General features: G+C 57.0%; 102 protein-coding genes and 5 pseudogenes (1 of these 107 running past the window's edge). 58 read left to right on the forward strand and 49 right to left on the reverse strand.

What is annotated here, in order from left to right; genetic code table 11:
• Positions 1–100: 100 nt before the first annotated feature.
• The 3 genes from PSES9_RS0117545 to PSES9_RS0117555 form a co-directional block, all read right to left on the reverse strand.
• Entirely contained in the window at positions 101–634 is a 534-nt protein-coding gene (locus tag PSES9_RS0117545; RefSeq protein ID WP_010489142.1) for a cupredoxin domain-containing protein, read from the reverse strand.
• Positions 635–781: 147 nt separating this feature from the next.
• Complete coding sequence (locus tag PSES9_RS0117550; RefSeq protein WP_010489144.1) at positions 782–1339, reverse strand: cupredoxin domain-containing protein; 558 nt, start codon at positions 1337–1339, stop codon at positions 782–784.
• A 163-nt stretch (positions 1340–1502) separates the two neighbouring features.
• Complete coding sequence (locus PSES9_RS0117555; protein ID WP_010489146.1) at positions 1503–1862, reverse strand: co-regulatory protein PtrA N-terminal domain-containing protein; 360 nt, start codon at positions 1860–1862, stop codon at positions 1503–1505.
• Positions 1863–2069: 207 nt separating this feature from the next.
• Between PSES9_RS0117555 and PSES9_RS0117560 the strand changes: the two genes are divergently transcribed.
• Positions 2070–2753 (forward strand): heavy metal response regulator transcription factor, encoded by a 684-nt coding sequence (locus PSES9_RS0117560; protein ID WP_010489148.1) that lies wholly within the window; start codon positions 2070–2072, stop codon positions 2751–2753.
• Positions 2750–4129 (forward strand): heavy metal sensor histidine kinase, encoded by a 1380-nt coding sequence (locus tag PSES9_RS0117565; RefSeq protein WP_010489150.1) that lies wholly within the window; start codon positions 2750–2752, stop codon positions 4127–4129. Before PSES9_RS0117560 ends, PSES9_RS0117565 begins: the two co-directional genes overlap by 4 nt.
• Before the next feature lie 585 nt (positions 4130–4714).
• On the opposite strand, the gene PSES9_RS0117570 is transcribed toward PSES9_RS0117565, so the two are convergent.
• Complete coding sequence (locus PSES9_RS0117570; RefSeq protein ID WP_029529631.1) at positions 4715–4948, reverse strand: helix-turn-helix domain-containing protein; 234 nt, start codon at positions 4946–4948, stop codon at positions 4715–4717.
• A 101-nt stretch (positions 4949–5049) separates the two neighbouring features.
• Between PSES9_RS0117570 and PSES9_RS24950 the strand changes: the two are divergent.
• The 3 genes and pseudogenes from PSES9_RS24950 to PSES9_RS0117585 all read left to right on the forward strand — a co-directional run bounded on the left by PSES9_RS24950 (position 5050) and on the right by PSES9_RS0117585 (position 7562).
• A pseudogene (locus PSES9_RS24950) lies at positions 5050–5640 on the forward strand (hypothetical protein).
• On the forward strand, positions 5637–7037 hold the full coding sequence (locus PSES9_RS0117580) for a DEAD/DEAH box helicase (RefSeq protein ID WP_010489157.1): 1401 nt from the start codon (positions 5637–5639) through the stop codon (positions 7035–7037). Before PSES9_RS24950 ends, PSES9_RS0117580 begins: the two are co-directional and overlap by 4 nt.
• 120 nt (positions 7038–7157) lie before the next feature.
• Positions 7158–7562, forward strand: coding sequence for a DUF6957 family protein (locus PSES9_RS0117585; RefSeq protein WP_010489158.1), 405 nt, complete (start codon positions 7158–7160; stop codon positions 7560–7562).
• Between the two features lie 402 nt (positions 7563–7964).
• Here the strand turns inward: PSES9_RS0117585 and PSES9_RS24355 are convergent, their stop codons facing one another.
• Complete coding sequence (locus tag PSES9_RS24355; RefSeq protein ID WP_010489160.1) at positions 7965–8696, reverse strand: response regulator transcription factor; 732 nt, start codon at positions 8694–8696, stop codon at positions 7965–7967.
• Between the two features lie 440 nt (positions 8697–9136).
• On the opposite strand from PSES9_RS24355, the gene PSES9_RS0117595 reads away from it, so the two are divergent.
• The 3 genes from PSES9_RS0117595 to PSES9_RS0117605 all read left to right on the forward strand — a co-directional run bounded on the left by PSES9_RS0117595 (position 9137) and on the right by PSES9_RS0117605 (position 11843).
• The gene (locus PSES9_RS0117595; RefSeq protein WP_051120996.1) at positions 9137–10255 is read left to right on the forward strand and encodes a M50 family metallopeptidase; all 1119 of its coding nucleotides are present in this window, start codon (positions 9137–9139) and stop codon (positions 10253–10255) included.
• A gap of 123 nt (positions 10256–10378) precedes the next feature.
• On the forward strand, positions 10379–10771 hold the full coding sequence (locus PSES9_RS0117600; RefSeq protein WP_029529633.1) for a hypothetical protein: 393 nt from the start codon (positions 10379–10381) through the stop codon (positions 10769–10771).
• 334 nt (positions 10772–11105) lie between these two features.
• Complete coding sequence (locus PSES9_RS0117605) at positions 11106–11843, forward strand: hypothetical protein (RefSeq protein ID WP_010489166.1); 738 nt, start codon at positions 11106–11108, stop codon at positions 11841–11843.
• 49 nt (positions 11844–11892) lie between these two features.
• Here the strand turns inward: PSES9_RS0117605 and PSES9_RS0117610 are convergent, their stop codons facing one another.
• The 3 genes from PSES9_RS0117610 to PSES9_RS0117620 form a co-directional block, all read right to left on the reverse strand.
• The gene (locus PSES9_RS0117610) at positions 11893–13299 is read right to left on the reverse strand and encodes an aminoacyl-tRNA deacylase and HDOD domain-containing protein (protein WP_010489168.1); all 1407 of its coding nucleotides are present in this window, start codon (positions 13297–13299) and stop codon (positions 11893–11895) included.
• Positions 13300–13427: 128 nt separating this feature from the next.
• Positions 13428–15503, reverse strand: a complete 2076-nt coding sequence (gene recG, locus PSES9_RS0117615; protein ID WP_010489170.1) for an ATP-dependent DNA helicase RecG — start codon at positions 15501–15503, stop codon at positions 13428–13430.
• An 8-nt stretch (positions 15504–15511) separates the two neighbouring features.
• Positions 15512–16438, reverse strand: a complete 927-nt coding sequence (locus tag PSES9_RS0117620) for a hydrogen peroxide-inducible genes activator (RefSeq protein WP_010489172.1) — start codon at positions 16436–16438, stop codon at positions 15512–15514.
• 98 nt (positions 16439–16536) lie between these two features.
• On the opposite strand from PSES9_RS0117620, the gene PSES9_RS0117625 reads away from it, so the two are divergent.
• The gene (locus PSES9_RS0117625) at positions 16537–17400 is read left to right on the forward strand and encodes an SDR family oxidoreductase (RefSeq protein WP_010489174.1); all 864 of its coding nucleotides are present in this window, start codon (positions 16537–16539) and stop codon (positions 17398–17400) included.
• A 73-nt stretch (positions 17401–17473) separates the two neighbouring features.
• Here PSES9_RS0117625 and PSES9_RS0117630 read toward each other — a convergent pair whose 3' ends face one another.
• The 7 genes from PSES9_RS0117630 to PSES9_RS0117660 all read right to left on the reverse strand — a co-directional run bounded on the left by PSES9_RS0117630 (position 17474) and on the right by PSES9_RS0117660 (position 24056).
• A complete protein-coding gene (locus tag PSES9_RS0117630; RefSeq protein WP_010489176.1) occupies positions 17474–17854 on the reverse strand; it encodes a RidA family protein in 381 nt (126 codons plus the stop codon).
• Positions 17855–17909: 55 nt separating this feature from the next.
• Positions 17910–20018 (reverse strand): bifunctional GTP diphosphokinase/guanosine-3',5'-bis pyrophosphate 3'-pyrophosphohydrolase, encoded by a 2109-nt coding sequence (gene spoT, locus PSES9_RS0117635; RefSeq protein ID WP_010489178.1) that lies wholly within the window; start codon positions 20016–20018, stop codon positions 17910–17912.
• A 60-nt stretch (positions 20019–20078) separates the two neighbouring features.
• Positions 20079–20342, reverse strand: a complete 264-nt coding sequence (gene rpoZ / locus PSES9_RS0117640) for a DNA-directed RNA polymerase subunit omega (protein WP_010489179.1) — start codon at positions 20340–20342, stop codon at positions 20079–20081.
• Between the two features lie 116 nt (positions 20343–20458).
• Positions 20459–21079: a guanylate kinase gene (gene gmk / locus PSES9_RS0117645; protein ID WP_010489180.1), complete on the reverse strand. Its 621-nt coding sequence runs from the start codon at positions 21077–21079 to the stop codon at positions 20459–20461.
• A 171-nt stretch (positions 21080–21250) separates the two neighbouring features.
• Positions 21251–22168, reverse strand: coding sequence for a nucleotidyl transferase AbiEii/AbiGii toxin family protein (locus PSES9_RS0117650; RefSeq protein WP_010489181.1), 918 nt, complete (start codon positions 22166–22168; stop codon positions 21251–21253).
• A 5-nt stretch (positions 22169–22173) separates the two neighbouring features.
• Positions 22174–22947 (reverse strand): type IV toxin-antitoxin system AbiEi family antitoxin domain-containing protein, encoded by a 774-nt coding sequence (locus PSES9_RS0117655; protein ID WP_010489182.1) that lies wholly within the window; start codon positions 22945–22947, stop codon positions 22174–22176.
• 245 nt (positions 22948–23192) lie between these two features.
• Complete coding sequence (locus PSES9_RS0117660; protein WP_010489183.1) at positions 23193–24056, reverse strand: YicC/YloC family endoribonuclease; 864 nt, start codon at positions 24054–24056, stop codon at positions 23193–23195.
• 154 nt (positions 24057–24210) lie between these two features.
• Here PSES9_RS0117660 and rph point away from each other — a divergent pair, with 154 nt between their 5' ends.
• Both rph and PSES9_RS0117670 read left to right on the forward strand, forming a co-directional pair.
• Positions 24211–24933: a ribonuclease PH gene (rph, locus tag PSES9_RS0117665; RefSeq protein ID WP_010489184.1), complete on the forward strand. Its 723-nt coding sequence runs from the start codon at positions 24211–24213 to the stop codon at positions 24931–24933.
• 17 nt (positions 24934–24950) lie between these two features.
• Positions 24951–25316 carry a DUF4870 domain-containing protein gene (locus tag PSES9_RS0117670; RefSeq protein WP_010489185.1) on the forward strand — a complete coding sequence of 122 codons (366 nt, stop codon included), beginning with the start codon at positions 24951–24953 and terminating at the stop codon, positions 25314–25316.
• Positions 25317–25373: 57 nt separating this feature from the next.
• On the opposite strand, the gene PSES9_RS0117675 is transcribed toward PSES9_RS0117670, so the two are convergent.
• Positions 25374–26153 (reverse strand): exodeoxyribonuclease III, encoded by a 780-nt coding sequence (locus PSES9_RS0117675; RefSeq protein ID WP_010489186.1) that lies wholly within the window; start codon positions 26151–26153, stop codon positions 25374–25376.
• Between the two features lie 92 nt (positions 26154–26245).
• Between PSES9_RS0117675 and pyrE the strand changes: the two genes are divergently transcribed.
• Positions 26246–26887, forward strand: a complete 642-nt coding sequence (gene pyrE, locus PSES9_RS0117680; protein ID WP_010489187.1) for an orotate phosphoribosyltransferase — start codon at positions 26246–26248, stop codon at positions 26885–26887.
• A gap of 22 nt (positions 26888–26909) precedes the next feature.
• Positions 26910–27500, forward strand: coding sequence for a DUF4124 domain-containing protein (locus PSES9_RS0117685; RefSeq protein ID WP_010489188.1), 591 nt, complete (start codon positions 26910–26912; stop codon positions 27498–27500).
• Positions 27501–27635: 135 nt separating this feature from the next.
• Here the strand turns inward: PSES9_RS0117685 and argB are convergent, their stop codons facing one another.
• The 4 genes from argB to coaBC form a co-directional block, all read right to left on the reverse strand.
• Positions 27636–28541, reverse strand: a complete 906-nt coding sequence (gene argB / locus PSES9_RS0117690) for an acetylglutamate kinase (protein ID WP_010489189.1) — start codon at positions 28539–28541, stop codon at positions 27636–27638.
• Positions 28542–28557: 16 nt separating this feature from the next.
• Positions 28558–29952 (reverse strand): phosphomannomutase/phosphoglucomutase, encoded by a 1395-nt coding sequence (algC, locus tag PSES9_RS25155; protein ID WP_202946257.1) that lies wholly within the window; start codon positions 29950–29952, stop codon positions 28558–28560.
• Between the two features lie 1309 nt (positions 29953–31261).
• Positions 31262–31717, reverse strand: coding sequence for a dUTP diphosphatase (gene dut / locus PSES9_RS0117700; protein WP_010489191.1), 456 nt, complete (start codon positions 31715–31717; stop codon positions 31262–31264).
• Positions 31718–31745: 28 nt separating this feature from the next.
• Positions 31746–32954 (reverse strand): bifunctional phosphopantothenoylcysteine decarboxylase/phosphopantothenate--cysteine ligase CoaBC, encoded by a 1209-nt coding sequence (gene coaBC, locus PSES9_RS0117705; RefSeq protein ID WP_010489192.1) that lies wholly within the window; start codon positions 32952–32954, stop codon positions 31746–31748.
• A 177-nt stretch (positions 32955–33131) separates the two neighbouring features.
• On the opposite strand from coaBC, the gene radC reads away from it, so the two are divergent.
• Entirely contained in the window at positions 33132–33806 is a 675-nt protein-coding gene (gene radC / locus PSES9_RS0117710) for a RadC family protein (protein WP_010489193.1), read from the forward strand.
• A 43-nt stretch (positions 33807–33849) separates the two neighbouring features.
• On the opposite strand, the gene PSES9_RS0117715 is transcribed toward radC, so the two are convergent.
• A complete protein-coding gene (locus PSES9_RS0117715) occupies positions 33850–35439 on the reverse strand; it encodes an ABC transporter substrate-binding protein (protein WP_010489194.1) in 1590 nt (529 codons plus the stop codon).
• Positions 35440–35804: 365 nt separating this feature from the next.
• On the opposite strand from PSES9_RS0117715, the gene rpmB reads away from it, so the two are divergent.
• Both rpmB and rpmG read left to right on the forward strand, forming a co-directional pair.
• Positions 35805–36041 carry a 50S ribosomal protein L28 gene (gene rpmB / locus PSES9_RS0117720; RefSeq protein ID WP_010489195.1) on the forward strand — a complete coding sequence of 79 codons (237 nt, stop codon included), beginning with the start codon at positions 35805–35807 and terminating at the stop codon, positions 36039–36041.
• 11 nt (positions 36042–36052) lie between these two features.
• The gene (gene rpmG, locus PSES9_RS0117725; protein ID WP_002551515.1) at positions 36053–36208 is read left to right on the forward strand and encodes a 50S ribosomal protein L33; all 156 of its coding nucleotides are present in this window, start codon (positions 36053–36055) and stop codon (positions 36206–36208) included.
• A gap of 172 nt (positions 36209–36380) precedes the next feature.
• Here the strand turns inward: rpmG and PSES9_RS0117730 are convergent, their stop codons facing one another.
• Positions 36381–36746, reverse strand: coding sequence for a cupin domain-containing protein (locus tag PSES9_RS0117730; RefSeq protein WP_010489196.1), 366 nt, complete (start codon positions 36744–36746; stop codon positions 36381–36383).
• 228 nt (positions 36747–36974) lie between these two features.
• Here PSES9_RS0117730 and PSES9_RS0117735 point away from each other — a divergent pair, with 228 nt between their 5' ends.
• Together PSES9_RS0117735 and PSES9_RS0117740 are read left to right on the forward strand one after the other, a co-directional pair.
• A complete protein-coding gene (locus PSES9_RS0117735; RefSeq protein ID WP_010489197.1) occupies positions 36975–38468 on the forward strand; it encodes an aldehyde dehydrogenase in 1494 nt (497 codons plus the stop codon).
• A 241-nt stretch (positions 38469–38709) separates the two neighbouring features.
• Positions 38710–39852, forward strand: a complete 1143-nt coding sequence (locus PSES9_RS0117740) for an MFS transporter (RefSeq protein WP_029529635.1) — start codon at positions 38710–38712, stop codon at positions 39850–39852.
• A gap of 12 nt (positions 39853–39864) precedes the next feature.
• Here PSES9_RS0117740 and PSES9_RS0117745 read toward each other — a convergent pair whose 3' ends face one another.
• Entirely contained in the window at positions 39865–41286 is a 1422-nt protein-coding gene (locus PSES9_RS0117745) for an aminotransferase-like domain-containing protein (RefSeq protein ID WP_010489199.1), read from the reverse strand.
• A 180-nt stretch (positions 41287–41466) separates the two neighbouring features.
• On the opposite strand from PSES9_RS0117745, the gene PSES9_RS0117750 reads away from it, so the two are divergent.
• Positions 41467–41706, forward strand: coding sequence for a DUF1127 domain-containing protein (locus PSES9_RS0117750; protein WP_010489200.1), 240 nt, complete (start codon positions 41467–41469; stop codon positions 41704–41706).
• A 23-nt stretch (positions 41707–41729) separates the two neighbouring features.
• Entirely contained in the window at positions 41730–42344 is a 615-nt protein-coding gene (locus tag PSES9_RS0117755) for a DJ-1/PfpI family protein (protein ID WP_010489201.1), read from the forward strand.
• Positions 42345–42351: 7 nt separating this feature from the next.
• Here the strand turns inward: PSES9_RS0117755 and PSES9_RS0117760 are convergent, their stop codons facing one another.
• Positions 42352–43665, reverse strand: coding sequence for an NAD(P)/FAD-dependent oxidoreductase (locus PSES9_RS0117760; RefSeq protein WP_010489202.1), 1314 nt, complete (start codon positions 43663–43665; stop codon positions 42352–42354).
• Positions 43666–43838: 173 nt separating this feature from the next.
• On the opposite strand from PSES9_RS0117760, the gene PSES9_RS0117765 reads away from it, so the two are divergent.
• A complete protein-coding gene (locus PSES9_RS0117765; RefSeq protein ID WP_010489203.1) occupies positions 43839–44192 on the forward strand; it encodes a YkgJ family cysteine cluster protein in 354 nt (117 codons plus the stop codon).
• A 2-nt stretch (positions 44193–44194) separates the two neighbouring features.
• Here the strand turns inward: PSES9_RS0117765 and dadR are convergent, their stop codons facing one another.
• Positions 44195–44683: a transcriptional regulator DadR gene (gene dadR / locus PSES9_RS0117770; RefSeq protein ID WP_010489204.1), complete on the reverse strand. Its 489-nt coding sequence runs from the start codon at positions 44681–44683 to the stop codon at positions 44195–44197.
• Between the two features lie 156 nt (positions 44684–44839).
• Here dadR and dadA point away from each other — a divergent pair, with 156 nt between their 5' ends.
• The 6 genes and pseudogenes from dadA (at position 44840) to PSES9_RS25750 (ending at position 51374) form a co-directional block, all read left to right on the forward strand.
• Entirely contained in the window at positions 44840–46138 is a 1299-nt protein-coding gene (gene dadA, locus PSES9_RS0117775) for a D-amino acid dehydrogenase (RefSeq protein ID WP_010489205.1), read from the forward strand.
• On the forward strand, positions 46113–46466 hold the full coding sequence (locus PSES9_RS0117780; protein WP_010489206.1) for a RidA family protein: 354 nt from the start codon (positions 46113–46115) through the stop codon (positions 46464–46466). The genes dadA and PSES9_RS0117780 overlap by 26 nt, the downstream gene beginning before the upstream one ends.
• A gap of 125 nt (positions 46467–46591) precedes the next feature.
• Entirely contained in the window at positions 46592–47665 is a 1074-nt protein-coding gene (gene alr / locus PSES9_RS0117785; RefSeq protein WP_010489207.1) for an alanine racemase, read from the forward strand.
• A 124-nt stretch (positions 47666–47789) separates the two neighbouring features.
• Entirely contained in the window at positions 47790–48338 is a 549-nt protein-coding gene (locus PSES9_RS0117790) for a cupin domain-containing protein (protein WP_010489208.1), read from the forward strand.
• Positions 48339–48554: 216 nt separating this feature from the next.
• On the forward strand, positions 48555–48980 hold the full coding sequence (locus PSES9_RS0117795; protein ID WP_010489209.1) for a c-type cytochrome: 426 nt from the start codon (positions 48555–48557) through the stop codon (positions 48978–48980).
• A 252-nt stretch (positions 48981–49232) separates the two neighbouring features.
• Positions 49233–51374 (forward strand): annotated as a pseudogene (locus tag PSES9_RS25750) (acetyl-CoA hydrolase/transferase C-terminal domain-containing protein).
• A 52-nt stretch (positions 51375–51426) separates the two neighbouring features.
• On the opposite strand, the gene PSES9_RS0117805 reads toward PSES9_RS25750, so the two are convergent.
• On the reverse strand, positions 51427–51999 hold the full coding sequence (locus PSES9_RS0117805) for a xanthine phosphoribosyltransferase (protein ID WP_010489210.1): 573 nt from the start codon (positions 51997–51999) through the stop codon (positions 51427–51429).
• 169 nt (positions 52000–52168) lie between these two features.
• Positions 52169–54178 carry a DNA helicase Rep gene (gene rep / locus PSES9_RS0117810; RefSeq protein ID WP_010489211.1) on the reverse strand — a complete coding sequence of 670 codons (2010 nt, stop codon included), beginning with the start codon at positions 54176–54178 and terminating at the stop codon, positions 52169–52171.
• A gap of 356 nt (positions 54179–54534) precedes the next feature.
• Between rep and PSES9_RS0117815 the strand changes: the two genes are divergently transcribed.
• Entirely contained in the window at positions 54535–56211 is a 1677-nt protein-coding gene (locus PSES9_RS0117815) for a putative bifunctional diguanylate cyclase/phosphodiesterase (protein ID WP_010489212.1), read from the forward strand.
• Here the strand turns inward: PSES9_RS0117815 and PSES9_RS0117820 are convergent.
• Together PSES9_RS0117820 and PSES9_RS0117825 are read right to left on the reverse strand one after the other, a co-directional pair.
• Entirely contained in the window at positions 56208–57593 is a 1386-nt protein-coding gene (locus PSES9_RS0117820; protein ID WP_010489213.1) for a NorM family multidrug efflux MATE transporter, read from the reverse strand. The two genes, PSES9_RS0117815 and PSES9_RS0117820, sit on opposite strands and share 4 nt — an antisense overlap.
• A gap of 11 nt (positions 57594–57604) precedes the next feature.
• Positions 57605–58933 (reverse strand): NAD(P)/FAD-dependent oxidoreductase, encoded by a 1329-nt coding sequence (locus PSES9_RS0117825; protein ID WP_010489214.1) that lies wholly within the window; start codon positions 58931–58933, stop codon positions 57605–57607.
• A gap of 101 nt (positions 58934–59034) precedes the next feature.
• On the opposite strand from PSES9_RS0117825, the gene PSES9_RS0117830 reads away from it, so the two are divergent.
• From PSES9_RS0117830 to PSES9_RS25760, 3 genes and pseudogenes are all read left to right on the forward strand, one after another.
• Positions 59035–59955, forward strand: coding sequence for a LysR substrate-binding domain-containing protein (locus PSES9_RS0117830; protein ID WP_010489215.1), 921 nt, complete (start codon positions 59035–59037; stop codon positions 59953–59955).
• Positions 59956–60221: 266 nt separating this feature from the next.
• Positions 60222–61181 (forward strand): annotated as a pseudogene (locus PSES9_RS25755) (Cache 3/Cache 2 fusion domain-containing protein); the annotation flags it as partial.
• A gap of 270 nt (positions 61182–61451) precedes the next feature.
• Positions 61452–62039, forward strand: a pseudogene (locus tag PSES9_RS25760) (methyl-accepting chemotaxis protein); the annotation flags it as partial.
• A 30-nt stretch (positions 62040–62069) separates the two neighbouring features.
• Here the strand turns inward: PSES9_RS25760 and PSES9_RS0117840 are convergent.
• From PSES9_RS0117840 to PSES9_RS0117855, 3 genes are all read right to left on the reverse strand, one after another.
• Positions 62070–63560, reverse strand: coding sequence for a YifB family Mg chelatase-like AAA ATPase (locus PSES9_RS0117840; protein ID WP_010489217.1), 1491 nt, complete (start codon positions 63558–63560; stop codon positions 62070–62072).
• 160 nt (positions 63561–63720) lie between these two features.
• Positions 63721–67302 (reverse strand): autotransporter family protein, encoded by a 3582-nt coding sequence (locus PSES9_RS24360; RefSeq protein WP_010489218.1) that lies wholly within the window; start codon positions 67300–67302, stop codon positions 63721–63723.
• Positions 67303–67551: 249 nt separating this feature from the next.
• A complete protein-coding gene (locus tag PSES9_RS0117855; RefSeq protein ID WP_010489219.1) occupies positions 67552–67818 on the reverse strand; it encodes an accessory factor UbiK family protein in 267 nt (88 codons plus the stop codon).
• A gap of 407 nt (positions 67819–68225) precedes the next feature.
• Here PSES9_RS0117855 and glnK point away from each other — a divergent pair, with 407 nt between their 5' ends.
• The 4 genes from glnK (at position 68226) to sutA (ending at position 71963) form a co-directional block, all read left to right on the forward strand.
• Positions 68226–68564, forward strand: a complete 339-nt coding sequence (gene glnK / locus PSES9_RS0117860) for a P-II family nitrogen regulator (protein WP_003096476.1) — start codon at positions 68226–68228, stop codon at positions 68562–68564.
• A 38-nt stretch (positions 68565–68602) separates the two neighbouring features.
• On the forward strand, positions 68603–69919 hold the full coding sequence (locus PSES9_RS0117865; RefSeq protein ID WP_010489266.1) for an ammonium transporter: 1317 nt from the start codon (positions 68603–68605) through the stop codon (positions 69917–69919).
• A gap of 75 nt (positions 69920–69994) precedes the next feature.
• The gene (locus PSES9_RS0117870; protein ID WP_010489268.1) at positions 69995–71245 is read left to right on the forward strand and encodes an ammonium transporter; all 1251 of its coding nucleotides are present in this window, start codon (positions 69995–69997) and stop codon (positions 71243–71245) included.
• Positions 71246–71624: 379 nt separating this feature from the next.
• Positions 71625–71963 (forward strand): transcriptional regulator SutA, encoded by a 339-nt coding sequence (gene sutA / locus PSES9_RS0117875; protein WP_010489270.1) that lies wholly within the window; start codon positions 71625–71627, stop codon positions 71961–71963.
• 54 nt (positions 71964–72017) lie between these two features.
• On the opposite strand, the gene PSES9_RS0117880 is transcribed toward sutA, so the two are convergent.
• The 6 genes from PSES9_RS0117880 to lptM are packed head-to-tail and all read right to left on the reverse strand — an operon-like array spanning position 72018 to position 76574.
• A complete protein-coding gene (locus tag PSES9_RS0117880; RefSeq protein WP_010489272.1) occupies positions 72018–72728 on the reverse strand; it encodes an HAD family hydrolase in 711 nt (236 codons plus the stop codon).
• Entirely contained in the window at positions 72725–73621 is an 897-nt protein-coding gene (gene xerC, locus PSES9_RS0117885) for a tyrosine recombinase XerC (RefSeq protein WP_010489274.1), read from the reverse strand. Before xerC ends, PSES9_RS0117880 begins: the two co-directional genes overlap by 4 nt.
• Positions 73622–73661: 40 nt before the next feature.
• A complete protein-coding gene (locus PSES9_RS0117890; RefSeq protein ID WP_010489275.1) occupies positions 73662–74360 on the reverse strand; it encodes a DUF484 family protein in 699 nt (232 codons plus the stop codon).
• Complete coding sequence (dapF, locus tag PSES9_RS0117895; protein ID WP_010489278.1) at positions 74357–75187, reverse strand: diaminopimelate epimerase; 831 nt, start codon at positions 75185–75187, stop codon at positions 74357–74359. The genes PSES9_RS0117890 and dapF overlap by 4 nt, the downstream gene beginning before the upstream one ends.
• 4 nt (positions 75188–75191) lie before the next feature.
• Entirely contained in the window at positions 75192–76439 is a 1248-nt protein-coding gene (gene lysA, locus PSES9_RS0117900; RefSeq protein WP_010489280.1) for a diaminopimelate decarboxylase, read from the reverse strand.
• Between the two features lie 9 nt (positions 76440–76448).
• Positions 76449–76574, reverse strand: a complete 126-nt coding sequence (gene lptM / locus PSES9_RS24700) for an LPS translocon maturation chaperone LptM (RefSeq protein ID WP_010489282.1) — start codon at positions 76572–76574, stop codon at positions 76449–76451.
• Positions 76575–76754: 180 nt separating this feature from the next.
• On the opposite strand from lptM, the gene PSES9_RS0117905 reads away from it, so the two are divergent.
• The 4 genes from PSES9_RS0117905 (at position 76755) to rnk (ending at position 79187) form a co-directional block, all read left to right on the forward strand.
• The gene (locus tag PSES9_RS0117905) at positions 76755–77798 is read left to right on the forward strand and encodes an AraC family transcriptional regulator (protein WP_010489285.1); all 1044 of its coding nucleotides are present in this window, start codon (positions 76755–76757) and stop codon (positions 77796–77798) included.
• A gap of 204 nt (positions 77799–78002) precedes the next feature.
• Positions 78003–78335 (forward strand): iron donor protein CyaY, encoded by a 333-nt coding sequence (gene cyaY, locus PSES9_RS0117910; RefSeq protein WP_010489287.1) that lies wholly within the window; start codon positions 78003–78005, stop codon positions 78333–78335.
• Positions 78325–78525 carry a DUF1289 domain-containing protein gene (locus PSES9_RS0117915; protein ID WP_010489289.1) on the forward strand — a complete coding sequence of 67 codons (201 nt, stop codon included), beginning with the start codon at positions 78325–78327 and terminating at the stop codon, positions 78523–78525. Before cyaY ends, PSES9_RS0117915 begins: the two co-directional genes overlap by 11 nt.
• A gap of 254 nt (positions 78526–78779) precedes the next feature.
• On the forward strand, positions 78780–79187 hold the full coding sequence (gene rnk / locus PSES9_RS0117920; protein ID WP_010489291.1) for a nucleoside diphosphate kinase regulator: 408 nt from the start codon (positions 78780–78782) through the stop codon (positions 79185–79187).
• Between the two features lie 242 nt (positions 79188–79429).
• Here the strand turns inward: rnk and PSES9_RS0117925 are convergent, their stop codons facing one another.
• From PSES9_RS0117925 to PSES9_RS0117945, 5 genes are all read right to left on the reverse strand, one after another.
• The gene (locus PSES9_RS0117925; protein WP_010489292.1) at positions 79430–82282 is read right to left on the reverse strand and encodes a class I adenylate cyclase; all 2853 of its coding nucleotides are present in this window, start codon (positions 82280–82282) and stop codon (positions 79430–79432) included.
• Positions 82283–82373: 91 nt separating this feature from the next.
• Positions 82374–84392 carry an EAL domain-containing protein gene (locus PSES9_RS0117930; protein ID WP_010489294.1) on the reverse strand — a complete coding sequence of 673 codons (2019 nt, stop codon included), beginning with the start codon at positions 84390–84392 and terminating at the stop codon, positions 82374–82376.
• Between the two features lie 273 nt (positions 84393–84665).
• Positions 84666–84911, reverse strand: coding sequence for a TIGR02647 family protein (locus tag PSES9_RS0117935; protein ID WP_010489296.1), 246 nt, complete (start codon positions 84909–84911; stop codon positions 84666–84668).
• Positions 84912–85027: 116 nt separating this feature from the next.
• Positions 85028–85747 (reverse strand): substrate-binding periplasmic protein, encoded by a 720-nt coding sequence (locus PSES9_RS0117940; RefSeq protein ID WP_010489298.1) that lies wholly within the window; start codon positions 85745–85747, stop codon positions 85028–85030.
• 118 nt (positions 85748–85865) lie between these two features.
• Positions 85866–86135: a hypothetical protein gene (locus tag PSES9_RS0117945; protein ID WP_010489300.1), complete on the reverse strand. Its 270-nt coding sequence runs from the start codon at positions 86133–86135 to the stop codon at positions 85866–85868.
• A gap of 139 nt (positions 86136–86274) precedes the next feature.
• On the opposite strand from PSES9_RS0117945, the gene PSES9_RS0117950 reads away from it, so the two are divergent.
• Complete coding sequence (locus tag PSES9_RS0117950; protein WP_010489302.1) at positions 86275–86946, forward strand: glutathione S-transferase family protein; 672 nt, start codon at positions 86275–86277, stop codon at positions 86944–86946.
• 56 nt (positions 86947–87002) lie between these two features.
• On the opposite strand, the gene argH is transcribed toward PSES9_RS0117950, so the two are convergent.
• The gene (argH, locus tag PSES9_RS0117955) at positions 87003–88397 is read right to left on the reverse strand and encodes an argininosuccinate lyase (RefSeq protein ID WP_010489304.1); all 1395 of its coding nucleotides are present in this window, start codon (positions 88395–88397) and stop codon (positions 87003–87005) included.
• Positions 88398–88698: 301 nt separating this feature from the next.
• Here argH and PSES9_RS0117960 point away from each other — a divergent pair, with 301 nt between their 5' ends.
• From PSES9_RS0117960 to PSES9_RS24365, 9 genes and pseudogenes are all read left to right on the forward strand, one after another.
• A complete protein-coding gene (locus tag PSES9_RS0117960) occupies positions 88699–89802 on the forward strand; it encodes a histidine kinase (RefSeq protein ID WP_036988327.1) in 1104 nt (367 codons plus the stop codon).
• Positions 89799–90545 (forward strand): LytR/AlgR family response regulator transcription factor, encoded by a 747-nt coding sequence (locus tag PSES9_RS0117965; protein ID WP_010489309.1) that lies wholly within the window; start codon positions 89799–89801, stop codon positions 90543–90545. Before PSES9_RS0117960 ends, PSES9_RS0117965 begins: the two co-directional genes overlap by 4 nt.
• Before the next feature lie 96 nt (positions 90546–90641).
• Positions 90642–91580: a hydroxymethylbilane synthase gene (gene hemC, locus PSES9_RS0117970; RefSeq protein ID WP_010489311.1), complete on the forward strand. Its 939-nt coding sequence runs from the start codon at positions 90642–90644 to the stop codon at positions 91578–91580.
• A 41-nt stretch (positions 91581–91621) separates the two neighbouring features.
• Positions 91622–92302, forward strand: a pseudogene (locus PSES9_RS25405) (uroporphyrinogen-III synthase); the annotation flags it as partial.
• 63 nt (positions 92303–92365) lie between these two features.
• The gene (locus tag PSES9_RS25410; protein ID WP_029529637.1) at positions 92366–93505 is read left to right on the forward strand and encodes a uroporphyrinogen-III C-methyltransferase; all 1140 of its coding nucleotides are present in this window, start codon (positions 92366–92368) and stop codon (positions 93503–93505) included.
• Complete coding sequence (locus PSES9_RS0117980) at positions 93502–94749, forward strand: heme biosynthesis HemY N-terminal domain-containing protein (protein ID WP_010489314.1); 1248 nt, start codon at positions 93502–93504, stop codon at positions 94747–94749. The genes PSES9_RS25410 and PSES9_RS0117980 overlap by 4 nt, the downstream gene beginning before the upstream one ends.
• Positions 94750–94923: 174 nt before the next feature.
• The gene (locus PSES9_RS0117985; protein ID WP_010489316.1) at positions 94924–95415 is read left to right on the forward strand and encodes a disulfide bond formation protein B; all 492 of its coding nucleotides are present in this window, start codon (positions 94924–94926) and stop codon (positions 95413–95415) included.
• A 321-nt stretch (positions 95416–95736) separates the two neighbouring features.
• Entirely contained in the window at positions 95737–96210 is a 474-nt protein-coding gene (locus PSES9_RS0117990) for an Rsd/AlgQ family anti-sigma factor (protein ID WP_010489318.1), read from the forward strand.
• A gap of 407 nt (positions 96211–96617) precedes the next feature.
• Complete coding sequence (locus tag PSES9_RS24365) at positions 96618–97757, forward strand: AlgP family protein (protein ID WP_010489320.1); 1140 nt, start codon at positions 96618–96620, stop codon at positions 97755–97757.
• A 4-nt stretch (positions 97758–97761) separates the two neighbouring features.
• Here the strand turns inward: PSES9_RS24365 and PSES9_RS0118000 are convergent, their stop codons facing one another.
• Positions 97762–98226, reverse strand: a complete 465-nt coding sequence (locus PSES9_RS0118000) for a TIGR02444 family protein (protein ID WP_010489322.1) — start codon at positions 98224–98226, stop codon at positions 97762–97764.
• 50 nt (positions 98227–98276) lie between these two features.
• Here PSES9_RS0118000 and PSES9_RS0118005 point away from each other — a divergent pair, with 50 nt between their 5' ends.
• The 5 genes from PSES9_RS0118005 (at position 98277) to PSES9_RS0118025 (ending at position 104049) form a co-directional block, all read left to right on the forward strand.
• Positions 98277–100193: an ATP-binding cassette domain-containing protein gene (locus PSES9_RS0118005; protein ID WP_010489324.1), complete on the forward strand. Its 1917-nt coding sequence runs from the start codon at positions 98277–98279 to the stop codon at positions 100191–100193.
• 157 nt (positions 100194–100350) lie between these two features.
• Positions 100351–100983: a homoserine/homoserine lactone efflux protein gene (gene rhtB, locus PSES9_RS0118010; RefSeq protein WP_010489327.1), complete on the forward strand. Its 633-nt coding sequence runs from the start codon at positions 100351–100353 to the stop codon at positions 100981–100983.
• Positions 100984–101063: 80 nt separating this feature from the next.
• The gene (locus PSES9_RS0118015; protein WP_010489329.1) at positions 101064–101402 is read left to right on the forward strand and encodes an enhanced serine sensitivity protein SseB C-terminal domain-containing protein; all 339 of its coding nucleotides are present in this window, start codon (positions 101064–101066) and stop codon (positions 101400–101402) included.
• 238 nt (positions 101403–101640) lie between these two features.
• Positions 101641–103542: a cytochrome c/FTR1 family iron permease gene (locus tag PSES9_RS0118020; protein ID WP_010489331.1), complete on the forward strand. Its 1902-nt coding sequence runs from the start codon at positions 101641–101643 to the stop codon at positions 103540–103542.
• Between the two features lie 51 nt (positions 103543–103593).
• On the forward strand, positions 103594–104049 hold the full coding sequence (locus tag PSES9_RS0118025) for a YaiI/YqxD family protein (RefSeq protein ID WP_010489333.1): 456 nt from the start codon (positions 103594–103596) through the stop codon (positions 104047–104049).
• 30 nt (positions 104050–104079) lie between these two features.
• On the opposite strand, the gene PSES9_RS0118030 is transcribed toward PSES9_RS0118025, so the two are convergent.
• Entirely contained in the window at positions 104080–104550 is a 471-nt protein-coding gene (locus PSES9_RS0118030; protein WP_010489336.1) for a thioesterase family protein, read from the reverse strand.
• 116 nt (positions 104551–104666) lie between these two features.
• Positions 104667–105326, reverse strand: a complete 660-nt coding sequence (gene elbB / locus PSES9_RS0118035) for an isoprenoid biosynthesis glyoxalase ElbB (RefSeq protein ID WP_010489339.1) — start codon at positions 105324–105326, stop codon at positions 104667–104669.
• A gap of 337 nt (positions 105327–105663) precedes the next feature.
• On the opposite strand from elbB, the gene PSES9_RS0118045 reads away from it, so the two are divergent.
• A complete protein-coding gene (locus PSES9_RS0118045) occupies positions 105664–106899 on the forward strand; it encodes a sterol desaturase family protein (protein ID WP_010489341.1) in 1236 nt (411 codons plus the stop codon).
• A gap of 15 nt (positions 106900–106914) precedes the next feature.
• On the opposite strand, the gene PSES9_RS0118050 is transcribed toward PSES9_RS0118045, so the two are convergent.
• Positions 106915–107511: a DedA family protein gene (locus PSES9_RS0118050; protein WP_010489343.1), complete on the reverse strand. Its 597-nt coding sequence runs from the start codon at positions 107509–107511 to the stop codon at positions 106915–106917.
• A gap of 258 nt (positions 107512–107769) precedes the next feature.
• Here PSES9_RS0118050 and hemB point away from each other — a divergent pair, with 258 nt between their 5' ends.
• Complete coding sequence (gene hemB / locus PSES9_RS0118055; protein WP_010489346.1) at positions 107770–108783, forward strand: porphobilinogen synthase; 1014 nt, start codon at positions 107770–107772, stop codon at positions 108781–108783.
• Between the two features lie 18 nt (positions 108784–108801).
• A complete protein-coding gene (gene ppk1 / locus PSES9_RS0118060; RefSeq protein WP_010489347.1) occupies positions 108802–111006 on the forward strand; it encodes a polyphosphate kinase 1 in 2205 nt (734 codons plus the stop codon).
• On the opposite strand, the gene ppx is transcribed toward ppk1, so the two are convergent.
• Positions 110993–112495, reverse strand: a complete 1503-nt coding sequence (gene ppx / locus PSES9_RS0118065) for an exopolyphosphatase (protein WP_010489349.1) — start codon at positions 112493–112495, stop codon at positions 110993–110995. The two genes, ppk1 and ppx, sit on opposite strands and share 14 nt — an antisense overlap.
• 357 nt (positions 112496–112852) lie before the next feature.
• Between ppx and trxA the strand changes: the two genes are divergently transcribed.
• A protein-coding gene (gene trxA / locus PSES9_RS0118070; protein ID WP_010489350.1) for a thioredoxin TrxA crosses the window boundary here: on the forward strand, positions 112853–112925 show its beginning. Its footprint extends 254 nt past the window's final position; 73 of the gene's 327 nt are visible here — the first part of the coding sequence; its start codon is at positions 112853–112855; its stop codon lies beyond the right edge, outside the window.

The following is a 112925-nucleotide window of genomic DNA, read 5'->3' on the forward strand; positions in this document are numbered from 1 at the left end:
GGTCCATGGCGCGATCCTCACGAAATTGAATCATAAGTGAGTTGACAGTAGTCGCTATTGCACTCACCTAGATTTATGCACATCAATCCGAACTTAACGCTTAGCGTACGTTCACTTTGCCGACCATCCCCGATTGGTAATGGCCTGGTATGTTGCAAGCGAACTCAAGGCCCGTTGTCTTGGTAAAGGTCCACACCAGTTCTTCAGTGGCGCCCGGCTTGATCAAAACACTGTTTGGATCATCGTGTTTCATATCGACCATCTTCATCCCGCCCATGGCATGACCCATCTTGCTCATATTCTGCGCGCCCGTTGGAGACAGCGTGCCGTTCTGAAACATTGCGGCCATTTCTTTTTGATGTGCGGCATGTGCAGCTGCTATGCCCAAGTTGAACTCATGCAGCAGCGAGCCATCATTTTTGAGTACGAAGCGGATGGTTTCTCCTGCTTTGATATCAATACTCTTCGGCTCGAAAAAGATATCGCCCATCTTGATCTCAATGGTGCGGTCGGCTTTCTTGACGTTTTCTGGTTGGCCAATCTCACTTTTGCTATGGCTCGGGCTGCCCATGACAGCAGAGGCGGAAAAAATTAGGGCTGTGGCGAGAAAAAATGAAGTTAGTTTGGTTTTCATAATGAATCTCTGAAATGGCGTTGTTGGGCACAGTATTGATGCTAACTAGGCAATGCTGTCAGTTGGCTTACGCGAAAACTACATATCTGAAATATGTACTGAAATCGGGTGCAGCGTGGCTTTGGCAGGGAGAACCTGATTTTTCTCTCAGCGCATTGCGAACTTACCGACCATCCTCGCTTGATCCTGTCTAGGCAGGGTGCAGGAGAAGTTGAGATTGGCCGTGTCGTGGAAGGTCCAGACGAATTCCTTGGTAGTGCTAGGCTCAACAAGGATGGCGTTAGGATCATCATGTATTTCTTCTACGACTTCAGGTATACCCGGTGGGTCGGAGTCTTCTAGGCCCGATCTTTCATGCCAGACGATGGACTTTGCTTTGCCTGTTGGCGTCAGCGTGCCGTTTTTGAACAAAGCAGCCATTTCGCGTTGATGTATCAGTTGCGCTATGGCTTTACCGGTATTGAATACATGCATCAGCGCTCCTTTATTCTTCAACACGAAGCGAACAGTTTCGCCAGGCCTTACATTGATAGATTCCTGGCCGTAGCTGATGTCATCCATCTTGATGAAACCGGCGCGCGTAGATGGGGGCGCTTGGGTCTGCTGGACAATGTTGGGTGCACTGCTGGACGTTTGCGCAGAGGCTTGAGCTACAGCTGCGAAGAGAAGTGCTGTGCCCAAGGGTTGTGAAGGTGAACGTTTCATGATGAGACCTCATTGAGGTGGTTAGAAGTCTCATGCTATTCCCAGCATTCTGCCGGGGACTAACCCCCGAAACTACAAAATGGTCAGCTTGAAAAAAATGCGGCACCGTCGAGGTACCGCTAGGCCAAAGGAGCAATCATGAAGGCCTTGAAGATGGGGATTTTTAAGGGTGGCACTCTTTATCAGCCATCATCAGTTTGTGCTCACGGATCATTTGCGTGAGGACGTCATCAACCAGTTTGTCGTGTCGCTCCATCCATGCGAGATGTTCTTCAGTGGTAATACCCGGATCTGGGTGCTGACTGTGTAGCTGACTCATCATGTCGCCTAGCATCCCCATATGCTCTTTCATGTGCACATGGCGCTCACTGGCAGGAGCTTTTTCAGCCTGAATCAGCACCGCTTCGGCTTTGTCTCGCATGTTTTCGATGCGTTCTAGGGTGCGTGCAGCACCTCCTTCGGCCCAAACGGCTGAAGTCAAAAGGAGCGAGCTAACTAGGATTAAAGATTTAAGCAGTTTCATCGAGCAGTCTCCTAAATTGAAGATGGGACTGGCTCCTCTTTACTGTTTGTCATTCGAGGGCCAAGAGCACAACCTAGTACTCATGCCTGCACCCTAGACAAGTCATCCTTGCAGATGCCTGAGGCTAGGATTACATTTTCGTCAGTTTGTGGTTGGATTAAGGTTTTGACTGCACACTCAGGCTATTCAAATTTGGGAACAGCCCGCATGAAACTTTTGGTCGCTGAAGACGAGCCAAAAACAGGCACTTACCTGCAACAGGGCCTCACAGAGGCTGGATTCAATGTCGACCGTGTTATGACGGGAACTGATGCGCTTCAGCATGCACTGAGCGAAGCTTATGACCTGTTAATTCTGGACGTGATGATGCCGGGCCTAGATGGCTGGGAAGTCCTGCGGAAGATTCGTGCTGCAGGCAAGGATGTGCCGGTACTATTTCTGACGGCCCGTGACGGTATTGAAGATCGTGTAAAAGGCTTAGAGCTGGGGGCGGACGACTACCTAGTCAAACCATTCGCCTTCTCTGAGTTGTTAGCTCGCGTCAGGACATTGCTCCGCCGCGGTAGTAATTCGCCGACGCAAACCACCATGAATATAGCCGACCTTGAAGTTGATTTGCTTAAGCGGCGTGCCGTGCGCAGTGGCAAGCGAATTGATCTGACCGCGAAGGAGTTCGCGTTGCTTGAACTACTGCTGCGCCGTCGCGGCGAAGTCCTTCCCAAGTCTTTGATAGCTTCTCAGGTATGGGACATGAATTTTGACAGCGACACCAATGTGATCGAGGTGGCTATCCGACGCTTGCGGGCGAAAATTGACGATGATTTTGAATTGAAGCTGATTCATACCTCACGTGGTATGGGTTATATGCTTGATGCGCCGGAGTCTCAATGACGTATCTGTCGCTGACCGCACGCATGAGTTTGATGTTTATGCTTGCGGTTATTGCAGTCCTCACGGTGGCCGGCCTGAGTTTCAATCAGTTCAGTCGGCATCACTTCATGATGCTCGACCAGCAGACGCTGAGCGAGAAGCTCGATTCGACCCAGGAAATCCTTAGCAATACGCGTAGCCATGCAGATATTAAAGAGGTGCTGCCTCAGCTAAAAGCGCTGCTAGGAGCTCACCACGATTTAGCGGCAATCATCCTGGCAAACGACGGTACGGTACTTTTTGCCGAGCCACAGCTGTTCAATGTTCCCGAGAAGTACCGCTTCATCCGTGACCACGGTATGTGGGAGTGGGAGCAAAATGGGCACAAGTACCGAGGTATGACTGCGCCGGTATCAACAGCGGATGAACCCGCGCTTCTAACGGTCTTGCTGATTCTCGATGTGACTAACCATGTGCATTTCTTTGAAACGCTGCAGCGCTGGTTCTGGATTGGCTTTGTCATTAGCGCACTGGTCAGCGCTGTGTTGGGCTGGGTGGTCGCGCGTAGTGGATTGAGACCCCTGCGACACGTGACTCAGGTTGCAACGTCTATGTCGGCACGCTCACTGAAAGAGCGTATTCCATTGGAGCCCGTGCCTCTTGAACTTCAGCAACTGGTGACTTCGTTCAATGCGATGCTTGCCAGGCTCGACGACGCATTTGTTCGGCTCTCAAATTTTTCTGCCGATATCGCTCATGAGTTACGCACACCTCTCAGTAATTTGATGACGCACACCGAGGTGGTACTCACCCAAAAACGCGACCTTGAAGCCTACGAGGAGAACCTCTACTCAAATTTAGATGATCTGAAACGCATGTCGCGCATGATCGATGACATGCTGTTCTTGGCTAAATCGGACAACGGGTTGATTATTCCCGAGCAGACGCGCATAGAGTTCAGCGAGGTGGTCGCCAAGCTGTTTGAGTACTACCACCTGTTAGCAGACGAGCAAGGCATCCAGTTGGTTGTGACCGGCACTGGCAGCGTGCTGGGTGACAAACTGATGCTGGATCGGGCGGTCTCGAACTTGTTGTCCAATGCGCTGCGCTATACACCTGCCGGGAAGTCAATATTGGTAACGATCAAGTCGACCGTAAGTGCTGTGACGCTTACCATCGAGAACCCAGGTGAAACCATCAGGCCGGAGCACCTGGATAAACTTTTTGACCGTTTCTATCGGGTAGACCCAGCACGACGTGAAGGCAACCCAAGCAATGCGGGGCTTGGCTTGGCCATTACTCAATCCATCGTTGAGTCTCACAAAGGAAAGATCTGGTGCACCTCTGGCAATGGCACCACAGCCTTCCACATGGAATTTCCCCAGCAATCATCATAGGGGCGTCATGATCAAAGACGAGTTAAGAGCGAACTTGAGCGATAAGCACAAAGCTTTGTCGCTACCACGGGCGGTGGAGTTGTGTTGCACCCCCCCCCCACCGCAAGCCTGATCGCCAGCCATGGCGCAAGGGCCATGTCTTCTTGATGAGGCTTTCAGGCCGAAATCTGCAAAATTGAATAGCCGCGCATCACAAAAGCCAGAGGCGTTCAATGACCATTCCCTGGGGTGTTTGCTGGCGTGGATACCCTGGGTATCGCCAGGGCTGGGGATCTTCTTGGGGCATGCTAGCAGCCATGACCTGCACAGCCATATGGCGCACCAAGTGATTATTGGCCTTGGCGACTAAGTGACGATGCGAGGGCCGAGCAGGTGCTTACTGGACCGGCCATCTGCATAAAGGCTGCACATTGCATCAGATTAAAGGCACTGAAGCGCTATTGATATACCTTGGTTCGCTGTCGGAACCCGAATAACCCAGAAACTATGCGGGTGTAAAAATTCATGTGTGAGTGGGCCAGGCCGGCACTCTGGGCCCGAAAAGCAAATCCAAGCAGTCAGTACAAACGCCAGGCGCCACCAGTATCAATCAGGCGATTGCAGCTCGGACACCGGAGGCAAAAGACAGTATGGATCGCAGGCCAGCTCACCAGCGATGCGATACAGCTTCTCGATGGTGATGTTTACTTCGCCACGCTCGATCCGACCCATGTAGCTACGGTCGATACTGCAGGCCAATGCCAGTACATCCTGAGACATGTGGCGAATCTTCCTTTGTGTTCGGATGCGCTCCCCTAACACTTTCGCCAATTTATCCATGATCGCCTCAATTTCTCTGAGGCGGCACTATCGTGGGTTTGCGGACGCACGAGCCACGGACTATAATCCGTATTTTTCGCGTTAACTCTTCTGGTGCCTCAATGAAATCGGCCTCGTTTATCCTCGACAGGCGTCTGTATGAGCTGCTTCAGCAAGAAGGGAGTACAAGTTTCACGACCCGTGAACTGCGTGATGCGTATGCCAAGCGCCTAGATGGTACGACTTTTCGTGTCGCCGATGTACGCCGTTATGTGTATGAGCAAATTCGACGTTTACTGCGTATAGGCTGGCTTTAGGTCGATGAAGAGCGTCGTCCAAGGGGACAGGTCTACCACCTGAAGCCGATTCCGGCACATCTGCAATTGCAGTTGATCGACAAGGGTTTTGAGAACAGCCTAAAAACTGCTTCTGAGCCCGAACCGGAACCTGCAGAGCTTCAAGTTGAGGCTGTCCCGCTTGAGTCGTCAGCCAGCGCGGATCAGCATTTGGAAACGCTCCACAAAGAAATCCGCTTGGACTTTCTGTGCTCGATGGGGGAGGCGGAGCGATTCAAGCTGCTCCTAGAAGATATGCCGCATTTGCGGGACAAGGTTGAGGACGAGTACCTAGAGGCCAGAGATCGCAGTTCACGTCTGCTAGGACATCTTCGCGCTATCGAAAAGACTATCAAGACGCTTGACTCTGCACGATGACCACATCGCTGCGGGGCTGGCAACTCAGCTGCATAGACACGGCGTTGGAACACTTTACCAGCACACCGCACTTCTTCTGCCAGGCGACGCCGGGAGCCGGGAAGACACGCATGGCGGCAGAGCTAGCCAGCAGAATGCTTAAGCAGGACAGAATCGATCTGGTGATGTGCTTCGCGCCATCCTGTCAGGTTGTCGAAGGCTTCCGCTCAACCTTTGCTGACGTACTTGGCAGGCGACTGGATGGCCAAATAGGCGCTGTGGGGACGGCATTCACCTACCAAGCCATGGAGTACCGAGACGAGGGGTTCTGGCAGCTTCTTGATGATTACCGTGTGCTTGTTGTCTTCGATGAAATACACCATTGCGCTGGCCATGATCCGCTTCTCAGTAACGCCTGGGGGCAGCAGATATTACATCGGATACAAGACCGTGCAGCCTTCACCTTGGCTCTCTCCGGTACGCCATGGCGCTCGGATGATCGGGCTATTGTTTTAGCCCGCTACTCGACGCCAGAAGGACACTTGATCTGTGATTACCGATACGGACTGAAAGAGGCCATTGCCGATGCGGTATGCCGTTCTCCTCGTATTGTCTTGCTAGACAATCAGAAGGTAAAGCTGACCGAGGAAATGGGCCCTGAGAGTACAGTCAGAATGTTCCCCAGTATTGCCAAGCTATTGGGGGAGTCACCTGTCACCTATGAAGAACTGCTGCGCCATGATGATGTGATCAACCGGCTACTCGATCTTGGCTGTAGCAAGCTCAATGAGCTTCGCCAAATCAAGCCGGATGCTGCTGGTTTAGTTGTTGCCACTGACATTGAGCACGCCCATCAAATTGCTCAGGCTCTGGAATTGAGGGGTGGGGGGTGCTGCATTGTGACCAACAAAACCCCGGATGCGCAGCAGGTGATCAATGCGTTTCGGCAGAGCTCCTCTCGCTGGATTGTCGCCGTCGGAATGATTAGCGAAGGAACGGACATCCCCCGCCTCCAGGTGTGCTGCTATCTCAGCCGCATCCGCACCGAGTTGCATTACCGGCAAGTGCTTGGACGAGTGCTTCGGCGTACAGGTGAGTCCGATGGTCAAGCTTGGCTGTTTATGTTGGCAGAGCCGACGCTGCAGTGTATGGCTGAGAGAGTTGCGGATGATTTGCCGGAAGACCTGGCGGTGTTGAAAGAGGTGCAGATGCCTGCTTCCACTTCAGGCTCAACGCCCAGTTCGATAGAGGCAGCGGACAATATCAATAATCTGGATGACAGTATTGGATATGGCAAAGAGCAACCTATTGAGGCTGCAACTACGAACATAATTTCACTAGAGGACTTTGCAGTCGAACCAGGTTATCAGGTGAGTTTTTCCCAGTATTACAGGCAGCAGCTTTTGGCTTGTTTTTGATGCTGTGACTCCATAGGCAATGTAGTAGCCGTGCGCGGGGTTAATATGGCCGTCCGCGACATTGGCTCGATAAATAGTCGAAGTAAATAGTAATCATGGATAGGGGCAAAAGATAATTAAATGGCAGGCACTAAACTTGAGAAGTTTAATGATTTTTTATTAACTGAAGGCGAGGTAATAGATAGTACCTGTGACGACGAGGCCGCTAGCATCGCGCTGGCTCAAGAGCTGTGCCCTGGGAAGCCATATTGTTCTGTAAGGCAATGGGTTTTAGTTGATCTCGATATTTCAGATGACAAAAAGGCATTGCTTAAAAACCAAGGTCTCCAGCCGATCCTTCTCTATGCTCACTCCGTAGTAACTGATAGTGCTCGTCGATTTGCACCAGGCGACTGGGTTAGGAGTACGCTATTGGTCAATCTAAAAAGTGATTTTCTTTTTGAAACCAAAAATAGTGTCTACATCCTCTTGGGCGCAGGAAGCCGAAAGACAGCAGAGCCAACTGTCGTTACCAGTATATTTTAATCAGCGGCGGTGAGTTTCCAGATGATTAGGATTCAAGAGCGTTCGCGTGTAATCGTGCAAATTTAAGAGTTTCTGGAACAGCTTTCAAGAGATGCTTCTCTACGCGAAGATGTACGGGAAGCGGATACACGCCTTCTCCCGCAATATCCAAGCAGAGGTGAATTTTGAAGGGGCTTGCGGTTAAATATGGGCTCCCTCCGTTTCTCGGCTGACTCAGTTCATTTGGTTTTTTCAGTGCCTCGTGATTGTCGCGTCAGAAAATAACGGCCCTGAGCTGCAGTTCGCCACTTTCTGTGCTATCTGCTACTGAAGCTGCCTGGCAGCTTTAAGAAGTTTAACCAGAAAATATGCCGAATAGAGTGGCGTTTTCATAGGCTGCGGGATGTTTAGTATTTCCGTAGGTTAAGGTTTCTGAATTTGCGATTTCGCTATTACATTAATAGATGCTCTATACCCAACGCCTCGGACAGATTTTATCTTCACATTGGAATTTTCGTCGCGTAGCTTTTGACGTAAGCGAGCTACTAATGACTCTAAAGCGTTATAAGTTTTTGATTCCTGGTTATTATGTGAATAAAGGGCGTCTGCGAAATAAGCTTTGCTTACAACTCGGGGAGAGTTACTGATTAAAATTTGAAGCAAAATCATTTGTTTAGGGGGAAGTTTGAGTTTTTTTAGATTAACTCCTTCTGCCCCTGGCAATGCATAGGTTGCGGAATCTCTAAGCCTTAAATGCTCTCTCCCACCAGAGGCCTTTAGTACGCCATGCACATGCTTGATGAGAACGCACGGCCTGAAAGGCTTGTACAAGTAATCATCTAGCGCTGAGTTGAAATCCTTTACCTGCTTTCGATTGATTCGACTTGTGGCAAGTACTAAACACGGGGTCTTAGAGTTCACAGTAATGCTACGAGCCGAAAGGGGAGATGCTGACTCATAATCCTCCATGTCGTTATCGACAATTATCCCTTCGAAGCAGTGTGTATGCATGATGGCGATAGCCTCTTTACAGTTACCAGCTTCAACCACCGTGTATCCCGATGACTCCAGATGCTTGCGAACACGTGCGCGGAGGGCGGGATGTTCGTGTATGACAAGCAGCTTGGATGGCACCGGTTTTTTAAAACGTATCATTTTCTGGCAGCTCATAGATCGTATGGGGGAGGGTCGCCTAGCGATCGATGTTTCAAAATCACTGCGATCCAGATCACTTCCCCAAAGAATTCAGGGAGTTAATGGCTTTAATTGAAACGAATTGACTAATATCACATAGGAGTTACCTCTAAGTGATTAATTTTAAATGAATAAATAGAAAATTGTGAATTTTGAAACGTTTTTATGATGGTTATTCAAAGACGCCGTAAATTAAACGCAGACTGATCCATCTTCTGTGCATATGCAGACTAAAAAGCCCCGTACTTCGGGGCTTTTTAGTCTGTGACGATCTATCTTCACAGGCTATTGATCGAGTAAATAGCCAACAACCAAGTGACCTGCACCCCAGCGCTGAGTTGTGTCTTGCTAGGGCTTAGCGCGTTAAGGAAGATAAGCCATTATCTAGAAAACGATATGAAATGGATGTCATGAAAGGCGGTAAGGGACTTGGGTTTCTCAATATGTTGTTATGCGGGTTGCAGATACTGCTCAGTGGGGTGAGCCTGCTTGGAGTGGTCATTGTACTGGACTCGTACATGGACCAGCCTCTTTTCTCCATAGGACTCGCTTTGGGGATGATGCCAGCGGCCATTATCCTGCATGAAAGCGGTCATTATTTCGGCGCTAGGTTCAATTGCATGACAGTGCTGTCGATGCGCGTCATGGCCGTCGAGATCCAGTTTCTGCGTAGGGGCTTTAAGCTCCGCTGGTCGCCCCAGAGCAAAGGCCGCAAGTTAGGTGGTTATCTAATGGTTGCTGGCAATCTCAAACGTCCGTTGCGCAGGCAAATGTTGTGGATGGTAATGATGGGGCCTGTGCTGAACCTGGTGATGAGCCTGGCATGTATTGGGCTTTGGTGGTTCACCCATGGATTGGCGTCTGCATTGGCCATGGGATTCTCACTCGTCAATCTGGGCATGGGGTTGACCAACTTGCTGCCGACCCTGCGTGGACATGCCAGCGATGGAATGGTTTTTATTGTTTGGTGGCTACATCAAAACGATGATCGCCCCGAACTGGCTCAAACACGCTTGCTTGCACTGAGCGTGGCAGGAACACCCAGTGAACAGCTGCCTGAAGCTGATATCGTTAACTTGTCCCAAGGCTCGATGCCCGGGCCTTTGATAGCCCTCGATTACCGCCTCACTGCGCTGTTGAATCGGGGGCAATGGCAGGCAGCCGTGCTATTGGAGCGGGAGTTGGAGTTGTTGCTTCAAGCACAGCCCAAGATCGGGATGGACACCCTGATTAGGCTGTTGCGAATCGAGTTGAGTTTTGCCCGTGCATACCTGCAACGGGATGTCACTGGCTTGTGGAGTGACTGGATGAACCAAGACATTAACTGGTACGCCCCATGGTTGCGCCCACGTTGTGAGGCCTTGCGCTCTATTTTGCTTGGGGATTTGCAACAGGCAGAAACCCATTTGCAGCGGGCCTTGCTGGAGGCAAAGGGTTGCAAGATCGCTTCACAGCAGCACAGTGAAACAATATTGGCCCAGCATCTGCGGGCACTGGCATCCAAATCCGCGTTTAGCTGAGTTATATGTCCGGTAACGAGAGTGCGTGTGGTGCAGTTCATCCAAGGCTTTAGGCCGGATGTAGTCCTTGCGACAAACCGCTACAATGCGCCGCCGAACCATTCGAACATCGAGGCTGTGCGCATGAAATTCCGTTTTTTGCTGTGGATGCTGGGCCGCCTAATGGCCAAGGCCAGCCGTAACAATCCCAAGTTTCAAGAGCAACTCGTCGACCGCGACATGGTGTTTCAGTTGCACACCCTGGACGGCAAGATTGCCCGTCACTTTATTGTCAAAGACCAGCGCATCACCAGTAAGGCGGGCCCGGCCGCCGAGCCTGCGTTCGCGCTTGGTTTCAAAGATGGCGCCTACGGTTTTGCAACCATGAGTGCCAAGAACAAGCAGTTGGCCTTTATGCAGGGCATCCAGAACAAGGATATTCAGATTCAAGGCAACCCTGCTTTGGTCATCTGGTTCCAGGGGCTGACTAAATACCTGGTCCCCAAAAAGCCAGCCAGCGCTAAAAAAGCTGCCTGAGACGTATTAGGCCGGACCAGCATTGGGAAGCCCCTGGAAAACTACTGCGCTTGGGATTGCTGGGGCAGCCCGTGCTGGGGCAGCCCGTGCTGCGCCCACAAGGGTTCGCAGCGCGAATAAAATGCTCATTTAGAACAACTGAAGTCGAGCACGCCCAGGTTATTTTGTGCATCTTTTACTCGCTGGGGCTCGCCCTTCGAGTCAGACTATGGTTGTTGCTTTCATCGCTTGCTATCTTTTTCAGAAGTTCCTTAGGTAATGTTGTGCGGGCAAGCTTGTTAATAGGTGCAAAGCCATTGCTTGAGCCCTGAACCCATGTCTCGGAACCTGAATAATGCGTATTTTGCTGACTCTATTATGTTTGGCCGTTACTCCTCTGACCCAGGCTGCGCCAGCCAACGTTGAAGATCTTGCCGCAGTCTTTGAGTTGTCTGGGGTGCGTTTGTTGTGTGATCAAACCTTGCCGCTGATGGAGCGGGGCCTGGACGCCAGGCAAAAGGCCCAGGTCGACAAACTCTTTGGCGCCGACAAGCTCTGTGATGACTTGGCGAACAAGCTTTCAACCCAGATTGACTCTGAGCAACTGGAGCAAGCCCGTCAGTTGCTTGGCAGCCCATTGGCCAAGCTTTTCACCCAGGCCGAGCGAGCCGTTGCAGTCGATGGGGCAGAACAGCTTGCTGATTACCGTAAAAAGCTTGCAGAGCGTGCGCCCAGATCCAGCCGGCTAGACTTGGTCAAACGCCTTGATAGCGCCGCGCGCACCACGCAGATGGCAACTTTGCTGCGTTATGAGTCGGGTAAGACCCAGGCGCTGATTGCGCTCAAAGGGCGGGGTGAGAGCCTGGACGAACAAGGGTTGAGTGCCAAGACAGCTGAACATCGCCAAGTGCTTCATGACTCCAGCCAGCAAGCGGTAGAAAGCTATATGCTGTTTGCCTACCGGCGTATTCCCAGTGATCAGCTTGAGCAATATGCGGCCTTGTACGAGCAGCCTGCGGTCAAGCAGTTGCTCGATAGCGCCATGCAGGCGCTGCCCGAGTTGTTTGCCCAACGTCGCGCACAGTTGCCTTGAGCCCGTGCAATCAAAGGGCTGGCCAAGGCCCTTTGAGCTGTAATGGCGGTTAATGCGTTGGGTGAATCAATGAGGCCAGCTCACGCAATGCCACTTCGGCTGCCAGTACTTCACTGACCACGGCCTCGGCTTTATCGCGGTTGATTTGCAAGGAGTCGAGCAGGCTTTGCGGGATCTCGGAGCATGGCCCGGAGCCTATTCCCCGGTTGCGTAGCAAATGCACGGCGAGGTTCACCAGCCTTGGATAGGCGGCATTGACTTCGTTATATTCCGGGTCGTTTTGAAAGCGCAGGGCATTGGCCAGTTCTTCTGGCATGTCCCATGAGCGCATCAGCCAGGCTCCAATTTGATCACTGCTGATGCCCAGCAGATGATGCTCGATGTAGTTGTGGGTCAGGTGTGGATTGGCCTCTATTTGCCTGCAGATCAGCGACAAGTGTGGCGGGAATACATAGGCCAGGACCAGGTACCCGAAGTTGTGCAGCAGGCCAGCCAGGTATGTCAGGCCAGCCTCGGGGCGCTCGGCGCGCGGCATGCTACGGGTCAGGCCTTCAATAACCGCAGCGCTATAGAGCGCCTGGTGCCAGTAAGGTGTCGATTGTTGTGGCTGGTCCTTTGGCGGGCTCAGGGTTTTGCCCAGGGCGAGCCCCAGCGCCAGATTGATTACCAGGTCAAAGCCAAGCACGCGGACGATGGCGTCTTCAACCGAGCGGATTTTGCCCGGCGCGGCATAGTAGGGCGAGGCTGCCCAACTGATGACTTGTGCGGCGAGCGCCGGGTCGGTTTCAACCACACCGGTAATGTCATCAATGGTGGCGTTGGGGTCGACACGTAGTTTGATGATTTTTTGCGCTGACTCGGGCAGCGGTGGAATCTCGATGGTCTCCTCAAGGCGTTGTTGGATGCGACGTGCGGTGAAGGCTTGTACCGCGTGGGTGATTTCACTGCGGTCGTCGTCGGGACGGTCGAGGTTGAGCTTGATGTTCTTTAGTGGCTCGCCGAGCAGGGCCGCGCTGGATTTGCTCAACAGCACTTGCAGGTCGGCACGGCTGATTTCCAGCAAGACGCCACTTTGCCCCGATTCGATAAACGCCGAAGGTGCTTTGAGTAGGCGATCATCATAGAGGCATGGCGAGTTGAGCAGGGGCGGCAGCGCGGGGAGCTGGTCTAGCCCGTGTTTGCCGAGCATGCGTTGCTGACGCTCGGCTGTCACTGTAACCAGCTTGCGCCCGGTCAAGTCCGCGAGACGACTCAGGTCGAGGAGCTGGTCTTGGCTGAACAGCACTAATAGCGGACCAACAGCATCTTCAAGCATCACCGCTTGAACGCATTGGGCCGCAGGCAAGTTACCGGTTTTACGTCGGACGCTGAATGTCACCCCAAGTTTTTGCAGAAATTGCACGATAACCAAGGGCGGCTGCAGTAGGTTGTCGAGTGCGTTGTTGGCTTCATTCATTAGAAAATCCGACGTTAATGCGCGAGTAAAAACAACAAATCTGGTCCAAGGCTGCTGTAACACAGTATGGCTGGAAGCATCTTCGCCCATTGTATCGGCGGTGTTACAGCAAGGGATACCGCTGGTCGTCAAACTTGACCGTATTGTTGGCCGTGGCGTAGCCATCGTTCTAGCAGCGGGCTGACATGATTTGGCCAATCATGCAGTAAATGCTGGGCGGCATCCCTGACTGCAGGCAACAGATCGGCATCTCGCATCAGGTCCGCCACTTTGAACTGCAGCAAGCCGGTTTGGCGCGTGCCGAGCATTTCGCCCGGACCACGCAGTTCCAAGTCTTTTTCGGCGATGATAAAGCCGTCGCTCGTCTCGCGCATAATACCCAGGCGTTCACGGCCAATTTGCGAGAGTGGCGGGTGATAAAGCAGTACGCAGTGGCTTGCTGCGCTACCTCGACCCACCCGGCCGCGTAGCTGGTGCAGCTGTGCGAGGCCAAGTCGCTCGGGGTTCTCGATGATCATCAAGCTGGCATTGGGCACGTCCACACCGACCTCAATTACCGTGGTTGCAACCAGCAATTGCAATTGACCCTGCTTGAAGCTGTCCATCACAGCGGCTTTTTCTGCGGGTTTCATGCGCCCGTGGATCAAGCCAACATTGAGTCCCCCAAGCGCTGCGCTCAGGTCTTCAAAGGTGGTTTCGGCAGCCTGGCAGGTCAGTTCCTCGGATTCCTCGATCAGGGTGCAGACCCAATAGGCCTGGCGGCCTTCATTGCAGGCTGAGCGAACCCGGTCGACGACTTCGAAGCGCCGGCTGTCAGCCACCAGTACCGTATTGACCGGTGTTCTGCCCGGTGGCAACTCGTCGAGGATGGATGTGTCCAGGTCGGCGTAGGCGCTCATTGCCAGCGTGCGCGGGATAGGGGTTGCGGTCATGATCAACTGGTGCGGGCACATGCGCCCACCGACCCCTTTTTGACGCAGCGCCAAGCGCTGCTGCACGCCAAAACGGTGTTGTTCGTCGATAATCACCAAGGCCAGGCGCTTGAACTTTACTTCATCCTGAAACAGCGCATGGGTGCCAACGACCATGGGCACGCCGTTGGCTATTTGCTCCAGTGCTGCGGCTCGCGTTTTACCCTTGAGCTTGCCAGCCAGCCAGGCAACGTCGAGCCCAAGTGGTGCGAGCCATTTGCTGAAGTTGATGAAATGCTGCTCCGCGAGAATTTCCGTCGGCGCCATCAACGCGACTTGGTAGCCTGCTTCCAGGGCCTGCAGCGCAGCAAAGGCGGCGACCACGGTTTTACCCGCGCCAACGTCGCCCTGGACCAGGCGGAGCATGGGCTCGGGTTGAGCCAGGTCGTAGGCAATCTCGGCGCCGACACGGCGCTGCGCGCCAGTGGGCTGAAAACCGAGATGGTCGAGAAACTGTGCGGGCAGGCGTGTCGCCGCCGGCAACTCAGGTGCTTGCTGGGCGCGCAAGCTTTCACGCAGCCGTTGCAGCGACAGTTGGTGGGTCAGCAGTTCTTCAAATGCCAGGCGGTGCTGCGCCCAGTGCCAGCCTTCAGCGAGTTCTTCCAGATCTGCATCCGGTGGCGGGCGGTGCAAGTAGCGAATCGCCTGGTCCAGCGGTTGTAGCCTGTACTCATCAGCCAGCGCGGGCGGCAACCAGTCGGGCAGGCTGTGCGGTCCAAGGCGGGCAAGGGCCTGCTCACTGAGTTGGCGCAGGCGTTGCTGGGTCAGCCCCTCGGTCGTCGGGTAGATGGGGGTCAGGGTCTGCTCGACGGCAATAGGTTCGGTGCCGGAGGTGGCGCGGTATTCGGGGTGGTAGATTTCCAGCCCTGAGGACCCCGGACGAACTTCACCGTAGCAGCGCACGTGGGTGCCGCGTTTCAGGCCTTCCTTTTGTGCCTGGCTGAAGTGGTAAAAGCGCAGGCTCAGGGTGCCGCTGCCATCCTGCAGGCGTACCAACAGGCTACGGCGGCGACCCATGACGATATCAGCGCCAGCGACCACGCCTTCAACCACGGCGTCCTGGCCGGGGCGCAAGGCGCCAATCGGCACGATCCGGGTTCGGTCCTGATACCGCAGCGGCAGGTGGAACAATACGTCCTGAAGTGTTTCCAGTCCGACTTTTGCCAGCTTTTCAGCCAACGCTGCGCCAACGCCCTTGAGCGCGGTGACTGAAACCGCTGCTAACTCCGACATGCCAGACCTTACTCGTTTGACGCCTGTGGCTTGAACACCGAGCACAGACGAATGGAGTCAGCCAGGATCTCAATAGCCTTGGGCCGTGGGAAGCTGGCGCGCCAGGCAATGGCAACGGTACGGAATGGTGCAGGCGCCGACAGCGGTCGTACTTCAATCACCCCCGGAGAGTAGTGATGGCTGTTGACCGCCGAGAGCGGCAGTATCGAAACACCAAGGCCGGAAGCGACCATGTGGCGGATGGTTTCCAGCGAGCTGGACTCGACCGTGGTGTGCTTGGCATTGTTGTCCCCGCCCTTGCGCAGTGCCGGACAGGCCTCGAGCACTTGATCACGGAAGCAATGCCCTTCGCCAAGCAGCAGCAGGCTCTTGTCATTGAGCAGCTTGCTGTCGATGCTTTTAAGCTCGGTCCATGGGTGGCCAGCTGGCAGCAGTGCATAGAAAGGTTCATCGTAGAGCGGCAAGGTCAGTACATCGGCTTCCTGGAACGGCAGGGCGATGATCACTGCGTCCAGCTCACCGGTGCGCAGCTTGTCGCGCAGCACGTGGGTAAAGTTTTCCTCGATATACAGCGGCATTTGCGGCGCTACGCGGTGCAGCTGTGGAATCAGGTGCGGGAACAGGTAGGGGCCGACTGTATAAATGGCACCAATTTTCAATGGCGCGGCCAACTGGTTCTTACCTGCCTGGGCCAGTTCGCGGATACCTTGGGCCTGTTCAAGCACCTTTTGCGCCTGGGTGACAATGCCCTCGCCGACGGGCGTCAGGCGAACTGCGCTTTTACTGCGCTCGAAGATCAACACGCCAAGCTCATCTTCAAGCTTCTTCACGCCGACAGACAGGGTTGGCTGGCTAACGTGGCAACGCTCAGCGGCGCGGCCGAAATGCTGTTCATGGGCAAGGGTGACTATGTAGCGCAGTTCGGTCAGGGTCATAGTGTTTATCCATTAAGTTGCGCCTTAGCATAGCCTTTGCAATGCCTGGAACCAACAGCGCTAAACTGTGACGCGAATAAAAACTGGAGAATCATGTGATGGCGTTACCAAGCGTATTGATTGCCGGGTGCGGTGATGTAGGAACGCGCCTGGCCCTGCAACTCGCAGCCGAGGGTTGGACAGCCTATGGTTTGCGCCGCTCGATCCAGGCTCTGCCAGAGCCGATCAGGCCAGTGGCAGGCGATTTGAGTGTTGCCCAGTGCCCGGCTGACTGGCCGCAAGGCCCGATTGATTATCTGGTTTATTGCGCAGCAGCCACTGTGCACGATGAAGCGGGTTATCGCACCGCCTATATTGATGGTTTGCGCCATGTGTTGGCTTGGTTGAAGCAAGGCCGGCAAACACCCAGGCGACTGCTGTTCGTTTCGAGTAGCGGTGTTTATGGCCAACAGGACGGCAGTTGGGTCGATGAGGACTCGCCAACCGAGGCGACGGGTTTCTCAGGCAGGGTCATGGCCGAGGCCGAACAACTGGCGCTGGATTCGACTATCGCCGCCACCCTGGTGCGTCTGACCGGGATTTATGGCCCTGGCCGTGAGTGGCTGCTCAATCAAGTGCGACAGGGCTACCGGGTAACGAGCGAGCCGCCGCTATATGGTAATCGCATTCATGTCGATGATGCGGCCGGTCTGCTTGCGTTTTTGCTGCAAGCAGATGCCAAGGGTGTGTCGCTACAGGATTGCTACATCGGTGTTGATGATGTGCCAGCGCCTCTGCATGAGGTGGTCGGCTGGCTGCGTGAGCAACTGGGCGTCAGTCACTGGGCCGAAGAGTCGAGGGTGCGTCGTGCAGGGAGCAAGCGCTGCAGTAACGCGCGCGCTAAAGCGCTTGGCTGGACGCCCAGGTACGCAAGTTATCAACAGGGCTACGCGGCGATTTTGCAGCAAATGAATCAGGGCTGATTCGTAGGCGGGGCAAGCAACTCATGGTCAGTTCAATGGCTGACCATGAGCAATGTCTGGACTTGTCGATGGTTTATTCGATAACCAGGATCGCGTCCATTTCCACCTGCGCGCCTTTTGGCAGGGCCGCAACGCCAATTGCCGCGCGCGCCGGGTATGGCGGCTCGAAGTAACGGCCCATGACTTCGTTCACTGTGGCGAAGTGCGACAGGTCGGTGAGGAAGATATTGAGCTTGACGATATCCTTGAAGGTGCCGCCAGCAGCTTCAGCAACGCATTTGAGGTTCTCGAACACCTGGACGGTCTGAGCCTCGAAGCCCTCGACCAACTCCATGGTTTTTGGGTCGAGCGGAATCTGGCCTGACATGTACAGGGTGTTGCCCGCCTTGATCGCTTGAGAGTAAGTGCCGATGGCTGCTGGTGCTTTGTCGCTGGTGATTACGCTTTTGCTCATGGAATGCTCCTGATTGATGGAAGACAGATGGGCGTCTGCTACTGGCGGGCTGGGTCTATGCCTTGACGCGGGTGATGCGCATGACCCCTTTGAGGGCACGCAGCTTCTTGATCACGCGGGCCAGGTGCACGCGGTCATGCACGCTGACCACCAGTTGTACCACGCTAATGCGACCGTCGCGCTCGTCCATGCTGATTTTTTCGATGTTGCCGTCAGCGCCGTTGACGCTGCTGGCCAGCAAGGCAATAAAGCCGCGTTGGTGTTCAAGTTCGACTCGCAGTTCAACATTGAATTCGCCGGTGACATCTTTCGCCCACGACAGCTGAATGCATTTTTCCGGGTTATTGCGCACGTCGCCGATATTGCGGCAGGTTTCCAGGGGTACAAACATGCCTTTGCCGGCAGACAGGTGGCCGACAATGGGGTCGCCCGGAATTGGCGTGCAGCACTTGGCGTAACTGAGTACCAAGCCTTCGGTGCCACGGATCGCCAGGGGGCTTTCGGTATTGGGCAGTTCTTCGCCGTCGCTGGCCAGCAGGCGGCGAGCGACCACGTAGGCCATGCGATTGCCCAGGCCGATGTCCTCAAGCAAATCCTCGATCACTTCCAGCTTGTATTCATTGAGAGCATGCTGGATGCGCTCGGCCGGGATTTTCTCAAGGTTGTACTCGAAGCTGGCGAGCACTTTGTTGAGCAGGCGCTCGCCAAGGCTGATCGATTCGGAGCGGCGCTGCTGCTTGAGTGCGTGGCGAATATGGGTACGGGCCTTGCCCGTCACCACGAAATTGAGCCACGCCGGATTCGGGCGGGCGCCTGGAGCGCTGACGATCTCAACCGTCGAGCCGCTTTCAAGCGCCTGGGACAATGGCGCCAGCCGTCGGTTTATACGACAGGCGATGCAGGTGTTGCCAACGTCGGTATGCACCGCATAGGCGAAGTCGACCGCCGTGGAGCCTTTTGGCAACTCCATGATGCGGCCCTTGGGGGTGAAGACATAGACCTCGTCCGGGAACAGGTCGATCTTCACACTCTCGATGAATTCCAGCGAGTTACCCGCACGCTGCTGCATTTCCAGCACGCCTTTGACCCACTGGCGGGCGCGTGCATGGGTGCCTTTGGGTTGTTCGTCGTCGTTGGATTTATACAGCCAGTGGGCGGCAATACCGTTGTTGGCCATCTCTTCCATTTCGTGGGTGCGAATCTGGATTTCGATGGGGACGCCGTGCATGCCGAACAAGGTGGTGTGCAGCGACTGGTAGCCGTTGGCCTTGGGGATCGCGATGTAATCCTTGAAGCGCCCGGGCAATGGCTTATAGAGGTTATGCACAGCGCCGAGTACTCGGTAGCAGGTGTCGACCTTATCCACCACGATACGGAAGGCGTAGACGTCCATGATTTCGTTGAAGGCCCGGCGCTTGCCGCGCATCTTCTGGTAAATACCGTAAAGGTGCTTCTCGCGGCCCAAAACATTGCCTTCGAGACCTTCGCGCTCCAGGCAGTGCACCAGTGACTCTTCGATCTTGTTTACTATCTCTTTGCGGTTGCCGCGCGCGCGCCTGACCGAGGCGCGAATCAGCTCGGAACGCATCGGGTGCATGGCTTTAAAGCCAAGGTCCTCAAACTCCACGCGCATGCTGTGCATGCCAAGCCGGTTGGCGATGGGGGCGTAGATTTCCAGGGTTTCCTTGGCAATGCGCCGGCGTTTTTCGCCAGACAGCACCTCAAGCGTGCGCATGTTGTGCAGACGATCAGCGAGCTTGACCAGGATCACGCGAATATCGCGGGCCATGGCCATGGCCATCTTCTGGAAGTTTTCAGCCTGGGCTTCGGCCTTGGTCTCGAAGTTCATCTGGGTCAGTTTGCTGACCCCGTCGACCAGTTCCGCCACGGATTCGCCAAACTGCGCTTGCAGGGCTTCCTTGGCGATACCGGTGTCTTCGATTACGTCATGCAGCATTGCGGCCATCAGGCTTTGATGGTCCATGTGCATTTCGGCAAGGATGCAGGCCACCGCCAGCGGGTGCGTGACGTAGGCTTCGCCACTGCGGCGGCGTTGGCCGTCGTGGGCTTGTTCAGCGTAGTAGTAGGCTCGGCGGACCAGGTTGACCTGCTCGTGGCCAAGGTAGGTCGAAAGTCGATCGGCGAGGGCGTCTAGACTCGGCATAAGAAATTCTCCTGCTGAGTGTTGTGACCCTGCGCCTTGCGACGTCGACCCGGCATAGGCTTACTGAGACTCGTTAGCCTCGTCCTCGAAGGCTGCAAACAGCGGCTCTTCTTCGACGATCTCGTCTTGGGCGATAACGTCGTAATCAACCAGACCAGCAGCAATTTCACGCAGCGCAACTACGGTTGGCTTGTCGTTTTCCCAGGCCAGTTTTGGCTCTTTGCCGCCAGTGGCGAGTTGACGTGAACGCTTGGTGGCCAGCATGACCAGCTCAAAGCGGTTATCAACGTTGTCCAGGCAATCTTCAACGGTAACGCGGGCCATGGTGTTCCTCGTAACAAATGCAAGTAAAGCTGGGCCCAAATGGGCGAGCGGACTCAATAGTCTAAAAAATCACCAGCATTAAGGGAAGCTTTAGTTTTGTCGGGGCGCCGTGCGGCTTATCCCAGCAGCTCGCTGAGCAGGCCGGCGTGGCGCTGTTGTTGAGAGTCCTGTTGCAGCTGATTGGCGCGGAAAATCGCTTTCAGGTCGCTCAGTGCATGGGCGAAGTCATCGTTGATGATCAGGAAGTCGTATTCGACATAATGGCTCATTTCGCTGACGGCTTCACGCATGCGTTGTTCGATAATTTCGCCGCTGTCCTGGCCGCGATTGGTCAGGCGATGGCGCAAGGCTTCCTGGGTCGGCGGCAAAATGAAGATCGAGCGTGAGTTTGGCATCAGGCGGCGAACTTGCTGGGCGCCTTGCCAGTCGATTTCAAGAATCAGGTCATAACCTTCGGCCAGGGTTTTCTCGACCCAGGTCTGCGAAGTGCCATATAGATTGCCAAAGACTTCAGCGTGCTCAAGAAACTCACTCTTTTCGAGCATGCCGTGAAACTGTTCGCGATCGACAAAGTGGTAATTGACCCCGTCGGTTTCGCCCGGGCGCATGGCACGGGTGGTGTGCGAGACCGAGACACGAATCATCGCCTCGCTGTCGATCAACGCCTTGACCAGGCTGGTCTTGCCGGCGCCGGATGGGGCGGAAATGATATAGAGGGTGCCGGTGGTAAGGCTCATGATTGCATCCTGAAAAAGCGGTTTGCCAAGCGTAGCAGCGTATGGCGACACATTATAAGGATGTTGTCGGCGGCTGCATCCGGCAATCGTGATTTTCCTCAGCTGCCGGCCACGGCATTGAACGCAGGTCGCTTGGGTAAGGACAGCTCCCCAGCGCTTGTGAGCCGGGAATTATTCTATCGCCAGGGTTTCTTTAAGCCTCAGGTAAGCCGCGGTGTGTTTTTCTGGTGTCATGCGGGCCAGGTTTTGCAGTTTCCAGCGCACGGCTGGCAACTGGTCGACATTGGATAGCCCAAGAAGAGTCCAATCAGGTGTACGACTTTTGAATGACAGTAAAAATGCCCGCTCCTGGGGAGTCAGTGAGGTATTGATGAGGCTTATCAGTTGTTCCCGTGTTGCTTCAAGGTCAGCCTGGGGAATGTCTTGATCGGCCATATTGCGAAATTCTCCTTCGTAGACATCGGTAATGTCTTTGAGGTTTGGCCTGAGCAGTTCGGCAATAGGTCGAGGATGGCTGATAATGTATACCAGCAGAGCTTTGCGAAGGTCAGCTGTGAGTCCTTCGGTATCGAGTAGTTGCTTGACGTCGAAAAGATCTCGCGGATGTTGGCGATCCAGCGCGGCGCATATTTTGCCAGCATACAAATCCGCAAAGCTCACGACTGCCATCTCGGCGAAACCAAATTCATCTTCAACAGCTTCACTGACCGCTACCACTTCAGGCTTGAAGACCGTACCGCGCAGCACAGGAGAGAGTTCTATTTTGATTTGAACGCCGCCCCGCTCTACCAGCAGACGCAGAGCATCCGCTTTATCCTTGAGCGAGCAGGTAACACGCGTATTGTCGATATTTGTCCTGATGTTGAGTGCCAGTGAGTTCAGATTACCCTTTATGGTCTGCAGTGCCTCATGCCGTTCCATCATGGGCAGGAAAACCAGATCGATATCGACCGAAAGCCGGGGAAAGTCACGGACAAACAGATTGATAGCTGTTCCACCCTTGAGGGCGAAACAGTCGTGCTGGGCAACGAAAGGAATAAGCTGCAGCAGTAGTTGGACTTGCCGATAGTAATGGCTTTGTCTGTCCATGCCATTTACATCTCTTTCGGTACGGTGATTTGCCAGGTTGGCTCTAGCTTGCCCCCTTTTGCGAGCAGCCGCTTACCATTTCCCAGGGAATATTGATCTGGTCTGAGGTGCTTGAGCCAGGCATGTTGGTGTCTTTCTGCCAGCCAGAGAAAGAGCCGTTTCGCTTTGATGCTGCAACAGGCTCTCAGCAAGGTGTCCAGCTTGCGGGGCGAGAGGTTGTGCAATCCCTGCATAAGCTGGTCAGCATGTTCAAAACTGATGCTGTTTGGCACCCCTGCCAAGAGTTCAAGAATGGCTTTTTCTGGGCAGGAGTAGTGCAGTGGGTCGCATGATGCCTGCCAGTTGTCTTGCCGGAGATACTTATCGTCTTGCATCAGTGTCTCTGGCCACAGACGGCGTGTGCCATGCCACTCGAACTGTGCTGGGGAGGCAATTCTGCCGAGCCACCGAGGAAGCGCTACATCACAATAGAGCTGAACGCTTGGCTTGTTTCCTTTGGACAGGTAATGGCCAAGACCTTCTAGCTCTAATGCGGTTAAACCCCCGATATGGACAGGTACCTCGGACATGCGTTGCAAAGAGGCAGCAATACTTTTCCAGGATAGCCTTGCTTCCTGTCTTGCATAAACACCGGATACTAGCGGGATCAACGTCCGGTTTCGGACCGCATTGTCCAGAAAGTGCAGGTTAAGCCCTTGCGCCTCCAGCCATGACTTGGTGGCTACCATATCCAAAGGCAGAACTTTCTGTAGCCGCTGTCTGGCTTCAGTATTCAACATGGCGGGTCTCAACCTGGTTTTAAAAAGATGAAATGTACGTCAACTATCGACGTGATTTCGACGTTTATCAAACTGATTGGCATCTTTTGGTTTGGAAAATTATAATTCCACGTCAATTAATGCCGTGAAATCGATTATTTTCAAACCGCGTCTTGTCGAATATGGTTAGGGCCTCTCACAAATTGGGGGACCATCTGCATTGCCGGTATCTGGACCTGTATGGCATTGCTGGATGGTTGAAAGCATCACTCGATATTCTGTACCTGCTCGCGCATTTGTTCGATTAACACCTTGAGATTGACGGCCGCCTGGGTGCTGCGCGCATCAAACGCCTTGGAGCCCAGGGTGTTGGCTTCGCGATTGAGTTCCTGCATCAAAAAATCAAGGCGGCGGCCAGCGGCTCCCGGGGTTTTCAGTACCCGGCGAACCTCGGTGACATGAGTGTTGAGCCGGTCGAGTTCTTCGGCTACATCACTTTTTTGTGCAAGCAAGACCATTTCCTGTTCCAGGCGTTGCGGGTCCAGTTCGGCTTGCATTTCCTTGCAACGCTCGAGGATCTTCTGGCGCTGGGCGCTGAGCATCTGGGGAACCAGCTCGCGCAGTGCGTTGACTTCGTCAGTGATGCCGTCTAGTCGGTCGTTGAGCAGCTTTGCCAACTCAATACCTTCGCGGGCACGGCCTTGCTTTAGCTCGTCAAGTGCCTGCTTGAAGCTGCCGAGTGCTGCCTTGTTGAGGGCTTGGGGATCTGCCGAGTCGGCGACCAGCACCCCGGGCCAGCCAAGGACTTCGAGTGGATTGAGCGGCGCGGGCTGCTTGATCAGGCCGGCGACAATCTCGGCGGCAGCTACCAGTTGCGAGGCACGTTCGCGATTGACTTGCAGGGGTTTGCCGGTGCTTTCTTCGGTAAAGCGCAGTGTGCATTCGAGCTTGCCGCGCGACAGCCCTTGGCGCAGGGCTTCACGCACGGCACCTTCCAGGTCGCGAAAGGCTTCCGGCAGTCGCAGGTGGGGTTCAAGATAACGGTGGTTGACCGATCGCAGCTCCCAGCTAAGGGTTCCGTGGGCCGTCACCTGTTCGGTGCGGGCGAAGGCAGTCATGCTGTGGATCATGCGCGAACCTCTGGAGTCAATCGGGACGAAACGGGACAGTGTGAGGCTGGTGATTGTAGCGCAGCGCGTCGGCCCGGCCCAATTGGTCATGTCGTCCTGGCGTATGGCGCCCTATAATGACGCCCAGATTTCAATTCAGAGCAGGAATTCCTTGATGAAACGTCCAAGTGGCCGCGCCGCTGATCAACTCCGTGAAGTCCGCATCACCCGTAACTACACCAAGCATGCGGAGGGTTCGGTGCTGGTTGAGTTCGGTGATACCAAAGTGATTTGCACGGTCAGCGTCGAGTCTGGCGTACCGCGCTTTCTCAAAGGCCAGGGCCAGGGCTGGTTGACTGCCGAGTACGGCATGCTGCCGCGCGCCACGGGTGATCGTAACCAGCGCGAAGCCAGTCGTGGCAAGCAAGGCGGGCGCACGCTGGAGATTCAACGGCTTATCGGTCGCTCACTGCGCGCGGCCCTGGATATGTCCAAGCTCGGTGAGTTCACCCTGTACGTCGATTGCGACGTGATCCAGGCCGATGGCGGTACCCGCACCGCATCCATTACCGGCTCCATGGTTGCCTTGATTGATGCGCTTAAAATGATCAAGAAACGTGGCGGCCTGAAAAATGGCGACCCGCTCAAGCAGATGATTGCTGCGGTCTCGGTAGGCATGTATCAGGGCGAGCCAGTGCTTGACCTCGATTACCCGGAAGATTCCGCTGCCGAGACCGACCTGAACGTGGTAATGACCAACGCTGGCGGTTTTATTGAGGTGCAGGGCACCGCTGAAGGCGCTCCTTTCCAGCCAGAGCAACTCAATGCCATGCTCGCCCTGGCGCAAAAAGGCATGGACGAGCTGTTTGCCATCCAGCAAGCGGCGTTGGCTGACTAACTCGAGCAGAGGCGATGATGGAAGAGCAGGCTCCAATACCGACTCCAACCCAGGAAGCGCGTCAGTGGGCGATGTTTTGTCACTTCGCTGCCTTTCTTGGCTTTATTTTCCCGTTCGGCAATCTGGTTGGTCCCTTGGTGGTCTGGCAGATCAAGAAGGATCTCGATCCTTTTGTTGATGAGCAGGGTAAAGAGGCGCTGAATTTTCAGATCAGCATTACCATCGCCTTTATGATCAGCGTGTTGTTGATGCTGGTGGTGATTGGCTTTGTGCTGACCACGCTGGTGACCGTTGTTGCTGTGGTGCTGGCGATAATTGCCGGGATCAAGGCCAACGAAGGCCAGTCATACCGCTACCCATTCTGCTGGCGCATCGTCAAATAGGCAGGATTGAGGCACAAAAAAACCGGCATTGAGCCGGTTTTTTTGTAGCTGCTGGTTTTACACGCTGAGAATCCAGTCGTAATCAACCATCAGTGGTGCGTGCTGCGAGAAGCGCGGCTGACGTGGCAGGCGTGCACTGCGCACGGTGCGACGCATACCCGAGGTGAGCAGTTGATAGTCGAAACGATAACCCAGGTTAAGCATTTCAGCTTGCTCACTATCTGGCCACCAACTGAATTGCTCGCCTTCACGGCTCACTTCACGCAGGGCATCGACGTAGCCCATGGTATTGGTGATTTCGTCCATCCACGCTCGCTCAGGCGCCATGAATCCGGGCGACTGCTGGCAGTCGCGCCAGTTTTTGGCGTCGAGCTTCTGGTGCGCCACATACAGCGAGCCACAATAAATGTACTCGCGACGCTTGCGACGCTGCTTGTCCAAGTAACTGGTAAATTCATCCATGAACTTGAACTTCTGGTTCAAGCTCTCGTCCCCACTGAGCCCCGATGGCAACAGCAAGGTGGCAATACTTACCTTGTCGAAATCCGCTTGCAGGTAGCGCCCATAACGATCGGCTGCTTCAAAGCCTAAACCGCTAATCACCGCCTTGGGTTGTAATCGCGAATACAGTGCCACACCACCTTGGTCTGGTACTTCTGCATCACAGGCATAGAGGAAATAGCCATCCAGTTGGAAGGCTTGGTCGTCCAGCTCAAAGGCGGAGGCTCGGGTGTCCTGCAGGCAAATCACGTCGGCATTCTGTGCTTGCAGCCAACTGAGCAAACCGCGCTCGACTGCAGCATGAATACCATTCACGTTCACACTGATGATCCGCATAAATGGCCCCCAAAAACACGTGGGTGTATGATACCCGAGGTCGCCATTTTTAGCTAAATTACTAGCCTCATCTGTGTATTTTGGGACAATTGATGCAAGCCTATCAGCGTGATTTCATTCGTTTTGCCATCGAGCGTGGAGTCTTGCGCTTTGGTTCGTTTACCCTCAAGTCCGGGCGTACCAGCCCCTATTTCTTCAACGCGGGCTTGTTTGACAGTGGTTTGGCGCTGGCTCAACTGGGGCGCTTTTATGCCGCAGCCGTGGTTGAAAGTGGTATCGATTTCGATGTGTTATTTGGCCCGGCCTACAAGGGAATTCCATTGGCAGCCACCACTGCCCTCGCTTTGGCTGAGCATCATCAGCGTGATGTGCCCTGGTGTTTCAACCGCAAGGAAGCCAAGGATCATGGTGAAGGAGGAACCCTGGTTGGGGCGCCGCTGGCCGGCAAGGCACTGATTATCGACGATGTGATTACGGCGGGTACGGCGATCCGTGAAGTCATGCAAATCATTAAATCGCAGAATGCGGGCTGTGCTGGCGTATTGATTGCATTGAATCGCCAGGAGCGTGGTCAAGGCGAGCTTTCGGCTATTCAAGAAGTTGAACGAGACTTTGCGATACCGGTTGTGAGCATCGTCTCGCTCGAGCAGGTACTTGAGTATCTGGCAGAAGATGCTGAACTTAAACAGCATCTGCCCGCGGTAGAGGCCTACCGTGCTCAGTACGGAATTTGATACCCATAGTTAAGGACTTATTGTGCTGAAACCGGTTTTGCGTTGCTGTTTGCTATCCCTATGCTTACTGCTCTCGGTTACGGCCAATGCAGGCGACTTACTGTATCGCTACACCGACAGCAAAGGTGGCATCGTGATTAGCCGCCAGGGCGTGCCGCCGGAGTTCATTAGCAAAGGGTATGACATTCTCAATGACCAGGGCCGGGTGGTGCAGGTGATTGCGCCTGCGCCAACGCTTGAAGAGCGCCAGCGCCTGCTCAAGGAAAAGGCCCGGGCCAGCTCAGACGCCCAACTCAAGCGGCTCTACAGTTCGCCTGAAGATATCGACCGGGCCCGTGATCGCAAGCTGGCTGAGCTTGACGGTGTCATTAGCGTGGCGCGTAGCAACCTGCAATCGGTGCGTACACAACAGGCCAACTATCAAGCGCAGGCCGCAGATTTCGAGCGCAGCGGGCGCGATGTCCCCGAGAGCCTGCTGGTGCAGATCAATAACCAGAAGGTCGAGCAGAAGCGCCTGATTGACGATATCAAGCGTTACGAAGCAGTGCGCAAGGAGTCGGAAGCCAGCTTCAATGCCGACCGTGCTCGCTTTGCAGAGATCATGTCGCGCTAAAAGGGGCGCGTCTGGGTGGATGATGTTTTTATCCGCCTACAGATCACCCGATCTGGCAAAAAACGTCCTTTGTCGCCATTAAATGTCAGTTGCGCGGCAGATCAGCATTGTCCGTGTTGATCTGCCGGCCTGTCATCAGTGGCGCTTGCGGTTGCAGATCTGGGTGCCGACGCCGCTGTCGGTGAATATTTCCAACAGCACCGCATTGGGGACCCGGCCATCGATGATGTGCGCGCTGGTCACGCCACCTTGCACGGCTTCAAGGGCGCAGCGGATCTTCGGCAGCATGCCGCCATAGATAGTGCCATCGGCAATCAGATCATCGACCTGCTCAGTGGTAAGGCCGGTGAGTACCTCGCCCTGCTTGTTCATCAAGCCGGCGATATTGGTCAGCAGCATCAGCTTCTCGGCCTTCAGTGCTTCGGCAACTTTGCCCGCAACCAGGTCGGCGTTGATGTTGTACGACTCGCCATCGGCACCTACGCCAATGGGGGCAATCACTGGGATAAAGTCACCCTTGACCAGCATGTTCAGCAGGTCTGTGTTGATCCCGGTGACTTCGCCAACATGGCCGATATCAATGATTTCAGGCTTGGTCATTTCCGGCGTTTTACGCTCAACGGTGAGCTTTTTCGCGCGGATCAGCTCAGCATCCTTGCCGGTCAGGCCAATAGCGCTACCGCCGTGACGGTTGATCAGGTTGACGATGTCCTTGTTGACCTGGCCGCCGAGCACCATTTCAACCACGTCCATGGTCTGTGCGTCGGTTACCCGCATGCCATCGACGAAGTGGCTTTCAATCGACAGGCGCTTGAGCAGGTCGCCAATCTGTGGGCCACCGCCATGCACCACCACCGGGTTGATACCCACGGCCTTCATCAGCACGATGTCGCGGGCGAAGTTGGTTTTCAACTCGTCGCTTTCCATGGCGTTGCCGCCATATTTCACGACCAGGGTCTTGCCGACAAAGCGGCGAATGTACGGCAGTGCTTCAGAAAGAACTTTAGCCACTTGGGTAGCGGCATCACGCTCAAAGGTCATGCGGGACTCCATAGCGTTAAAACGGTAGTTTGATGTCGGGTGCGAGTGCCGTCATTTGCTCGCGGAAAATCACTTTGATGCGTTCCAGCTCGGCTTCTGTTTCGGCTTCGAAGCGCAGCACCAGAACCGGTGTGGTGTTGGATGCACGCACCAGGCCCCAGCCCTTTGGATAATCGACGCGGACACCGTCGAGCGTGGTGATATTGGCATCGCCCCAGGCGCCTTCGCGTTGCAGGCGGTCAATGATCTGGAACTTGCTCTCTTCGGTGACCTGGATGTTGATTTCCGGTGTTGAGACGTCGCTTGGGAACGCAGAGAACACATGTTCGGCGTCACGTTTGTCCTGGCTGAGGATTTCCAGCAGACGTGCGGCGCTGTAGATGCCGTCGTCGAACCCGAACCAGCGCTCCTTGAAGAAGATGTGCCCGCTCATTTCACCCGCCAGCAGGGCGCCGGTTTCTTTCATTTTCTTCTTGATCAGCGAGTGACCGGTTTTCCACATTACGGGGCGGCCGCCGTAGCCGCTGATCAGTGGGGTCAAGCGTCGGGTGCATTTAACGTCGAAGATGATATCGGCGCCCGGATTGCGCGAGACAACGTCCTTGGCAAACAGCATCAGCAGGCGATCCGGGTAGACCATGGTGCCGGCATTGGTCACGACGCCAACGCGGTCGCCATCACCGTCAAATGCCAGGCCAAGGTCGGCTTTCTCGGATTTAACCTTGGCGATCAGGTCGACCAGGTTCTCGGGCTTGCCCGGATCCGGGTGGTGGTTGGGGAAGGTGCCGTCGACATCACAGAACAGCGGGATAACCGTGCAGCCCAGGGCTTCGATCAGTTGCGGGGCGATGACTCCGGCGGCGCCGTTACCGCAGTCAACCACCACTTTCAGTGGCTTGGCCAGGGCGATGTCGTCGCGAATCTGCTTGAAGTAGCGATCCAGCACGTCAACCTGCTCGACGCTGCCGATGCCGCTGCCGAGGTTGTTGGTGTCGATGCGGGTTTTCAGTGCCAGCATCTGCTCGTTGGCCAGGGTATCGCCGGCGATCACAATCTTGAAGGCGTTGTAATCTGGCGGGTTGTGGCTACCGGTTAGCATCACCGCGGATTTGCCGCTGAGAATATTGGCGGCGTAATACACCACAGGAGTGGGCACCATGCCGACGTCACTGACGGTGCAGCCGCTGTCGACCAAGCCTTGAATCAACTGCTCAACCAGCTCTGGGCCGGACAAGCGGCCATCGCGGCCAACTGCGACATCCGGTTCACCCTTGGCCAGGCTCTCGGAGCCGACAGCGCGACCCACCCAATAGGCGGTTTCAGCGGTAAGGGTGCGGCCGACAACACCACGGATGTCGTAGGCGCGGAAGATATCAGCAGGAAGTTTTGGTGCGACTTGCGAATTACTCATAACGGGTGGCTGCTCCAATCCCAGGAGATCCTGGTCTTCATCGAGAATGTCGATATCGAGAATATCGGTATCTTGAAATAGTGGGTCTGCAAAAATTACCGGCTTCTCTGCTGCAGTGGTTGCCGTTGTTTCAGGCTTGCCGGGGGCCGCGACCGGTGCTTTTCCTGGGGCGGTGTTGTCAGCCCGGCGTGGCATTCTGGCCAATGTTTTCGCCAGATTATTCAATGCAGGCAGGCTCAGGCTAAAGGCTTTGACGCTTTTCCCTGCCGAGAGTTCTTTGACCAATTGCTCCAGCTGGTCGATGTCGCCCTCAAGATGGTTGTTAAAGCTGCGATGCACCAGATAAAAGCAAAGCGCCGCTCCCAGCAATGCCAGGAGCCCGGCCAGCGCCAGCAGCAATGGCGAGAAGGCAGAGCCATTCAGTGCAGGGCCGGGGATAAAGCTAAGTTTCCAGTTTGGATTGCCGCTGTCGAATTGTTGCGCTTTACCCTGGGCCGAGCCGTGCCGAGCCAGGACCTGGGCGGCAGCAGTGCCGAACTGCTGGCTGAGTTCGATTGCACCGACCTGTGCCGGAAGCGGCGGCAGGCTGGCAAGCAAGCGATTGAGGTCAAACGCCAGCAGCAGCGTGCCTTGCAGCGGCTGGTCCTTGCTCAGGCGCAGCGGCGCCACGCTGTAGACCAGCCATTGCTGGCCAACCTTGTAGGCTTCGACTGCCGGTGTCTGGCCATTCTCGACACGGCGCAGCAAATCCAGTGCGGCAAAATTCATCGGCGCTGTGCGGCCCATGTCCTGCACGGCCTGGCCGCGCAGGTTGAGTTGCGCATCCACCACGCCGTTCCAGTATTTCAGCGAGCGTTCGGCTGCTCTAATCTGGGAAATGTCAGCGCTTTGCAGGGCTTCGATCAATTGTGGATTCTGCGCCGCTGCCTGGGTGTCGGCGGCGAGCTGTTTCAAAGCCTGTTGCAGCGCCGTCGCCTGGCTTTCGCCCCAGGCCCTGCTCAGGGCTTGATGCTGCTGTTGCTGAGCACTGTCGAGCATGCCGAACCACAGCACGCAGCCGGCAAGAGCCAGGCCGATGATGGCGGCAAGCAAGCCGGGCTTGAGCGCCTCAAGTGCATTTTGCTTATTGCTCGATGCCTTGGCCGCCGCCTGCTTGATGATTTCGTTGGACAGTTCGTCCTTGGCGGCGCGTTTGAACAACTTCATCGAACATCTCCCTGACCCATTTTTCTTAGTATTAGCGTCTTGCAGCGTTACAGAACTACGCTGGTGCGTTCAAGGTAGTGCAAAAAAGCTGCAGTTATGCAGCTTAGTTGGTTCCTGAGTGACCGAAGCCGCCAGCTCCGCGCTGGCTTTCGTCAAAGGCTTCAACCAGCTCGAAATGGGCTTGTACAACGGGGACCAGAACCAGTTGTGCAATGCGCTCGCCGATGGTGATGGTGAAGGGGCTTTGACCACGGTTCCAGCATGAAACCATCAGCTCGCCCTGGTAATCCGAGTCGATCAGGCCCACGAGATTGCCGAGGACGATGCCGTGTTTGTGACCAAGTCCCGAGCGCGGCAAAATCATTGCGGCAAGGCCTGGGTCGCCAATGTAGATCGACAAGCCCGTTGGGATCAGGACGGTTTGGCCGGGTTCGAGGGTCAGCTCTTGCTTGAGCATCGCGCGCAGGTCGAGGCCGGCGGAGCCGGGTGTGGCGTATTGCGGCAATGGAAATTCGTTGCCCAGGCGTGGGTCGAGGATCTTGGCTTGTAAGGCGTGCATATCAGGTTCTGGTATCCATCAATAAAGTTCAGGCGCGGTTCATGCGTTCAGCAATGAAGTCGACCAATTGGCGGGCAATCTTACCCTTGCTGGTCTGGGCGAAGCTGCTTTGCTGCAATTGGCGATCAATGATGGTGATTGCATTCTCTTCACTATTGAAACCGATGCTGGGGTTGGCCACATCGTTGGCAACAATAAGGTCGAGATTTTTATCCTTGAGCTTGCGCGAAGCGTATTCCAGCAGGTTTTCGGTTTCTGCGGCGAAGCCGACACTGAATGGCCGGTCTTCACGGGTGGCCAGCGTGGCCAGGATATCCGGGTTGCGCACCATTTGCAGGAGCATGCCTTCGCCGCTGGTTGGGTCTTTTTTGAGTTTGTGCTGTGCGACCACTTCCGGGCGGTAGTCAGCGACTGCGGCTGCGGCAATCAATAGGTCGCAGGGCATGGCTGCCTCACAGGCGGCGAGCATGTCACGGGCGCTGACCACATCAATGCGGGTAACCCGCTCTGGCGTCGGCAGGTGCACCGGGCCGCTGATCAGGGTGACTTTGGCTCCGGCCTCTGCGGCAGCTTCGGCCAGTGCAAACCCCATCTTTCCCGAGCTATGGTTGGTGATGTAGCGCACCGGGTCGATGTTTTCCTGGGTCGGGCCTGCGGTAATCAATACATGGACGCCGCTAAGGCTTTTGCGCTCAAAGCAGTCAGCCGCCAGTTGCGCGAGGTCGTCAGCTTCAAGCATGCGCCCCAGGCCAACGTCGCCACAGGCCTGGCTGCCGGAGGCAGGGCCGAATATATGCAGGCCGCGTTGGCTGAGAATCTGCGCATTGGCCTGGGTCGCCGGATCGCGCCACATGGCCTGGTTCATGGCCGGGGCCAGGGCGACAGGGGCGTCGGTGGCGAGTACAAGCGTTGTCAGCAGGTCGTTGGCAACGCCCTGGGAAAGGCGCGCCATCAGGTCGGCGGTGGCCGGGGCTATCAACACCAGGTCGGCCCAGCGCGCGAGCTCGATGTGCCCCATTGCAGCTTCGGCTGCCGGGTCGAGCAGTTCTTGGTGTACGGGATTGCCGGACAAAGCCTGCAGGGTCAGCGGGGTGATGAATTCACGGCCACCGTGGGTCATGACGACACGTACGTCGGCGCCTTGATCTTTCAGTCGGCGTACCAGTTCTGCGCTTTTATAGGCTGCAATACCGCCACCCACGCCGAGAATGATGCGTTTCCGATAAAGACGCTGCATAGGCCTGGCTTGCTCAAGGTGAATGTACGTCGCGGTAATGACGCCTCCCCAGGCCGATCACCGCGAAAAAAGGAAGGCTACGATAGCACAGAGGCTGCAAAGGAAAAGCGGGCTTGGCAGAGACTGGCCCTCTTGGCCCGGCTTGCGGGGGCTTGGCCCATGACATGGAGGTTTTTTATGAGCATTCGCGACTGGCCTGCGGCAGAACGTCCGCGGGAAAAGCTCTTGGCCCATGGCGCGGCGTCCTTGACCGATGCCGAGTTGCTGGCGATTTTTCTCAGAACAGGGGTTGCAGGGCGCAGCGCGGTGGATCTGGCGCGCCATTTATTGGCTCAGTTCGGTACTTTGCGCTGCTTGTTGCAGGCAGATCTTCCGACCTTTTGCCAGAGCCTGGGGCTGGGCCCGGCCAAATTCGCGCAATTGCAGGCTGTGCTGGAAATGGGGCGTCGGCATCTGGCTGAACAAATCCAGCGCAACGACGCATTGCAAAGCCCGCAAGCGGTGCGTGATTACCTAAAGGCAGTGTTGCGTCATGAGCCGCACGAGGTGTTTGGTTGCTTATTCCTGGATGCCAAGCACCGGGTCATTACTTATGAGTCGTTGTTTAGCGGGTCAATCGACAGTGCCAGCGTCTATCCACGGGAAGTGGTCAAGCGCGCTTTGGCACATAACGCTGCGGCGCTGATCCTGGCACACAACCACCCTTCTGGCGTCGCTGAGCCGAGCCAGGCTGATAAAGTACTGACCCAACGCTTGAAGGCAGCCCTGGAACTGGTCGAGGTGCGCGTGCTGGATCACTTTATCGTCGGCGAAGGCGAACCCTTGTCGATGGCGGAACACGGCTGGGTCTAGCCGTTCCACCGAGAGGCCGCGAGGTCTCCCGGTGGGTGGGCCTTTATTTGCCGAGACTGACTTTGGAGAAGTCTTGGCGGCCAAAGGGGCTGACGCTGTAGCCGCTGACCGTGCTGCGTGTCAGTGCGGTGGCGGTAGGGTGCGCCAGGGGGACCCACAACGCCTGCTGTTGAATGATGGCCTGGGCTTTTTTGTAGATATCGCTGCGGGCTGCTTGGTCGCTAACCATCTTGCCTTGGCTAATCAGTTTGTCCAGTTGCGGGTCGCAGTAGCGCGCAAAGTTCAGCCCGGACTCAACCGAGGCGCAGGAGAATTGCGGTGTCAGGAAGTTATCCGGGTCACCGTTATCGCCCGCCCAGCCCATAAACAGCAAATCATGCTCGCCCGCTTTGGCGCGGCGGATCAACTCGCCCCACTCAATCACTCTGATTTCGGCGGTGATGCCAATCCTGGCCAGGTCAGCCTGGAGCAACTGTGCGCCCAATTTTGGGTTTGGGTTAAGCAGGCTGCCACTTGGGCGAGTCCAGATCGTGGTTTTGAAACCCTCAGCAAGGCCTGCCTCCTTGAGTTTGGCTTTGGCTTGCTCCGGGTCGTAGGCATAACCAGGCAAGTCCTTGGCGTAGCTCCAGGTGTTGGGTGGATACACGCCGTTGGCGGCCTCTGCGCTGTCTTCAAATACTGCCTTGAGATAGGTCGCTTTATCGAATGCCAGGTTTATGGCCTGGCGTACTTGCGGCTTATCCAGCGGTGGGTGCTGGGTATTGATGCCGACAAAGGCGGTCATAAAGGCGTTGGTCTTCACCACTTTCAGTGCCGGGTCCTTGGCCGCGACGCTGATATCCACTGGTTTTGGCGACAGGGTGATCTGGCACTCGTTATTGCGCAGCTTTTGCAGGCGCACGTTGGCATCAGGGGTGATGGCGAAAACCATTTTGTCGACCGCTGGCTTGCCCGCGAAATAGTCCGGGTTGGCGTTATAGCGGATCACGGCATCTTGCTGAAAGCGTTTGAAGATAAAGGGGCCAGTGCCGATTGGCTGGCTATTGAGGCTGTTTTGCTTGCCTGCCTTGAGCAACTGGTCGGCATATTCAGCTGAATAAATAGATGCAAAGCCCATGCTTAATGTGGCGAGGAAAGTCGCATCCGGATGGGTCAGGGTGAAGCGCACGGTGCTGGCGTCGGGTGCTTCAATGCGCTTGATCAGGCTCGGCAGCTGCATGGATTGGGCGTGTGGATAACCGCTCTGGGCGAAGGCGTGCCAGGGATGCTTGGGGTCGAGCATGCGCTCGAAGCTGAACACCACATCATCGGCATTCATGGCCCGGCTCGGCTTGAAGTAGTCTGTGGTATGGAAGCTGACGTTGGGTCGCAGCTTGAATGTGTAGCTCAGGCCGTCGTCGCTGACCGTCCAGCTCTGCGCGAGGCTGGGGACGACTTTGCCGCTGCTGGCATCAAAGTCGACCAGGCGATTCATCAATACATCGGCTGAGGCATTGGTCGTGGTCAGCGAATTGTATTGCACGACGTCAAAACCATCGGGGCTGGCTTCGGTGCATACGCTCAGGGTCGAAGCCTGTGCCAGCATCGGGCTTAGCAGCGGTAATAGAAGAAGCGATAAGGTTTTACGGCGCATGGGCATATTCCTTGACGGTGACGTGCCGCGCATCCATCGGCGCGTAGCAATGACGTACCCTAGTTCATAATGGCGCACTAAGACAATCCAGTGGGGCGACGAGCGGTAATTAGTGATCAGGCCCCGCAGCGCTTGCCCGATGCGATAGAATGCGGGATCTGGCGTTGTAGTGGAAAGTGCGTTAATCCTTGTTGTGCGATGGCCTTTCTGGTATAAAGCAGCGCTCTTTTCTAGGGGCCCGGTTGTTGCGCTTTAAGGTGTGGCCGGTAAGACCCTCGAGAAACGCGGCGCTTCTGCGCCAATGACACTGAATTTAAGCGGCCAACCCATGCCGGGTTGGGCATGTGGTTTTAGAGGGCTGAGGCATGTCAAGAGTCTGTCAAGTTACCGGTAAGGGTCCGGTAACCGGGAACAACGTTTCCCACGCACACAACAAAACCCGTCGTCGTTTCCTCCCAAACCTGCAGCATCACCGCTTCTGGGTTGAGTCTGAGAATCGCTTCGTACGTCTGCGCGTATCTGCCAAAGGCATGCGTTGCATCGACAAGCGTGGTATTGATGTTGTGTTGTCCGAGCTTCGTGCTCGTGGCGAAAAGGTTTAAGGAGCTAAATCATGCGTGAATTGATCCGTTTGGTGTCGAGCGCCGGTACTGGCCACTTCTACACCACCGACAAGAACAAACGCACTACTCCGGACAAAATCGAAATTAAAAAATTCGATCCGGTTGTGCGCAAGCACGTGATCTACAAGGAAGGCAAGATCAAGTAATTGATCAAGCATTCTTGTTGCACAGGCTTTAAGAAAAAACCCGCCACCATGGCGGGCTTTTTTTTTCTCTGAGTTTCACCTCGGCAAATCATCAGGAGCCTGCCCGATAAGCGCCAGGCAATAAAAATCCCGTCATGCACGGGATTTTTGTGTTGGCTTCGTTGTGCTGGGCTCAGTCGCCGGCCTGTTCGAAGATCACGTAGACCTTGCGGCAGGGTTCAAGCACTTCCCAGGTGCCGGAAAAGCCCGCCGGGATCACAAAGCGGTCGCCCACACGCAACGTCTTGGCATTGCCGTCCTTGTCACGCAGGACTGAGACGCCCTGCAGGATTTCGCAGTATTCGTGTTCGCTGTAGTTCACCGTCCACTGGCCGACGGCACCCTCCCAAATACCCGTATTGAACTGGCCGCATGGGCTGGCGTAGTGATTGCGTACACTTTGTGCGGGGTCGCCCTTGAGAATTTTTTCGGCCGCTGGGCGGTAGCTTTCCAGGGGGCTGTTGATTTGGGCGAAGTCGACAATCTGCTCAATTTTCATCTGTGGCATCTCTGCGTATTGGCTTGTTGTGCGGGGTCAGGCATATGGCGCTGGCTGAGTCTATGTTTAATAAAATGAACATGACAAGGCCGTTTGCGGCTTATTTGTCAAATATATTGAAAATGTAGAGTCCTCTGGTTTAGTGTTGCGGGCAGGAATAGCCTTACAGAATTATTGACAGTGCGCACACCAGATGTGCGGCACTCTTTACCGATAGAGGAAGCTTGCATGACTAGCCTGACTCGCGCCGACTGGGAACAGCGCGCCAAGACGTTGAAGATTGAGACTCGTGCGTTTGTACATGGTGAGTACTGCTCGTCTGAGTCTGGTGAAACCTTTGAATGCATCAGCCCGGTTGATGGCCGCTTGCTGGGTAATGTCGCCAGCTGTGACTTGGCCGATGCCGAGCGCGCGGTGCGTGATGCGCGCGCCACCTTTAATTCCGGTGTGTGGTCGCGCATGGCGCCGGCCAAGCGCAAGAAGATCATGATTCGCTTTGCTGAATTGATCGAGGAACACGCCGAAGAGCTGGCGCTGCTGGAAACCCTGGACATGGGCAAGCCGATCAGCGACTCGCTGAATATCGACATGTCGGCTGCGGCCAATGCCATTCGCTGGAACGGCGAGGCTATCGACAAGGTTTACGATGAAGTCGCGGCGACAGCGCACGACGAGCTGGGCCTGGTCACGCGCGAGCCAATCGGCGTGGTGGCAGCTATTGTGCCTTGGAATTTCCCGTTGTTGATGAGCTGCTGGAAGCTTGGCCCGGCACTGGCGACTGGTAACTCAATCATCCTCAAGCCATCGGAAAAGTCACCTTTGACCGGTATTCGTGTTGCCAAGTTGGCTATCGAGGCCGGGATTCCTGCGGGCGTATTCAACGTGCTGCCAGGTTTTGGTCACACGGTGGGCAAGGCCTTGGCCTTGCACATGGATGTCGACACGCTGGTATTTACCGGTTCGACCAAAATCGCCAAGCAGTTGATGATCTACGCGGGCGAGTCGAATATGAAGCGTGTTTGGCTGGAGGCCGGTGGCAAGAGCCCGAATATCGTTTTTGCCGATGCGCCTGATTTGCAGGCCGCTGCCGAATCTGCCGCTGGCGCTATTGCCTTCAACCAGGGCGAAGTCTGCACTGCTGGTTCGCGCTTGTTGGTCGAGCGCTCGATCAAGGACAAGTTCTTGCCGCTGGTGGTTGAAGCTATCAAAGGCTGGAAGGCAGGCAATCCGCTTGACCCGGATACCAATGTCGGTGCGCTGGTCGATACCCAGCAGATGAATAACGTGTTGCGCTACATCGACGCTGGCCATAAGGACGGCGCCAAGCTGGTTGCGGGTGGCAAGCGGGTGATGGAAGAATCGGGCGGTACTTATGTCGAACCGACCATCTTCGACGGCGTAAGCAATGCAATGACCATCGCCCAGGAAGAAATTTTCGGCCCGGTGCTGTCGGTGATCGCCTTTGATGATGCCGAGGAAGCGATTGCGATCGCCAACGACACCATCTACGGTTTGGCCGCAGCCGTGTGGACCAGTAATCTGTCGAAGGCGCACATGACTGCCAAGGCCCTGCGCGCTGGCAGCGTCTGGGTCAACCAGTACGATGGCGGTGACATGACTGCGCCATTCGGTGGCTTCAAGCAATCGGGTAACGGTCGCGACAAGTCACTGCACGCGTTTGACAAGTACACTGAACTGAAAGCAACTTGGATTAAATTATAAGTTGCAGGCAAGGCGTTCGCGCTTTGCCTGAAGGACCTCTGGAAAAGGTAGCGAGCGACGGGCTGGTCCCAAGGGCGAGCGCAGTGGTTTTCCAGGGGTTTGCTAAGGTCCGTCTCTAGTCAAGAGGCCGGCTCGGATGAGCCAAGCCTGCGGCCGGGTTTTCCGGGGAGTCATTTCCCCAGAGAGCCTGGCCGTTTTGCTTTTCGCGGTGCAGGGCAATAACTACAAAAGGAGCCTGGTAATGCGTTGGGGTACTTATTTCGCCGTGTCCATGGCAGTGATCAGCATCGGCCTGGCACTGGGTGTGACCATGCCGCTGGTGTCGCTGCGCCTTGAGAGTTGGGGCTATGGAGGGTTCGCCTTCGGCGTCATGGCCGCCACCCCGGCTGTTGGGGTATTTCTCGGTGCCTCGCTGGCCGGGCGCCTGGCGGGGCGGTTGGGGACCACGACGTTAATGCAGACCTGCCTGCTGGTTGGTGCGCTGTCGGTGGCGATGCTGGCTTTGGTACAAAACTATACGGTATGGCTATTGCTGCGCTTGCTGCTGGGCGTTGCCCTGACCATGGTGTTTATTCTGGGCGAGAGCTGGATTAACCAGTTGGCGGTGGAAAAGTGGCGTGGTCGCCTGGTGGCGCTCTATGGCACCGGTTATGCCCTGAGCCAGCTGTCAGGGCCGTTGCTCTTGAATGCCCTTGGCACTGAAAGCGATCGCGCTTTCTGGACCGGCACCGGCCTGCTGATTGGGGGCTCGCTGATCTTGCTGGGTCGCACCGGCGCGCCCAAGGTTGATGGCCACAGTGCTTCGTCAAAAGGGCTGTTGGGGTTTTGTAGCAAGATGCCAGCGATTGCCTGGGCGGTAGCCTTGTTCGCCGCCTTCGAGTCAATGATGCTGACGCTCTCGCCGATCTATGGATTGCGCCAGGGTTTCAGTCAGTACGTTGCGCTCTTTATGGTCGGCGTTGTTGTGGTTGGCGATGCTTTCTTGCAAATCCCCATTGGCTGGCTGGCAGACCTGATTTCGCGGCGTAATTTGTTCCGTGGCTGCGGTGTGGTGCTGCTGTGTTCAAGCCTGAGTATTCCGCTGGCATTGCATTCACCCTTGATCTGGCCGGTGCTGGTGCTGTTCGGCGCCAGTGCGGGTGGTTTGTTTACCCTGTCACTGATTCAGATTGGCGAGCGTTTTCGCGACGATGCGCTGGTGCGCGCCAATGCCCATGTTTCTCAGTTGTGGGGGATTGGCTGCCTGCTTGGGCCGTTGCTTACCGGTGCGGCCAGCCAGTGGGTCAGCGGCCATGCCTTGCCGCTGTTGATGGCGCTGGGGGCAGCGGGTTTTTTGGTGCTGGCATGGCGCCCAGAGCCGCAGCAAGTGGTCGTTACCTCCTGAGGCGCGGGTGGCTCAATCGGGCGAGGCGAGTAGTTGCGCAACTGTCTCGCCAACCTTGCGCACGGCATCCTCGATCTCTGCAGTAGCCTTGGTGGCGTAGTTCAGGCGCAGGCAATTACGGTACTTGCCGGTTGCCGAGAAAATACTACCTGGCGCGATCTGGATGGCGTGCGGTAGCAGGGCGCGATTCAGGCGCTGGCTGTCGAACTGTCGATCCAGTTCGATCCACAGCATAAAGCCCCCGTCTGGCTGGCTGACGCGCGTACCCGGTGGAAAGTAGCGGCTCACCCAATTGGTCATCAGGTCGCGATTTCGGGCGTACTGGCTGCGCATGCGCCGCAGGTGTGGCTCGTAATGGCCGGCAGCGATGTATTCCGCCAGGGCCAGCTGCGGCAACTGCGCGGCCATGCCGGTGCCTATGTATTTCAAATGCAGGATTTTCTGCAGGTAGCGACCCGGTGCGATCCAGCCGATGCGCAGGCCGGGCGCCAGGGTTTTCGAGAATGAACTGCACAGCAGTACCCGGCCGTCTTCGTCATAGGATTTGATCGTACGTGGGCGTGGGTAGCTGTAAGCCAGTTCGCCATAGACATCATCTTCGATAATCGCCACGTCATAACGCTGGGCCAGTTCGAGCAGGGCGCGCTTGTTGGCGTCCGGCATGATGTAGCCCAGTGGGTTGTTGCACGTCGGCGTCAGCTGGATGGCTTTGATCGGCCATTGCTCAAGTGCCAGTTCAAGCGCTTCAAGGCTGATACCGGTCAAGGGGTCGGTGGGCAGTTCCAGCGCCTTCATGCCAAAGCCCTTCAGTGCCTGCATAACACCGTGAAAGCTTGGCGAATCGACTGCAATCACATCGCCCGGTTTGCAGGTTGCGCCGATTGCCGCTGATAGCGCTTCATGGCAGCCGGTGGTGGTGACTATATCCTCGGCCGGAATCTGGCAGCCGGAGTCGAGCATCAGGCGGGAAATCTGCTCGCGCAAGGCGGGATCGCCATTGATGCAACCGTAACTGAGTTCGATCACGCTTTGCCGCCGGCTGAGACGCGATATGGAGCGCAGCAGGGGTTTGAGGGTGGGGCTGCTGATATCCGGCATGCCGCGTCCCAGTTGCAAGACAGGACTGCCGGGCGGGATGCTGATCAGTTCAAGTACGTTGTCCCACTGCGAGACATCCAGCGGCCGCTGGGCCGCGCGGTTGACCATCGGCAGCTCGGGTTTCTGGCGACTCGGTGGTACGAAGTAACCGGACTTCGGGCGCGGAGTCGCCATGCCTTGGTCTTCAAGGTGGCGATAGGCTTGCTGCACCGTGCTCAGGCTGACACCGTGTTCGACGCTCAATGCGCGCACCGAAGGCAGGCGATCCCCAGGGCGATACAGGCCCTGTTCGATGCGGGAGCTGATCATGTTGGCGAGGTCGATATAGAGCGTCATGGGGCATCTCGCAGGCTAGGTGACTGAGTGCAGACCAGTACAGTTTCGCCTGGATTTTACAATTCAGTCAGCATTTAGCCATATCTGTATGGTTTTAATATGTGTTTTTTGAATCTGTCATGATTTTGCTGCAAGCGCCATTCTTTACTCTCGAAATGACTGAATTCCAGGAGCAAGGAGATGAATGGTTTAAGCGATGTCCGTTTGACGCTCGGTCAGCAAGAGTTGCAGCAAGATGCCACGCCGCGCATGTCTACACCTGCAGACTATGGTCCGCCGGTATCACGTTGGACCCGCCTGCTGCGTCGCATCAGTACGCGTCGGGCATTGTTGACGCTCAATGACCAGCAATTGGCGGATATCGGGCTGACGCGCGCGCAGGCAAATCGCGAAGCCAATCTACCGTTTTGGAAGCTTTGAGTCGGCGGCTTGGAGATAGCTGAATGAACATCGCAATTTTGACATTTGAAGGATTCAACGAACTCGATTCATTCATTGCCGCCGGCATATTGAATCGGATGAAAGGCCAAGGCTGGAATGTGCAGATTAGCTGTCCTGATGACCATGTCACCTCGATGAATGGGGTCAGGATTGCAGCGCAGCAGCCCCTGGAGTTTGCCAATAGCGCCGATGTGGTGTTGGTCGGGAGCGGTATCTACACCCGCGAGATTGCCAAGGACCGGGCAATACTGGATCGCTTGAAGCTGGACCCAGCCAGGCAATTGGTCTGCGCACAATGCTCGGGCACCTTGTTGCTTTCGGTATTGGGCGTCTTGAATGGGCTCCCGGCCTGCACCGACCTGACCACCAAGCCCTGGGTTGTCGAGTCGGGTGTCGAGGTATTGAATCAGCCATTTTTCGCCGAGGGCAATATCGCCACGGCTGGTGGCTGCATGGCTTCGCAATACTTGGCGACGTGGATCATCGCCAAGCTGGCTGGCGCCGAGGCTGCTGCATCGGCGATTCACTATGTGGCACCGGTGGGCGAGAAAGATGTCGCCGTTGCGCATAGCCTGTCGGTGGTCCAGCCTTACATTGCGCAGCCTGCACTTGCCTAGCCCAGGCCTACAGCACTTCTTTCATCCGGTGCCAGAGCATGCCCAGCGCGAGCAAGGGCGAACGCAGGTATTTTCCGCCCGGGAAGGTCATGTGCGGCACCTTGTCGAACAGGTCGAAGCCGGTGCTGGCCTGATTGGCGATGGCTTCACCCAGTAGCTTGCCCGCCAGGTGTGTGGCGTTGACGCCGTGGCCGGAATAAGCCTGGGCGTAAAACACATTGTGCTGACCCTTGAGGCGCCCGATCTGCGGCAGGCGGTTGGCGCCGATACCGATCATGCCGCCCCATTGGAAGTCGATCCTGGTGTTTTTCAGCTCTGGGAAGACTTCCAGCATTTTGGGCCGCATATAGCCGCTGATGTCTTCAGGGTCACGACCTGAATAGTGGCAGGCGCCACCAAACAATAAGCGGTTGTCTGCTGACAGGCGGTAATAATCCAGGGCGACACGTTGATCACAGAGCGCCATGTTTTTTGGAATGATCGCCTGCGCTTGTTCGACGCTCAAGGGTTCGGTGGCGATGATATAGCTGCCCGCCGGCAGCACCTTGCCACCAAGGTTGCTGTTGAGATCGCCAAGGTAGGCGTTGCAGGCCAGGACCAGGTTGTTGGCCCGTACGACGCCATTAGCGGTATGGACCTTGACCTCGGCACCATACTCAATGCGGGTGACGGTGGAGTCTTCAAAGAGCTGTACACCCAATGCTTGCGCCGCAGCGGCTTCGCCCAATGCCAGGTTGAGTGGGTGCGGGTGCCCTGAGCCCATGTCGATCAAGCCACCGACGTAGCGGTCTGAGCCAACCACTTCGTGCATTTGGTTTGGTTGCAGCAGGCGCAATTCGTGCTGGTAGCCAAGGCTTTTCAACTCGGCGGCATCTTCGGCGAAGCCTTCGAGGTCGCGCGGCTTGTTGGCCAGGTCGCAATAGCCCCATGTCAGGTCGCAGTCGATGCTGAATTGCTCGACGCGCTTGCGCACGATATCAACGGCTTCGAGGCCCATCAGCTTGAGTTCGCGCACGCCTTGGGCGCCAATTACCGACTCAAACTGCTCGACGCCATGACCAACGCCGCGAATCAGTTGGCCGCCATTACGGCCGCTGGCGCCCCAGCCTATCTTGCGGGCTTCGAGCAGTACTACCGAAAGGCCTTTCTGGGCCAGTTCAATCGCCGTGTTGAGCCCCGAGAAACCCCCACCGACAATGCACACATCAGCGCGTAGCTCACCTCCCAAGGGTTGCAGCGCAATAGTGCGATTCGCGCTGGCGGCGTAATAGGAAGCAGCATGCTGATTGTTGTGAACCGGTTGGTGAACGCGGGCGTTCATGTGCGAAATCCTGTTTATTATGTTTGGAAAATTTTACGAAGCATAAGCGCGGACTTCCTTGATCGCCAAGTGCCAGCGGCAAATAAACCGATAATCCGACGATTTTGTTTGCCAGTTGGCAGTGATCCGGTCCTAACCGGTTACCATGGGTTCCCTAGCCAAGAGGTGCTTCGATGAGCTGTACCAGCCGTAAGATTGATCACCTGCGCCTGCATATTCCGCGCTTTGACTGCATACCTGGCTGTCACGATTGCTGCGGGCCGGTCACTGCCTCGTCAGAAGAAATGTCGCGGCTGCCGCACAAGAGCGATGCCGAGCACGCGTCGGCGCTGGATGAGCTGAACTGCGTGCACCTGGGACCACAAGGCTGTGAGGTGTACGACCAGCGCCCGCTGATTTGTCGTCTGTTTGGCACCACGCCGCGCCTGCCATGCCCCCATGGGCGTGGTCCGGATGAACCTGTTGATCCGCAGGTCGAGCAGCAGGTGCACAGGTTGATTGCAACCACTCGTCAGGTGCTGGTCTAGGCTTATTCCGGCACGGGCAGGGTGAGGCTTTCCTTAACCTCTTCCATGACGATGTAGCTCTTGGATTCGCGTACGTGCGGCAGCTTGAGCAGGATGTCGCCGAGCAACTTGCGGTACGACGCCATCTCGTTGATCCGGGCCTTGACCAGATAATCGAAATCGCCCGATACCAGATGACACTCCAGTACATGTGGCAGTTTGAGTACTGCGCGGCGGAACTCTTCGAAGGTGTCGCCCGATTTGTAATCCAGGCTGATCTCGACAAAAACCAGCAGGCTGGCCTTGAGGTTCTGCGGATTGAGGCGGGCGTGGTAACCCATGATGATGCCTTCGCGCTCAAGCCTGCGTACCCGTTCGGTGCAGGGCGTGGTCGACAAACCCACGCGTTCGCCGAGTTCGGTAAAGGATATGCGGCCATCTTCCTGCAGGATACGCAGGATGTTGCGGTCAATCTTGTCCAGATCGCGGCGGGACTGATGCTGGGTGCGCATAAGAAATACTCCTCCGTCCAAGCGGGTTTTTCCGAGAGTTATTACTAAATATAGGCTGATGTTTATTTAATTGCACTGCTCGATGATTCATATACTAGCCGCATCTACTCTCATGACAAAAAACGCCAGTGCATAGTCTCGGCGAGGAGAAAAATGATGCGGGTTCTGGTTCTCGGTAGTGGTGTGATTGGCACCGTCAGCGCTTACTATTTGGCTCGTCAGGGTTTTGAGGTGGTCGTGGTCGACCGTCAGGACGGCCCTGCGCTGGAAACCAGCTTCGCCAATGCCGGCCAGGTTTCACCTGGTTATGCATCTCCTTGGGCTGCACCGGGCGTTCCGCTCAAGGCAATCAAGTGGCTGCTGCAAAAACATGCACCGCTGGCAATCAAGGCCACTGGCGATGTTGACCAGTACCTTTGGATGGCGCAAATGCTGCGCAACGGCACGGCCAGCCGTTATGCGGTAAACAAAGAGCGCATGGTGCGCCTGTGTGAATATAGCCGTGACTGCCTTGACGAGTTGCGCGCCGAAACCGGTATCGCGTACGAAGGCCGCAGCCTTGGCACCACCCAGTTGTTCCGTACCCAGGCGCAGGTTGATAACGCCGCTAAAGACATTGCTGTACTCAAGCAGTCGGGCGTACCGTTCGAGCTGCTCGATCGCGAGGGCATTGCTCGCGTTGAACCCGCTCTGGCAAGTGTTACCGATAAACTGGCCGGTGCCCTGCGTTTGCCGAATGACCCGACTGGCGACTGCAAGATGTTCACCACCAAGCTGGCCGAGATGGCTCGCAAGCTGGGTGTCGAGTTCCGCTTCGGCCAGAACATCGAACGTATTGAAGCGCTGGGTGACCGGGTCAACGGTGTATGGATCGATGGCAAGCTGGAAACCGCAGATCGCTATGTCCTGGCGCTAGGCAGCTTCAGCCCGCAACTGCTCAAGCCGCTGGGTATCCGTGCTCCGGTTTATCCACTCAAGGGCTACTCGCTAACCGTGCCTATTGTGAATCCGGATATGGCGCCGATGTCGACCATTCTTGATGAAACCTACAAAGTGGCGATTAACCGCTTTGATAAGCGCATCCGGGTTGGCGGCATGGCTGAAATCGCCGGTTTTGACATGAGCTTGAATCCACGTCGCCGCGAAACCCTGGAAATGCTGGTCGGGGATCTTTATCCACAGGGCGGCGATCTGACCCAGGCTGAATTCTGGACCGGCCTGCGTCCGGCAACCCCAGACGGTACGCCGATTGTAGGCGGCACTCGCTACCGCAATCTGTTCTTGAATACCGGTCACGGCACCCTGGGTTGGACCATGGCTTGTGGTTCCGGGCGCTTCCTGGCGGACACCATGGCGTCCCAGCGTCCGCAGATCAGCGCCGAAGGCCTGGATTTTTCTCTTTATAGCCGTACTAAGGAAGCAGAAAAACATGGCTCTACACCGCCTGCGCACTGAAACCCGTTACAGCGAAATAGTTATCCACAACGGCACTGTCTACTTGGCTGGCCAGTTGGCGGATGACTACAACGCCGACGCCAGCGAACAAACCCGGCAAACCCTGGCCAATATCGATTTGATGTTGAGCGAAGCGGGCACCGACAAAAGCCGAATTTTGTCGGTGACTATTTATCTGAAGGACATGGCGCGTGACTATGCCAGTCTCAATCAGGTTTGGGATGCCTGGGTTGCACCCGGCACGGCGCCGGCCCGCGCTGCAGTCGAGGCCAAGATGTATCGCCCGGATGTACTGGTGGAGATGAGCGTCATTGCCGCTCTGCCGTAAAGCCCCGAATGTTTTCAGAGGCTCCTGGGCCTGTGAAGTGGTTTCAACTGTTACGTGTCACCATCTAGCCCAGTCCCGCTGGGCTTTTTTTAATCAAGCCAGCCATCTGCCAAGAAGCTCAATTTATGCGACCAGCCCGTGCCCTGATTGATCTCAATGCCTTGCGCCACAACTACCGTTTGGCCCGTGAAATCTCGGCCGCCAAAGCCCTTGCCGTGATCAAGGCCGATGCCTATGGGCATGGCGCTGTTCGTTGTGCCCAGGCGCTTGCTGATGAGGTTGATGGTTTTGCGGTGGCCTGTATCGAAGAGGCGCTGCAACTGCGCGAAGCGGGTATAGCTCAGCCAATCCTGCTGCTTGAAGGTTTTTTTGAGCCTCAAGAGTTGGTGCTGATCGAGCAGCACAGGCTTTGGTGTGTGGTGCATTCGATGTGGCAACTTGAAGCGCTTGAACAGGCGAACCTCAGCCAGCCGCTGACCATTTGGTTGAAGCTTGATTCCGGTATGCATCGCGTCGGCCTGCATCCAGACGACTTCGCTGCGGCTTACCAGCGTCTGATGAAATGTGCGCAGGTGGAAAAAATCGTGCTGATGAGCCACTTTGCCCGCGCCGATGAACTTGACTGCTCGTGCAGTGCTGAGCAAGTCGCGGTTTTTGAACAGGCCCGCGAAGGTCTCGATGCCGAGGTTAGCTTGCGCAATTCGCCAGCGCTGCTGGGATGGCCCGATGTGCCCAGTGACTGGGTGCGCCCGGGCATCATGCTCTATGGCGCAACCCCGTTTGAGCAGGCCCAGGTTGTGGCCGTGCGGTTGCAGCCGGTAATGACCCTGGAGTCGAAAATCATCAGCGTGCGTGAACTGCCGGCAGGGCAACCGGTGGGTTATGGCGCGCGCTTTGTCACTGAGCGACCAACCCGCGTGGGTGTAGTTGCCATGGGCTATGCCGATGGTTATCCACGTCATGCGCCGACAGGCACGCCGGTGATGATTGACGGTAAGCCAAGCCGGCTGATTGGCCGGGTGTCGATGGACATGCTGACGGTCGATTTGACTGATTTGCCGGATTCCGGGCTAGGCAGCCGAGTCGAATTATGGGGCAAGCAGGTGCTGGCAAGCGATGTCGCCGCCCATGCCGGGACAATTCCCTACCAGTTGTTTTGCAACCTGCGCCGCGTGCCATTGCTCTATTTAGGGGGTTAATAACTGAAAGTGCGGTTCTAACTATTCGGATGGGCAATATTTAGGCACAAACTGTTGTAAATACTGAACGCTATTGCCATGATACGGCTAATTTTTTCGTATCTTCCCGAGGGGGACGCAAGCATTGGACGCCGGTGTACGACTGCAATCCATCCGTAAGTTAAAAGGCCTTTCCCAGCGTGAACTCGCCAAGCGTGCGGGTGTCACCAACAGCACTATTTCGATGATCGAAAAGAACAGTGTAAGCCCCTCGATCAGTTCGTTGAAAAAGGTGTTGGCGGGTATCCCTATGTCGCTGGTGGAGTTTTTCTCCCTCGACGTGGAACAGGACAGCAATACTCAAGTCGTCTACAAGGCGAATGAGCTGATTGATATCTCCGATGGCGCCGTGACCATGAAACTGGTCGGCAAGGCTCATCCCAGCCGTGCTATCGCCTTCCTCTCAGAAACCTACCCACCTGGCGCCGATACCGGCAACGAGATGCTCAATCACGAAGGCGAAGAAGCCGGGATGCTGATTGAGGGCCGGCTTGAACTGGTGGTTGGTAGTGAAAGCTATATCCTCGAAAAGGGGGATAGCTACTACTTTGAGAGCAGTAAACCGCACCGTTTTCGTAACCCCTACGATGAACCCGCCAAGCTGATCAGCGCGACAACACCGGCGAATTTCTGACGGATTCGTCAACAACGCTGTGCCGGGGGGGCGCGTTATTGCTGTGGAAACTCCCGAAAATACAGCCTGTACCGAGTCGGCGGGCCGGTTGAGCGACAAGACTGGCCGCAACTGCGGCATTTGGTGTGTTCCAGCTTGCAGGGCTTCTCGTTATACTTAGATCCCGCTCGCGAAACCGTGGCCGCGGGCGAACCAAGCCACGATGAGGGTGTAAGCGTGAATATGATTAAAAAAATGTTGGTTGCTCCTGCAGCCGTGCTGGCTATCTGGGCTGCTTCTGCCCAAGCAGCGACTGACGATGCAATTGCTGCTCGTTTGAAGCCAGTGGGTGAAGTCTGTGTTCAGGGCGAAGAGTGCAAGGGCGTTGAAATTGCTTCCGCTGCTGCAGGCGGTGGCGGTGCCAAGTCTCCAGATGACATCATCGCGGGCCATTGCGGTGCTTGCCACTCGACAGGCGTATTGGGTGCACCAAAAATCGGTGACACTGCTGCCTGGAAAAAACGTGCTGACGAGCAGGGCGGTATAGACGGCCTGCTGGCTAAAGCCCTCAACGGTATCAATGGCATGCCGCCTAAGGGCACTTGTGGCGATTTCTCCGAGGAAGAGCTCAAAGCGACCATCGAGAAAATGTCCGGCCTGTAAGCCGACAGTTTCCTTGGCGCCGCAACAGAGCGGCGGGTCATCGGAAACACCCTGCGCGGGTTCGCTCGCGCAGGGTGTTTTCGTTTCCGGGGTCTAGAAACCCGCCGTGCGGCGTGAAGCGTGATGCCTGGCCCGCAGAGGCAGTTTGTCGTCATTGCGAGCAATGGGCTGACATAGATTTTTGCTTCGGGGCGTAATTGCGATGCGGGTATAGTCGAACTGGAGAGATCAGCTAAGCGCAAGGAGTGCTTGATGCCGCAATTGTGTTCGATTGATGACGCTGTAGAGCGAGTCCTGCGCGAAATTGACGGGCCTATCCATCTTGGCCTGCCGCTTGGCCTTGGCAAGCCCAATACTTGGGTGAATGCGCTCTACCAGCGCTGCAAACAACTGCCTGAGCGCGAACTCAACATCTACACGGCCCTTTGCCTGGGGCGCCCGCATGCCGAGCAGGGCTTGCAACAACGTTTTTTGCAGCCGTTCGTGGAGCGTGTGTTTGCCGATTACCCCGAGTTGGACTTTCTCGGCGACCTGCGTCGTGGCGAGTTGCCGGCAAATATCCGGGTCGAGCAGTTTTTCATGCAGCCCGCAAGCATGCTCGACAATGACCAGGCGCAGCAAAACTACGTCAGCAGCAATTACAGCCATGCTGCGCGCGATATCAATAGCCGGGGTCTCAATGTCCTGGCGCAACTATTGGCTACTGATCCGCTGCGGCCTTAAAATTTCAGCCTGAGCTGCAACCCGGATATCAACCTTTACCTGTTGCCGATGTTGGAAAAGCGCCGAGCCAATGGCGAGAAAATCCTCTATCTGGCCCAGGTTCATAGCCAACTGCCCTATATGGCGGGTGATGCCGAGATTGCCTGTGAGCGCTTTGACATCCAACTGCAAGACGCTGAGACATCGGCCTTGTTCTCAACCCCCAATATGCCAATCAGCTTGCAAGATCATTGCATTGGCATGCATGCCAGCACCCTGGTGCGCGATGGCGGTACCTTGCAAATTGGCATTGGCTCCATGGGCGATGCGGTCACCGCCGCACTCTTGGCGCGGCATGCCAACAACAGCCAGTACAAGGCGTTGCTTGAAGCATTGAATTGCACACCCGACTGGCACGAGTTGGCGGGGCAGGTTGGTGGCACCGAGGCCTTCGACAAAGGGTTGTACGGCTGCAGCGAGATGTTCGTCAACGGCTTGTTGTTACTGGCTGATGCCGGGGTCATCCGGCGTGCGGTATACCCGGATTTGCTGGTGCAGCAACTGGCCTCTGCCGGGGCGCTGGATGAACAAGGCAGGCCACGCAGTGTCCAGGCCCTGCTTGATGCCGGGTTGCCCTCCAGGCTTGATGAACGCCGCTTGGCCGAGTTGCAGGGCCATGGCTTGCTCACCACTGAAATCCGCCTGGTTGAAGGGCAGCTGGAGCTGCCGTCGGCTTTGGTGCCGGCGGATCTGGCGAACCCACAGACCCAGCACGCCCTGGTCGACTATTTGCGGCCGGCCAATAACGCCGTGGTCTTGCATGGCGGTTTCTTCCTCGGGCCGCGCTCATTCTACGAGCGCTTGAATGAACTGAGCTTCGAGCAACGCCAACGCTATGCCATGACCGGCATCTGCTTTATCAACGAGCTATACGGGCAGGAGCAGTTAAAGCGGTTGCAGCGCCGCGATGCGCGCTTTATCAACACGGCATTTACCATGACCTTGATGGGCGCCGCGGTGTCTGACCAGCTTGAAAACGGTCGTGTGCTCAGTGGCGTTGGCGGCCAGTACAACTTTGTTGCCCAGGGCCATGCGCTTGAAGATGCACGCTCAATATTGCTGCTGCGCAGTTGGCGTGAGGCCGATGGCGAGGTTCGCTCAAATATTGTCTGGACCTATGGCCACGCCACGATTCCACGGCATCTGCGCGATATTGTGATCAGCGAATACGGCATTGCCGATTTGCGCGGCAAAAGTGATTCGCAGGTGATAGAGGCCTTATTGAAGATCAGTGACTCGCGTTTCCAGGCCGAGTTGATCGCGCAAGCGCAAGCCAATGGCAAGCTCGACAAAGCCTTCGAGCTCGATCCTGCCTACCGCAATAACCTGCCCGAACGCCTGGAGGCGTTGCAAACCGAGCATGGCCCATTGTTCGATGAGTTTGCCCTGGGCTGCGATTTCACCCCCGTGGAGCGCGACTTGCTACGCGCCCTGACCTGGCTCAAGCGCAAATTCAAGCTCTCGGAGATATTGCGTCTTGGCAAGGCCACGCTTGAAGCGCCCGAGCCCGAGGCGTTTATGGACCATTTGCAGCGCATGGGCCTGGCTCAGCCAGATGGCTTGCGAGAGGAGTTGTACCAGCGATTGGTATTGGCGGGCTTGCAGGCTACGCAAGGCGTCGGTAAGCGTTGACCGCCAACGCGCTGGCGGGCAGCCCGGCAAGGCCTGCCCGCCAGTGCTGTTCTTACTCGAGAAAGCTGACCTTGCCGTCCGCCAGCGAACTGATACGCGCCAGTGATTCAACGCGAAAACCTTGTTGGTCCAGCTCGTTGCGGCCCACCTGGAATGACTTCTCGATTACCACGCCAATTCCGGCGATGCTGGCTCCAGCCTGCTGGATCACGTCGATCAATGCTTTGGCCGCGCGCCCGTTGGCCAGGAAGTCGTCGATGACCAGCACATGATCATCGGCGGTCAGGTGTTTGGCCGAGACGGCAATGGTGCTTTCTGTCTGCTTGGTAAAGGAGTAGACCTTGGATGTGAGCAGGTTGTCCTTGAGCGTCAGCGACTGGTATTTGCGGGCAAAAATGACCGGAATTCCGAGCTCCAGCCCCGCCATTACTGCCGGAGCAATACCAGAGGCCTCGATGGTGACGATTTTTGTGATCTTCTGGTCGCGAAAGCGGACCGCGAATTCATGTCCAATCTGCTGCATCAGCTTGGGATCAATCTGATGGTTTAAAAAAGCATCGACTTTAAGTACCTGCTCTGAGAGCACAATGCCTTCTTCGCGAATTTTTTGTTTCAGCGCTTCCACGCAACAGCCCTCATTTAGTGTGAAACCCCAGTCTATGCCGGGGTGTTTGCCCTTTGCCTGGCCTTAGGCGTCTCTGAAGTCAGTTGCGCCGGGGCGTTCCGGGATGGAGCGGCCCAGTGCGCAAATTTTCCAAGAGTGCCTGGCCCATAATGGGCGATAGAAAAACCGTCTATTTTTTCAGCATTGCCCGCAGGTCCGCCAGTGCCGCATTGCCACGGGCGGCCTTGACTTCAACCGGGGCTTCTTCCAGACCTTCCCACTGCAAGTCCTCGGGTGGCAACTCATCGAGAAAGCGGCTGGACGTGCAGTCGATTATCTCACCGTATTGTTTGCGCTTGGAAGCGAAGGTGAACGCCAGGGTTTCGCGCGCGCGGGTGATACCAACGTAGGCCAGGCGCCGCTCTTCTTCAATGGTGTCAGCTTCGATACTGGAGCGGTGCGGAAGGATTTCCTCTTCCATGCCGATGATAAATACGTATGGAAACTCAAGGCCTTTGGAGGCATGCAATGTCAGCATCTGCACGCCATCGGCACCTTCTTCCTCCTCTTGCTGGCGTTCGAGCATGTCGCGCAACACCAGCTTGCCAATGGCGTCCTCGATGGTCATGTCGCCATCCTCGTCACGTTCGAGGGTGTTTTTCAACGCCTCGATCAGAAACCAGACATTACCCATGCGCGCATCGGCTACTTTGTCGTTGGAGGCGTTCTGGCGCAGCCAGTTCTCGTAATCGATGTCCATTACCATACTGCGCAACGCCGCGATGGGGTCGTTCTGCGCACACTGCTGGCGTACGCCGTCCATCCAACGGGTAAAGCGTGCCAGACGTTCGGTGAAGCGGCTGTCGAGGTGTTCACCCAAGCCAATTTCGCCCGCCGCCTGGTACATGCTGACCTTACGCTCGGTGGCGTAGTTGCCCAGTTTTTCGAGGGTCGCCGAGCCTATCTCGCGGCGAGGCACGTTGATCACCCGTAAAAAGGCATTGTCGTCATCGGGGTTCACCAGCAGGCGGAAATAGGACATCAAATCCTTCACCTCCTGGCGGGCGAAGAAGCTGGTGCCGCCGCTGAGGCGATAAGGAATCTGGTGATGCTGGAGCTTGAGCTCCATCAGCTTGGCCTGGTAATTACCACTATAAAGGATGGCGGAGTCGTTGTAGGGGCGATCGGTGGGCAGGTGCAGGGTGAGAATTTCCATGGCCACGCGCTCGCACTCGGCGTCTTCGTTGCGGCAACGGATTACGCGAATCTCATCACCCACGCCCATTTCGCTCCAGAGTTGTTTCTCGAAGGCGTGTGGATTATTGGAAATCAGGGTGTTGGCACACCTGAGGATGCGGCTGGTGGAGCGGTAGTTCTGCTCCAGCATGACAATCTTCAGTGAGGGGTAGTCTTCCTTGAGCAGCATCAGGTTTTCCGGCCGCGCACCCCGCCAGGCATAGATCGACTGGTCGTCATCCCCAAACACGGTGAACTGGTTGGGGGTGGCGACCAGGAGTTTTACCAGCAAATACTGGCTGGGGTTGGGGTCTTGGTATTCGTCGACCAGCAGGTAGCGAATTCGGTTCTGCCATTTTTCCAGGATGTCGGCATGTTCCTGAAACAGCTTTACTGGCATCAGGATCAGGTCATCGAAGTCGACTGCGTTATAGGCCTTCAAGGTGCGCTGGTAATGCAGGTAGACGATGGCCGCGGTCTGTTCTTTAGGGGTGCGTGCTTCGGCCAGTGCCTGATCGGGCAGTATCAGGTCGTTTTTCCATGAGCCGATGTAGTTCTTGATCTCGTCAATGCCGTCATCACCGGCATACTCTTTTTGCATGATATCGCTGAGCAGCGCCTTGATATCACCTTCGTCGAAGATCGAGAACCCTGGCTTATAACCCAGGCGTGCGTATTCCTTGCGGATAATGTTCATGCCCAGGTTATGAAAGGTCGAAACCGTCAGCCCCCGCGCTTCGGCGCCTTTAAGCAGCGTGCCGACGCGTTCTTTCATCTCGCGCGCGGCCTTGTTGGTAAAGGTCATGGCGACAATGTGGCTCGCGCGAATACCGCAGTTCTGCACCAGGTGGGCGATCTTGCGGGTGATGACGCTGGTCTTGCCGGAGCCAGCACCGGCGAGCACCAAAAGAGGGCCGCCGACGTAGTTCACGGCTTCCTGCTGCCGAGGGTTCAGTCGGGACATTACAGTTATCACATGGAGAGTGGGCGCGCATTTTAACAGGCTCAGCGCTTTGTGCCTCGACCTTCTGGAACTGTGTGTTAGCGCACGGAGTTAGATCAGGCGGGCTTGGTTCTTCTGTGAATTACAGTAGTCTGCGTGGCGATAACATGCATTCGTATGGTGGTTGAAGGTCAGTGGCGTTTGATCGTGGTCAATTAGCTCCTACGCCAACCGGGTAACCTCATCTGAGGGGTACTTGTCGAAGGCTCTACTTTAGAGCAGGATGCGTGAGCACAGCAGGGATGTGCGGACTAGACGCCAAAAATGGCGCATTTGGCGAGGATGCCACTGCATTATTTTGTCTTTGGGGAGGTTGTTTGTCTGCGTTCGTCGAGCCCTTAACGCTGATCCTGCTTGCCGAGGATTCCTCATGGCCTGCGCTCTTGCATGAGTGCCTGCTGCCTTGGGGCGGAGCGTATTCGATTATTTCAGCCGCCTCATGGAGCATCGCGCGTAACCTGTACGGCAACCATGGCAACACCCTCCTGTTGACCACGCCGAGCCACCAGTCTTCTCTGGTTTTTTGTCCGTTGCTGTTTTTCTTGTTGTTCGAGCAGGAGCCTCTCGATGAGCCCCAAGGTATCAACCATTGGCTGGTCCGCTCACAACTGACCCCGGATGTACTGCGGCGTTGCTTGCGTTATGTGCAAGAGCACGGTTCGCTCAAGCATACCCTCAACCGTTTGGCCGAGCAGGATGCGCTCACGGGAATTGCCAACCGCCAAGGGTTCCAGACCCTGCTCACCGCCCGGCTAGCGGCGGCCGATAGCCGGGGCCTGGCGCTTGGCCATCTGGATTTGGATAACTTTCGGCATGTAAACGATGCCTTGGGGTTTCAGGCCGGCGACAACCTGATCCTGCAAGTGGTGGCGCGGCTCAAGTCGGTCCTGCAATCGGGGGATCAAATAGCACGCTTGGGCAGCGACGAGTTTGCGGTGCTGCTCGATACCCGACGGGACGCACTGCGCGCAGAGCGCTTTGCCGAGCGGGTAACCGAAGTGTTGGCCGAGCCCTATTGGGTCGATGGCGAGAGCCTGATGCTCGGTTGCAGCCTTGGGCTTGCACACGCCCGGGCGAATGCGGGGCCTGATCCGCTGATGTGGCACGCGCACATTGCCATGCAGCAGGCGAAGAACCAGCAAGGTTGCACCTCGTATATTTATGATGAGCGGATCAATCACAACGCGCGTAGCCAGGCAGATCTCGAAAGCGAATTGCGCCGTGCGCTGCGCCGCGATGAACTGGAGCTGCATTATCAACCGCGCCTTTGCCTGAAAACCGGCAACATTGTTGGGCTTGAGGCCTTGGTGCGTTGGCGCCACGCTACCCGTGGCCTGCTTGCGCCCAATGAATTTGTGCCGCTGGCCGAAGAAAGCGGCCTTATCGTGCCGCTCGGCTACTGGGTCATCTCCCGTGCCCTGCGTGACATGCAGTGGCTGGGTGGGCGTGGGCTGGAGCCGCTGCATATGGCGGTCAACCTGTCATTCCGCCAGTTCCAGGACAGCCAGCTGCTGCCAACGCTCAAGCGCTTGATCGATGAGCGCGGGATTGATGCCCAGTGGCTTGAGTTTGAGCTGACCGAAACCGCCATCATGCGCCGCAGCGATCATGTGCGCCAGACCATGCTGGCCTTGGGAGAGTTGGGCGTGCGTTTCTCGCTGGATGATTTTGGCACTGGATTCTCTTCGTTCGTCCACCTCAACAGCCTGCCGATCACCTTGCTGAAGATCGACAAGAGTTTTGTCGGCGGCATGTGCGAACGCTCGGAGAACCGCCTGCTGGTGCGGGCCATGATTAACTTGGCACACAACCTCAACTTGCAGGTGGTCGCCGAAGGCGTTGAAAACGCCGAGCAACTCGCCATGTTGCGTCAGTTCGGTTGTGACCAGGCGCAGGGCTTCCTAATCAGCAAGCCCATTGCTCTGAGTGAGTTGGCGAAATTTCTGGTCTACGGCGTACGAAATGTACTGCCGGGCATGAGCCAGAAGAACTAGGCCAAGTTGCTGCAGGTCTCGACCGGGTCTTGCTTGAGCATCCGCGCGGTTTTCCATTCAAAGCCCAGGCTTAGGCTGATGGCTGCGCAGGCAAGACCGCTGGCTAAACCCCACCACACACCTGCCGCGCCCCAGTCGAAGACAAATGTCAGGGCCCAGGCCATGGGCGCACCAATCAGCCAATAGCAGGCCAGGCCGGTGTAGAAGGTGGTCTTGGCGTCCTTGAGTCCGCGAATCGCACCCATGGCAATGGTTTGAATACCATCAAACAGCTCAAACCAGGCCGCAATCGCCAACAAGCTGATGGCCAGCGCGATAATCGACTCAAATGCCGGGTCATTGCGGTCGAGAAACAAGCCAATCACCCATTGCGGCGCGAGCCAGAACAGCAAGGCAAAGCCGAGCATGCAGGTGGCGCCAAACATGATGCCCAGTCGACCGCTGCGCCGCGCCTCAAGCAAGCGACCAGCGCCATAATGCTGGCCAATCCGGAAGGTCACCGCATAGGAAATGCCGACTGGCACCATAAAGGCGACATACACCGATTGCAGGGCAATTTGATGGGCGGCCATCTGCGTACTGCCCAGCGCGCCCATGCACAGCGCCGCAAAGGCAAATAGCCCTGACTCCACCGCATAGGTGCCGCCAATGGGTAAGCCAAGGCGGATAAGTTCCTTGAGTTCTTGCCAGTCTGGCTGCCAGACGCCTCGCTGCAGTGGGTAGGCGCTATAGGCGCGGTGATGCATCACATGCCAGGCCAGAATCAAGGCCATGGCGCTCATGACCAGCGAGGTGAACAGGCCGATACCAGCCAGGCCCAACTGCGGCAGGCCAAACCAACCTCTGATCAGGGCGTAGTTCAGAATGAAATTGGCCAGCGCGCCTCCAATGCTGATGGCCATGACCGGCCCGGGACGACCGATTGCACTGGTGAAGCCGCGCAGCGCCATAAAGGTCATGTAGCCGGGCAGGGCGAATACCAGGGTTGAGAGAAAGTGCATGGCGCGCTCAACGTTTTCCGGCGTTTGCTGCGCATGCCTCAGGGCCGGTTCGAGGTTCCACAGTATCAGCCCCGCCAGCAGGGCCAAGCCCCAGCCCATCCACAAGCCGTTCTGGGTCAGGCGGGTTACACCTGCCGCATCCGCAGAACCGTGGCGGATGGCAACCAGGTTGCCCACTGCACCTATGGCCCCAACACAGAAAATCGAGACAAACGAATAACACGCTGCGCCGAGCCCGCCGCCGGCCAGTTCTTGAGGGCCAAGCAGGCCCATCATCACCGTGTCGGTGAAGACCATCAATACATGTGCCAATTGCGCCGCTACCAGTGGGCCTGATAGAGGCAAAATAGCCAGCAATTCAATACGGTTTGGCCTCGACATGCAGGGTTTCTTCAGAAAAGTGAATGGGGTTTGCCTGCGCTGCCATCAGCAAAGCGGCCGCTACGAAATGCGCTTACATCGAGTGATGTGTTGCCCTGCGTGACCCATTGCGCCATCAACTGACCGACAATTGGGCCCATGGCGAAGCCATGGCCGCAAAAACCAGTCGCAATCAGCAGGCCGGGGATTTGGCTGGGCGCATCGAGTACAGGTATGCCGTCGGGCAAGACATCGATAAAACCGGCCCAGCTTTCTATGACGCGCACCTCATGCAAAGCCGGGAAGGCGCGCGCCAAGGCTTTTTCCGCGGCGCGAACACGGCTGGGCTCGGGCCTGGCGTGTGGGTCGCGTTCGCCGAGCACCTTGTTTTCACCCCGTAGGCGCAACTTTATGTCATGCAGCAGCGCGCCATTGAGGTGGAAGCGGAAGCTGCGGTGATGCTCTGGCAATAAGGGCAGGTACCAAGAAGCGCCGCGGATGAAGTCCAGGTTCAGGTCTATGTCGGCTTGTGCTTCATCCGCCAGGTTGAGACTGCCGTCGGCGCGTTGCCGGATGCCAATGCCGTGGCCGATAAAACTACAGCCGCCAATGTCGGGCACCGGGCTGGTGCGCGAGACAGTGCTGCGCAGCGCCTGCTGTGGAAGCTCAAGTCCAAGCGGAGCCAGCAACCGCCAACTGCTGGCCCCGGCCGCGACCAGTACGCGGCTGGTCTTCACATAGCCGCGTTCGGTTTGCACGCCACAAACCGAGCCGCTTGCTCGATCGATCGCGGTCACCCCGCACCCTTCGGCAAATACCACACCGGCCTCGGACGCGCGTAATGCATAGCCCGGAGTTCCCCGGCGCGGCTCTGCCTGGCCGTCACTGGCGGTGAACAGCCCGCCTTTTGCCGGATTGGCCAGCGCAGGCAATCTGGCAGCGACTTCACGGCTGCTGAGCAAACGGGTGTCGAGGCCATGGCTGGCGGCGACATCCAGCCAGTCATGGTACTGACGCAGGTGTTCATCATTTTCAGCCAAGTACATGCAGCCGTCCTGACGCCACTCCAAAGGTAACTGCAACTCATGCTCAAGCTGTTTCCACAACTCCATGGCAGCCATCATCAATGGCACTTCGGCCGGGTCGCGCGCCTGTTGACGCACAAAGCCCCAGGCCCGGGTCGATTGCTGGCTGGCCAGCCCCGCTTTGTCGCAGACCAACACCGACAAGCCCTTTTGCCGCAAGTAGTAGGCCGTTGCGCAGCCCATGATGCCTGAGCCGGCAATGACAATATCAACTTCGCGTGGCAGCGCGGCAGCACTGCTGATGGCGGGGTGGAGAGGGTAGCTGCCATGGGACATAAGTGGAGGCCAGGTTGAGTATTGAGCTGTGCAGTATGTGAAATTGATGGCACATGCTGCAAAATGAAAATACCTCTGTTTAGTATGAGTTTTAGTTATCCATGAGTCGCAAGCTAGCGCCTTTGTACGCGTTGCGCGCCTTTGAGACGGCCGCGCGCCACGGCTCATTCACCCAGGCCGGTGAAGAACTGGCGATCACGCAAAGCGCGGTTAGCCGCCACGTGCGCACGCTTGAGGAGTATTTCGACTGTCGTCTATTCGAGCGTTGTGGGCGCAGTCTCAAGCTCACTGAACCCGGTCGCACCTTGCTCCCTGGCCTGCGTGAAGGTTTCGATGCGCTTGAGCGTTCCTGTGCACCCTTGCAGGCGGATGATGGGGTGTTGCGCCTGAAGGCGCCGTCGACCTTGACCATGCGCTGGTTGCTGGCGCGGCTTTCGCGGTTTCGCATGCTCAGCAGTGATATCGAAGTGCAACTGACCAGTGCCTGGATGGATGTCGATAAAGTCGACTTCTTGCACGAGCCCTTTGACTGCGCGGTACTGCTGAGCAGCGGAAACTTTGCCGATGACTGGGAAAGTGAGTTGCTATTCGCCGAATGGCTGATCCCGGTGTGCGCCGTCGATGTCCTGGGCGATGGTGCTTGGGACCTGGCACAACTGCAAAGCGCCGAGTTGCTCCACCCAACGCCTGATCGCCGTGATTGGCGCCAGTGGCTGCAGGCCATGAATCTGGCTGACAAGGTCCCGCTGCGTGGCGGTCAGGTGTTCGACACCCTGGAGTTGGGTATGGTCGCGGCCGCGCGCGGTTACGGGGTGTCGATCGGTGATCTGGTCATGGTCGCAGAGGATGTGGCGCAAGGCCGCCTCGGCTTGCCCTGGCCAGCAGCGGTACCCAGTGGTTCCAGCTATTACCTGGTCTGGCCCAAGGCGCGGCGTAACCAGGAACGTTTCCAGCGCTTGCGCGACTATCTGGTCAGTGAAGTCGCGGCAATGCAGCTACCACAGGTCGAGTGGATCAAATAATCGGCTGAGTGGCGCTTAAGTTCTGGGGGGCGGGGCCGATTAAGCCGACAGACTAGTGATGCATCCTTTGCTATGGGTGCTCAGGTGTATTTTTTGTCGGAGCTTTCATGAACCCCTCTCGTTCCTCTATCACTCGGCAGCTGGCGTTGGCCTTGGCTATTATCCTGACTGTGTTGATTAGCCTCAGCACTGTGTTCGCCTTGCGCTCTTTGAGTGATGCCAACGTGGCGATCCGTGAAGAGCACCTGGCCAGCGAGTCGCGTTTGATGGCTGACCAGTTAGCGACCTTCAACGCTAGTTTGCTTGAGAGCACGCAGCGCCTCGCGGGCCTGTTCGAGAAGCGCTACAGCTCGGGGCTGGTGGTTAAACCCGATGAGCGAATAGACGTGGTCGGGGTGCAGACGCCTGCGTTGTATGCCGACGGCAACTTGCTGAACAATGCCTTTGAGCGCGTTGATGAGTTCAAGAACCTGACCGCCGGGGTGGCCACCGTATTTGTCCGCGACGGTTCCGAGTTTGTTCGGGTTACCACCTCGTTAACCAAGCAGGACGGTAGTCGTGCCATCGGCACAGCGCTGGATCACAATCATCCAGCCTACCAGCGCCTGCTCCAGAACGAGAGTTATGTGGGCCGTGCATTGCTGTTCGACCGCGCCTACATGACCCAGTACACACCGGTCACCGATAGCCAGGGGCAAGTGATTGCGGTGTTGTTTGTCGGCTTTGACTATACCGATACGCAAAACGATCAGTTTGCTGCGCTGAAGAACTTCCGCATTGGCAAGGCCGGTTCACTGGCAATCTTCGATTCCAGCGGCAAATGGTTGGTTGCTCCTTTCGCTGCGCAGAAGGCCGATTCAGCCCCGGCGAAACTGATAGAGCACTCCAGCAACCCAAGCCAGGGCATGGTTTGGAGTGATGGCCAGCAAGAATTCTACAGCGTTAGCGCACCTTTCAGCGCTGGCGGTTGGCAAGTGGTGGCGAGCATGCCCATGGCTGAAATCCAGGCCGTGACCTGGTCGCTCGGTTGGCAACTGGCGATTGGTAGCCTGCTGGCGCTGGTCTTGGCCGTTGGTGCGGTGATCTGGTTGCTGCGCCGTAAATTGCGACCGCTTGGCCAGTTGGTCAAGCAAGCTCACGCGCTGGGAGCTGGTGACTTGAGTGCACGTTCAACCATTAGTGGCAATGATGAAATCAGTGACCTTGCCACCAGTTTCAATCAAATGGGTGAAGCGCTGGCGAGCATGGTTTCGCGTATTCGCAGCTCGGCCCAGGCCGTTAGCAGCCGCGCCCAAGCATTGTCGGGACTTTCCAGCGGCGCCTATGAAGGGATAGAACAACAGTCGGGGGAGATCACCAGTATGGCCGGTGCGGTCGAAGAGTTCAGTGCAACATCCCTGAATATCGCCGACAATATGCGCCAGACCGAACGCCTGGCCAGTGATAACGCACAGCAGACCAACATCGGCCGCAGCTCGATGGACGAGGCGTCAAAGGCGCTGGAACAAATAGCGCATTCATTGGATGCTACATCGGCGGTTATCAATACTTTGGGCCAGCGTTCGCAGGAGATCGGCGGTATTGTCAGCGTGATCACTTCGATTGCCGAGCAAACCAATTTGCTGGCTCTCAACGCAGCGATTGAAGCAGCGCGCGCAGGGGAGCAAGGTCGTGGTTTCGCCGTGGTTGCTGATGAAGTCCGTAGTTTGGCAGGCCGTACCCGTGATGCGACAACAGAAATTTCCAGCATGATCGGCAGTATCCAGACTGAAACAGCCACTGCCATCAGCACCATGCAGCAAGGCCAGTCGTTGATGAACGAAGGCTTGCAGCTCAATTCTCGGGTTGTGGAGGCACTGGCGCAAATTGCCGAGCAGACCAGCATGGCCGGAGAGCAGTTTGCCTCTATTACCACCGCCACTTCAGAGCAAAGTAGCACCGCTACGGCCTTGAGCAGTAATCTGCAAAGTATCGCCCTGGCCAATAACGAGCAGCACCAGGTGATCTCCAACCTGGCCGAAACGGCCCGCGAGCTTGATGGCCTGGCGGGTGAGCTGCGCAATGAGGTCGGGCGTTTTCAGTAGCGCCAGGCCGATATGGCTACTGCGTTAGGTCTAGGCATGACCGCGATACTGCATGGCTTCGGCCAGGTGCTGGCGGTTTATGTCTGCGACGCCCTCAAGATCGGCCAGGGTTCTTGCGACCTTGAGCACGCGGTGAGCGGCGCGTAGGGATAAGGCCAGTCGCTCGCAGGCGGTTTCCAGCCATAGCTGGTCCGCCGCCTGCAGCGGGCAGTGCTGGCGCAGCCCTGGCAGGTCCAGAAATGCATTGGCGCAGCCCTGGCGCTGCATTTGCCGTTTACGGGTGCTGGCAACATGGGCGGCGCTGGTGGCGGTTTCACTGGTGGTGCTTTCAGGTACAAGCAGGGCTGTTGCCTCGCGGGCCACAGTGACGTGTAAATCAATGCGGTCGAGCAGCGGGCCGGAGAGTTTGGCCCGGTAGCGTTGAATCTGCTCGCTACTGCAACGGCAGCGCCCGCTGGGGTCGCCAAGAAAACCACAGGGGCAAGGGGTCATGGCCGCAACCAGTTGGAATCGGGCCGGGAAGCGCACCTTGTCGCGAGCGCGGGCGATCACGATATGACCGCTTTCCAGCGGTTCGCGCAATACCTCAAGGACCTTGCGATCAAACTCAGGCAGTTCGTCGAGAAACAGCACGCCATGGTGAGCAAGGGTTATTTCGCCGGGTTGTGGCCGGCTGCCGCCGCCGACCAATGCCGGACCGGATGCGCTGTGGTGGGGATTGCGAAAAGGTCGTTGTGGCCAGGCGGTCATTGGCCTGTGGCTGGCGACTGAATGAATGCCTGCCACTTCCAGCGCTTCTTGCTCGTCAAGCGGTGGCAGCAAACCGGGCAGGCGGCTGGGGAGCGGGGTTTTGCCAGTGCCAGGCGGGCCACTAAAGAGCAGGTTATGGGAGCCGGCAGCGGCCACCAGTAATGCACGCTTTGCCGTCAACTGGCCCTGAACTTCGGATAAGTCCGGGTAGGGTTGGGGCTGGCGCAGCAGGCCTTGTGATTGGTATGGCGCAATCAGCTCCAGGCCATTGAAATGGGCAGCCAGCTGCAATAAGTGCTCGGTTGCAATTATGTTCAGGCCGGAAGCGAGACTGGCCTCTTCCGCGTTGGCGCTGGGCACCACGAGAGTGCGTCCGCTGGCCCGAGCAGCCAGGGCGGCCGGCAATACTCCCTGGACCGGACGAACCTCTCCGGATAACGCCAGTTCACCCAGGCATTCGATATCTTCAAGTGCGCTTGCCGGTATTTGCCCGCTTGCGGCGAGAATCCCCAAGGCGATTGCCAGGTCGAAACGACCACCATCCTTAGGTAAATCGGCCGGGGCCAGATTGAGCGTGATTCGCCGTGGTGGGAACTCAAATGCAGAGTTGAGGATGGCGCTGCGTACTCGGTCCTTGCTTTCTTTTACCGCTGTTTCGGGTAAACCGACCAATGCCAGTGATGGCAAACCATTGGCAAGGTGCGCCTCGACGGTGACAGTTGGCGCATCAACACCCACCTGGGCACGGCTGTGGACTATGGCCAGTGACATCGTTCGCTCCTTGAAGTCTGGGCTATCGCTTCCTGCGATATTTCGAGCGTAGCAGGTTGCGCTGGAGTGGTGCGCAACCGGTTAGTTCAGTTATGCAGCGGTGTTGAGCAATAAAAAACGGAGCTTGAGGGCTCCGTTTTTCGTTATCGGTGACTGAGGGTCAAAATCTCAGGCGCATGCCGACGGTGCCGTTGACGGCCGTGCTGTCGCCGAAATTATTCACGGATGAGTCGACAGACACCTCGCCGTAGAGCGAGAGCTTGTCTTCATTCCAGTTGTAGCTTCCGCCCACGCCGAGGCCAGTCCAGAGCCGCTCTGGACGATTTTTAAGCTTTACGTCGGCAACATCAACCTTGGTGCCATCGAGGAACTCGTAGTACAGGTTGCTGATTGCGTAGACATGGCTACGGCGGATCTTGTTGGTGTCGTCCAGCCAACGGCTGTCATGATCCAGCGAAACACCCAGGCGTGAGCGCAGGCTGTCGGCAGAGTCCAATGAGGTGTGGGTGTTGAACTCATCGGTAAAGCTGTCGAAATCAACTTTGGAGTAGATCAACTGTGCCTGGGGCGTCAGGCTCAGGGTTTCGTTGAGCTTAAGTTGCTTGCCGCTCTCGACCGAGAAGGGGTAGCCGAAACCATCATTGTCCGAGGCTAACTGATGATCTGTTTCGTCAGAGTCGATATCGGTTTTGTACCAGGTTGCCGAGGCTTGCGAGTTAATATAGAAACCATTTTCCTGCAGCCAGGTTAGCGTCAGGCCGACACCATAACCACGGCTGTCGATATTGCCATCCCCGAAAAACGATTCAACCTGGGACGACGAGGTGCCGTAGTGCGCAGTTAGCCCGCCAATCAGCTTGTTGCCTTGTTGGTCTTCATTCAGCAAGGCGTCGAGGCCAGCCTGCATTTTCCAGCGATTGGTTGTTGAGTCGGCATCGATCGTTCCGGCATTGGGCCTGTTACGCTGGTAGCTGCCCTCCACACGGGCCCAGCCTGCGCCGTTTTCGATGTAGGTCTGCTCGCCGTCAATACTGGTGGTTGTACGGCCTTGAGCCGTGCCGTCGGCGGCATGCCAGTAGCGATTGCCGACACGCTGTTGCATGGTCGGCAGGCTGTTCATGTCGAGCAACGCTTGGCCATATTGTTGATAGAGTGCAGCGCTAGGGCTATAGCGCGGCTCGCTCGGCGTCACTGGCACCAGCGGATCGACAGGAGTATCGGGGGAGGCGGTAATGGCCGAGGTCAGGGACCAGTCGCCAGTTTCTGTCTTGTGCAGCGTGTAGGCATAGGCGCCGGCGACAACGGCTTGTTGGTTGTCCTTGGTAATGTAGTCGCCATTGAGTGCGAAGACCCCGTTTGAGTTTCCGGCGACCTGCACCACTTCGATGCCATTGCCGGTCTGGGCGCCGCTGCCGCCGAGGTTGTTGACGCTAAGCCTGGTGCTGCCGGTTGAGTCGCCCTGAATCACCAGCTTGTCTGTTGGCGAGTTATCGCCGCCGAGTACAGTGTCGATTTTCAGGCTGGCGTCTTGCCCGTGGTAATTGCCGGAGGCGTCGCCTGGATTGGTTGCGATGACAAAACGATCACCTGCGCTGTTGTTTTGCAGGTCGATGGTGCCACTATTGTTCACGTCGCCGCTGACGGTAAAGCTCGACTGGCGGGCGCGCAGGGTTGCACCCTGATTGATGATCAGCCCGCGCTCTGTTGCATTGTCGCTGCTGCCAACGCTGAGACCTGGAGAGTCGAAGTTGATGCGGGCACCTGCATCGAGAACCACTGTTTCCCAGTTCTGCAGGCTATCCGCAGCGATATTTCGTTCGCCACCGGCAAAGCTCAGGCTGTCGTTCACCCCTTCGCCACCATCGAAAAGACTGACTCTTGTGATGTCTGCGCCATCTTCAATGGTTGCGCGGTCGTCGCCCTTACCCATGATGACGCTGCCGTTGGTCACGCTGCCGGCCAACAGGTTCAGTTGGTCGTCGCCGGCATTGGTGAGTATGTCTCCAGTGATAGTGCCCGCGCTGGTGATAGTGCTGTTGCCACTGCCGTCGAGAATGGCGATTCCCGAGGCGGCGCTAACCTTGGCCGTTGCACCAAGCTCAAGGCTACCGTTGGCTTGGGTGCTGGTTCTGATGCCTGCGCCCTGGCCGCTGCCGCCAATCAATGTGCCGGCCGCCTTGATTGCATAGCGTTGCTCTGGCGATACGGCCTCGGCCACCAGCGCCGAAGCATTTTCGCCGCTGGCCTGAGCGCTCGCCGTTGCGCCCTGGTTGATGTTCACATCGCCGCTAATCGAGTATCCATAGAGGCCATGGCTGCCATTTCCCGTGGTGCTGACCGTGCCACCACTTTGGTTGATGGTGCTGTTACCTGAGCCGGTGGCTTCAGCCAGGATCCCGTGACTAAGCTGCTGCCGTTCACCGGTGCCGCTGGTGGTGACACTGCCGCCAGACTGGTTGATGGTGACATTGCCTTTGCTCAACGGATCGCTCTGCGCCAGCAAGCCGACGGCGCTATTACCTCTGGTGGTGACGCTGCCGCCGCTGAAGTTGATGATGCTGTCATTGTCGATCCTGCTGGCAGCGTTGTTATCCGCCTGAACAGCGATGCCTTCGGCTTCTTCGGCAAAGGTGAGGATACTGCCGCCACTCATGTCGACTTGAGCGACGCCCGGGCCGCCGCGGACCAGCGCGAAAGCGCCCTCGGAGTCATAGCCGCTGTTGGTGGTGCCGGTGGTAATAGTGCCTGCGCCAATCAGGATGCGTGCATCACCGCTGCTGTTCTGTACGCGCAAGGCGTCTGAGGCATCGCCCAGCGTGACCAGGCTGGCGCCGGGCGTATTGAACACAATTGTCGAGTCCTTGGCGTTGCGGGTATTGCCACCTGCGCTGTCGATGATCACATTGGCACCTTCGGCGACGTATATACCTTCGCTGTTGTCGCCGCTGACCTGGATATCGACCTGCTCACCGGTGACCACCACGGCGTTATCCTCGCCCGTGGCAATAATGCCAAAGGATTCGGAGCGGCTTCTGAGGTTGGTCAGCTCGATTTGTGAGCCTGGTGTGCCGTTGGCTTCAATCGCGCGGCTGACCACATCAAGCTGGGTGTCGCCTTGAACCCTGATGCTTGCGCCGTTGCTTGCGCGTAAACCCTGCCCGAGTCTTACCGCAGCCTTATTGCTGGTTCCTGCGCGCCCGCGCGAGACGGCATCGAGGTTGCCTTTAAGCAAAATGTTGCCTCGGTTGGCGTCAATCGCGATGGCATCCGCCTGGGTGGTGATCAGGCGGGTATCGCCGCCGACGACAATCGAGCCGCCCAGGGTCGAGCGTAGAAGTTGACCGGTTTCGGTGCCTTCTGCGCCGTTCAGGATGCTGGTAAGGCTGCCTTCGATATTCAAGGCAGCATCGCGGGCAAATACCACGGCGCGATTACCATCAGGCGTACTTGGCAAAACCTCGGCGCTGACCTCTGGAGCGGTCAGCGTCAGCGAGCTTTTGGCGCTGCTGCGGATTGGTACATTGATGGTGTCGGAGCTAAAGCTTGTTCCGGCGCTGGTGCAGGTCGAGCCTTCGGTGGCGCCTATTCCTGGCCGGTTGACACAGGCTGCATAGGCGCTGCTGGAGCCGCCAAGGACCAAGACCAGCAGGGCGCTGAATGAGACGCTCTGGAGAGCATTGCCTTGGCGTCCTGCCCTTAGGTTAAAGGTCAGGGGGGCGTTGTCTTTTGTAGTCCGCTTCATAATCGACTTCCTCTGTCGTTATCTTCGAGGCGCATCGGGGCCGCACAGATCCATCTGCTATCAAGGCCTGATGTTGAAAGTTGATTTTATTCAGGGGCGTAGCGAGCAGGGGCTGTTCGCAAGAATTGTTAAGATTTTCAGCGCCGTGCACTCGCAGTCGGCACCTTCAGTTAAGAGTGGCGAGGGGCGCCGAATTTTGGACAGGAGCACGCACAGAGGCCTTGCGGCCAAGGGAAGCGTCTAGAGGGGTTACTGCTTGGTGGCGGGCTGGGACTCTTTGGCTTCTAGCTCAAGGACCTTGGCTTCGAGTGCCTCTAAACGTGCACGGGTGCGGGCCAGGACTACCATCTGGCTGTCGAACTCTTCGCGGCTGACCAAATCCAGTTTGCTGAATCCGCTTTGCATCAGTGCTTTGAATTGCGCCTCGAACTCAGCGCGTGGCAACGGCGTATCGCCATTGAACAGGCGCGAGGCGCCGGCGGTGAGGGCGTCGAGGAGGATTTTGGGTGGCAACATGATTAGCATCCGGTAGCGGTAGGTTGAAAGTGTAACACGCAGCGTCGAGGCAACAGCTTTTACCACTTGCACGATTATTGCGCGCTGCGCCCGATGGTGCCGCACCGTTATTGTGCGTTAAATCGCCGAAAATCCTGGCGATTTGCCTCTAGAAGCACCTAAGTGCATGAAATTAAGCAGATTTATGATGCTTGGCAAGCTTTCTGCTTAGCTCCAGATGAGAGATGCACTGATGCGGTTCCGGTGCGTGAGTCGGGGCACAGGAGTGTTTCGTCAGGAGCGGTTGGTGGGTATTGGTTTTGCCGCTTTAGAGCAGCCAATGCATTACAAAAGCCAGACACTGCGCTTAGACTTGGCTCGGGTTTGCAATTCCTGGGGCAAGTCCACCTTACACGGGAGAGAGTTACATGAAGCTAGTTACTGCCATCATCAAGCCGTTCAAGTTGGACGACGTCCGTGAGTCACTGTCGGAGATCGGCGTGCAGGGCATCACTGTCACTGAAGTCAAAGGCTTCGGTCGCCAGAAGGGCCACACTGAGCTGTACCGCGGTGCTGAGTACGTGGTCGATTTCTTGCCAAAAGTGAAAATCGACGTGGCGATTGCTGACGATCAACTGGATCGCGTCATCGAAGCCATCACTAAAGCTGCCAACACCGGCAAGATCGGTGACGGCAAAATTTTCGTAGTTAATCTGGAACAGGCCATTCGCATTCGTACCGGCGAAACCGATACCGACGCGATTTAAGCCCCAAAAAAACCGAACCCCGCCCCAGGAGTTAAACCATGACTCTGCGAAAAATCGCAGGGCTAGGAGCCCTTTTGTCCCTCGTTTTGCCTAGCGTTGCGATGGCCGACGAGGTTGTACTGAACAGTGGCGATACCGCGTGGATGATTGTTGCCACCGCGCTCGTACTGTTTATGACCATTCCTGGCCTGGCACTGTTTTATGGCGGCATGGTGCGTTCCAAGAACGTGCTGTCCGTGATGATGCAGTGCTTTGCCGTCACCTGTTTAGTCAGTCTGCTGTGGGTCATCTATGGCTACAGCATGGCGTTTGACACCACAGGCATGGAAGAAGGTGTTGTTAACTTCAATTCCTTTGTGGGCGGCTTGTCCAGGGCATTTCTCAGGGGTTTGCAGGCTGACAGCCTGGTCGCAGCGGTTCCTGAAAGCGTGTTCATCACCTTTCAGATGACCTTTGCCATTATCACCCCCGCACTCATCGTCGGTGGTTTTTCCGAGCGCATGAAGTTTTCCTCGATGCTTGTTTTCATCCCCGCCTGGTTCACCTTGGTCTATGCGCCCATGGCGCACATGGTCTGGGGCGGCGTGGGCGGCTTGCTGTGGGATTGGGGCGTGCTCGATTTCGCGGGCGGTACTGTCGTGCACATCAACGCTGGTGTAGCTGGCTTGGTGGCGTGCCTGGTACTGGGCAAGCGCAAGGGTTATCCGACCACGCCAATGGCTCCGCACAATCTGGGTTACACCCTGATTGGCGCGGCCATGCTCTGGGTCGGCTGGTTCGGTTTTAACGCAGGCTCGGCGCTTGCAGCAAACGGCACTGCGGGCATGGCCATGCTGGTTACGCAAATCGCCACGGCTGCCGCTGCACTGGGCTGGATGTTTGCCGAATGGATCACACACGGCAAACCAAGCGCACTGGGGATTGCCTCGGGTGTGGTGGCTGGCCTGGTTGCAATCACCCCGGCGGCTGGCACCGCAGGCCCAATGGGCGGGCTGGTTATTGGCCTGGCGGCGGGGGTGATCTTTTTCTTCTGCGCCCCGAGCCTGAAACGCAAGCTCGGCTACGACGACTCGCTGGACGCCTTTGGCGTGCATGGTATCGGCGGGATTGTCGGTGCATTGCTCACTGGGGTGTTTGCAGCACCTGCACTGGGCGGTTTTGGTGAAGTTGAAAATATCGCTGCACAACTCTGGATCCAGTTTGAAGGCGTGATTTTCACCCTGGTCTACACCGCGGTTGTGACCTTCGTGATCCTCAAGGTAATCGACCTGGTAATGGGGCTGCGGGTCAGCGATGAGGAAGAGACTGTTGGTCTCGATCTCGCCCTGCACAACGAGCGTGGCTACAACCTGTAAGCACACAGAGTGCGCCCTTCACGGGCGCCCTAACCGAATAGCGCTATTGATAAGGCGCACGGCACGAGGTGACATATGGACAACACAGCATTGACAGCATTGACGTACGGTTTTGACACCTTTTACTTCTTGATATGCGGCGCATTGGTGATGTGGATGGCAGCGGGTTTCGCCATGCTCGAATCCGGTCTGGTGCGTGCCAAGAACACCACTGAAATCCTGACCAAGAACATCGCGTTGTATGCGGTTGCCAGCGTCATGTACCTGGTCATCGGTTACCACATCATGTATTCCAGCCCGGAAGGCGGCATCCTGCCAAGCCTGGGTTTCCTGATCGGTAGCGAGCATACCCCTGAGGCTGTTCTCGCAGGTGGTGATGACGCACCGTATTACTCGCTGCGTTCGGACTTCTTCTTCCAGGTGGTATTTGCGGCTACCTGCATGTCGATTGTTTCCGGTGCGGTTGCCGAGCGCATGAAGCTCTGGGCGTTTTTGGCCTTTGCGGTGGTGATGACTGGTTTCATCTATCCGGTACAGGGTTTCTGGAAGTGGGGCGCGGGCTTCCTTAACTCTGCGGGCTTCCTCGATTTCGCAGGTTCGGGCGTGGTGCACATGGCGGGTGCTGCAGCGGCTCTGGCAGGTGTTCTGCTGCTGGGTGCGCGTAAAGGCAAATATGGCGCTAACGGCCAGATCAACCCGATTCCAGGTGCAAACTTGCCGATGGCAACGCTGGGCACATTCATCCTGTGGATGGGTTGGTTCGGCTTCAACGGTGGTTCGGAGTTGAAAATGAGCACCATTGAAGATGCCAACGCTGTTGCCCAGGTGTTTGTTAATACCAACATGGCCGCTGCCGGTGGCTTGATTGCAGCCTTGCTGGTTGCGCGCATCCTGTTCGGCAAGGCTGACCTGACCATGGCACTGAACGGTGCACTGGCTGGCCTGGTTGCAATCACGGCTGAGCCGCTGACCCCTGGCGCCATGCAAGCCACTTTGATCGGTGCAGTTGGCGGCGTACTGGTGGTATTTGCCATTATCGGCCTCGACAAGCTCAAGCTCGATGATCCGGTGGGTGCAATCTCGGTGCACGGCGTCTGCGGTATTTGGGGGCTGCTGGCTGTTTGCCCGAACAACCCTGATGCAACCCTGGGTGCTCAACTGCTGGGTATTGCTTCGATCTTCGCCTGGGTATTTGTTGCCAGCCTGATTGTCAGGTCCATCATCAAAGCCGTTATTGGCCTGCGTGTCAGCGAAGAAGAAGAGTACGAAGGCGTGGATATTGCCGAATGCGGTATGGAAGCCTATCCGGAATTTACCAAGTCTTGATTCCACAACGCATCTGCGCGCCACAGCCCGTTCAATAACATGCATTAGATAACGGGGCGCGCAAGATCAGTAACCTATCAGCCCGGCTAGCGAATTTACCTTGAGTAGATAGCGCAGCCGGGCTTTTTTGTCTTCAATTCAGAGCTGTTAAACAACGCCGTGAAATCTGCTACTTTTACTTTGCTTTTTCTGGAGTCACGCTAGAATGCGCGCCGTTGGGTACAGTCTTTTTGCAGTGACTGCACTCAGCCCGGCTGACTGGCAAAGGGCGTGCTAGGCGATTTTGTCAGGCAAGGGCATTTGAATTTTTGCTGGCTGTGTACGAAATTTACGCAGCTGGGCTATAACTAATCTGCTTTCGCATTTCATGAGGCTGAACATGAGCGACGAAGATCTCGAACAAGAAGAGTTGGATGGTGCTGACGAGGACGACGGTGAGGATCTTGCTGCGTCTGACGATGGTGATCCAAGTGTTGATGACGATAGCGATGACGATATATCTTCGCCTTCCGGCAAAAGCAAAAGCAAGAAAGCCAAGGCTGCGATAGATCCGGAAGACCTGCCGAGCGTCGAAGCCAAGCAAAAGGACCGTGATTCCCTGGCCCAGGCCATGGAAGAGTTCCTGGCTCGTGGCGGCAAGGTGCAAGAGGTCGAGCCCAATTTGGTTTCTGACCCGCCGAAAAAGCCCGACAGCAAATACGGCAGCCGCCCTATCTGAGTGGTCGCCGAAACAAAAAAACCTGCCTTGTGCAGGTTTTTTTGTCGCTGGATATCAATTCCCCGAGGGCTTTAACCAGCTGTTAAGCAGGGCGGGCAATTGCGCCAGGCTGCTGATTTCGCCATCTGGGGCAGGCTGCTGGGGCCATGTCCGGTTGAGTGGGTTGAACCAGATGGCGCGCATGCCGGCAGCTTGCGCACCGGCGATTTCGTCACTTGGGTGATCGCCAATATGTACCGCTAACTCTGCACTGACATTTGCGTGCCTGAGTGCTTCCTGGAAGGGTTTGGGGTCGGGTTTGCCAATCCCCAGGTCTTCGGCACACAGGGCAAACTGAAAGTAGTCGGCCAAGCCCAGGCGCCGGACATCGGCATTGCCATTGGTAATCACGCCGAGCTGGAACTGGCTGGCCAGAGCTTCGAGGGTCGGATGCACTTCGGCGAACAGTTCCACTTGATGGCGGGCATCCAGAAACACCTGGAATCCGGTCTCGGCCAGCGCTGAAGCCTCTTTCTCGACATAGCCGGCACCTAGCAAGGCATTGAGCAGGATACGCCTGCGCAGCTCGCTCAGGCGGTGTTTCAGGGCGGGCTCTTGTGCCAGCAACTGATTACGGATTTCCCACAGGTGCTCAACCGGAACCGCGCCCAGCTTTGGTGCATACATGGTCAGCCAATTACGCAGGGCGGCTTCGGCGTCTTGCATGACCGGAGTGACATCCCAGAGGGTGTCATCGAGATCAAAAGTGATTAGCTTGATGGTCATTCACTACTGCCTTTGCGTTTGGCCCTTGGGTGAGCGCTGTCATACACCGTGGCCAGATGTTGAAAGTCCAGGTGGGTATAGATTTGGGTGGTGGCGATATCGGCGTGGCCGAGTAATTCCTGTACCGCTCGCAAGTCCTGCGACGACTCCAGCATGTGGCTGGCAAATGAGTGCCTGAGCATGTGCGGGTGAAGATTTTGCCCCAACTCGCGTACCCCGGCTTGGCGCACTCGCAACTGCACGGCGCGAGCGCCAATGCGCCGGCCTTTGTTGATGACGAACACCGCGCCGTCAGCGGGTGAGCTCAAGGCGCGCATTGGCAGCCAGTTTTCCAGGGCCTGGCGAGCCATGCGTCCCACTGGCAGTTCGCGGGTCTTGTTGCCCTTGCCCTGCACACGAACCAGCCCCGCAGCCAGGTCGAGCCCGTCCAGGTTAAGGCTGACCAGTTCGGACAGGCGCAGGCCCGAGGAATAGAACAGTTCGAGCATGGCCTGGTCGCGCAGGGCAATAAAGTCGTCCTCCACGGCGCCGTCAAGCAGTTGCCCGGTGCGGTCGGCATCCAGGGTTTTCGGCAGGCGTCGCTCGCCCTTGGGCGGCATCAGGCCGCTGGCGGGATCATGTTGGCAGTGGCCTTCGCGAATCAGGTAGCGATACAGCCCGCGTGTGGCCGAAAGCAGGCGTGCCAGGCTGCGGCTGGATTGGCCTTGCATGTGCAGGTGGGCGACCAGGCGGCGTAGCCGCGAGGTGTCGAGCTGGTTCCAGTCAGCCAGTTGTTCACGCTGGCAAAAGCTCAGCAACTTGCCCAGGTCGCGGCCGTAGCCATCCAGCGTGTGCGCTGAGACCTGGCGCTCACTGCGCAAGTGTTCGAGGTAGGCGTCGATGCGAGCTTGCATGTTGACTCCTGATGCGCCGCGCGCCCTGCGTTTGAGTCGCCTAGCGAACCGAGCGAAGCGGGGTGGCGAAGCGAGGCAGTACGCGCGCCAGTACTTCGGCTATGTAGCCAAGGAACAGGGTGCCCAGGGAGCTTTTGTAATGCTGCGGGTCAGCGCTGCCAATGGCCAAGACGCCATGGGTGCCCTGATGAGTGATGGACACCACTGCCGCCGAGCCAACGTTGGCGGCTTCGCTCTTGCCGAACAAAAAGGCCAGTTCATGCTCGCGCAACACACCGCAAATGGTTTTGCCACCCGCCAGCAAGCCGCCAATGGCTTGATGCGCCTCGTTGCTGCTCATTGAGCGGCCGACCGGGAGCGGGTTGTCGCTGAACAGGATCAGGCTGACAAACGGTACCTGGAACTCGCTGCGCAGGCTGTCTTCGACACAGCTGACGATCTCTTCAAGGCTGGAGGCGTCAAGCATGTCGAGAACCAGGCGGCGGGTCTTCTCGAACAGGCGGTCGTTGTCGCGAGCCACATCCATCAGCTGTGAAAAGCGGTGGCGCATGTCGATATTGCGTTCACGCAGCAGGTTAACCTGACGTTCGACCAAGGAGACGGTGTCGCCACGTTGATGCGGGATGCGCAGTTCGGGAATCAAGTCATCGTGGTCGATGAAAAACTCCGGGTGCAGGCGCAGGTAAGCGGCCACTGTGGCTGAGTCGAGCGTTTTCGGTGAATCCTGCTGGTCACTCATAAGCGAACTTGTCCTTCGTATACGCGCACGGCGGGTCCGGTCATCATAACGGGCTGGCCGGGGCCTGCCCATTCAATCAGGAGCTTGCCGCCAGGCAACTCCAGTTGCACGGGCGAATCCATCCAGCCTTGGCTGATGGCGGCTACCGCAGCGGCGCAGGCGCCTGTTCCGCAGGCCTGGGTTTCACCAGCGCCCCGCTCCCAGACGCGCAACTTGCCGCGCTGGCGATCAATCACCTGGAGGAAGCCAACGTTAACCTTTTGCGGGAAGCGCGGGTGGTGCTCAAGCTTTGGGCCAAAGCCGTGGACATCGGCGGTTTCTGTGTTGTTGACGCGTAGCACCGCATGGGGATTCCCCATGGAAATGGCCGCCAGCTCAAGGGTTTGGCCATCGACTTCAACCGGGTAGCTAAGCGCCTGGGCGTCAGCCTGAAACGGGATCTGTTCCGGCACCAGGCGCGGCGGGCCCATGTCCACGGTAATCTGGCCGTCGTTGCGCACGTTCAGTTCGATGATGCCGCCTTTGGTTTCGACCCGAATCTGCTTTTTAGCCGTCAGTCGCTTGTCCAGAACGAAGCGTGCAAAGCAGCGCGCACCGTTGCCACACTGTTCGACTTCGCTGCCGTCGGAATTGAAAATGCGGTAGCGAAAATCAACATCCGGATTGCTTGGCGGCTCGACGAGCAACAGTTGATCGAACCCCACGCCAGTGAAGCGGTCGCCCCACTGCTTGGCGTTCTTGGGCTGAATGTGCGCGTGCTGGCTGACCAGGTCGAGGACCATGAAGTCATTGCCGAGGCCGTGCATTTTGGTAAAGCGCAATAACATGGGGTTACTCCGGCAGACGGCTTTCGCCTGCATAGAGTTCGCTGTATGTCTCGCGGGCTCGTACTTCAATGGCGCGCTGATTATCCACCACCACCTCGGCGGCACGACCGCGGGTGTTGTAGTTGGAGCTCATCACGAAACCATAAGCGCCGGCTGAGCAAACGGCGAGCAAATCGCCCTCGGCCAGTGCCAGTTGGCGATCCTTGGCGAGAAAGTCACCGGTCTCGCAGATCGGCCCGACGATATCGTAGTTGCGGCCTTGGCCTTCGCGCGGTTTAACCGCGACTACATCCATCCACGCCTGGTAAAGCGCTGGGCGGATCAAGTCATTCATTGCCGCATCGACTATGGCGAAGTCTTTGTGTTCGGTGTGCTTGAGGTACTCGACCTGCGTCAGCAACACCCCTGCGTTGGCCACGATCGAGCGACCCGGCTCAAACAGCAGGGCCAGGTCGCGCCCGGCAATGCGCTCGCGTACGGCCTTGATGTAGTCACCCGCCAATGGCGGCTCTTCGTCACGGTATTGCACGCCGAGGCCGCCACCGAGGTCCAGGTGCTTGAGCGTAATGCCGCGTTCGGCCAGGCGATCAACCAGAACCAGCAGGCGATCAAGGGCGTCGAGAAACGGTGGCAGGGTGGTCAGCTGCGAGCCGATGTGGCAGTCGACACCAATAATCTTCAGGTTTGGCAAGTCTGCGGCGCGGGCATAGACGCTCTCGGCGTCAGCAATGGCGATACCAAACTTGTTTTCCTTGAGGCCTGTCGAGATGTACGGGTGGGTGCCGGCATCAACGTCCGGGTTCACGCGCAGCGAAATGGGGGCTGTGACATTCATTTGCGCGGCAACTTCTTGCAGGCGCTCCAGTTCGTCGGTGGACTCAACGTTGAAGCAGTGCACGCCAACGCTCAACGCGCGCTGCATGTCGCTACGGGTTTTGCCGACACCGGAGAAAACGATCTTGTCGGCGCTGCCGCCGGCTGCCAGGACGCGTTCAAGCTCGCCACGGGAAACAATATCGAAGCCCGAGCCGAGGCGTGCCAGTATATTGAGCACACCCAGGTTGGAGTTGGCTTTTACCGCGAAGCAGACCAGGTGCTCCATGCCCTGCAGGGCATTGGCATAGGCTTTATATTGCGCTTCAATGTGCGCACGCGAGTAAACGTAGGTCGGCGTACCGAACCGTTCGGCAATGGCGGACAGCGCCACCCCTTCCGCGAACAGCTCGCCGTCGCGGTAGTTGAAGGCGTTCATATAGCGTCCTTATTCCGTTTGCGCTGCAGGTTCTTGTGTCTCGTCTGGCAGGTATAGAGGGCCTTTTTGGCCGCAACCTGAGAGCACAGAACTGACAGCGACGATCGCGATAAGGGCAGTAAGCAGCCGCTTCATGTGGAAATCCTTGTAAAAAAACACTATTGAGCAGGAGTATACCGGCCCCCCGGCGGCTTGCCTATGCGCTAAAAAAGCCATGCGCACAGGGCGTCGTACTGCCAGCAGAGCCGCCGTCAGTCTCGCTCGGGGCCAGGAAAACCGGGCCAGGCAGCCAATCGTTCAGCCACAGGAGTCGAAATGGATACCCTTGCAGCGCTCACCAGCTCAGTCTCGGTTGCTTATCTACAAGGGCTACTCGATTACCTTGAGCGCCAGGGCCAGCCTGTGGACAAGTTGCTCAAACAGCTCAAGTTGAGCCCCCAGCTACTGGCTCAGCGCGACCAGCGTATTGATGCGCAGCTGTATCTCCAGCTCCTTGAGTTCGGTGTCGACGCAACCGGCGATGACTGCCTTGGCCTGCATGTCGGCGAGTCGGTGCGCCCCGGCTATTATGGCGTGCTGGGTTATTTGATCATGAGCTGTGCGACCTTGGCTGATGCACTGCATCGCCAGGCACGCTACGCCACGCTGGTGGGGAACCTGGGCCAGGTTGACCTGGCCGACGAACCCGCGCGGGCTGGTCTCGAAGCACAGGTTGCGCACAGCTGGCGGCCGCATTTGAAACAGCAGTCCCGGCAGTTGAGCGAGGAAACCCTGGCTGGCTGGATGACTTTCGGTCACTGGATCAGCGGTCTACAGACACCTCCGACCGAGGTGCGTTTTGAGCACAGTGCACCGCTCGATACCCGTGAGCATCAACGGATTTTCCGATGCCCGGTGCTGTTTGACCAGGCCGATAACGCGCTGGTCTTTCCCAAGCGGTTACTCAGCACCCCGTTGAGCCAGGCCGATGTGCAAGTGCGCGGTATGTTTGATGCCTACGCCGACCGTCTGCTGGCGGATATAAAGCTGGGCAATAGCGTGCTGGACAAGGTGCGCCTGCAGTTGGTCAAGCAATTGTCGCAAGGCGCACCCGAGTTGGCGCAGATTGCCGAACAATTGGCCATGAGCCCGCGCACTTTGCAACGGCGACTCAGTGACGCGGGATTGTCGTTCAACCAACTACTTGAACAAACGCGCAAGCATATGGTGCTTGAGTACCTGGCCGACCCTGCGCTGGAGTTGAGTGAGATCGCCTATCTGGTTGGCTTCAGCGAAACCGGCTCCCTGGCGCGAGCCTTTCGCCGCTGGACCGGGCAAAGCCCCCATGAGTACCGTGCTTCGCGCGACGGACGTTGTTAAAATGCCAGCAAAGCTGACAAGCAATCAAAACTGGCTCAACATTGGGCCTTTGGCACCTTACACTTGACCGTCTTAATGATGGCAGCGCCAGAATCAGCGAAGCCGCCTCGACATGCAGGACGCATCTTTAATAGACGTCGAATTTTTCACCTCGGTCTTCACCTAAATGTTCTGCACGCTCCGAATTTCCTGAGGTATTTTGCAATGAGTTTGACCGAAGCCCGCTTTCACGACCTGGTAGATGCTACGCAGCAAGCGATAGAAGATATTTTTGATGACAGCGACCTGGATGTTGATCTGGAAAACTCGGCAGGAGTGCTGACCGTGCGCTTCGAGAATGGCAGTCAACTGATCCTGAGCCGCCAGGAACCTATCCGCCAGTTGTGGGTTGCGGCCAAGTCGGGCGGTTTCCACTTCGATTATGACCAGCCCAGTGAGCGTTGGATTTGCGATACCAGCGATGAGCTGCTCGGCGAGATGCTGGTGCGTATTACCCAGGAACAATCGGGCGCTGACCTTGAGTTCGATGAGCTCTGAAGCGCAGGCTGCCGCGCCTGTGCGCATCGAGTCGCCCTGCCAGCGCCGTTGCTGCCTGGATGATGACGATACCTGTTTGGGTTGTGGCCGAACCCTGGATGAAATTCGTGCGTGGAATGAATCCGATGCCCAGCAGCGCTTGGCCATCTGCCAGCGCGCCAGCCAACGGCTGTTGCAGGCCAATGGCTGATGGCTGGGCGGCCATGGGTGAAGAGGGGCAAGCAGGCAGGCCAATATAGTGGGTCTAAATCAGAATATCGTCTGGTTTGACGCTGTACCGCGAGGCTACCAGGTTTTCACATAGTCCCTTGGTGGTCTTGTTTATTTAATTGGCTGTGGTACGTTCAGCTTCATCACTTGTTAAAAACCCCGTCTTTCTGGCGGGGTTTTTGCTTTTTTAGGCTTCGGCTCAAGATTCGTCCTTCAAGGAGAACAGCGTTCACCATGAGCAGCGCACCGGCAATCACCATTACCCGCCTCGACATGCAGCGTCTCGAACGTTTGCTCGATGGCCTCGACGACTTTGGCCCAGGTGCTGTCGCGTTGCAGGCTGAACTCGATCGTGCAGATGTTATCGGTCACGACGAAGTGCCTGCGGGCCTCGTTACCATGAACTCGCGCGTGCATTGTCGCGAAGAGAGCAGTGGCAAGGATTACCACCTCACCCTGGTCTATCCGCAAGATGCTGGTGGTGAAGGCAAGGTTTCGATTCTTGCGCCAGTCGGTAGCGCTTTGCTGGGCCTGAGCGTTGGCCAGCATATCGACTGGACCAGCCCCAATGGCAAGGTTCTCAAACTGACCTTGTTGGCGGTTGAATATCAGCCCGAAGCCGCTGGCGAATATACGCGCTAGGAACCCTCTGAAAACTACTGCGCTCGATATTACTGCGTTAGAAAACTGTTCACAGCCTTTAGGCTGAACGCACTTCAGTGCGGCCCCGAAGGGGTGAGCAAAGCGAATCAACTGCTCATTTACAGCACGTAAAGTCGATCGCGACCCCGGTCTCTTTTTCGCAGTTTTTGACTCGCTGCGCTCGCCCTGGTACTGAAAGAGGCTCCCGCGTGGAGCCTCTTTGGTTGCATATGCACTTGCCTTCAGGCGTTGTGCAGGGCCATGTTCAAGGCCGCTTCCAGCGTGGTTTTGTAGCGCAGATAGTGCAAGGTCTGGATTTTTTCTTCGGTAACAATGGCGGACAAGTCCACATCGGTGATGTAGCAGAGGTAGCGTTCGCCGCCGCGGCGATGAGCCAGAATGTGTTGCGCCACTGCCGCGTACAGGTCCCCGGCATATTGCAGCTGCGAAAACTCCTGATGGTTGCAGTACAGTGTCACGCGCACACCCTTGGCGCCCGCCGGGTTGATAATCGCCTGAACATCATAGAACGGATGGTTGATCGGTGACTGCGGCGCCTCGCACGGGAGCAAGGACTTGGCATTGCCCGGCGCATCGGGCAGCACTTGGTAATAGAGCACTTCGGGCGGTGTCTGCAACTGCTCGGCCATGCTTTGCAGTGCGTTGCGGCGATACAGCAATGATTGCAAAAAACGCTGGATGGGCGTTAACAGGCAGTGTTCATCGGTAAACGGCAGGCGCTGGCGCCATAGTGCATTGCGTTCATCGAGGACGCTGAGCTCAGCTTCCCCACCGTTGCCGACAATACGGTAGAACACCTGAATGCAATCTGGCTTGGCCGTCGGCAAGATCAGGCCAAGGTCGTCATCTTGCAACGCGCTGCGGTCAACATGCAGTGCGCCGGCCTGGTTGTGTGGGCTACCCAGGTGTTCGATCAATTGGTTGATGTCGTCCAGGCTGGTGTAGCTGACCGGAGTGGCGCCCAGTTCAAGCACATGGAAGCGCTGCCGGGTTTGTATGATGTAGCGCTGGCGCAGCGCGGTCCTGTGGATGCTCTGGACCTGGTTGAATAACTCCTCGACGCGTTCGGCGATGGTCATCGCCCTGTTGCGGCAGTAGCAGCGTATCTGCAACTTGGGTGGTGGCGCGTCCTTGGGCAAGCGATTGAGATAGGCCTGCAGGCAATCGATCAAGGCACTCTGGCCGCTGTAGCGATGGACGCTCAACTCGTTCCAGCTATTGAGACTGACTTGATCAATGCTCTGCACCAGGTTTTCCCGTACGCCTGAATATCCGAGGGCGTCGATCCGCTCGGTGGTCATGTGTACATTCATCTGGCTGTGCTGCTTGAGTGGGTCGAGACCAACATTAATCAGCAGCAACACCATGCTTGGCTGGCTTTTTATGCGCAATGCCGCCTCGCCAACCGGTGGCAGCGGCAGGGTCAGCGACTGGCGCAGGCTGAGCAGGAGGTTGGATAGTTCGAACTCCGTCAGGTCGCTGCTGCCTGGATGCAAGGATATCCGGGTACCGCTGTCTATGATCCCGTTGAAATGACTCCAGGCCAGTAATTCAATCAAGTCACGGGTGCGCTTGATGGGGGCGAAGTTCGGCCAGTCTTGTGCGCCCAGGCTGCCACTGAATAGAGCCCACTGTTGCTCACTGGGCGCTTCGGGGCTGGGCGAATTAACCAGGGTAATGGTGTCTTCACCGAGGTCAGGGGCTATGCCGGGATTGATAAGCTCGACCTTGGCAGCCTTGCGCTCGAATGCGGCATACAGGCGTCTGCCGAGAATGGCCAGGTCCTGGTGGCTGACTGTGCTGGAGCCGCGCAGGTTGCGGCTTAATTGCACCAGGAAGCGGTAGCTGTAGGTCAGCTCATTGACCAGCATGTGCCGCTCGGTCTTGACCTGGCGTACTTTCCACTGGCTGCGGCTGTCGAGCAGTGCCAGCTTGCGCCTATCCCATTGCCATTCGCTGCTCAGGCGCTCGAGCAGCACGCGTTGCCAGCTTTTGACGCCATTGCGCGGCGGTCGGCTGAGTTTTTTGTTGGCTTTCAGGTACAGGCAACGGCGAATCAACTCAAGACGTTGGTGTTCGTTGCGCTCCAGCAAATATTCTTCAATCCGCCGATAGACGACTATGTATGGGTCGAGTTCATCAAGCTCCAGCTTATTGGCGAATACCGCATGCTTGAAGCGCAGCGACAGGCACTCAACCCTTGGATGTTCGCTGGCATAAATCTCGGTAAGCAGCAGCTTGAGCACAGACTTGTAGGGCGACCTGATGCCTTTGTACAACTGCCACAACCCCGCACCAATGAATTCGCCAGGAGGAATATGTGCAAGGCTGCCTAGATCAAGTGTTTCATCGTGGCGAACGAAGCGCTTCTCAAGCAGGGTCTGGGCATAGCTTTGGTAACGCGATTCCTCGAATGCAGGCACCAGCCACCACATGGGCGTGCGCCCGCCGAGCCAGATGGCGGTGCGATAAAACTCGTCGAGCAACAAGTAATGCTGTGTCGTGCCGCAGTCATCTGAGGTGAGTTGTGAGCCGCGCTCACCGAGGCGAAACCGCTCGGGATCGATCAAGAAGAAATGCACTTCACTGCCTTGGGTTGCAGCCCAGGCTTCAAGCAGTGAGCACTTCTTGCGCAATTCCTCCAGCGCTTGCTCGTTAAGCCCAGGGGCATGACACAGCCACAAGTCCATATCACTCTGATCTGCCTGAGCCAAAGTGCCCAGGCTGCCCATCAGGAACAGCCCGAGCAGCGGTGACTGCTGCTTGCCGCGCGGTGCTTTGTAGGTAAAGGCACGGGTCAGGCGTTGCGCCTGTGCGAGTACCTCGTCATCAGGTTCGTATCCGCAAAGGCCGGACGGAGTGCTGCCGGACACGTAACCGGGGAGCATGGGGTGATTGACATGGAGCAGCAGCGGCAGCAGTTTCAGCACAAATTGCTGGCGCGTTGACAGCGCTTGGTTGGCGCGCAACAGGCGTCCCTGGTTGACCCGCAAAAAACGTTTGCGCAGTTGTGTGAGCGCCTTGCGGTCGATGCCGTCGTCAAGGTCGGGACGAATTTCTTGATTACCGGGCATGCTGTCAATCTGCTATGAGGTCACTGGCAAAAGCGCGCAAACAGTATTTAAGCCTGTATCGGCAGTGCTGGTTTTTTCTGAAGCGAAGACGTCAGGAACTTGGTTTACGGCTCAGGGAAAAAGCTTTTGCCTGGGCAGCGGGCAGTGCCTTGGCGTACAGCCAGCCCTGGACATACTGCACGCCACTGGCTTTGACAAAGTCGGCCTGCTCAGCTGTTTCAACCCCTTCAGCAATCAAATTAAAGCCCAGGCTGCGGCACAGGTAACAGGTTTGCCGGTAGAGAATCCGGCCCTTGAGTTCATTGGCATTTTCCAGAATGCTCCGGTCCAGCTTAATACCGTCAACCTTGATCCGGCTCAATAGGCTCAGGCTGGAAAACCCTGTGCCAAAGTCATCCAGTAAAAAGCTGAAGCCCAGGGCCTTGAGCCTGGCCATGCTGCTTTCAATTCGATCCAGTTCGAGCATGAATGCGGACTCGAGAATTTCAATCTCGATACGGGGGCCGTAACTGCCGAGGCGATCAATCAGCGTGCCGAGCAATTGCGGATCAGTGATGTTGTTGGGGTCAAGGTTGATACTGATTTTCGGGTTGAAGCCTTCCTGCTCCCAGCTGGCGATGTCTTCGGCCACGGTATCGATGACAAATCGGTCGATAATGTGCGAATAGCCCGCGCGCTGAAAGGCCTCCACAAAGTAAGGACCCTTGATTGTTCCGGCGTCATCGATAATACGCAGCAGGGCTTCAAAACCGACGACTTGATTGGTTTCAAGCGACAGCTTGGGTTGGTAATGCAGTTGCAGGTCGCCGGACAGTACATCCTTGATGGTTTTTTCCAGGTCGATCTCGGCACGCAGGGACTCAGATTGCTTTTGCAAATACTGGCGCTCGATAACGCGGCCGATATCGTCATTGAGTTGAATGCGCTTGACCAGTTCCTTGTCGACGTCATGGCGCTCTGGCATCAGCGTAAGGCGTTTAACGAAGGGCAGGTAGATGCAGGTGCTGACCAGGATCAAACCCACTTGGAGCAAGGCCGTGCTTATATTGCCGCTGGCAATATAAGCATTGAGCAAAGGGGGTGTAATCCAGGGAAATGGGTGGCCATTGAAGCTGAAGTAACCGGTTGCTATCGCCGCATAGGCAATTAAAAAATTCACCAGGGGTGCGGCAATGAATGGCACCAGCAGGCGTGGGTTGAATACGATGGGCAGGCCATAAATCAGTATTTCATTAATGTTGAACAGGGCAAAGGGCGCTGCGATTTTTGCAAGACGCCGTGATGTTGGGTCTGAGGTGCCTATGAAAATTGCAATGAGCAGCGACAAGGTGGCGCCACTGCCGCCGAATATCACAAACAGGTTTATAAACTGGCCGGTTGTCAGTTGGGGAGCGAGAAGCTGGGCGCCATTTTCCATGCCGGTCAACAATAAATAGGCGTTGTCACCATGGACGCCAATGGCCCAGAACAGGTGGGTCAACAAGGTGCGTACAAAGAGTTGTGCGCTGAGGTCTTCATTGCTGAAGGTTTCGATCAACGGAGCCAGGGTCCAATTCGCCACTAGCGTCATCAGTGCGCCAGCGACCAGTAGCAGAACAAAGCAGGCCAGTGTCGGTATAAGGCTATTGAGGTGCTGTTTCAGGTAGCTGCTCAGGAGTTTGCCGGTCACCAGTTTCCAGGCATTTATCGCCGTCAGTGGGCGCAATAGGTAGGCCGCCAGAATAGGCAGTATTACCGCTCGGGGATCGCCGAGTAGGGTCGTTATGTAGCTTGTATTCGAACCATTGTTGAACGTGGGGATATGCAGGGCAAGCAAGCTGCTAAGTGCAAGTGCACAGACGACCATCGCCGAGAGGTGTAAGTGCTTGGCAAAGTGGAATGACAATGAAATCAGTGCAAGCAATGGAAACAGCTGTGAAAGTTGAAAGCTGAACAGCCCAAGCCAATGGGTGATTTGGATTAGCAGGGGGTCTTTAACGGATGCGACTTCAAACAGCGCAAGGATTAAAGAAATAAATGACGCAGCCAGAATAAAGGGCAAGAGTGCGATAAACGACTCTCGAATCGAGATCAGAAAGGTGCTGCCGAGCGGCGTGCGGTGGTGTGACATTATTAGCCATGTCCCGATGCTGGCCTGCAGTCTACCCCATACTTTCGATGGCACATAATGTGATTGCGCGGCGTTTGGATCTTTTAACCAGGCAGGAAAAATCTTGTGTTGTCGGCCTCAAATACGCCATGAAACAGCTGCATTTATCAAAGGTTTATGGCTGTGGACACACTGGCTGTTGGTTCACAGGCCAAGCCGAAAACCGGTCGTGCTGGACTTTCGCGGGTGCATGCGCAAGCGGCGCCAATGAGCGTCCGCTCGCTTGAGTTGTATTCAGGCAGGCTGTGGTTCGGAGCGAATTCCCAGCAGCACCTGGGTGTGCTCGACCGCGTCGAGTCCGAGGCTGGTCAGGTAGCCACCGTCATCAAGCGAGATCAGGCCTTTCGCATGGAGACGCCGAGCGGCTGCTATCGCGGCGGGCGATGCCGTGTGGTGTACTTTGAGCCCTTCTTTGGTGTTACCCAGGTTGTACATCGAGAGAATTTCGAGTTCGGCAATAAGTTCGGGGGTAAAGGCCATAAGTACTCCAGCTATTGTTTTAGGGAACTGCTGAAAATCGTTTGGACTTGGGGTAATGCTGATAAACCCCTATCTGTGGCGGCTTGCGTGTTGAATCCAGTGTAGCCAAGCATTACTCAGTCTGCTGCGCTCTGATGACGCCAGTGGTCGAGTATCCGCTGATAGGTGCCGTTTGTGTGGATGATTTGCATGCCCTGATCAAAGTGGCTGATCAAGTCCGCTGCGCGCGGGTCTTTTCGGGTAAAGCTCAGGAACACCCGTGCATGGGTCAGCGTGGCAACGGGGGTGAATGCGCCTTTGAGTTCAGCCCTCTCGGCAAACAATGCTTCGGCTGTTCCGCGATAGGCAGCGGCGTAGTCAACTCGCCCTCGCTGGAGCATCAGGAATCCATTAAGGTCGCGCCTCACCGGAACGCGCTTGAAGCTGGTCATTGAATCGAATTCGGGACCGTACTCATAACCTATGGTGACCGCCACCGATTGTTTGGCCAACGCAGTCAGGCTGGTCATGGGCTTGGCTGTTTTGCTGTTCGCCCACAGCAGGATGTCGTCGTTGAACAACGGATACTTCGGCAGCAGGTATTGGCTGGCGATCTGCTTTTTTGGGAAGGTATTGAAAAAGGCCATTATCTCGCCGCGTTGTGCGGCATCCATACAGCGCGAGTAAGGGTAGGGCACCAATTCGATATCGGCCTTACTGGCGGCAAACGCTGCGCGAACGATGTCTACCGACATGCCCTGAATCTTGCCATTGCGAAATGCTGTGTAGGGAAACCAGTCGTCCTCGGCACCTATGCGAAAGGTTTCCGCCTGCACCAGGCTCGGGCCAAGGCTCAATAGTAGACATAATATTGCGCGGCTGAGCCTATGGTTCACTCGATTACGACCTCCACTGTGATCAAGGCGGGTAACAGCCCTTGCCGATTGTGGTGGCTGCAACCACTGCGCACCGGTATTACTCGGGGAGTTCTGGCAATGCGCGTAAACCCAGTTCGTAGCGCTGCAGGTTAAACGGCTGGTCAGTTTCAAGCATGCTGTTGACTTCATACGCCAGCACTTGAGCCATCAACTGCAGGATCTCTTCTCGCTCGTAGCCCACCAGTGTCAGCTTGTTCAGGGTCGCCAGGGCCGCTGCGGGCTCGCCCGCCGCGATCTGGTTCTCGACGGCTTCGATCAAGCGTTCTTCGGCGAAAGCCTGGTCTTCGTTATCTTCAATGTCGCTCATACCGGTCTCATGGGCAGCTAGAGTTTGCAGTGTGCCAGTCTGTTGGGGCTTTCGCCATTCACTGTTCTGATAAGACTAGCCATCTGGCGCGGTGCAGGTCTATAACCCTGGCTTTGGAAACCTATTGGATCCTGCCGAAATGTTGAAACTGTACGGATTCGCCGTAAGCAACTACTACAACATGGTCAAGTTCGCCTTGCTGGAAAAAGGCATGGCGTTCGAGGAAGTGCCCTTCCATCCTGACCAGAGTGAGCAGAGTCTCAACATTAGCCCGCGTGGCAAAGTCCCCGCATTGGGGACTGACCAGGGCTACATGAGTGAAACCAGCGTTATCCTCGAATACATCGAAGAGACGGGCAGCGGCAAATCCTTGCTGCCGAGCGAGCCTTTTGCACGGGCTCAGGTCCGAGCCCTGATGCGCGAGATTGAGTTGTATATCGAGTTGCCGGCCCGTTTGGGTTATCCACAGGCTTTTTTCGGCATGCAGATCGCGCCGGCGTTGCAGGAAAAGTGCAAGCTGGAGCTGCTGGCCGGGGTCGCAGCATTGAAGCGACACGGCAAATTCACGCCTTATGTCGCCGGGGACAGCCTGACGCTCGCGGATGTGTACTTCCTGTACAGCCTTGACCTGGCTTGCGCCGTCGCCCAGAAGTTGTTTGATATTGATTTACTGGCCGATTTTCCGCAGGCGGGCAAATTGCTTGCTCAGCTGAACAGGCTGGAGTCTGTGCAGAAAATTGCGGCGGATAAAGAAGCCAACATGCCAGAGTTCATGGCGATGATTAAGGCGCGGGCCCAGGCGAATGCCTGAGTAACAAGCAAATACAGGCGACAAGTATGATCTTGTCGCCTGGTTAGCCAAGGTGCTTAACGGCTGGCCAGCAATGCCTCGCCGCGTTTAACCGCAGCGCGGACTTGTGCCGGTGCGGTGCCACCAATGTGGTCACGGGCATTGACCGAGCCTTCGAGGGTCAGCACGTCAAATACGTCGGCATCGATTTGGTCGCTGAATACGCGCAATTCATCCAGTGTCATTTCGGCGAGGTCCTGGCCGTTATCCACACCGAATTTAACCGCATGGCCGACAATCTCGTGGCAGTCACGGAATGGCAAGCCTTTGCGCACCAGGTAATCCGCCAGGTCGGTCGCGGTGGAGAAACCGCGCAAGGCGGCTTCACGCATGATTGCATGCTTGGGCTTGATCGCCGGGATCATGTCGGCAAATGCGCGCAGGCTGTCACGCAGCGTGTCGGCAGCGTCGAACAGGGGCTCCTTGTCTTCCTGGTTGTCCTTGTTGTAGGCCAGGGGCTGGCCTTTCATCAGGGTCAGCAGGCCGGTCAGTGCGCCAAACACACGACCGGTCTTGCCGCGCACCAGCTCCGGTACGTCCGGGTTTTTCTTTTGCGGCATGATCGAACTGCCGGTGCAGAAGCGATCAGGCAGCTCGATAAATTGGAACTGGGCGCTTGTCCACAGCACCAGTTCTTCGGAGAAGCGCGACAGGTGCATCATCGCAATGCTTGCCGCCGCGCAGAATTCGATGGCGAAGTCGCGGTCGGAAACGCCATCTAGCGAGTTGCCGCCAACGCTGTCAAAACCCAGCAGTTCGGCGGTTATTTCGCGTTGAATCGGGTAGGTTGTCCCGGCCAGCGCGGCCGAGCCCAGCGGCATGCGGTTGGTGCGCTTGCGGCAATCCACCAGGCGCTCATAGTCACGAGACAGCATTTCGAACCAGGCCAGCAAGTGATGGCCAAAGGTGACTGGCTGAGCCGTTTGCAGGTGGGTGAAGCCCGGCATGATGGTTTCGGCTTCGCGTTGTGCCTGCTCAAGCAAGCCCTGCTGCAGGCGTGTGATTTCACCGAGGATGATGTCGATCTCGTCACGCAGCCACAGGCGAATGTCGGTTGCGGCCTGGTCATTACGGCTGCGCCCGGTGTGCAGTTTTTTACCGGTGATGCCGATCAGGTCTGTCAGGCGGGCCTCGATGTTCATGTGCACGTCTTCGCGCTCGATGCTCCAGTCGAACTGACCGGCTTCGATTTCGTGCTTAACCTTGCCCAGTCCCTCGATAATGCTGTCGCGCTCTGCTTCACTGAGCACACCGACTTTGGCGAGCATGGTCGCGTGGGCAATCGAGCCCATGATGTCGTGACGGTAAAGACGCTTGTCGAATTCGACAGAGGCGGTGAAACGGGCGACGAAGGCGTCGACTGGCTCGCTGAAGCGGCCGCCCCAGGATTGGTTGGTCTGTTCAGTGCTCATGAGTTCGCTCGGCTGGTGCGCTAGTTCGGCCAGGTTGCAGCCACGCATGCTCAAAGTTATCAACAGGCTGTGAGGGCGCCTGAAGTCAGCTTGGGGCAGCGGGTCGCAACCGGCGTGACGGATACTTTGAGCGATAATAACAGGGCTCACCGGCAAAATCGCCGGGTGCGCGTCGTCCAGGGGCTGCGCAATGTGCTTTCCGGTCCAGGCCGACAATGTCGCACCGGTCACATTTCATGAGGCTGCCCGGCTGTTCACGGCACTATTTCAACCGTATGGGGCTTGCCCACTTGCCGAGTCCATGCGGCACACGGAAACTGCGTCGATGCGAAATAAACCATTTAAAACACAAGAAAAACGGGCGCCGGTTGATGACTTCTTCGTGCCCGAGCTTTGTCAGCCGGAAGCCCTGCTGAGCATGGTCTTGCTCGCAGAACTGCTGGTGCTGGTGCTGGTGCTGGCCGAGCCGATGTTGCCAGGTTTCAATTGGGTGCGTTTGGCGCTTACATCCTTGTTCGTGCAGTGGATAGTGTTGCTTTCGGCGGCGCTGCTATGTCGCTTGCGCCCGCTGATGGCGCGCTGGCGTGCCGAGGTGGCCGGGTTGTTTTGCTGCGCCATCGTGGTTGCTTTGACTATGATTTGTACCCTGGTCGCCGATTTTTATGACCTTGGCGGGCAGTTGCCTCGTGCCGGAGAGGTCAATCTTTACCTGCGACATGCATTAATCAGCATGATTATGTCGGCACTGCTGCTACGCTATTTTTATCTGCAGAGCCAATGGCGCAGGCAAGAGCAAGCGGAGCTGCGGGCGCGGATCGAGTCATTGCAAGCGCGTATCCGGCCACACTTCCTGTTCAACAGCTTGAACAGTATTGCCAGTTTGGTGGCTATTGACCCGAACAAGGCCGAGCAGGCGGTGCTGGATTTATCTGACTTGTTTCGCGCCAGCCTGGCCAAGCCCGGCAGCCTGGTGACCTGGAGTGATGAGCTGGCGCTGGCGCAACGATATTTATCGATTGAACACTATCGCCTCGGCGAGCGTCTACAGTTGCAGTGGGAGGTTTCAGATGTACCTGAGGATCTACCGATTCCTCATTTGACCCTGCAGCCACTTTTGGAGAACGCCCTGATTTACGGTATCCAGCCCTTGGTGCAGGGCGGCTTGGTTCGCGTCGAGGCACATTACCTCGAAGGAGTGTTTCAACTGACTGTGAGCAATCCCTATGTTGAGCAAGACATGCCTCCGTCACGCGGGACTCATCTCGCCCTGGAGAATATCGATGCACGTCTTGCGGCACTTTTTGGGTCTAACGCCAGTCTCAGCGTGGAGCGCCGTGACGGCCGCCATTACACCCGTCTACGCTATCCTTGTGCGAGACTCACGCAGGAAGCCAGAGCAATATGAATGTTCTTATCGTCGATGACGAACCCCTAGCTCGAGAGCGCCTAAGCCGAATGGTCGGCGAGCTCGATGGTTATCGTGTCCTTGAGCCAGCTGCGAGCAATGGCGAAGAGGCACTGAGCCTGATAGACAGCCTTAAGCCTGATGTCGTGCTGCTGGATATCCGCATGCCTGGTCTGGATGGATTACAGGTCGCGGCCAAGTTGTGCGAGCGTGAAGCGCCGCCTGCGGTCATTTTCTGCACCGCCCACGATGAGTTTGCCGTGGAGGCATTTCAGGTAAGCGCCGTGGGCTATTTGGTCAAGCCCGTGCGCAGTGAACATCTGGTTGAAGCCCTGAAAAAGGCCGAGCGGCCCAACCGCGTGCAATTGGCCGCGCTTACCCGCCCGGCAGTTGAAAGCGGAGGCGGGCCTCGCTCCCATATCAGCGCGCGCACACGCAAGGGCATTGAACTGATTCCCCTGGACCAGGTGGTTTATTTCATTGCCGATCACAAATACGTGACCCTGCGCCATGAGCACGGCGAGGTGCTGCTCGATGAGCCGCTCAAGGCACTTGAAGACGAGTTCGGTGATCGATTTGTGCGCATTCACCGCAATGCATTGGTTGCGCGTGATCGCATTGAGCGTTTGCAGCGCACGCCATTGGGCCACTTTCAATTGTTTCTCAAAGGGCTCGATGGCGATGCCTTGGTCGTTAGCCGGCGGCATGTCGCGGGTGTGCGCAAACTGATGAACAGTCTTTAGTGCGGCCAAGTCATAAGTATTGCTGCATCAGTGCCGGGAGGCTCGCAACGCCGTAGCCTGTTATCATCTGGGGCAGTTCGTATTCTGGAATTGCCCATGTCCCGTGAAATTCGCATCGCCACCCGTAAAAGTGCCCTGGCCCTGTGGCAGGCTGAGCACGTTAAAGCTCGCCTGGAACAAGCCCACCCAGGCCTGGTTGTCAGCCTGGTGCCTATGGTCAGTCGTGGCGACAAGCTGCTGGATGCGCCGCTGGCTAAAATCGGTGGCAAAGGCCTGTTCGTCAAGGAACTTGAAACCGCATTGCTGGAAAACCAGGCCGATATTGCGGTGCACTCGATGAAAGATGTGCCGATGGATTTCCCTGAAGGGCTCGGCCTGTATTGCATTTGTGAGCGTGAAGACCCACGCGATGCCTTCGTCTCCAATACTTTCGACAGCCTCGCGGCATTGCCTGCCGGCAGCATTGTTGGCACCTCCAGCCTGCGTCGTCAGGCGCAATTGCTGGCGCGTCGCCCTGATCTGACCATCAACTTCCTGCGTGGCAACGTCAATACGCGCCTGGCCAAACTCGATGCTGGCGAGTACGACGCAATCATCCTGGCCGCGGCGGGCTTGATCCGTCTCGGTTTCGGTGAGCGAATTCGCGACTCGATCAGTGTCGAGGACAGCCTGCCAGCAGGCGGGCAGGGCGCGGTCGGTATTGAGTGCCGCACAGCCGATGCCGAGATCCAGGCGTTGCTGGAGCCCTTGAATCACCGTGAAACGTCGCTGCGCGTGACGGCTGAGTGGGCCTTGAACAAACGCCTCAATGGCGGGTGCCAGGTGCCAATCGCGTGCTACGCGATTATCGAGGGTGAGCAGCTCTGGCTTCGTGGCCTGGTGGGTCAGCCCGATGGCGGCCTGCTCCTGAGTGCAGAGAGCCGGGCGCCCTTGGCCGATGCCGAGGCGCTTGGTGTCGCCGTCGCTGAAGATCTGCTTGGCCAAGGGGCAGAAGCCATACTCAAGGCTGTATACGGCGAGGCAGGCCACGCGTGAGCCAATGGCGGCTGCTGCTGACTCGCCCGCAGGATGAATGCGTGGCGCTGGCTGCGGCATTGGCCGAGCAGGGTATTCATAGCGACAGTCTGCCGCTGCTCAATATCGTCGAGCTGGATGAAACCGCCGAGCAGCGCGAAACCCTCAGCCAGCTTGAACGCTACTGCGCGGTCATTGTTGTCAGCAAGCCTGCAGCCCGCATCGTGCAGCCGCGGCTTGAACGCTACCAGATAGAGGTTTCGCCAACCCAGCCCTGGTTCAGCGTGGGCGCGGCGACGGGGGAAATCCTGGCCGGGTATGCTGCGGATGCGCACTGGCCCGGCGCGGGCGATGACAGCGAGGCATTGCTTGGCCTGCCCCGGCTCAAGCAGGCTCTGGATGCCGATGCAGCCCCTCGGGTGCTGATTATTCGCGGCGAAGAGGGGCGTGAGTTCCTCGCCGATAGTTTGCGCAGTCAGGGCGTAGTGGTGGATTATCTGGGCTTGTACCGCCGAGAGCTACCGCAATATCCTGCGGGAACCCTGCACACCACTGTGCGCTCCAATCAGCTCAACGCTGTGGTGGTCAGTAGTGGCCAGGGGTTTAAACACTTGCTACAAATGGCGGGTGATCAATGGCCCGCATTAAGCAAGCTAACCTTATTTGTGCCGAGTCTGCGAGTAGCTGAACAAGCACGTGCAGCGGGCGCTGAATCTGTAGTGAACTGTCGCGGTGCAAATGCTGCGGCGTTGTTGGCGGCGTTGCAGGCTGAGTCTGCCCCGCCCTCTGAGACAAAGGATGGATACGTGAGCGAAGCGACTTCCCCGAAAGAGCAGCCTGTGCAGGATGCACCAAAGCCAGTCACTAAAACACCAGCGCCAGACAAGTCTTCGAACGGTAGCGGACTGGCGATAATCGCCCTTTTTCTCGGCGCTGCAGGCGTTGCCATTGGCGGCTGGGGTGTCTGGCAGTTGCGCATGTTGCAGGCAGGTGAGCAGCAGCAGGTGGCGCAACTTGAGCAAACCCAGGCTCAGGCCGCAGTGCTTTCACGACAGGCGAAAAGCCTGGACGATCGTTTGCAGTCGCTACCGCCACCCGATGAGCTGGATGAGCGTCGGCGCCTGGTCTTGCAACTCCAGGGCGACCAGCAACTGCTCAACAAACGGCTTGAGACTGTACTTGGTGCCAGCCGCCAGGAATGGCGCCTGGCCGAGGCCGAGCACTTGTTGCGCCTGGCCAGCCTGCGCCTCTCGGCGCTGCAGGATATCAACAGTGCCACGGCCTTGGTCCGCACCGCGGATGAAATTGTCCGTGACCAGGATGACCCGGCTGCCTACGCGGTGCGTGAGCAACTGGCGCAAAGTCTTGAGGCGCTGCTGACCACGCCGAATCCTGACCGCACCGGTTTGTTCTTGCAACTGGGCGCGCTGCGCGACCAGGGCATGCAGCTCAATGCACTGAATCCATCATTCAAGGATGACGGTGGTGCCCTGGGCCAATTGGCCGAGGAAAACTATGGGGAAGGCTGGTGGGCCAGTCTTTTGGAGACCGCTGGGCAGTACGTTCGCCTGGATTTCCATGCCGACCAGAATATTCGTCCATTGCTGGCTGGCCAGAGCCTTACCCAGGTTCGCCTGGCCTTGAGTCTGGCGCTGGAACAAGCGCAGTGGGCGGCGTTGCACGGCCAGACGGCCGTGTACAAGCAGGCGCTGACGCAGGCAGCCGATGTGCTTGATGGCAACTTCAACAAAGACAACCCAAGCAGCCGTGCCCTGCGCGCACGGGTGGGCGAGTTGATTGACCAGAGCATCGAGGTCAAGGCGCCAGACCTGACTAATTCGATCAATGCCATGCAGGCCTATATCGAGAAAAAGCAGTCGGCTCGTGAACGCCTGAAAAATGCACCGGTTGCAGACAAGCCGGCGGCGGAGGAGGCGACTCAATGAAGCGCGCTTCCCTGCTGATATTTATCCTGCTGGTTGCTGGTGGACTGGCTCTGCTGGGCTACTCGATTGCCGAGCACAAGGGTTACGTATTGCTGGCCTACAAGAGCTTTCGTTACGAATCCAGCTTATGGATATTCCTGGCGCTGATTGTTGCGCTCTGGCTGATTGTCTACCTGTTGCGCCTGCTGCTGCGTCTATTGGTGACCTCTGGCCGGCTGGTGAACCCCTGGTCGCGCCTGCACCGCAATCGACGTGTGCGCCTGGCTTCAGAGCAAGGCTTTGTTGACCTGGTTGAAGGGCGTTGGTCTGCTGCGCTACGCCATTTGCGTAAAGCTGCCGAGGCCGAACCATTGCCCTTGATGTATTACCTTGGTGCTGCCCGTGCGGCTCATGAGCTGGGGCAAAAGGAAGAATGTGACGCGCTGTTGGAGCGGGCACTGGAACGTCAGCCGCAGGCGGAGCTTGCCGTGGCGTTGAGCCATGCCGAGTTTCAACAGGGCCGTGGCGAATTTGAGGCCGCGCTGGAAACCTTGCAGGTGATGCATGAGCGTCACCCGAACAACCAGCAAGTGCTTAAGCAGTTGCAGCAGCTCTATGTACGCAATCAGGATTGGTCGGCATTGCTTGGCATCCTGTCCTCTGTGCGCAAGGAAAAAATGTTGAGCAGTGACGCGCTGGCTGAGCTTGAGTTGAAAGCGTGGCGCGGTCGCCTGGCAGCGGCGGCGACCCCTGGAGAAGGCGGTCATGAAGCTGCACAGGCAAATCTCAACAACGCCTGGAAGCAGCTGTCTTCTGCCCAGCAACAAGAGCCCATGCTGGTTGCAACCTACGCCGAGCAGTTGCGTCAGCTGGGTAATGAGGACGAGGCAGAGGCTATGTTGCGTGCCGCGCTCAAGCGCAGCTATGACAGTCGCTTGGTGCGTTTGTACGGCTTGTTGCGTGGCAGGGAGGGTGCGCGTCAGCTGCAAACGGCCGAGAGCTGGCTGAAGGATCACCCAACCGATGCCGACTTGCTTCTCACCTTGGGACGCATCTGCAGGCACAACCAGCTGTGGGGCAAGGCGAAGGAATATTTTGAAGCCAGCCTGCGTTTCCAGCGGCACCCGGAAACCTGTGCCGAGCTGGCACGTTTGCTCGCACAACTGGGCGATACGGAACGCAGCAACCAATTGTTCCAGGAAGGATTGGGCCTGCTCGACCAACGATTCAGCGCCTTGCCTGCGACTGCAGCCGCCAGCAATTAAGCTGGCAAGCCTCAAAGGTCCATGCATCCATGGGCTTTTGAGGCAGAGGCCCTAAGCGACCTGTGGTGGCTATTGGCTGACGGCCAGTTGCGTTATCACGCGCTTTTACCTTGAAACGCCTGGGCGCTTTCTACTACCGTATGCGCCCTTGTCATCATCCTTTTCGGAGCCACCATGCAATTGGCTAGCCCACGCAGTCTATTTTTGCTCGCCTTCCTTGGCTGTGTCGCCTTGATGGGCGGTGCGCTCTATCTTGAGCATGTTGTTGGCCTGGAGCCTTGCCCGCTATGCATCTTGCAGCGGATCGCGGTGATTTTGTTTGGACTGTTTTGCTTGATTGCCGCCATTCATGGCCCAGGACGTATCGGTCGGCGGATATATGCTGCCCTCGCGTTGTTCAGTGCCCTGGTCGGTGCGGGTACGGCTGCGCGTCAGATATGGTTGCAAAACATTCCGGCTGACCAATTTCCGGCGTGTTTGCCGAGCCTTGAATACATGATGGATCCACTGCCGTTTCAAGAGATTATCCGCGTGGTCTTGCATGGCTCTGCCGACTGCGCCGAGGTCAACTGGACATTGTTTGGCATGAGCATTCCCGAGTGGAGCCTGCTGGCCTTCATTGCCATGATCATTTTTGCCTTGCTGCAATTATTCCGCCGCGTCTAAACCGGATATACCTGGGCCAGGCAAGGATGCCAGCCCCTGGTGGCCTGGTTGATCTCGCACTTCTCTCTGTCCTGGTTGCGCCGGCTGTGGCTTGGTGTGCCCTCAAGCCCTATGCTGCTTGAGCTACAGATTAAACGCCCGTATGAAATTTTCTCGACACAGTGCCTTGATGGCAAATGGCGGGAAGCATACTCTGACTCCACAACAACAGTTGGCACCCGTTTACCAGGGTCCCAGTCGTGTATTGAATAAGCCGATTGTTAGAAAAATGTCTCTAATCGGGCGTATAACAGAGAAACCGATAAGGGGAGTGAGGTCATCATGCTCGATAGTTGTCAGAACGCTCAGGAACGATGGGGTGGTGTTCACCAGTTGATCGATCGTTGGCTCAAGGAACGCGAGGAGTTGGTTCTGGCATATTCTGCTGCCAGCGCACCCACTACTGCCGTGACTACCAATGAACCTGCCGTACAAAAATTCTGTGAGGTTTTGGTCGATTACGTATCGGCAGGCCATTTTGAAGTCTATGAGCAGCTCACCAATGAAGCCAAGGCCTTTGGTGATGAACGAGGTCTTGAGCTGGCCAAGCAGATCTATCCGCGTATTGACTCTATCACCGAGGTTGCGCTGTCGTTTAACGACCGCTGTGACAACGGCGATTGCCGGGATAATGCGTCGTTGGTGGCAGAGCTGAATCAACTGGGTCGATTGCTTCATGAGCGTTTCGAACTCGAAGACTGCTTGATCGAAGTGCTGCATAACGCCCATCAAGAGCAATCGACTGCTGCTGTTTAAGCGCCGGTTGCCAATCAACATTTAGCGTTTTATCGGTGCAAACTGCATCGACAAAGCGCTGTCCTTGGCCTTTGAAGCGCGCGCTTTATGGGTGCCTGACTCTTGCCGGGCTAGCCTGGCTTTCCTCATTCTTCTTGACTGAATACAGGCCCTGCATGGGCTTACTGTGCAGGGGCTTTTGGCTTTCTGGATTGTGGCGTTGTGATGACTTGAGTCGCGTTGCGGCACGTTCTGTTCAATTGTAGGTCTGAATAATTCAGATCCTGTTATTGGCGGCTCCGGCTTCTTGAATAGTTGGGCAGGGGTGCAAATATTCTCGTCAATACTCCAACAAATGAGCGGATCACTAGCGACTGTGCAGTCAGGCGTCTAGTATGGGCTCATCAACAACCGCCAGGAGGCGAGCCATGTCGGCGAAAAAGAGCGCAAACAAAAAATCGGTTTCGACCCCGTTGCACTTACTCCAGCAACTTTCCGGAAGCTTAATGGAGCTCCTGGAGGATGCTTGCAGCAAAGCCTTGGTTGACGCAGAAAAACTGCTCGCCAAACTCGAAAAGCAACGTGGCAGTGCCCAGGAAAAGCTGCATAAAGCCCGTGGCAAGTTAGAAGATGCCGCCAGTGCGGGTAAGAGCAAGGCACAGAAGAAAGCCAAAGCCAGCGTGACTGAGCTTGAAGAGCTGCTTGATGCGTTGAAAGAGCGCCAGACGGAAACCCGCGGCTATATCGTCAAGCTCAAGCGTGATGCCCAGGAGAGCCTGAAGTTGGCCCAAGGTGTTGCCAAGGTCAAAGAGGCGGCCAGCAAAGCTATTGCCAGCCGTGATGCAAAACCTGTCATGGTCAAGGCCGCGCCAGCCAAGCCAGCGGCTAAACCCGCTGCGCGCAAGCCGGCAGCCAAGCCCGCTGCATCTCGTGCTGCGGCCAAGCCAGCGGCTAAAACCACAGCAGCCAGGCCTGCAGCCCGCAAGCCTGCAGTGACCAAAGCCGCCGCTGCCAAGGCCCCGGCTAAAGCGACCGCAGCAAAACCTGCGGCCAAGCCAGCGCCTGCGCGTGCAGCCGCAGCCAAACCGGCAACTAAAACCACCGCCGCAAAACCTGCTGCGCGCAAGCCGGCTGCGAAACCAGTAGCGAGCAAAACTGCAGCAGCCAAGGCGCCTGCAAAAGCCCCGGCGGCCAAACCTGCTGCCAAGCCAGCAGCACGTTCAACACCAGCAGCTAAGCCGGCTGCATCCGCAAAGCCAGCGCCTAAAGCATCCGCGGCCAAGCCGGCGGCTAAACCTGCTGCGCGCAAACCGGCAACGGCCAAGCCTGCGGCGACTAAAACGCCGGCCGCCAAAGCCCCAGCCGCGAAGCCCGCTGCAGCAAAACCGGCTGCCCGTAAGCCGGTGGCGCGCAAGCCTGCAGCCAAGCCCGCTGCCAAGCCTGCCACGCCAACTGCAACCGGTGCATCAGCGCCAACACCGACTGGTGCCACATCGACAGCTTCCGCTGCCACAAAACCTGCTGCCAGCGTGGCTACTCCGGCTGCAAAACCTGCAACCGAGTCTTAAGCGCTTAGCGATACAGGGCCGCGATGCGCAGTTGCTCCAGCGCATCGCGGCCTGTTTCATTGAGCACGGGGGCCATGCCCTGCAGCCAGGCCGTCAAGGTTTCTTCGGCGCCATCGGGCCAACCTGCCATCAATGCAGCTAAACGTTGCAATTGTATTCTTTCCGCCTCGACTTCCAGGCGCTTGACCTGCTCCCGTAACAGCGCCAGCTCACTGTCGTTGTTCGCCGCAGCACGCCAATCCATGCGCACTTGTCGCAAGGCGGTGACCACGCCATGTTGCCAGGGCCGCGCAAGCAAACGCATTTTTTCCGCATGGTCGGGGTTGTAGGCCACTCCACGCCTGCCCAGCCAGGCAGCGCAAAGCAACAGGCACACATCGCTGCCCAGTCCTTGCAAGGTCAGGCAAGCCTGTTCGACTTCGGGGCGCTGATAAAAGCCTTCGGCGAATCGCCACAGATCAGAGGACATAGTGCTTTCCGGGATTGTCGCGAAGGACTCTGATAGACTCCGCCGCCATTATGATTCGACTCTTGAACCTTACATTACAACGCGGCCCTCAACGTTTGCTAGAAGACGCTGAGATGACCCTGCACGCCGGTCACAAAGCCGGTCTGATCGGTGCCAATGGTGCCGGCAAATCCAGCCTGTTTGCCCTGTTGCGTGGCGAGCTTAGCGCCGATGCCGGTGACTGCCTGTTGCCGGCCGACTGGCGTATCGCCCACATGCGCCAGGAGGTTGATGTCCTTGAGCGCATCGCGGTCGATTATGTCCTCGACGGTGACGTACATCTGCGCCAGGTGCAAGCCGAATTGGCCAAGGCTGAGGCCGAGCATGATGGCGCGGCAGTTGCCCGCCTGCATACTGCGCTCGATAGCCTCGATGGTTATACCGCCGAGGCCCGCGCGCGCAAACTGCTTGCCGGGCTGGGCTTTGACAACGCGCAGATGGACCGTCAGGTCGGCGACTTTTCCGGTGGCTGGCGTATGCGCTTGAATCTGGCGCAGGCGCTGATGTGCCCCTCCGCCTTGTTGCTGCTCGATGAGCCAACCAACCACCTTGACCTCGATGCGATCCTCTGGCTCGAGGGCTGGTTGAAAAGCTATCCGGGCACCATGCTGCTGATTTCTCACGACCGTGACTTTCTCGATGCGGTGGTGGATCACTTTGTGCATCTCGATCAGCAAAAGCTGACGCTGTATCGCGGTGGATATTCGGCGTTCGAGCGCACTCGTGCCGAGCGCCTGGCCCAGCAGCAACAAGCGTTCGAGAAGCAGCAGGCGCAACGTGCGCACATGGAAAAGTACATTGCGCGCTTCAAGGCGCAGGCCACCAAGGCGCGCCAGGCGCAGAGCCGAATCAAGGCGCTTGAACGGCTTGAGGAGTTGGCTCCGGCGCATGTCGACTCACCATTTGACTTCAGTTTCCGTGAAGCTGAAAAGATTTCCAGCCCGCTGCTGGATCTCGATAATGCAGTGCTCGGCTACGGGCAAACCGTGATCCTGGAGAAGATCAAGCTCAACCTTGCACCCGGTGCGCGCATTGGCCTGCTAGGACCCAACGGTGCAGGTAAGTCGACCCTGATAAAAAATCTCGCCAATAATTTGCAGCCGATCTCGGGGCATATGCAGCGTGGCGAGAACCTGGTGGTCGGCTACTTCGCCCAGCACCAACTGGATGCGCTGGACGATAAAGCCAGCCCGCTTTTGCATTTCCAGCGCCTGGCGCCTACCGAGCGTGAACAAAGCCTGCGCGACTTCCTCGGCGGTTTCGATTTCAGGGGGCCGCGTTGCGATGAGCCGGTGAAGAACTTTTCCGGCGGTGAAAAGGCGCGCCTGGCCTTGGCGCTGATCGCGTGGGGCAGGCCCAACTTGCTCCTGCTCGATGAGCCCACCAACCACCTCGACCTGGAAATGCGCTTGGCGCTGACCATGGCCTTGCAAGAGTTTTCCGGCGCCGTGGTCGTGGTCTCGCACGACCGGCATTTGCTGAAAAGCACCACCGATGAGTTCCTGTTGGTGGCCGACGGTGGCATGCGGGTATTCGACGGCGACCTGGAAGACTACAGCCGTTGGCTGGTCGATTACCGTGCTCGCCAAGCGCCAGCGACGACCACGCGCACTGACGCGGGGGCTGATCGAACCGACAAGCGTGCCCAGCGCCAGGCCGCAGCTGCACTGCGCCAGCAGTTGGCACCGCACAAGCGCGAAGCGGACTCATTGGAAAAGCAACTAGGCCAGTTGCACGACAAGCTTGCGCAGGTTGAAGGCAAGCTCGGCGATGCGGCGATATATGACGCAGCCCGAAAAGACGAGTTGCGCGATTTGCTGGCCGAGCAAGCAAGGTTGAAGGTCCAGGAGGCGGATCTTGAAGAGCGCTGGATGGAAGCCCTGGAAACATTGGAGTCGTTGCAGAAGCAACTTGAAGACGCCAGCTGAGCCTGAGGTTTACAAGGGTTCATCTTGATAATTTACCGCTGCGCCGACTTGATCGAGTGACTGACAGGGCTTTACGATCATCGTCTGGCTGGGCGGTTTCCAAGGAAAGGGATAGGCTATCGGTCATCCCTTTTTATCTGTGTGTGGAGACATGGCAATGGCACTGGAAACCTGGCTGGCTTTTTTTGTGGCGTGCTGGATTATCAGTCTTTCTCCGGGTGCCGGTGCCATCGCCTCGATGTCGGCAGGCCTGCAATACGGTTTTTGGCGTGGTTACTGGAATGCACTGGGCTTGCAGATCGGCTTGGCCCTGCAGATCGCTATAGTTGCAGCTGGGGTTGGAGCCATTCTTGCGACTTCCGCCCTGGCGTTCAGCCTGATCAAGTGGTTTGGCGTGCTGTACCTGGTATACCTTGCATATCGGCAGTGGCGAGCATTGCCGAGCGATCTGAGTGCCGAGTCTTCCGAGCGTCCGATTGGCCGTCCACTGAGCTTGGTCTTGCGTGGTTTCCTGGTTAATTTCAGCAACCCCAAGGCCATAGTCTTCATGCTTGCCGTGTTGCCACAGTTCCTGAACCCGCACCAGCCTCTACTTGGTCAATACCTGGTGATGGGCGTGACCATGATCTGTGTCGACCTGATCGTCATGGCGGGCTACACCGGGTTGGCCTCCAGGGTCCTGCGCATGCTGCGTTCGCCTCGCCAACAACGGCTTATGAATCGTAGTTTCGCGGTGCTTTTCGTGGGGGCCGCTGGCTTGTTGGCAACGGTTCGTCGCGCAGCAGTTTGATATGGTACGATCGTGCGTAAATGATGGGGCCTAATCGCTCCTGAAGGCTTTGGTCTTTACTTCTTTTACTGAGTAACAGCATGTCGTCGACATTGGTTCAGCCCGATTGCTCTGCAGAAAAACCGCGTCCAATTGTTGTTGCATTAAGCTTGCCCCCGTTGGAAAAAGCATTGGTTCCGGTCTGTGCAGAACTGGCGATCACCGAGGCTTATTTCGCTGCATTGCGCCAGCCGGGCGATGCCCAGGCGCCACGCTTGTTGTTGGCCATCAGCGGTGCAGAAGTTGCCAGGCAGCGGCGCTTGGCCGCAGCAGTGGCCGAGATGTTGCCGGATGATGTCGAGCTGGATCTGATTGAACTGGCGGACGATGAATTTTCCGAGACCTTGCGAAAATCCTGCACCCCATTCTATAGCCGCTGACTCAGCACTCGCCCAAGACGTGGCGTTGCACGTCTCGGCCTGCCCTCGATAACGCCCATGCAGGCTTGCCGCGCCTAGCTCAGGCGCGCTGCAGCCGTTGTCCTGGTCGCGCAGCACGCAGCACAGCCGATGGTTTGCGACAAATAGTCACCCACCAACAGGCATTCACCTGTTGAGGAAGGTGCTGGCTAGGTCGACAATATAACGACATACATTCGTATTCGATATTGAGTCCCATATGCACGTTCAACGTCGTATTTTGAGTTGGCTATTGTTGCCATTGATGGCGTTTTGCAGCCTGTCGGTCGTGGCCGAGCCTGTCGACGGGGCTGCCCAAGCCCTGCACATGCTGGGGTATCTCGGGGCGGACTACCCAGCCACAGTTGCCAATGGCGAAGTTGTTGACGCGGGGGAATACCGTGAGCAACTGGAATTTCTTGGCGTGCTTCAGGGCTTGATCCAGGCGTTGCCCGCCAATGACAGCCGCGAGCAACTTGAGACGGGTGTCGCCAGCTTGCGCAAAAAGGTTGAACAGCGTGACGAAGGCGCTGTTGTGTCGCTGCAAGCGCGGCAACTGGCAGCCTTGTTGGCAAGCGCCTATGAGGTGAGCCAGGCGCCATCGATTACGCCCGATCCGGCACGCGGCGAGCCTCTGTACGCACAGAACTGTTCGGTGTGTCACGGCGCTACAGGTGCTGGCGATGGCCCGGCCGGGGTTGGTCTTGAGCCGCCACCGGCAAACCTGCGTAACGCGGCACGTCTTGATCACCTGAGTCTGTATGACATCTACAACACCATTGGCTTGGGGGTAGAGGGTACCGACATGGTGGGGTTTGCAGATCAGCTCGATGATCGCCAGCGCTGGGACCTGGCCAGCTTTATCGCCAGCTTTACCGCAGACACATCGCTCAAGGGGGATTCGTTTGGGATCGCCAGCCTGGCTGCGCAAACCCCTGCTGAAATCGAATCAGCCCAGGGCAAGGACGCTGCTGCCTTGTTCCGTGCACAGCGTGCTGCGCCTGCGATTGAGCAGCGCGGGGCGGCGCAGCTGATCGCCCATACCGCGCAAACCCTGGAAAAAAGCCTCAAAGCCTATCGCGATGGTGATCAGGAACAGGCCTATGACCTTTCCGTAGGCGCCTACCTCGAAGGCTTCGAGCTGGTCGAGAGTGCCCTGGACAATATTGATTCTGTGCAGCGCAAGACGACCGAGCGTTCGCTGATGGCCTATCGTCAGGCGCTGCAGGACAACCTGTCCGTAGGTCAGGCGGCACAGCGTCTCGAACAAGCCAAGGTTGAGCTGGACAAGTCCGCGGCATTGCTCGATAGCGACCATGGCATGTCGGCCTCGTTGACCTTTATCTCCAGCTTGCTCATCTTGCTGCGTGAAGGCCTCGAGGCCATCTTGGTGCTGGCCGCGATCCTGGCATTCTTGCGCAATACCGGCCAGGAAAAAGCCGTGCGTAGCGTTCACCTAGGCTGGGGGTTGGCGATCCTGGCGGGTATCGGTACCTGGGCCTTGGCGGCCTACTTGATTGATGTCAGTGGCGCGCAGCGTGAGTTGCTCGAAGGTGCGACGGCGCTGTTCGCCAGTGTCATGGTGCTGTGGCTGGGAGTGTGGATGCATGATCGTCGGCATGCCGCTGCGTGGCAGAACTACATCAGCAGTAGCCTGGTTAGCGGCGGTGGTCGTTTCGGTTTTGCCTTGCTGGCGTTTTTCTCGGTTTACCGCGAGTTGTTTGAAGTGATTCTGTTCTACGAAACCCTGTGGCTGCAGGCCGGCCCGGAAGGCCACAACATGGTCTTTGCCGGGGCCGGTGTTGCCCTGGTGCTGCTGTTGGGAGTGGCCTGGATCATCCTGCGCGCCCCACGCAAACTGCCGTTGGCGACCTTCTTCACCCTCAATGCGATACTGCTGTGCGTGCTTTCTGTGGTATTTGCTGGTCACGGTGTTGCCGCCTTGCAGGAAGCCGGTGTGTTGGGTACGCGTCCAGTCAGTTTCTTCGAGTTTGATTGGCTGGGTATCCATCCAGACGCCTATAGCCTCGGTGCGCAAGCATTTGCACTGATTGCGATCATTGTGCTCTACGGTCGCAGCTGGTTGGCTGAGCGTCAGCGTGCAGCGCTTGGTACTAAGTAACGAAACCTGGCTTGCGATTGTGCACGCCGCTAACCCAACAGGACGCCCGGCATGACCCGTGTATGGATAGATGCAGATGCCTGCCCGCGCGCCGCGCGCGACCAAGTCGTCAAGTTTGCCTTGAAGCGCGGTTTCGAGCTGGTGTTGGTTGCCGGGCAAGCGCAGCCGCGACCGAACTTTGCCTGTGTGCGCCTGATCGTGGTGCCAAGTGGTCCGGATGCGGCGGATGATTACCTGGTGGAACATGCCGTGCCCGGCGAGCTGGTGATCTGCAGTGATGTGCCCCTGGCCGATCGACTGGTCAAGAAAGGCGTTGCTGCACTCGACCCGCGCGGCAAGGAGTTTGACGAGCGCAACATGGGCGAGCGCCTGGCGGTGCGTAATCTGTTCACCGACCTGCGTGAGCAAGGCCAGGTGGGCGGCGGGCAGGGGGCTTATTCGGATAAGGACCGCCAGCAGTTTGCCAATAGCCTCGATCGTATCCTGACGCGTTTAGCTCGTACCTGAATAATCTGGGCTGCCGTGGTCGAATCAGGTTCATCCACAGAGATAGGTGCCGGTGCCGACCGCAATCAAGGTGCCGTCATCGCTGTGCAGTTCACTGCGCACTACGGCGACCTTGTTACCGGAGCGCAGTAGCACCGCGCTGGCGACAAAGCGCTGGCCACGTCCCGGGCGAAGATAGTCAACCCGCAAGTCGATGGTTCCCAGTTTGGAAAGGCGGTTCATTCGTTCGCTGCTTGAGAGGTGCTGATGCCGCTCAAAGGCGCCAATCAGGGCCATTGCGCCACCAGCAACATCCAGGACTGAAGAAATAACGCCGCCATGCAGGATGCCGTGGATGAAATTGCCTATCAGTTCATCCTTCATGGCAAAACTCATGAGCACCTGCTCTGGCGCAAGTTGATCAACCTCAATGCCAATTACATTGTTGAAGGGAATGCGCTGGAAAAAGCTTCTGACCGCTTGCTGCAGTTCATCGGTCATTTCAAAGGTGGGTTCGGGCATTGGCGGCTCACGTAGGCGAATATATCGCTTACGCTGCCGCACTATCGATGCGCTGACTAGAGGCTCGGCGGGTGTGCGGTGACTATTGGCACAAAAGGCCTGCGCTGTTTGGAGCTTCAGGCCTGGGCCATCTCCAACACCCGATCTACCAGCTTGTAGATGCCGGAGGCGGCTTCGCTGATCGATTGGGCAAGCATGTAGGCTGGCGTTGTCACCAGCTTGCGCGTGGAGTCCTCAAACACCTCACTGACCTCGCATTCGTGATGTATGGCGCCCATGGCTGTCAGCGCGCTGGCGGTGTCCGGGTCGTTGCCTATGGTGCAGTTGACACCTTCGCCGAAAAAACGCGCAGCCATGGCCGGGGCAATACACATCAGGCCGATGGGTTTTTTCGCCGCGACAAAGCTTTGCACGGCCTTCAATACATCGGGTTGTACCTTGCAGTTGGCACCGGCAATGGCAAAGTCAGACAGGTTTTTCGCCGCGCCAAAACCACCAGGAATGATCAGGGCGTCGAAGTTGTCAGCGCTGAGTTCATGGACATTCTTGACTTCGCCACGGGCAATGCGCGCCGACTCAACCAGCACGTTACGGGTTTCACTGGTTTCGTCCCCCGTCAGGTGATCAACCACATGCAGTTGCGGGATGTCCGGGGCGAAGCACTGAACCTGCGCGCCGCGTTGGTCGAGCCGCAACAAGGTGATTACGCTTTCATGGATTTCCGCGCCGTCATACACGCCGCACCCGGAAAGAATCACTGCTACTTTTTTATTCATTGAGTACTCCTAATTGCGCTATGCCGGCAGGCACCATGGACGTTGTGTCTCAATGTGGGCCGGCGCCCCAAGGATTGATATTGATTGTATGGCGGGTGTTGCGGTGCCAGGCAAGCGCACTTGCTAGCTTTGACTCTGGTTCAGCCCAATTGTTGCATTTGGCCATGCCCGTCTCAATCAGCTCAATTGCCTATCTGCAAGTGTCCTGGCGCGGTTTGCCTGGCGTCATCCGCCACTGAATTTGGCTTGTTCGGCCGCGAACCAGGGACGTGCCTGGACTATGCTTTAACTTGCTTTGAGCGTAGCGCCAGAATAACCATAACGATACGGCTGAGATATGAATTACATCCTCTATGCAGTGCCATTCTTCTTTGTGCTGATCGCCCTTGAGCTATTGGCGGATAAATGGAGAGGCGTCAGGACCTATAACCTGTCTGATTCGATCAACAGCATGAGCGCTGGAGTGCTGTCGACCACGGTTGGCTTGGTGACCAAGGTAGTTGGGCTGCTCACCTACACCCTTGCCTGGGAGCATTTTGGCCAGCTTGAACTGGCGGCGGACAGCCTTTGGGTGTGGCTGTTTGCCTTTGTTATGTATGACTTTTGCTACTACTGGAACCATCGCCTGGGTCATGAGCGCAGCGTGCTCTGGGCCGCGCATTCGGTGCATCACCAGAGTGAGGAGTACAACCTCACCACCGCTTTGCGCGAGACCAGCACGGGATTTATCTTCGGCTGGATTTTCTACCTGCCAATGGCGCTGGTCGGGGTGCCGCCAATGGTGTTCCTGGCGGTGGCTTCGCTGAATCTGCTTTATCAGTTCTGGGTGCACACGCGGCACATCCCCAAGCTGGGCTGGTTCGAGTGGGTATTTATCACGCCATCCAACCACCGGGTCCACCACGCGCAAAACCAGATCTACATGGACCGTAACTACGGCGGGGTATTTATCCTCTGGGACCGTTTTTTTGGTTCATTCCAGGAGGAACTCGACGAGCATCCAGTGATATTTGGGGTGACCACGCCGCTGGCCAGTTGGAATCCATTGTGGGCCAATTTGCAGGTGTATGCGGCGCTGTGGCAAGACGCCAAGCGCACTTCATCCCCTTGGGACAAGCTACGCATATGGTTTATGCGCACTGGCTGGCGCCCGGCCGATGTTGCCGCCGCATACCCGCAAGCCAAGCCTGACCTGCGCCAGTTTGTGAAGTTCGATGTGCCGCTGAGCCTTTATCGCAAGGTCTATGCCGTACTGCAATTTAGCCTTTACGTGCTCGGTGGTAGTTACCTCATGGCCAATGCCGGGCAACTGAGTGTGGCGGCGCTACTGGCTGGGTGCCTCTGGGTTGGCTTTGGCCTTTATTGCATTGGCATGTGGCTGGAGAACCGTGACTGGGCGACGCGCATTGAACTGCTGAGGCTGGTGCTCAATCTGCCACTGCTATGGTTGGCAGACTTGCAAGGGATGGTCCATATGAATGGCCTGGCCTGGCTGCTCCTGGCGGTCTACAGCGCCATGAGTTGTGTGGCACTGGTGGCTGAGCGGCGGGGCAATCAACCGGTCGCGGCTTGAATTGAGTGCTGCGGATCAGTTGTTTGAATGATCTTCGCCAGTGACTTGGGCCTGTGCTGGCTTATTGCGTGCCTTGCGCAGTCGGTACAACCACAGGCCCAAGCCGAGCACGGCGAGAGTTCCCAACACATAGAACTCATAGCGGCGCAGATCGCCGAGCACCGACTGCAACGCACTGCCCAGGTGATATGCCGCGTAGCTGATGCCTATGGACCAGACCGCGACGGCAATGCTGTCCAGCAATAGATAGCGTCGCCATGAGTAACCGGTCATGCCAATGGCGATCGGCATGACCATGCGCATGCCATAGATGAAGCGAAAACACAAAACCCACAGGTCTGTGTTGCGTCGTAAATGATGCAGGGCTTTGTCGCCCGCTGCCTGCCAGCTGGGTTTCTTTGCCAGAATCCGGCGACCGTGCCGACGGCCGAGGAAGTACCACCATTGGTCGGTCGCCAAGGTGCCGCAGAACGCAAAAAACGCCACCCACTCGATCTTCAGGTAGCCTTGCAGGGCAAAATACGCGCCGAGCAGTACCGTGGCTTCGCCTTCGACAAAGGTGCCCAGAACCAGCGCGAGATAACCGAATTGATGGAGCAGGTTTTCAAACATCCAGGTGCCTCAGGCATGAAGCCGTATAGATTACTCCTTCCATTGACCCTGTGCTCGACGGCGCGTTGCTGGAGGGTCACAATAATCCGCTTGATTGATGGCCGGGACCTGCCAAGCCCGGTTTGACAGGCTCGATACCGCTGCCGTGTCGCCAAGTGCGACGCGCAGTCGCAGCTCGCTGAAGACTGTCATTAATTGGTCATAATGTTCGTTTATAACTGTCACACTCGCCCGTTGCTACGGGCTATGGAGTCTGTCGTGAGCTTTACCCCTGCCAATCGTCTGTTTCCCGCCACACGCCTGCGCCGTAACCGTCGTGATGAATTTTCCAGACGTCTGGTTCGCGAGAATCGCCTGAGTGTTGATGACCTGATTCTGCCGGTATTTGTGCTCGATGGTGAAAATCGCCGCGAAGCCATTCCATCCATGCCGGGTGTCGAGCGCCTGAGTATCGACCTGCTGCTGCAAGAGGCGCAGAAGTGGGTTGAACTGGGCATCCCGGCGCTGGCCTTGTTTCCGGTCACTGCGGTCGAGAAGAAAACCCTCGATGGCTGCGAGGCCTGGAATCCGGATGGTATTGCCCAGCGCGCCATTCGCGCATTGCGTGAGCGCTTCCCGGAGCTGGGGGTGATCAGCGATGTGGCCCTGGACCCGTTCACCACTCATGGCCAGGACGGTATCCTCGATGCAGACGGCTATGTGCAAAACGACATTACCGTCGATGCCCTGGTCAAACAGGCGTTGTCGCACGCCGAGGCCGGCGCCCAGGTTGTGGCGCCTTCGGACATGATGGACGGTCGTATCCAGGCGATCCGTGAAGCGCTGGAGCTTGCCGATCACACCAATGTGCGGATCATGGCTTACTCGGCCAAGTACGCCAGCGCTTATTACGGCCCGTTCCGTGATGCCGTCGGCTCAGCGGCAAACTTGGGCAAAGGCAGCAAGAACACCTACCAGATGGACCCCGCCAACGGCGATGAAGCCCTGCACGAAGTGGCGGCTGACCTGGCTGAAGGTGCGGACATGGTCATGGTCAAGCCCGGCATGCCATACCTCGACATCGTCTGGCGCGTCAAACAGGAGTTCAAAGTGCCGACCTTTGCCTACCAGGTCAGTGGCGAGTACGCCATGCACATGGCAGCCATCCAGAATGGCTGGCTCAGCGAAGCGGTCATCCTGGAGTCGCTGACCGGCTTCAAACGTGCAGGTGCCGACGGTATCCTGACTTACTTTGCCGTGCGTGCGGCCGAACTGCTAAAACAAGGGCAATAGTCCCCAGGAACCTCGCTAATGAACACCGAAGGATTGACTGAATTGCAAACCGAAGCGCCAGCGGCTCAAACGCCGGTAGAAGTTGTTGAGACGCCACCTGCGGCTGTTGTTGCAGAGGCCCATCCAGCTCCGCCAATGGTGGTGCCGAGCCTGGATGACAGCAGCCTGTACATCCATCGCGAGCTGTCGCAGCTGCAATTCAATATCCGTGTGCTTGAGCAGGCGCTGGATGAGTCATACCCATTGCTGGAGCGCCTGAAGTTCCTGTTGATCTTCTCCAGCAATCTGGATGAATTCTTCGAGATTCGTGTTGCGGGCCTGAAAAAACAGATCACTTTTGCCCGTGAGCAGGCGGCTGCCGATGGCTTGCAGCCGCATCAAGCCTTGGCACGTATTTCTGAGCTGGTGCATGAGCAAGTCACGCGCCAGTACAGCATTTTGAATGAAACGCTGTTGCCGGCACTGGAAAAGCACAATGTACGCTTTATCCGTCGTCGACACTGGAACACCAAGATCAAGGCTTGGGTACGGCGATATTTCCGCGATGAAATTGCGCCGATTATTACCCCGATCGGGCTCGATCCCACGCACCCCTTTCCGTTGTTGGTCAACAAGAGCCTGAACTTTATCGTCGAGCTTGAAGGCGTTGATGCCTTCGGTCGCGACTCGGGTCTGGCGATTATTCCTGCCCCACGCTTGCTGCCACGCATTATCCGCGTGCCGGAAGAAGTGGGTGGCGCGGGCGATAACTACGTGTTTCTGTCCTCAATGATCCACGCCCATGCCGATGACTTGTTCGTGGGCATGAAGGTCAAGGGTTGCTATCAGTTCCGTCTCACCCGTAACGCTGACCTGTCGGTGGATACCGAGGATGTCGAAGACCTGGCGCGCGCCTTGCGCGGCGAGTTGTTCTCGCGTCGTTATGGTGATGCGGTGCGCCTTGAGGTGGTCGATACCTGCCCGAAAAACCTCAGCGACTATTTGCTCAAGCAGTTCGGCCTGGCCGAGAGCGAGTTGTACCGTGTCGGCGGCCCGGTAAACCTGACGCGACTGTTCAGCGTCACTGGCCTGGAAAGCCATCCGGAGCTGCAATACACGCCCTTTACCCCGGTTATTCCCAAGTTGCTGCAAAACAGCGACAACATCTTCAGCGTTATCAGCAAGCAAGATATTTTGCTCTTGCATCCGTTCGAGTCGTTTACACCTGTGGTCGATCTGCTACGCCAGGCTGCCAAGGACCCGCACGTTCTGGCGATCAAGCAAACCCTGTATCGCTCGGGGGCCAACTCGGAAATCGTCGATGCCCTGGTTGAAGCGGCGCGTAACGGTAAGGAGGTGACTGCGGTCATCGAGCTGCGCGCACGTTTTGATGAGGAGTCCAACCTGCAACTGGCGAGTCGCTTGCAGGCTGCGGGCGCTGTGGTTATCTACGGCGTTGTCGGATTCAAGACGCACGCCAAGATGATGCTGATCCTGCGCCGTGAAAGTGGCGATATCGTGCGCTATGCGCACCTGGGTACCGGTAACTACCACGCCGGCAATGCCCGTCTCTACACCGATTACAGCCTGCTGACGGCCGACGTAGCCCTGTGTGAAGACGTCTCGAAAATGTTCAGCCAGTTGATCGGCATGGGTAAAACCCTGCGCATGAAGAAGTTGCTGCATGCGCCCTTTACCCTGAAAAAAACCTTGCTCGACATGATCGCCAAAGAGACCTTGCTGGCCACTGAAGGCAAGCCTGCGCACATCATGGCCAAGTTCAACTCACTGACTGATCCGAAGATTATTCGTGCCTTGTACAAAGCCAGTCAGAGCGGGGTCAAGATTGATCTGGTGGTGCGCGGCATGTGCTGCCTGCGTCCGGGTATTCCGGGTGTGTCGCACAACATCCAGGTACGCTCGATTATCGGGCGCTTCCTTGAGCACACGCGGGTGTTCTACTTCCTCAATGAGGGCGAAGAGAAAATCTACCTGTCGAGTGCCGACTGGATGGAGCGCAACCTCGATAAGCGCGTGGAAACAGCGTTCCCGGTCGAGGGCAAGAAGCTGATCATGCGGGTCAAGAAAGAGCTGGAGATGTACCTCAGCGATAATACCCACAGCTGGGTACTGCAGCCTGACGGCCGCTACCTGCAAAGCAGCCCCACTGGCAACCAGAACCCACGCAGTGCGCAGGCCGGGTTGCTTGAGAAGCTGACAGTACCGCTGGTTAGCGCACGCTGAGCTCAATGCCGACGCGCTTGAGCCATTCGGCTTCCTGGGTGAAGTCAGCCTGAGTCAAGGGGTTGGCTTCAAGCCAGCCATCGGGGAAGCGGTATTCAAGGCTCTGCCCGGAGGCGTTTAGCTCCACCTTGGGCATTTCCTGGGTGCTGCGGATGTGGTGGAACAAGATCGCGAAGCGCAGCAGTATGCACAGGCGAATCAGCTTGACGCCTTCTTTGCCGAACTCAGCGAGCTTGTCCTTGGGAATGTTGCGTCTGTGGCCGCGTACCAGCAAAGCCAGCATTTGCTGGTCGATGCGTGAGAAGCCGGCCAGGTCCGAATGCTCGACCAGGTAGGCGCCATGCTTGTGGTACTGATAGTGGGCAATGTCCAGGCCCAGCTCGTGGACGCGTGCGGCCCAGCAGAGTAACTCCTTGTGCCAATCCTCTTTTAGCGACCAGGCCTTTTCAACCTGGCTCAACGCCTCAAGGGCCTTGGACTCGACACGGGCGGCTTGCTCAAGGTCGACGTGATAGCGTTCCATCAGTGCGCTCAGGGTGCGCTCGCGGACATCTTCATGCTGATGGCGGCCGAGCAGGTCATAGAGCACGCCTTCACGCAATGCACCCTCCGAATGCGTCATGCGGCTCAATTCGCAAGCATCGAAGATGGCTTCCATTATTGCCAGGCCAGCCGGGAAGATGCCGCGACGATCCACCTTGATCCCATCGAGATCAAGCTTGTCAACGTCGCCAAGCTTGAGCACCTTGCGCTTGAGCCAGGCCAGCCCTTCGCTGTTGACTTCGCCCTTGCCCAGGCCCGCTGCCTGGATAGTCAAGCCAATTGCCTTGATAGTGCCAGAGGCGCCTACGGCCTCCTCCCAGCCGATGCGGCGCAGGGAGTGCTCGATCCCCATCAGCTCAAGGCGAGCAGCTGTATAAGCCTGGGCATAACGCGCCTGGCTAATCTTGCCGTCCTTGAAGAAGCGCTGGGTATAACTCACGCAGCCCATCTGCAGGCTTTCTCGCAGCAGCGGTTCAAAGCGTTTGCCGATGATGAATTCAGTGCTGCCACCACCAATGTCGGCAACCAGGCGCTTGCCAGGTGTGTCGGCGATGCTGTGCGACACACCAAGGTAGATCAACCGGGCTTCTTCGCGGCCGGAAATAACCTCAACCGGATGGCCCAGTACCTCTTCGGCGCGTTGGATAAATTCCGTGCTATTGCGTGCTTCGCGCAGGGCATTGGTGCCAACGATGCGCACCGCTCCCTGGGGCAGGCTTGCGGTGAGTTGGGCAAAGCGTCGCAGGCAATCGATACCACGCTGCATGGCCTCGTCATTGAGGATGCGTTCTTCGTTGATTCCCGCGGCAAGTTGCACCTTGTCGCCAAGGCGCTCAAGGATACGAATCTCGCCATGATCGGCTTTGGCTAACACCATATGGAAGCTGTTTGAGCCAAGGTCGATAGCGGCAATCAATGGGAATGACTCGTTAGCGTTTTCTGGCATGGCATGTGAGGTCTCGATGCTTAACTTGGTCATCGTGCCACGATCAATCGGTCACGCCAACGACTAGCAGCCAGCAACAAGTATTTTTGCAGTTCAATAAGGGGCTGGATCCCAAGCAGGCAGAGGCCGGCCGAAGGCCTTCGGTTGCATCTGAATAAATCTTTACAAGTCGCGCAAGCGCCTTGGCACCAGGCTGTGTTTTTTTACTCTGGCAGTGCCGCAGCTAGGCTTTGCAGCCGGTACGATACGGAAATTGTATTGAGTTATTGAAAAACGCAATTGTGCTTTTCTGGCTGTGACCGCAAAGCCGCGCTATGATGTCTGCCAATTTTGTTGCTTCCGAACACGGAGATTTCCATGAGCGAATTCATCACCAACGTCAGCGACGCAAGCTTTGACCAGGAAGTTATCCAGGCCGAAGGCGCTATTC

Source organism: Pseudomonas sp. S9 (assembly GCF_000222125.1).
Classification (GTDB): Bacteria; Pseudomonadota; Gammaproteobacteria; order Pseudomonadales; family Pseudomonadaceae; genus Aquipseudomonas; species Aquipseudomonas segetis.

Excerpts from the sequence above, each read along its gene's own strand:
- ppx (WP_010489349.1), bottom strand. The coding sequence starts at position 112,495 with ATGCCAGAAAACGCTAACGAGTCATTCCCATTGATTGCCGCTATCGAC.
- PSES9_RS0117730 (WP_010489196.1), bottom strand. The coding sequence starts at position 36,746 with ATGAAAATTGAGCAGATTGTCGACTTCGCCCAAATCAACAGCCCCCTG.
- rhtB (WP_010489327.1), top strand. The coding sequence starts at position 100,351 with ATGGCACTGGAAACCTGGCTGGCTTTTTTTGTGGCGTGCTGGATTATC.
- recG (WP_010489170.1), bottom strand. The coding sequence starts at position 15,503 with ATGTCGGAGTTAGCAGCGGTTTCAGTCACCGCGCTCAAGGGCGTTGGC.
- dapF (WP_010489278.1), bottom strand. The coding sequence starts at position 75,187 with ATGTTATTGCGCTTTACCAAAATGCACGGCCTCGGCAATGACTTCATG.
- PSES9_RS0117825 (WP_010489214.1), bottom strand. The coding sequence starts at position 58,933 with ATGTCCCATGGCAGCTACCCTCTCCACCCCGCCATCAGCAGTGCTGCC.
- rpmG (WP_002551515.1), top strand. The coding sequence starts at position 36,053 with ATGCGTGAATTGATCCGTTTGGTGTCGAGCGCCGGTACTGGCCACTTC.
- ppk1 (WP_010489347.1), top strand. The coding sequence starts at position 108,802 with ATGAACACCGAAGGATTGACTGAATTGCAAACCGAAGCGCCAGCGGCT.
- PSES9_RS0117675 (WP_010489186.1), bottom strand. The coding sequence starts at position 26,153 with ATGCGGATCATCAGTGTGAACGTGAATGGTATTCATGCTGCAGTCGAG.
- PSES9_RS0117905 (WP_010489285.1), top strand. The coding sequence starts at position 76,755 with ATGGATACCCTTGCAGCGCTCACCAGCTCAGTCTCGGTTGCTTATCTA.
- PSES9_RS0117650 (WP_010489181.1), bottom strand. The coding sequence starts at position 22,168 with ATGGACAGACAAAGCCATTACTATCGGCAAGTCCAACTACTGCTGCAG.
- dut (WP_010489191.1), bottom strand. The coding sequence starts at position 31,717 with ATGCACGCCTTACAAGCCAAGATCCTCGACCCACGCCTGGGCAACGAA.
- PSES9_RS0117550 (WP_010489144.1), bottom strand. The coding sequence starts at position 1,339 with ATGAAACGTTCACCTTCACAACCCTTGGGCACAGCACTTCTCTTCGCA.
- PSES9_RS0117755 (WP_010489201.1), top strand. The coding sequence starts at position 41,730 with ATGAACATCGCAATTTTGACATTTGAAGGATTCAACGAACTCGATTCA.
- PSES9_RS24360 (WP_010489218.1), bottom strand. The coding sequence starts at position 67,302 with ATGAAGCGGACTACAAAAGACAACGCCCCCCTGACCTTTAACCTAAGG.
- PSES9_RS0117765 (WP_010489203.1), top strand. The coding sequence starts at position 43,839 with ATGAGCTGTACCAGCCGTAAGATTGATCACCTGCGCCTGCATATTCCG.
- PSES9_RS0117545 (WP_010489142.1), bottom strand. The coding sequence starts at position 634 with ATGAAAACCAAACTAACTTCATTTTTTCTCGCCACAGCCCTAATTTTT.
- PSES9_RS0117750 (WP_010489200.1), top strand. The coding sequence starts at position 41,467 with ATGAATGGTTTAAGCGATGTCCGTTTGACGCTCGGTCAGCAAGAGTTG.
- PSES9_RS0117870 (WP_010489268.1), top strand. The coding sequence starts at position 69,995 with ATGGACAACACAGCATTGACAGCATTGACGTACGGTTTTGACACCTTT.
- alr (WP_010489207.1), top strand. The coding sequence starts at position 46,592 with ATGCGACCAGCCCGTGCCCTGATTGATCTCAATGCCTTGCGCCACAAC.
- PSES9_RS0117980 (WP_010489314.1), top strand. The coding sequence starts at position 93,502 with ATGAAGCGCGCTTCCCTGCTGATATTTATCCTGCTGGTTGCTGGTGGA.
- glnK (WP_003096476.1), top strand. The coding sequence starts at position 68,226 with ATGAAGCTAGTTACTGCCATCATCAAGCCGTTCAAGTTGGACGACGTC.
- rpmB (WP_010489195.1), top strand. The coding sequence starts at position 35,805 with ATGTCAAGAGTCTGTCAAGTTACCGGTAAGGGTCCGGTAACCGGGAAC.
- PSES9_RS0117580 (WP_010489157.1), top strand. The coding sequence starts at position 5,637 with ATGACCACATCGCTGCGGGGCTGGCAACTCAGCTGCATAGACACGGCG.
- PSES9_RS0117985 (WP_010489316.1), top strand. The coding sequence starts at position 94,924 with ATGCAATTGGCTAGCCCACGCAGTCTATTTTTGCTCGCCTTCCTTGGC.
- PSES9_RS0117605 (WP_010489166.1), top strand. The coding sequence starts at position 11,106 with ATGCGTATTTTGCTGACTCTATTATGTTTGGCCGTTACTCCTCTGACC.
- PSES9_RS0118050 (WP_010489343.1), bottom strand. The coding sequence starts at position 107,511 with ATGTTTGAAAACCTGCTCCATCAATTCGGTTATCTCGCGCTGGTTCTG.
- radC (WP_010489193.1), top strand. The coding sequence starts at position 33,132 with ATGAGCATTCGCGACTGGCCTGCGGCAGAACGTCCGCGGGAAAAGCTC.
- hemC (WP_010489311.1), top strand. The coding sequence starts at position 90,642 with ATGTCCCGTGAAATTCGCATCGCCACCCGTAAAAGTGCCCTGGCCCTG.
- PSES9_RS0117740 (WP_029529635.1), top strand. The coding sequence starts at position 38,710 with ATGCGTTGGGGTACTTATTTCGCCGTGTCCATGGCAGTGATCAGCATC.
- rep (WP_010489211.1), bottom strand. The coding sequence starts at position 54,178 with ATGTCCCGACTGAACCCTCGGCAGCAGGAAGCCGTGAACTACGTCGGC.
- PSES9_RS0117865 (WP_010489266.1), top strand. The coding sequence starts at position 68,603 with ATGACTCTGCGAAAAATCGCAGGGCTAGGAGCCCTTTTGTCCCTCGTT.
- PSES9_RS0117555 (WP_010489146.1), bottom strand. The coding sequence starts at position 1,862 with ATGAAACTGCTTAAATCTTTAATCCTAGTTAGCTCGCTCCTTTTGACT.
- PSES9_RS0117625 (WP_010489174.1), top strand. The coding sequence starts at position 16,537 with ATGGCGTTACCAAGCGTATTGATTGCCGGGTGCGGTGATGTAGGAACG.
- rpoZ (WP_010489179.1), bottom strand. The coding sequence starts at position 20,342 with ATGGCCCGCGTTACCGTTGAAGATTGCCTGGACAACGTTGATAACCGC.
- PSES9_RS0117840 (WP_010489217.1), bottom strand. The coding sequence starts at position 63,560 with ATGTCACTGGCCATAGTCCACAGCCGTGCCCAGGTGGGTGTTGATGCG.
- PSES9_RS0117560 (WP_010489148.1), top strand. The coding sequence starts at position 2,070 with ATGAAACTTTTGGTCGCTGAAGACGAGCCAAAAACAGGCACTTACCTG.
- PSES9_RS0118020 (WP_010489331.1), top strand. The coding sequence starts at position 101,641 with ATGCACGTTCAACGTCGTATTTTGAGTTGGCTATTGTTGCCATTGATG.
- PSES9_RS0117585 (WP_010489158.1), top strand. The coding sequence starts at position 7,158 with ATGGCAGGCACTAAACTTGAGAAGTTTAATGATTTTTTATTAACTGAA.
- xerC (WP_010489274.1), bottom strand. The coding sequence starts at position 73,621 with ATGCAAGCTCGCATCGACGCCTACCTCGAACACTTGCGCAGTGAGCGC.
- argB (WP_010489189.1), bottom strand. The coding sequence starts at position 28,541 with ATGACCTTTGAGCGTGATGCCGCTACCCAAGTGGCTAAAGTTCTTTCT.
- PSES9_RS0117610 (WP_010489168.1), bottom strand. The coding sequence starts at position 13,299 with ATGAATGAAGCCAACAACGCACTCGACAACCTACTGCAGCCGCCCTTG.
- spoT (WP_010489178.1), bottom strand. The coding sequence starts at position 20,018 with ATGCCGAGTCTAGACGCCCTCGCCGATCGACTTTCGACCTACCTTGGC.
- PSES9_RS0117655 (WP_010489182.1), bottom strand. The coding sequence starts at position 22,947 with ATGTTGAATACTGAAGCCAGACAGCGGCTACAGAAAGTTCTGCCTTTG.
- PSES9_RS0117735 (WP_010489197.1), top strand. The coding sequence starts at position 36,975 with ATGACTAGCCTGACTCGCGCCGACTGGGAACAGCGCGCCAAGACGTTG.
- PSES9_RS0117600 (WP_029529633.1), top strand. The coding sequence starts at position 10,379 with ATGAAATTCCGTTTTTTGCTGTGGATGCTGGGCCGCCTAATGGCCAAG.
- elbB (WP_010489339.1), bottom strand. The coding sequence starts at position 105,326 with ATGAATAAAAAAGTAGCAGTGATTCTTTCCGGGTGCGGCGTGTATGAC.
- pyrE (WP_010489187.1), top strand. The coding sequence starts at position 26,246 with ATGCAAGCCTATCAGCGTGATTTCATTCGTTTTGCCATCGAGCGTGGA.
- PSES9_RS0117570 (WP_029529631.1), bottom strand. The coding sequence starts at position 4,948 with ATGGATAAATTGGCGAAAGTGTTAGGGGAGCGCATCCGAACACAAAGG.
- PSES9_RS0118045 (WP_010489341.1), top strand. The coding sequence starts at position 105,664 with ATGAATTACATCCTCTATGCAGTGCCATTCTTCTTTGTGCTGATCGCC.
- lptM (WP_010489282.1), bottom strand. The coding sequence starts at position 76,574 with ATGAAGCGGCTGCTTACTGCCCTTATCGCGATCGTCGCTGTCAGTTCT.
- PSES9_RS0117660 (WP_010489183.1), bottom strand. The coding sequence starts at position 24,056 with ATGATCCACAGCATGACTGCCTTCGCCCGCACCGAACAGGTGACGGCC.
- dadA (WP_010489205.1), top strand. The coding sequence starts at position 44,840 with ATGCGGGTTCTGGTTCTCGGTAGTGGTGTGATTGGCACCGTCAGCGCT.
- PSES9_RS0117780 (WP_010489206.1), top strand. The coding sequence starts at position 46,113 with ATGGCTCTACACCGCCTGCGCACTGAAACCCGTTACAGCGAAATAGTT.
- PSES9_RS0117620 (WP_010489172.1), bottom strand. The coding sequence starts at position 16,438 with ATGACCCTGACCGAACTGCGCTACATAGTCACCCTTGCCCATGAACAG.
- PSES9_RS24355 (WP_010489160.1), bottom strand. The coding sequence starts at position 8,696 with ATGATACGTTTTAAAAAACCGGTGCCATCCAAGCTGCTTGTCATACAC.
- PSES9_RS0117745 (WP_010489199.1), bottom strand. The coding sequence starts at position 41,286 with ATGACGCTCTATATCGACCTCGCCAACATGATCAGCTCCCGCATCGAA.
- PSES9_RS0117890 (WP_010489275.1), bottom strand. The coding sequence starts at position 74,360 with ATGAGTGACCAGCAGGATTCACCGAAAACGCTCGACTCAGCCACAGTG.
- PSES9_RS24365 (WP_010489320.1), top strand. The coding sequence starts at position 96,618 with ATGTCGGCGAAAAAGAGCGCAAACAAAAAATCGGTTTCGACCCCGTTG.
- PSES9_RS0117880 (WP_010489272.1), bottom strand. The coding sequence starts at position 72,728 with ATGACCATCAAGCTAATCACTTTTGATCTCGATGACACCCTCTGGGAT.
- rnk (WP_010489291.1), top strand. The coding sequence starts at position 78,780 with ATGAGCAGCGCACCGGCAATCACCATTACCCGCCTCGACATGCAGCGT.
- PSES9_RS0117820 (WP_010489213.1), bottom strand. The coding sequence starts at position 57,593 with ATGTCGAGGCCAAACCGTATTGAATTGCTGGCTATTTTGCCTCTATCA.
- PSES9_RS0117760 (WP_010489202.1), bottom strand. The coding sequence starts at position 43,665 with ATGAACGCCCGCGTTCACCAACCGGTTCACAACAATCAGCATGCTGCT.
- PSES9_RS0118005 (WP_010489324.1), top strand. The coding sequence starts at position 98,277 with ATGATTCGACTCTTGAACCTTACATTACAACGCGGCCCTCAACGTTTG.
- PSES9_RS0117830 (WP_010489215.1), top strand. The coding sequence starts at position 59,035 with ATGAGTCGCAAGCTAGCGCCTTTGTACGCGTTGCGCGCCTTTGAGACG.
- PSES9_RS0117930 (WP_010489294.1), bottom strand. The coding sequence starts at position 84,392 with ATGTCACACCACCGCACGCCGCTCGGCAGCACCTTTCTGATCTCGATT.
- PSES9_RS0118000 (WP_010489322.1), bottom strand. The coding sequence starts at position 98,226 with ATGTCCTCTGATCTGTGGCGATTCGCCGAAGGCTTTTATCAGCGCCCC.
- PSES9_RS0117565 (WP_010489150.1), top strand. The coding sequence starts at position 2,750 with ATGACGTATCTGTCGCTGACCGCACGCATGAGTTTGATGTTTATGCTT.
- PSES9_RS0117945 (WP_010489300.1), bottom strand. The coding sequence starts at position 86,135 with ATGAGCGACATTGAAGATAACGAAGACCAGGCTTTCGCCGAAGAACGC.
- gmk (WP_010489180.1), bottom strand. The coding sequence starts at position 21,079 with ATGAGCCTTACCACCGGCACCCTCTATATCATTTCCGCCCCATCCGGC.
- PSES9_RS0117715 (WP_010489194.1), bottom strand. The coding sequence starts at position 35,439 with ATGCGCCGTAAAACCTTATCGCTTCTTCTATTACCGCTGCTAAGCCCG.
- dadR (WP_010489204.1), bottom strand. The coding sequence starts at position 44,683 with ATGCGCACCCAGCATCAGTCCCGCCGCGATCTGGACAAGATTGACCGC.
- PSES9_RS0117915 (WP_010489289.1), top strand. The coding sequence starts at position 78,325 with ATGAGCTCTGAAGCGCAGGCTGCCGCGCCTGTGCGCATCGAGTCGCCC.
- lysA (WP_010489280.1), bottom strand. The coding sequence starts at position 76,439 with ATGAACGCCTTCAACTACCGCGACGGCGAGCTGTTCGCGGAAGGGGTG.
- PSES9_RS0118030 (WP_010489336.1), bottom strand. The coding sequence starts at position 104,550 with ATGCCCGAACCCACCTTTGAAATGACCGATGAACTGCAGCAAGCGGTC.
- PSES9_RS0117855 (WP_010489219.1), bottom strand. The coding sequence starts at position 67,818 with ATGTTGCCACCCAAAATCCTCCTCGACGCCCTCACCGCCGGCGCCTCG.
- PSES9_RS0117925 (WP_010489292.1), bottom strand. The coding sequence starts at position 82,282 with ATGCCCGGTAATCAAGAAATTCGTCCCGACCTTGACGACGGCATCGAC.
- sutA (WP_010489270.1), top strand. The coding sequence starts at position 71,625 with ATGAGCGACGAAGATCTCGAACAAGAAGAGTTGGATGGTGCTGACGAG.
- PSES9_RS0117630 (WP_010489176.1), bottom strand. The coding sequence starts at position 17,854 with ATGAGCAAAAGCGTAATCACCAGCGACAAAGCACCAGCAGCCATCGGC.
- PSES9_RS0117950 (WP_010489302.1), top strand. The coding sequence starts at position 86,275 with ATGTTGAAACTGTACGGATTCGCCGTAAGCAACTACTACAACATGGTC.
- coaBC (WP_010489192.1), bottom strand. The coding sequence starts at position 32,954 with ATGCAGCGTCTTTATCGGAAACGCATCATTCTCGGCGTGGGTGGCGGT.
- cyaY (WP_010489287.1), top strand. The coding sequence starts at position 78,003 with ATGAGTTTGACCGAAGCCCGCTTTCACGACCTGGTAGATGCTACGCAG.
- PSES9_RS0117960 (WP_036988327.1), top strand. The coding sequence starts at position 88,699 with ATGCGGCACACGGAAACTGCGTCGATGCGAAATAAACCATTTAAAACA.
- algC (WP_202946257.1), bottom strand. The coding sequence starts at position 29,952 with ATGAGTAATTCGCAAGTCGCACCAAAACTTCCTGCTGATATCTTCCGC.
- PSES9_RS0118015 (WP_010489329.1), top strand. The coding sequence starts at position 101,064 with ATGTCGTCGACATTGGTTCAGCCCGATTGCTCTGCAGAAAAACCGCGT.
- PSES9_RS0117935 (WP_010489296.1), bottom strand. The coding sequence starts at position 84,911 with ATGGCCTTTACCCCCGAACTTATTGCCGAACTCGAAATTCTCTCGATG.
- PSES9_RS0117965 (WP_010489309.1), top strand. The coding sequence starts at position 89,799 with ATGAATGTTCTTATCGTCGATGACGAACCCCTAGCTCGAGAGCGCCTA.
- argH (WP_010489304.1), bottom strand. The coding sequence starts at position 88,397 with ATGAGCACTGAACAGACCAACCAATCCTGGGGCGGCCGCTTCAGCGAG.
- PSES9_RS0118025 (WP_010489333.1), top strand. The coding sequence starts at position 103,594 with ATGACCCGTGTATGGATAGATGCAGATGCCTGCCCGCGCGCCGCGCGC.
- PSES9_RS0117670 (WP_010489185.1), top strand. The coding sequence starts at position 24,951 with ATGGAAGAGCAGGCTCCAATACCGACTCCAACCCAGGAAGCGCGTCAG.
- PSES9_RS0117595 (WP_051120996.1), top strand. The coding sequence starts at position 9,137 with ATGGATGTCATGAAAGGCGGTAAGGGACTTGGGTTTCTCAATATGTTG.
- rph (WP_010489184.1), top strand. The coding sequence starts at position 24,211 with ATGAAACGTCCAAGTGGCCGCGCCGCTGATCAACTCCGTGAAGTCCGC.
- PSES9_RS0117990 (WP_010489318.1), top strand. The coding sequence starts at position 95,737 with ATGCTCGATAGTTGTCAGAACGCTCAGGAACGATGGGGTGGTGTTCAC.